This is a genomic window from 'Nostoc azollae' 0708, assembly GCF_000196515.1.
GTDB classification, from domain to species: Bacteria; Cyanobacteriota; Cyanobacteriia; order Cyanobacteriales; family Nostocaceae; genus Trichormus_B; species Trichormus_B azollae.
Genome location: NC_014248.1, coordinates 4,364,113 through 4,479,455, shown reverse-complemented (window position 1 = coordinate 4,479,455; position 115,343 = coordinate 4,364,113). Strand labels below are relative to the sequence as shown.

Below are 115,343 nucleotides of genomic sequence, written 5' to 3'. Positions count from 1 at the left end.
TGAAGCACCTTGGTCCAGTTCCCAAGTGAATGACCGTCAGTTAGAGATTATGAACAAGTGTAGTCAGAGGAGAATCACCAGAGAATTTAGCTTAATAATTGATGATTATGACCATAGAAAAAGTGGGAACTTTAGGGATGGAGTAGGAAGAAAATATATTGGAGAAATTGGGAAAAGGGATACTGGAATAGTAGTAGTAACAACACATACATCTATTATGATGGCAGTAAAAGCTTACCATTAGATATAGAGTTATATCACCATGGTGATTCTTGACCCAAAGGGAAACAAGACCCTCTATTTGAGAATAAACCTGAGTTAGGAATTAAATTAATAGATCTGATGTTAAGCCGTGGTTATCAACCAGGAATAGTAATTATAGATCCTGGATATGGCCACAATACATCTTTCTTATTCAAGATAGAGAATCGGAATTGAAAGTATTGAGGAGGATTAGCTAAAAATCCCAAGGTCCTTGCCAGTGACCAAAAGGATAGTCCACAAATAATTAGGTTAGATGAATTAGCACAAAGTTTACCCCAAGAGGCTTTTACAGAAATTCAACTGGAGTTAGATAAAACCAAAACATTATGGGTAGTAACTAAAGAAGTAGAAATATCAGCCTTAACTAACTGGAACGGGCAATATTACTATCGTCATGAACGCTTCGACTTTCTCTCAAGCCACTGATATTGAGTACTTTATGATCAATATTTATTCATCAATTGTCACACCCCAATGGATAGTTGATACATATTCTCAAAGAAATTGGGTAGAAGTTGTTTACAGAGAACCCAAGGGATGGTTAGGACTCAAAGAATATCAAGTTGGAGATAACAGCAGTTTACTGCGCCATTTTATTTTGGTTTTCTGTGCCTACACTTTTATTCTTTGCCATCAGTGGACTGGAGGATGAAGAGGCTATTGATAAAGTAAATATAAAGGGGAGTAGAAAAGGAATGTTGGAAGGATAGGATACATAAAATGTAGTGTATTTACATAGCTACTAATGGAACGAAAGTCTTACCCCACAGACTTAACTGATATGGAGTGGGAAATCCTGGCCACATTGATTCCACCAGCCAAAGAAGGAGGGCATCCACCCACAACAGATATGGGTGAAATATGTAATGCCATCTATTATCATTTGAAAGCTGGATGTCAATGGAATATGCTTCCAGGTGACTTCCCGCCAAGGTCAACGGTATATAGCTATTACAGTAAATGGCAGGGCCAGGGGGTTTGGGAAAAATTCAACCATACATTGGGTGGTCAAGTTCGCTCGCAATTAGGTAAATCAACACAACCTACCGCGCTCGCCGCAGACAGTCAGTCGGTTAACACTGACCAAAAAAAGGGGATGTGTATAGTTTTGACGGATGTAAAAAGGTAAAAGGAAGAAAGGGGCAGACTTTAGTTGGTTGATAGCCTGGGACTTGTGTTGAAAGTTGTTGTTAGTGAAGCGAATGCCCCAGAATGAATACTTGCTGCCTATGCACTAATGGAACTGCTAGAGGAACCCACAGAATTATTGGAAAAAGTCCAAGTTTTATGGGTTGATTCCGGTTATGACGGTGATAAATTTGCACTTGCAGTTTGGTTCCTGATTCAAGCTCATGTTGAAGTCATAGGACCTACTGAGCAAGAATTTAAAGTTTTACCACAACCCTGGGTAGTAGAAAGAACATTTGGGTGGTTTAACCAATATCATCGTCTAAGCAAGGATTATGAGCGTTTAACACAAATGAGCGAAGGGGCTATATATGCTCTTATGACTAGAATTATGCTACTTCCTCTTGTCTCCTCAACATTTACTTTATAAATCATCTCTAAGACCAAGGTGGGCTAAGAAACCTTTGAATACTTTTACTGAAGCTTTAGAAGCATTGAGAACAGCCATATCTTTTCTATTTATTGATTGGTTCAACTGGAATCCGGACGTGTTTCCTTCTTATCAAGCCAGTTTGGGCTACATTTGGGCTTGATTTTTGTTTACGTCCCGGTAACTGGTAACAGGTTTTACACTGCGGATAAAACCGGAGAATTATAGTTATGTTTAGCTGCTGCCTCATAGGTATTTTGTAGTGGCATATATAAATAATCATCAGTGACTTTAAAGTATGAAGTAATCAATAATTACTCAATAGGTTCTAGTAATTGAATGAGCATTTGGCTAGTATAATGAAACTGCGTACTAACAAAACCAATAAAGCTAGGGTCATTACCTATATATTTTCATCTAATTACGCTTATCTCTGCACCAATTAACGTAGACACGTGCCTATGAGTCACTTGCTTGGTATAGTCTAATAGTATCTGTTGATCACACGAATTCTTCAATAATTTTCGTTACAAATTGAGTTGAGATTGTTTCCATGCAATTGATATTGACTGGGTGTATACATTGAGAACTTTTTCATAGAAATTAAAAGAATCTGCCGCAATCTCCCACGGATTAATCATACTGAAGTGTATACAATGCTGTTTGATTTCAGATGCTACTATCATTAGCATCTCTGTTTTATTCGAGGCTTTGGCGCTAACACTTCGTAAAGATTCCCTGATTTCCTGAACTGTTTTCTCTCGTCCTTCTGGTGAAGTTATCTCAGATGAAGCATACAGATGAGAACTGCCTTGATTTTTGTTAGCAATATGGAGGTTTTGTAAATAGTTTTTAGCCCATTGCTGCGCTAAAGATTCCACTGATATATTACGTTCTCCATCTATAACTGAGTTGAAATCATTACTGGAAATTTCTTTACCCACACTAATTATTTATTACTTAAATACTACCTAAAAAATCTTAAATACCCAAATTATTTTTTTATAGTACGATACTGCCAGTAATATTTCTCGATCTTAAATTCCTACTATTCGCATATTTACGTATTATTATAGCAATATCACTTAGGTAATGACGGTATCACATACAAGTTGTCTTCAAAATCAAATTTAAAAGTAGTAATTCTATAATTAGCTTGTTTAAAACAATTAAAATTTTTAATAACTAGAATTAAGCCTATTGTATCAATATTAAGCGTGCTATAAGTTCCAATTAGTCTGAGAATTCCGATCTACTTGAGTGCTATAGTCGTATACACTTGAATGAGGGAAAAAATAGACATCTTGGAGAATTAATTTTATGTTATAATCGGCCCTTGTCTTTGTTTTAGCCAAAAGTTAGAGTTACACGGTTATGTTTGAATTAGGGAGCCTAAAGAACACCAAAAATACATAAAATCTAAAACTCTCTGTCATACAACAGAAACAATTTTGCAATAGGTCTATACTACCAAAAAATCCTTACACCAAAAGGCTTTAAAGCCTTTTTCCTGCTATAATATAGACACAGTCACGTCTCCTATAGGGTGCGTCAGTCCTATAAATTAGTTACTATCAACAGATTTTGACATTGTTTATTATATCCAAAAAGTTATCCAATCCAAATTAATGGATAAGTTACCCCATGGTGGATTTTATCCAGAAAAATTAATTAGTCGGGCAGAATTAGCATCAATTTTAGTTAAAGCCTTTTATTTAGATAAACGAGAAATAGCCAAACAAGAAAAAGCCATAATTCTCCCAGCCAGATGTGCCTAATTATCATTGGGCATATCAATATAGATATGCAGACAGTGCTAAAAACCGATATTATGAAAGGCTATCGGGGGAATATGTTTTTCCCAAATTAAAAAGTAACGAGGGCTGAATGGTTAGCAATTTTTGCCCAAGCTTACGGAGTCTTTCAATTTCCTGATCAAACCATCAACTAAATTTTGACACCCTACCTAGATGCAGCAATTATACCTAATTGGGCTAGAAAAGCGATCGCCACAGTGATCACTTAACGATTCATTAATAAGGCAATATTCAACCATTACTCCCCATGACCCGTGGTGACATACATGGCTTATCTATTAAGTAAATATTTGCAACGACAAAAACCACAAGCAGAAACACCAGTAGTTCCCACCAACCTGCAATTTTGATGAAGACAAGGATAAACATAGCTACTGACCGCTAACCAAAGTTATACTGCTACAACAACATTAATGACAGTCAGATACTTGTAGCCACCTGAGCGTGTAAAAATTAAATAATGCCAAAAGTAGAGTTAGAGAGGAAAACCCTATAGTATGCATCTGAGTGAAATAACCCATCCTAACCAGTTACATGGTTTGTCTATTCGGCAATTGCAACAAATTGCCCGTCAAATCCGAGATAAGCACCTACAAACCGTAGCAGCGACTGGAGGGCATTTGGGGCCAGGTTTGGGAGTTGTAGAATTAACTCTAGGGCTTTACCAGACATTAGACTTAGATCGGGACAAAGTTATTTGGGATGTGGGACATCAAGCTTATCCCCACAAATTAATCACCGGACGTTACAGTAACTTCCACACTCTCAGACAAAAAGACGGAGTAGCCGGTTATCTCAAACGCTGCGAAAACAAGTTTGACCACTTTGGCGCAGGACACGCTTCAACCAGTATCTCAGCCGCTTTAGGCATGGCTTTAGCCCGTGACTTAAAAGGGGAAAAATTTAAATCCGTTGCAGTCATTGGAGATGGCGCTTTAACTGGTGGTATGGCGCTCGAAGCTATCAACCATGCAGGACACTTACCAAAAACTAACCTGCTCGTGGTTCTCAATGACAACGAAATGTCAATTTCTCCCAACGTTGGAGCGATTCCTCGTTATCTTAATAAAATGCGTCTGAGTCCGCCGGTGCAGTTTCTTTCAGATGGCATTGAGGAACAGCTAAAACATATTCCTTTCGTTGGTGAATCTATTTCCCCAGAACTGGAACGCATTAAAGAAGGAATGAAGCGGTTAGCAGTTCCCAAAGTGGGTGCAGTTTTTGAAGAACTGGGCTTTACCTACATGGGACCAATGGATGGGCATAATTTAGAGGAGTTGATTGCTACATTCCAACAGGCACATAAAATTACTGGTCCTGTTTTAGTTCACGTAGTTACAACTAAAGGTAAAGGGTATGAACTAGCTGAAAAGGATCAAGTAGGCTACCATGCTCAAAACCCATTTAATTTAGCCACTGGTAAAGCTATACCTTCCAGCAAGCCCAAACCACCTGCTTACGCAAAAGTCTTTTCTCACACCTTAGTCAAACTAGCCGAACAGAACCCGAAAATTGTTGGTATTACGGCAGCAATGGCCACAGGTACAGGTTTAGATAAACTACAAGCCAAACTTCCAAATCAATATATTGATGTGGGTATTGCAGAACAACACGCTGTTACTCTCGCTGCGGGATTAGCCGCTGAAGGTATGCGTCCCGTTGCGGCTATTTATTCCACCTTCTTACAACGTGCCTACGACCAAATTATTCATGATGTCTGCATCCAAAACCTACCTGTGTTCTTCTGTTTAGACAGGTCCGGTATAGTTGGTGCTGATGGGCCAACTCACCAAGGTATGTATGATATTGCTTATATGCGATGTATTCCTAACATGGTAGTAATGGCTCCCAAGGATGAAGCTGAACTACAACGCATGGTAGTGACAGGTATTAACCATACCACTAGCCCCATTTCTATGCGCTTCCCCCGTGGTAATGGTCACGGTGTACCTTTAATGGAAGAAGGTTGGGAACCTTTGGAAATTGGTAAAGGAGAAATTCTCCGTCAAGGTGATGATGTGTTAATTCTTGGCTATGGCACAATGGTTTATCCAAGTATGCAAGCAGCAGAAATACTCAGCGAACATGGCATTGAAGCAACAGTGATTAATGCCCGTTTCGTTAAGCCTTTAGACACAGAGTTGATTGTACCTTTGGCTAAACAAATCGGCCGGGTTGTTTCTTTAGAAGAAGGCTGTTTAATGGGTGGCTTTGGTTCTGCGGTGGCTGAAGCTTTAATGGATGCTAATGTTTTAGTTCCAGTGAAGCGAATTGGTGTACCAGATATTTTGGTAGATCATGCTACTCCTGATGAATCTTTTGCAGTGTTAGGTTTGAGTAGTCGTCAAATTGTGGAAACTGTTTTGCAGGCTTTCTTCAAAAAAGAATTAGCTGTTGTGAAATAATTCTTATTTGTGGAGACGTTCTTTGGAATGTCTCTACAACCATCAAATGCTTAACGTTATTGTCAACCGTTGGGCAACTTCCAGAATAGAACTCACGGCATAAATCTGATAAACCAGTGGGTACAGGCACGGGTTTAAGTCTAGCGATCAGTTCTCAGATTATACTCGAAAAGTATGGTGGACAAATTAGCTGTGTTTATGGTCCAGGGAAGAGGTCAGAATTTGTGATTAAGATTCCTGTGAAGGCTCAATATCTGTTGTAGATTCAGCATTTCAACATATTGAAAGCATTTTGATTTTAACAAAGCCGAAACTCTACGTTTTTTATCGAAATTAATCTTAAATCTTCAATTTTAGAGAAAATTCTTGTGTAAACATTCAGCTAATGCCTAACGGCACGCTACGTGAACAGGCATCAGGAGTCAGCTTTTTCAGACTAACACCAAAAATACCTGTTTGATAATTAACAAATTTCTCAACCATTCTGACTCCTGAATCCTTAGATTATTGTTAATTTCTGTTTTGATATTCAACCGGGCTAGTTCTTCAGCAGATTCTAACATTAAAGGTGTAAAGTAGATACATTGACGCTGTAAAAATCTCCCTAACACTTGTGTCCTACCTGTGATATATTGAGCTTCTCAAACCCAAGCATATTCTTGACGAATGGCTTGAGCATATTTTTGATACTCAACCGATTCAGCAGCTAAGATTGCTAAATCTGCATCAAGTAATACTTGACTATCTATATCGTGTGCTTGGTGATTTTTAGTAGCCATAATCAGATTTTTAACTTTAGTAAAAGTGTTAGCTGGAATTGCTAAAGTGTTCAGCATATCAACAGCATAGTCAGCACTTTTTTCTTCGTTATCTCGAAGATGAGTATCATATACGATATCATGAAACCAGGCGGCAAGTTGTACAGAAGCTAAATATTGGATATAGATTTGCAACACATCTATTGTGCTAAGGACATAGTGAATATGTTGTAGAGTATGATAAGATAATAGCGACTAGGGGTAGAATAATAAATTGCCACTAGTTGAGGAAATGCCTTATTTGCCATTATTTGGCTCAACACCAAAGGGTTGCAATGTGTGTTGCCAGTGAGCTAATAATATAGCTGTGAGATTAATGAATAGTCATCGCCTTGGAAATACTATCTCTGATTACCATTCTTTACCTCTTCTATCTGTCCAGGATAAGATAAATGAGACTGCGGTAATTGTCCGGGCTCTGCCTTTAATTGGAGGCTGAACAAGATAAGGATTATTAGGTACAGGATTGACTACAGTTGTTGTTAGATCTTTATTTGGTGCTGCTTGAAGGTTATTAAAATTAGTGTAAGAGTTTTGTGGCTGATTTGTTTCAGTGGGTTGAATGTAACCCATATTAGAACTAGCTGGTAAAGCCTGATTAGGTAAGCTGTTATTAGGTGAAGTTTACCTTATTCCTCTATTGTTATCCAGAGGATTAGTTTGATTTGTATTAAGTGATTGTTTAATGGCTGTTTCCAAAGGATTCACTATAATAGTATTTTGATTAATTAGACCACTTGCTAAATTATCAGCAGTTTTTGGGGCTGTTTTGCCTGGCAATGTAGTTAAATTATTAATACCTAAAAACTCATTATCTACATAACTTATATCAGATGTTAATAAATTTTATGCTTGTAGCACGAATGGACTTTTTGCTATTGGTGAAGAAACATTACTAACTGTTATTAAACTAGAGTTAGATCTGACTTCATTTGCAGCAACAGTTTATTGATTAATTTCATCTTTCACAAATATTGGACTGTTATTTTTCTCAGTCTTGTTTTCAGCATTGATTGTGGTTGTCGATAAAGTTGATTGGGAAAAATCACTGAACAATGTAGGCATATTATCAATATCTGCTGCGATCGCTTTATCTTCCTCAGAAAGATCAGTAGTCTCTTTCTCAACAGCTTCTTTATTAGGTTCTTGATTTGGCTCTACAGTAAAAATGCCTGGATTCAACCAATATCCCCTAAATGCCAGTCTTAGAGCCACTAAAAAAAATCCAGTCCCCCAAAAACTAGGTCGCAGGAAATTGGATAATCTGGCTTTAAGGTAGCGGAAGTAAGCAGGGGGATAGTTGTGTTCTCGCATAATTTTGTCCAATTTAATGGGTAATAAATTGGCAAAACCAATGGTAGGAGGTAGGAGGGGAAAAGGCAATCTGTTGCATCAGTTTCTTAAACTGTTCTTACTGGATAGCTATTTTCACTATGTTGCACTAGTGCTAGTTTGACTGTACGTTTATCCATACCATAAGTATACTAAATATAATTGTAGCCTTTAAACAATCATTAGACATTGAACATACACTTAAATTAGTCAAGAATTTATGTTTATACAGGTTCTATGAGGCTGAAGTAATCAAAAAGCTAAAATATTAAGTATTTTTACTTAAAATGTAAAGCTACTCCCTTCCCAGTATGAAATTAGGGGTGTGGGATTCGACCTTACGCAGAAGCATTATCCCTCTACCCTATTACTATGACCTTATTCTTTTAATGGGAAGGGAGTAGGATGAAATTTTGGTGTTTTTAAGAATAATTTTGATAATTTTTCGACAATTTATGGTTTGGGTTTAACTATTGGTCACTTTGGATATCATCTGGAGTTGAAACCTGGATTAATTTTATTGGTATAGCTGGATAATAAGTAGGTGGGCAAAAAAACTTATAACTATGTCATGGGGAATGCAGCAAAGCCGAATCAAGCAATCCCAATGGTTTCAAGTAATTTATATTTTGTTACATGGTTATGTTTATTTGTGTCTACCTACTTAGTTCAACTTTTTGCTCTTTAGTTACTACTAAACTCTGCACCACCGTACCATTTAGGAGAAGTAATGATGAAAGCGGAAGATATCATGACTAAGGACGTAGTTACTATTCGTGGTTCGGCAACCGTAGCAGAAGCAGTCGGACTAATGAAAGAAAAAGGATTGCGTGCGCTGGTTGTGAATCGTCGTTATGACAATGATGCCTATGGCATTGTCACAGAAACAGATATTGTTTATAAGGTGGCAGCTTACGGCAAAGACCCCAAACAATTACGGGTTTATGAAATTATGAGTAAGCCTTGTATTATTGTTGATCCTGACTTAAGCGTGGAATATGTAGCACGATTATTTGCTAATGCTGGTATTCGCAGAGCGCCTGTGATTCAAGGCAAACTGTTAGGAATTATTTCTATTACTGATATTCTCACTAAGAGTGATTTTGTGGAAACACCAAGAATGCTGGTGTTAGAAGAGAGAATCGAAAAAGCAATTGCAGAAGCTCGTGGTATTTGTACTGAGCAAGGTGCTTATTCTAAAGGCTGTGCTTCTGCTTGGGATGAAGTGGAAGAACTGCAAGCAGAAGCTGCTCATCAAAAATCAGAAACTATGGTATCAGCTCAAATTCCTTTTGAAGAATATTGTCGAGAAAATCCAGCTGCACCAGAATCTAGAAATCCTTAATAAAGAATAATATCTACACTAATACCAATTAATAGCTATCAGCAGTCAGCTTTTTCAGGCTAACGCCAAAAATACCTATTCCTGACTCCTGAATTCTTACACTTTTAATTGGTATTACCTTTGTGCAACTCGCATCAAGAGAAATAGACCTGTTACTAAACCGAATGAATTAGGTAGCCAAGCACCTATTAAGGGAGAGAGAATATCAGCCTGTGCCAAAGCTCCAGAAACTGATAATAATAAGTAGTAACTGAAAATAACTATGACACTAATTCCAAAACTCGTTCCTCTTCCAGTACGTTGAGGTATGGTTCCCATTGCTGAACCAACTAATCCAAAAATAATACAAACAAAGGGAAAGGCGATCTTTTGTTGAATTCGCACTTCTAATTTTCTAATTTTTTGGGGATTTCCAGCTAGACGTTCTACTTCTAGTTGTTGCAAGGCTTGGGAGATATTCATTTCCCCATAATCTCGGCTATTTTCTGCTAAGTTCAAAGGCGTGCGTGGCAGTTGTAATTGTTGATGTTCAAACCGCAAAATATTACGATATGAACGGTCAGGAGCTACTAAATAAATTGTACCGTTGTAAAAATTCCAAACTTTTTGGGAAGCATTCCACTGGGCAGATTCTGAAACTAAAATCTGATTTAGTCCTTCTCTAGAACGGTCGATAATTGTTAAACCTTGCATTTGCTTGCCATCAAATTGGTCAGCATAAAACAAGCGTGAAAGTATTTTAGTTGTGCTACCATCTTTTTCTTTAACTTCTCGGTACTCAGGATAATAAATATTGTGTTGTTTAAATGATGGTTTGTCTGATTTAAGTGCCTGTTCTAGAGTACGAGTTGCTTCATAATTGGCTGCTGGGGCAATTTGTTCATTAAATATATAAGTCATGGCTGTGACTAAACTACTTAATAAGACGGCAGTTAGTACCATGCGATAAACACTTACTCCGCATCCCCGTAAAGCAATTAGTTCACTTTCACTAGACAACCTACTGTAAGTCATCAAAGTAGCTAGTAAAGTGGACATAGGGAAGGAATAAACCATCACATAGGGTAATTTTAAGATAAAAACTTTTAATGCAATATTTATTGGTAGTCCAGATTCTACTACTTTTCGCAATAATTCAAATAAGCTATCAATGGCTAATACTACAGAAGTAAATGCCCCAACTCCGAACAAAAAAAGTGGGAGTAACTGCATAGCCAAATAACGATCCATGATGGAAAAAGGCAGCAGTGAACCGAGTGTGTAGAAGGATTTAATCTGCTTATATGTCATAATACAAATTCAAAATGCCAAATTCAAGATAAGTAGGTAGGTGTTAAAAATTTTCGTTATGACAAGGTAAGAGGTGAAGCAGCGCGGTCTTGGGAAGCCACTGCAGTGGACGGGTTTCCCCCATTTAGGCGCTTCGCCTTCCCCCAGGGTGCGACTGGAGAACCCGAAGGGCACTCATGCAATAGGGAAGAGGTTTTGGTCAATTTTACTTTTCGTTACATACTTCTCTCCGACAAGCCGCTGCGCGTCTACCGTTTTTTTGTGCCTTCCTAACTTACGCCTAATAGACCTCTTGCAAAATTGTTTCTGTAGTATAATAGAGAGTGTTAGATTTTATGTATTTTTAGTGTTCTTTGTGATCGCTAATTCAAACATAACCGTGTAACTCTAACTTTTGGCTAAAACAAAGACAATCCCCTATTATAACATAAAATTAATTCTGCAAGAGGTCTAGTTTTTCTGTCAGGGATACATACACATTCAAAAATATGCTAATTCAAACTGGGTTTCCAGGTTTCAATCTGTAGCATTCTTTTTTCAAACTGGTTTAATAACTTTAAAAGTTAGATATCGTCAAATCTGATGGAATAGATGTTGGAGAATGTATTTATGATTTATTATCCTGAACGAAGTCGCTAATGACGAAAATTTAGAACATATTTTATATATATAGATTATAGATAGTTGAGAAAATAAGATATTAAAGAAGATATTATTGTTAATAACATAGCAGTGCTAAATGATTTATAAAAATTTTTCTGTTGCCTTTTTCTTTTTCTCTGAGTTGATTTAAGCGTTAAAGTTATCCCCTAAATAATATTGTCGTACAAGGGGGTTATTGTAAAGTTCTTCAGCAATGCCAAAAGCGAGGATTTGCCCTTCGCGCATGATGTAGCCACGATCAGTAATCGCTAGTGTTTCGCGGACATTGTGATCTGTGATTAAAATTCCCATACCGCGATCGCTCAACTGTCCCACAATATCTTGAATTTCCGCAACTGCTATGGGATCAACTCCCGCAAACGGTTCATCCAAAAACAGAAATTTTGGACCTTCTCTTCCTGCTGCTAAAGCCCTGGCTAATTCTGTCCGTCGTCTTTCACCTCCAGAAAGTTGAATACCTTTGCTATTGGCAACTTTTTCTAAGCGAAACTCTCCTATTAAATCATGTAACCGTGTCGACCACTCCCTGCGTGGGACATTAGTTTGTTCCAGTACCAAGACAATATTATCTATAACTGAGAGTTGACGAAAAACACTTGCTTCCTGTGCTAGATAGCCAATACCCAATCTAGCTCTTCTGTGCATTGGCATTCCTGTAATATCTAAATTATCCAACCACACCCTACCCTGATTAGGTTTTTCTAAGCCTGTGGCAATATAAAATGTGGTGGTTTTACCAGCCCCATTGGGGCCGAGTAATCCGACAATCTCACCTTGAGCCACAGAAAGGTTAACGCGATTGACAATTACTCGCTTACCATAAGATTTGTGAATATTTTCTAAAACAATTTTCACTATTCGCGTTTTTGTGGTGTGAGATGCTAATTAGATCGCTTGAGGGCTGGTGTTTTGGGGGCAGGTTTAGCCATTTGTCCATTGACATTAGAGTCATCCACCATATATACAGATTCTACCTGACGATTGGACTGGGGTAAGGCAATAAATCGACCTTCATCAATCAAATAAGTGACTTTCTCTGCCCTAATACTATTATTACCTTGTTGCAAAATATAAACATTGCCGCTGAAATCAATCCGTCTTTCTTTGCTAAAGTATTGTGCTTGGGCTGCGGTTGCTTGTAACTGACGAGCAGGATACAACATCTGCACATTACCGCGAGCGGTGATTACTTGAGTTTTAGCATCATATTCCTGCACATCAGAGCGAATACTTAGCGGGCGATTCCCCCCGGCTGATTGGGCTGTAGCGGTTGGTACTTGGCTGGGAAGGGAAACCACACCCAAGAGTGCTACAGGCAGCATTAAAGATAATGCTAGACGGTGCATTTGTAATTTTGGCAAGTGATAAAGAGGTATCATAGAAATTTGGTGATAGAAGATTTCAGGTTATATCAGGTGACAGAGTTAAAAGCCTGTTCGTGTCTAAGTCTTATCATCTGTTAATGTCTGAACCACCTTGGCAGTTGCTTTATATTCTGATTTGGAGGCTTGACGGTTTCTTGCACCTCAAGGTTTCGTTATATCAACTCCGGTTGAATAATAATCATATCTGTTTGGGCTGGTGATTGGTAATTGGTGATTGGTAATTGGTGATTGGTGATTGGTAATTGACTCGCAGGCCCAATGCCTAATGCCCTATCCCTACACATATCGACAATCATTAACCGGACGTAATCTTACTTCAACTTTTGAATCATGGAAATTCTTGGTAAAGGCAAGGCTGCGGTTTCATGCCAATCACCACTGGCAATTTTCTCTGGGTCTGTTTGTTGGAGTGCTTTGAAAAATTTCACACTCTCAAGTAGTAATTCTTCTACGTTTATGCCGTAATCATTACCTGGGTAACGACGCAGACGATTACTACCTTCTCCCAATAAAATCATTGCTCCTCGTAGGTTGCGATTACTCAGGTGATATAAGGCTACAGCAATTTGCAGAATGCCTTGATACAAACTTTTCTCTGGCTCAGTTGCTTCAATCCACAGAGCTTCTAGGGTGTCATGACAAGCGTAGAACTGTCCAGAGTTGAACTGTTCTACTCCTTGCCAAAACTCTTGGGGCAGGTGTTCACTCATCCCATGCTGTCCCGCACTTCTTTTATGGTTTCAAGAGAGATGTCTTGTCTTTCGCCAGCAAATTCGTTGTCATTGGTTAGAAACAGCATACAGTGACATTCTTTGCGTTCTCGCATGGGTACGCAAGGACAGTTCCAATAGGCTGCGCTGACTTCCGCTTCTTTATCTTCATAGTGACGGCAGGGACATAAAGGCGCACCGAGGTCGTCTTTATGTTTGGCTAAACCTTCAATTACAACTGCTGTGACGGAAGGTTCAGAACAGAAGTACGTTCCAGTCCGTTTGGCGTATTGTTCGGAAAAATGCCGCATTGCCTCTAGGCTTTTATCACTGGATTTTGTGTTAACTTCTGAATTTATCATGGGATCGGCGTTGATAATTTAAATATTTTTTTGCATTGTACAACAGGCAGGAGTCAGGAGTCAGGAGGTAGAAGTTTTCGATTTTTGATTTTTGAATTGATTTCTGTTCCCTATAATGAAGTTAATGGTTTTTGCAGTTGAAGTTGCAGTTCTTGTTCACTTTGCAGAATGATACCGGGGTAATCTCCGTTGATTACGACTTGTTCTAAGGATGAATTTCCATTCTCCCATAAAACCCAGCGACTTCCCAGTGGTAAGGCAGATAAGGTGATGGGGTTTTGGGTGAGCCAAATTCAAGGATAACTTTCTGGCGGTGTATTCGCTTCTTCCAGGGGGTTGGTTACTGCTAATGTTTCGAGAATGGTAATGTCACCTTTGACTAAATCTGTGGCTGCTGTCCAAAGTTGAACTTGTAGTTGTTTTCTTCGTGCGTAAAAATACAATGATGGTGCTGCGGTTACTGCTTATTCAAATTGTTCTTCTTGCCAATTGGCAGCACTATCAAGGGCAGTTATTACTTCTTGTCCACCTGTAATAATTTCTAATTCGGGAACTCGTAATTCTCCGTATGGGGCACTTGTACGCCAATGAATGACACGGGTGGGATCACTTATGCGATAAGGACGGAGCGATGGCACTATTCCTGATGTTGCTAATTGTAGCGGTTTACCTCGCGGATCGTTTCTTTGACTGTCATCTTGGCCGATTTCATCTACTAATGGGTAAGCGGTGAGGGGTAAGACTGTGGAATAGGCTATGGCTATAGCTTTACATTCTCGCTGACGACGACACCAAAATAATCCCCAAGGCGCACCTGTAGCTAATTCTACTGTTTGCCATCTGTATAGTCCCCGATGCTGGGTGTGGTGGTAGTATTGCCAGCGGTAACTATTTTTTCCTTCAATGGTATCAATGGGATTATTGATTGGTTTACCTAAAATAAAAGGCAGGATATCGGCAACTTGTAATAAGGTTACAGGTTTTTGGGTGGGATTTATAGATTTCTATTTCAATGCTGAGTTCCTCTCCAACTGTGACTGGTGGGATGGGAGCGCGTTTGACGACTAGATTTTTGAGCGAGCGCCGTGCTAAAAAGACCGATACACCCAAAAGAGCAAGACAGACTCCACTAATTACATATAACCAGCCAGCCATTGTATTGATAGCAGCGCCTAAATAACAAATAGCCACGCCAGCTAATACCCAAGCGCCATAACTAGGAGATGAAGCGTGGGTTTCTAGGCGATTAGTAATATTTTTGGTGATTTTCATAAATTTAAGGAGACAGAAGGCAGAAAGGAAGAAAGCAAGTTTTAAGCTGTTACGCATTTACTTTTTTTGCCCAAAAGGCTTGCTACAATGACTCTAGGCCACTAAATATTAAATTTAGGTGAGTAACAGCTTATTAGATGAGAATTATTTATATTAACAACATCAAAAATCAACCGAGTTCTGATAGTAGAAAATTAAGGTTTATTTACTCATAACACACCCTAAAAGATAGCAACTTTGGTTAACTTATATCATCTAACAATCCCAAGCTAGTTAATTTTTTATGGTTTTCCTCGGAGATAACCAAAACAAGTAATGTTGCTTTGCTGATATCAACTGCTGTATCCTCTTTGGAATTTTGAGATTTTTCTTGACTGATAACTATTGCAGATAATACAAAAGCTGCACCAATAAAACCGTTTAGTCCCAGTTGTTCCAATACTGCTCGGTTAAGGAAGAAGAGGAGGTAAGATCAGGAGAAAAGAGTTCGCGTTTGAGTTACGAGAATTAAGAGCCCCGTTAAAACAGAAAAGCCACACTATGAACAAAGAAGAGTGTCCCCATCAATAAATAATATTTAATTGCTCAAATATAAAGGTAGATATAAAGGTAGAAAAGCGAAAATATGATAAGACTAAATAGCAGTTGTTAAAAACATAAAAGAAGGTTGATTGACAGTGGTACTACCACGATGACATCGTTTTTTACTCAGGAACTTGGAGCGCGTCTTTTTCAGAATCCTAGGATTACTTCTAAATTTAGGAGGTGGTATTTCTAAATATGAAATTTATGGAACTAACCAACTATAAAATAGATGTAAATCTTCAGTAGCAGCTTGTGGAAATTGAGGAACAGCACGTCGAATTAATCGTAAACTACCAGTAAAACTCAAACCTAATGGCGAGATTCCTGCTTCGGAAGCACTTTGGAACATCAAACAACGAATACAAAAATGTCCTAACAACCAACCATAAATTTCTTGGACTACTTCACGAGGACTCTTAGAACGAATCAGAGTTTTACGCCCCAATAGATGCACCTTTAATTCATCCAAAGTATTCTCAGCTTCCCATCTAGTATGATATTCTTGAGCTAAAATCAGTGCTGGGAAAGTCGAAATATCCATCAAATCAGTAGTCAAACGGTATACTTTATCAGAACCATTATCTTCAATCACATATTCAATTACACAAATAGGAATTCTCTTTGCACCTTTCTTTTTAGATTTACCATCAGGTGCAACCCAAGACAAATAAGAACCATTACCCAAAGTTTTGACGAGCTCAAATTTCACATTCGCTGGCACACGACCAAGGATATGACACTTTTGTTTGATTGCGGCATGAACCATTTTAAAAGAATGCAATCCCCTGTCCCACATTAACAACATTCCTTCCCCAACACTGGGAAGGATTTGAATTGCTCTTTTTCTTTCACCAATTCCATAGGGACTTAATAGAGAGAGCATCAACAATTACATGAGTTCCTGCTTCTACTAAAAAAACCAATCTGGCCTTTGGAAAAGCTGGATATGTACCCGGTGGTAAACCAGGATAACCAAATACTTTACCATTGGCTGGAGTATCAGGGATATCAAAAACTGTTCCGTCTACAGCCATCAATCTTAATCCTCCCAAAAAAGTACCTGGTGTTTGTATTGTGGCCAGGGGTTTTACTACCATTTCAAACAAACGAGTCATCACACCAGGACCAATTCTTTAGGACCAATTCCTTGACGTGCTTCACTGATTGATGAAGAAGTTGGTGCAATAAAACGTAGACGATGGGGTATTTGTAAACCACTCAAACCTTGAATCAGATTTTTGAAGACATCAACTATAGAGTCAGTTGAGGAAAAACTCATGGCAATGACTCAAGCTACAACTACGTGAGTGGGTAGTATTCCTTCTCTTCGTTCTTGAGAAGAAGTATTGATAATTGCTCTGTGTATAGTTTGAGCGGGAATGACTTGTTCTAACGCCACAAGCAATTGCGCTTTGGCCACTGATGCTGCAATGACTTCAAAGTTGATTAGTGACATTTGCACCTCTGTTCAGTTTCATTATAGTTTTAAAAAACTATAAAATGAATGGGTATTTGTTCTCGTAAATATTCCGTGAACAAGTTAATTTTTCTCATTCCCCCCGTAAGTCAATGCCTGCAAAAGACTCGGATATTATTTCTAGAGCCGAATTAATACAACAAGCTATTGCGACTTTACAACTATCTATTCAACAAATTCAGGCTTCTAGGTAGCACCTCCTGGATGTTGCGTTTTCTGTTACTAAGCATCGGGTCAGCAGGGTACTTACTGCTATTACAAGTTGTAGGCTAACAAGCCTATTTTCCCTACTCAATCACCTGATAAACTCAGCGAATATAAGCATTTAGGCAAGGCTGGAAGCCCAAATCATATTCATGCTGTCCTCTCGGTTGCCAGACGAACCCAAATTTACCACTTGCAGTCGTGTATTAATTATCTTAGGCAAAATTGGGTAGAATTATACGATAGTCTCAAAGAGAAAAAGTCAATCTGTTAGTTCTCGTAAACAAAACGCGAATACATTTCTCTTGATCTTACCCCCTCTTTTTCCTTAACCGAGCAGTATTGCCAGTTGTTCACCAAGTAACCAATATGAGAATTTTTCTCCAAATATTGGCTCTAGCGTGTAGAGTAAAGCCGCTTCTTCAGATCCTATCCAGCGTTGAGCTATTGTTTGCAGCCAGATAACAAGAGCAGTTGCAACTAGCCGCAGGTAAATAGTCACACCCCAATTTTCATTAATGCTCTTCCACTCTTCAATTAATTCTGTATTACTCCAGATCAAGCCCATAACTGCAATTACAAATAATTATATACTGGTAGGTTATAAAGATAGGTGGTGGGATGCTACTTGTTCTAGAATAAGAGTATAAACTGCTTACAGAAAAGCATCACCTATCATTAACAAATTGCCAATTGCTAATATTCCCTCTCCCCAAAACATCACACCGACACCAATAACTGCCAGTCCGGCTGCAAGGAAAGTTTTCCACGGTAAGTAACGACCCAAAAGCCAACCCATTAGAGGTACTATGATTGCACTCAGACTGATAATAAATGATGCTTGGTTGGCATGGGGATACTCTCAAGAGCAATTGCTTCCGTTGCTAGATAGGCAAAAATAAGATGCCCAAGATTAAACTATCATGTAATAAAAGGGCGTTTAGCCAACGCAAGTTGACGCTAAAAAATAATGCTGCTACGGCAAATCTCGTGGCAATTAATACACTTGGCGAAAGACTAATTACTATTCTTTCAATCAGTGGAAAAGTTGTACCCCAAATGATGTTAATGAGGACGAACAGTATAATTCCCTGAAGGTACAAATTGTTTTGTGTAAGTTGATGAGTGGAATTACCGGGCCTGACACTAGCCGTCACCCAGCGGCTAAACATCTTACTCAGAAACAATATCATAAGGCTTTTCCAACTATCCCTTCAATAATTAGGAATAGAGTGGGTAATATCATTATTACCATTTTTTTGTTAAACACTATCTTACTCCCTTCCCAATATGAAATTAGGGGTGTGAGATTCCACCTTACGCAGAAGCATTATCCCTCTACCCTATTACTATGACCTTATTCTTTTAGTGAGAAGGGAGTATCACCGTTCTCATTTAAGGGTATTTGATTTGTACAAATTACCATAACATCAGCAAGTACTAAACGCTCGCCACAAATACAACGCAATTCTGGAAAAGCTTCATAATGAGTGCCTAAAACACCAATAAATACAACTAACCATTTTTGTAAAAGACTGTGTTTTGCACCACCCATTGGTTTTTGAATTGCTTCTCCATTAATATATTTGCAAGCAGGTGATTCTTCAATATAAGGAAGTCTTAAAAACTGCTCTAATGTGATACTTGCTAAAGCAGTAGCTTTGCTTTCTGTTAACCCAATATTTTTGAGCATCAGGTTTTGATTTTAGGTATATTTTGCAAGTATTGAATTTTTTCTTTCTTTGCGTCTCTGTGTGAAAAAAAGACCTAAAAACTATATATCAATACCTTGGGATTTTAACTAAAAAAACCAAAAAGTCGGAACAATATCAATATCAATGGCTGAAAAAGCCAAACTTCGTTAAATTATTGATAATAGGGGCGATTTATTGCGAAAATTGCCTTGTTTAACTTTTTTGGAAAAACAAAGATAAGTAAATTTAATTAACCGCAGATGAACACAGATGAAAAATAGGGTGGGAAAAATAAACCCACCCTTAATAAATTAACGTTTCGCTAATTTCTTTGCCATCTTGCGGAGACGAATTGACTGGGGTGTAACTTCCACCAATTCATCTGGTCCGATATACTCCAATGCACGTTCCAAGCTCATATCTACAGGTGCTTGTAATTGCACGAGTTCATCACCACCAGATGCACGGTGGTTAGTTAGCTGCTTGGTTTTGCAAACATTTAATTCCAAGTCTTGAGGACGATTGTGTTCACCAACAATCATACCTCTATAAACCTTAGTTCCTGGAGTGATGAAGAATGAACCTCTATCTTCCGCGTTTTTCATGGCGTAGAAAGTTGAAATACCTTCTTCAAAGGAGATTAAAACTCCTTTGTTCCGGGCTTCAATATCACCAGAAAGCTGACGATAGTCGAGGAAACTGTGGTTCATAATGCCTTCACCACGGGTCATCCGCATGAACTCACCACGGAAACCAATTAAACCACGGGCTGGAATAACAAACTCTAGTTGTGTGCGATCACCTGCTACGGGTTGCATATCTTGCATTTCGCCTTTGCGTTGTCCCAGGCGTTCAATACAGCTACCAACAGCATCGGCAGGAACGTCTAAAACCAAGAGTTCATAAGGTTCACAAGGTTGACCGTTAACTGTACGGTAAATTACTTGTGGCTGAGAAACTTGGAACTCGAAGCCTTCCCGACGCATGGTTTCAATTAAGATACCCAGGTGTAATTCACCCCGACCGGAAACTAGGAATTTATCAGGAGAATCAGTTTCTTCAACACGCAAAGCTACGTTGGTTTCTAATTCACGGAACAAGCGATCACGCACTTGGCGAGAAGTCACTAGCTTACCTTCTTGACCAGCAAAAGGTGAATCATTCACCCAGAACGTCATTTGCAAAGTTGGTTCATCCACCTTAATTAGTGGTAAAGCTTGGGGTTCGTTAGGATCTGTAATTGTTTCCCCGATGTAAGCATCAGCAAAACCAGCGACAGCAACGATATAACCAGCAGTGGCTTCTGTCATTTCCACTCGCTTCAAGCCTTCAAATCCCATCAATTTGGTAATTTTACCCTTGACAATGCTGCCATCTTCCACTACTAAAGCAGCTTGTTGTCCAGCGCGAATAGTACCGTTGTGAATTCTACCAATCACAATCCGTCCCAGATATTCAGAATAATCTAGGGTAGTAACTTGCAATTGCAGAGGTTTGTTAGGATCGCCCACTGGTGCGGGTACATGACGGAGAATTGCATCAAATAGAGGCTGCATATCTACCGATTCAGCTTCCAAGTTTTCCTTGGCATAACCACCCATACCCGAAGCAAACAGATAGGGAAAATCACACTGGTCTTCATCTGCGCCTAATTCTAAGAACAGATCCAAAACCTTATCAACCGCAACGTGAGGATCAGCTTGTCCGCGATCAATTTTGTTAACAACAACAATAGGACGCAGACCTTTTTCCAAAGCCTTTTTTAGTACAAAGCGGGTTTGGGGCATTGGGCCTTCATTGGCATCAACAATCAGCAGACAACCGTCCACCATGCCGAGTACTCGTTCTACTTCCCCACCAAAGTCAGCGTGTCCAGGGGTATCAACAATATTGATCAGGGTTTCTTTGTAGCGAACCGCTGTATTTTTAGAAAGAATAGTAATTCCTCGTTCCCTCTCCAATGCATTGGAGTCCATGACACAATCCGGAACGTCTTCGCCTTCGCGGAAAATGCCGGACTGTTTGAGAAGAGCATCAACCAAGGTGGTTTTGCCGTGGTCAACGTGAGCGATAATGGCGACGTTACGAATTGGGAGCGTCATACAGAGTTTAGGTGAACTTTAGTGTTTTTAGATTAAGAAGCTAAATGTTTGGCTGTTGTAACAGATTTGGGTATCTTTTGCCAATTCTGTAACGAACCTTTAATAATTCTAGCTCAATTGTCATAAATATTGTTGTTTTGACAAGAACTAGCAAGAATAAAAAATTCCTGATTTTAAATTGGTGCAACCTTTTGCTTTTGGTTCAACCAGCTAGTACCGCTGTGAATTCAAAATGTTTCTTTCAGAAGAGCTAGCTAGGCTAACAAAATTCAAAATATCTCCTTCGGAGACGCTACGCGAACGAAATTCAAAATGTATACAGCTTCAGCTTTTCGGAGATTTGGAATGGTTGGATTTACGCCGTACTGTGACTAGTCAAATCTTCACGCCCTAACTAACTAGCTAGCTATCTGCTAAGATAAGTATTATCTGTTCCTGCTCATCAACCGCAGCAACGATTACTAGCCCATTCAAAACCAGAAAGGTTTCCATTACTGCATGACCAGTGCGCTTTTTACCATCTACCAAGGCATGGTTCTTGATGAGAGAGAAACCCAATGCAGAAGCCTTGTCAATGACTCCAGGATACAAAATCTTCTCCTCCAAAAGTCATTTATTTTTGGTTTAGCTACAGCTAATTGTAATAAACCTAAATCGCGTATACCCAAAGCTCCTACAGACTGCTTAATTACCTGACGGTGCAGATAAAGGACTTCAACTAATATCAGGTACCGTATCATGCTAGACGACGGTAAAATTCAGAATTTTTCAGGACTTAGGCAACTGGTACAGGCGATGGGTGGAATATAGTACATCGGTATTAAAAAATCGGATACCGAAAGCTTTGTTAACCCATAAGAAGTAGCTGCAACAGGAAACATTATTGAAATATTCATGAGAAAATAGGTAGGAGATTGTATTAGATAAATGTTGCTGAAGGTAATGAGATTTACTAAACTTGATTACTGCCAATACTTATGAACTAGTCAAATTAATTATACAATTACTAATTTAGCAGAGCATTTAGAAAGTATTAGCCATGATGGAATTAACTAGTATTTAAAAACCGAAAAGTTAACATCTCTTTTACTATGGGATAAGGTGAAAGAGGTAGTAGAACCTGATGGTAATGGGTACATCATATTTGATGATAGTGTTTTACACGAAAGATATTCTGAAGAAATAGAGATGGTGAGGAGACAATATAGTAGTAATAAACATGGCATACTTAAAGGAATTGGTGTAGTCAGTTGTGTCTATGTGAATCCTAAAGTTCAAAGATTTGGGGTAATAGATTACAGTATTTTTAATGCTGATGTGGATGGTAAAACCAAGATAGACCATGTGAAAGATATGCTGCAAAACCTGGTGTATCATCAGCTTTTTCCATTTAATACGGTTTTGATGGACACATGGTATGCAGTGAATAGTTCCATGCTGTATATTAATAGTTTAGACAAAATTTATTATTACCTTTTAAACAAGAATCGGTTAGTTGATGATACATTTGCCAAGGAAAAAGATAAACCTATTGAATTATGAGAATGGAGTACTGAAGAGTTAGAATGTGGTAAAATTATAAAAATTAAAGGGTTTCCCGCTCAGAAAAAAGTGAAACTATTCCGGGTGGCTGTTTCTACCAACAGAACGGATTATCTCGCTACTAACGATTTATCTCAAAGTTCTACGAATGTTGTAGAAGAGGCGTGTAAAATTCGTTGGAAAATGGAGGAGTTTCACCGAGAGATTAAACAAATAAGTGGCATTGAATCTTGTCAATGTCGTAAAGCTAGGCTTCAAATAAATCATATTGCTTGTGCAATGTTGGGTTGGATTAGATTAAAGAATTTAACCTATCAAACTGGTCAAACTGTTTATTAAAACAAGCATCGATTGCTTTCTAATTATTTAATTCAGCAACTAAAACGCCCAAGTCTTCCTATGTGCTTGGTTTGAGTTCAATTGTTGCGTGCCAGGGCTACATCCCGCCCCCTATTTGTGCCAGTTGCGTAAGTCCTGTTTTTCTTCAGTACATATTTTGCTGCTTGCTCAAAATCACTTTTTGGATAATTGAGCCAGTCTTCTATAGTAGTACGTAATAGTTCTTCAGTAGAAATACCGTTTGTTTGTGCCATTGCTTGCAGTTGTTGTAATTGTTCGTCTGGAATATTGATAGTGATTACACTCATAGCAATTTCAAGGACTTAAACCATGCTCAAAAGTTTACCCTATCAAGACTTTTGAATCTCACATCTCAAAGATAAAAATCATGCAGCAGGTTATATTGATGCTGTATTTGAAGAACAAGATCCAGAACCAGAATTACTGAAACTAGCATTAAGTAATGTAATGTAGCAGAAGCCTTAGCAGAAAAACATTGTACCCCTGAACAAGCTAAAATACATCGAGAAAAATTAGATGAAATATTATCCCAACAGGAAAATGAAGCAATTTATAATTTAGCAATGTGGCTAAACACTATAGGCTTCAAATTAACCGTTACCATTCTTGAAACACCAGATCATAACATTAATAATACTGCCAATAATGCAGAAATACCTGTTTAACTAAAAATGCTATCAGAACGTTTTACTCAAGCTTTAACCTAGGCACATAAACTCGACGCTAAACAAGTGGGCAAAGGTTCAGGTGTTCCCTACATCAGCCATCATTTATTAGGATTAACCACCATAGCTTTAGAATATGGTACAAACGAAGATGAAGCGCTCGCAGCCTTATTACATGATGCCATAGAAGACCAAGGAGGACCAGCCACCAGAAAAAAAATTCGTCGTCGATTTGGGGATAATGTCACAGCCATGATGGATGTACAGATCCAGATACCACACCTAAACCCCCTTGGAAAGAGCGTGAATAAGCGTATATTACCCATATTCATACTGCGTCCTCCTCAGTGTTGCTAGTTTCTGCATCTGATAAACTTCATAATGCCAGATCAATTCTCAAAGACTAGCGCATGATTGCTGAAGCAGTTTAGGAACCTTTTTAAGGTGGTAAAGAAGGAACTCTTTGGTATTATCTATCATGCATTAGCAGATACTTTCCAAACACAGCAACTTACACCCTTAGTCGCAGAATTGGTAAGAGTAGTGACAGAATTAGAAAGTTTAGCAACAAACAAAAAATGAAGGATGAAGATGAAAAAATCCATCTTTCATACTTCATACATCATCCTTTTAGAGGATGTTTTTAACTTGATCAACGGAATAAACTACTAAGTGAGGTATCTTCGTGTATACGCCAAATCGCTTCTCCCAGTAAATTAGCAACTGAAAGCGTTACTAATTGGGGAAAATGATCGCTTTCAGGAATGGGAATGGTGTTAGTAACTATAACTTCCTCAAACAAACCACTTGATAAGCGTTCAATGGCAGGTGGTGAAAATACTGCATGGGTAGCACAGGCATATACCTGACTTGCACCTTCTTCACGCAGTAATTTAGCTCCTTCGGTAATTGTTCCGCCGGTATCAATCATATCATCTACTAAAACTGCGGTTTTGCCTTTAACATCACCAATGACATTTAAAACTTCGGCGACATTGTGAGCCTGACGACGTTTGTCAATAATTGCCAGTGGTGCATCATTGAGTTTTTTCGCAAATGCTCTGGCTCGTGCGACACCACCCACATCAGGAGAAACAACTACAATGTCATGTAGTGCTTTACTCGTTAAGTAATCCAGTAACACTGGTGAACCGTAAACGTGATCAAAGGGTATATCGAAATACCCCTGAATTTGGGCTGCGTGCAAATCCATTGCTAGAACACGGTTAGCACCTGCTTGAGTGATCAGGTTAGCAACAAGTTTGGCGGTGATAGATTCTCTACCGGCGGTTTTGCGATCGGCACGAGCATAACCATAATATGGAAGAACTGCTGTGATCTGTCGTGCGGAAGCCCGACGACAGGCATCAATCATAATCAGCAATTCCATTAAGTGGTCGTTAACAGGTTGACAACTTGGCTGGATTAAGTAGACATCACAACCCCGAATGGATTCTTGGATTTGAACATAAATTTCTCCATCCGCAAATCTTTTGCGAATCATTGGACCCAAGTCCATGCCCAGGTAACGAGCGACTTCTTGGGATAGTTGTAAATTGGCAGAACCAGAAAACAGCCGCAGGCGGTGATTTTCATTCACTCCTGTGGCTATTGGTTGTACTGTTAAAGTTGCAGAACTTAGCACAGCAGATCCTCGATGTGCATTCATGGCAATATTATCATCAGAGATTTAGCAGATTTAACCAAAATAGACTAATCACAACATCTGTAAGTTTTGTTCAAGCTTTTATACAAATTCGCAATATTTCTCCATAGAATTACATTTGTTAATTTTCTAGTTCTTCTGGGAAAAAAACCATTGAAGATTCTACTGACATCTATAATTTCTCAAATAATTTGAGAGCGCATAGTTGTTTGTTTGGGGTAAATTGCCCAAATATCTGAGAATTTTCTATGGTAGATTACCTATTCTACCTGGTTATTTTCTAACTGAGATCAAATTATTCACACATAAAGTGTTAATTAAATCGTCTCTCAGGTCCTAGTGGTCTTTCAACCTGAAAATTACGGTTGTAAGTTGGTAGATATGCCAGAGAATAGGAATTTTTTTCATCAGAACTAGTAGAACACCTATGATTAATATCAAGTCTGGTTGGTTAGTTGTGATTCCTGCATCTGTGCAAAAACCTGCAAACTTTCTACCCCCTATTTTGCACTCTGCACCCCTGCGGACTTCATAATAAGTCTTGAACCAGACAGGATATCAGCACCCAGGATGTAGCTAGTTATCCTATGATACTAGCGTCAAATTAATCGATTAGTTAATTTTATATTAAATATTTAGGGAGTCAATTATAGCTGCTTAGGATCCGAGCGATAAAAAGTTCGATTTTCTTCATTTTTAGCTACATTACGCTTCAAGATTGATTGTAAAATTTATTAATTAAATTATTTTAGTCAAGTCATTATAGATGATAGCATGATTAATAATGCAGACATTTTTCCGACAGTCATGATGTAAAAATGGAGTGAAGCAGGTCTTTCAAGACTAACGTGGCATATACTTCATGCTTTATAGCAACTGTCTTGGCAGTTAGGACATCAACTGATGATAAAACTGAGATACAACTTTCAATCCTGTCACCTGCTATAACTTCTAACTCAGTTGCTGTTACACTTAATCAATTAATCATGCAACCACCCATTAAAGTTGGTACTATCTTACAAAATCGTTACCATATCATTCACGTTCTTGGGCAGGGGGGATTTGGTAGAACCTATCTCGCAGAAGACCAGAGACGCTTTAACGAACTTTGCGCGATTAAGGAGTTGATACTCGCAACAACGGAAGCATATGGTGGCAAAAAAGCGCAAGAGTTGTTTGAGCGAGAAGCAGCTACTTTATATAAAATCGACCATCCACAAATACCAAAATTTCGGGAAAAGTTTGCACAAGAAGATCGCTTGTTTTTGGTACAAGATTATGTAGCGGGTAAAACCTACCACACTCTGCTGGTTGAATACCAAGCTGCGGGAAAAGCTTTCACAGAGTCCGAAGTATTACAGTTGTTGCGCTCTTTGTTGCCGATTTTAGAGCATATTCATAAATGCGGAATTATTCACCGGGATATTTCGCCAGATAATTTGATTTTACGGGATGTTGACAAAAAGCCTGTATTAATTGATTTTGGTGTCGTGAAAGAACTAGCGACGCGGTTATCTGCCCCAAAACAAAAGCAAGTAACTACTGTTGGTAAATTAGGCTATTCTCCCAGTGAGCAAATGCAATCAGGTCAGGCTTATCCTAATAGTGACTTGTATGCACTAGCAGTAACGGCAATAGTTTTGTTGACAGCGAAAGAACCAGCATATTTATTTGATGAAACCGCGCTGAGTTGGAATTGGCAGAAGTGGGTAACAGTCAGTCCCCGGTTTGCTGAAGTCTTGAATCGGCTCTTAAGTTATGTGCCCGGTGATCGCTATCAAAGTGCCAAGGAAGTGCTATCAGTATTACAATCCCTAGACCAACCCAGTGTTCCTCAGCCAAATCGATCCCATTTACAAACTATAGCTGTTGGTCATCGTCCCGACCCTTTACCACCAAGACCCAACAGACCTAATCCAGTAATTACACCCCAGCCAAGTAGCTCCATGTTAGATAGCCCCTTAGCGATTGGCGCTATTGGCAGTGCGGTGGTTATCTTAGCAGGATTCGGTTCTTGGGCAGTGGTGAATTCCATTCGCCATCAATCCAAAACGTCACCGGAAGACACAAGCACACCTCAAAGTTTTCCTTCTCCAGTTATCCCTGGTGGTTTAACATCCACACCAACACCCGAATTTACATTTACACCCACACCAACACCGACTAATGCAGAACCTATTTTTTATGAAAAACGCCTAGAATTAGGCACATCTAATACACTTAAGGTAGATGGTACTCTCAAGGCTAATGAAATAATTCAATACAGTTTTGCGGGTGAAATTGGACAAAATTTAACTGTAGCGGTTAACCAAGGTAGTGGAGTTTTGGTCACGGTGTTAGCGGCCAATGGACAACCGATTGGTTCTGACTCCATTCAAGTTACTTCCTATCAGGGTTTATTGTTGGATAGTGGTCAATACACAATTCAATTAAGTCTGTCTGAGGGAGTGGCAGAAAGTGACTATAGTTTGAGTGTGGCTTTAGAAAATCCAGTTCTACCTACACCGACAGAGATACCGAGACCAACAGAAACACCTACACCGACAGAGATACTGAGACCAACAGAAACACCTATATCGACAGAAACACCCACACCAACGGAAACACCAATGGAAACACCAATGGAAACACCAATGGAAACACCAATGGAAACACCAATGGAAACACCAATGGAAACACCAACTACTGTCCCACAAGAAAATAATCAACGCCCTGAAACAACACCAACACCAGGATTCACCGGTAGAAATTAAGGTTAAATTATGAATAGCCCCCGACAGAAAACTGCTGGGGTGAATTTCTATATTTTAGAGTAATGTATCGCAAAGCAATTGTCTAACACACTACTAATTACAGGGACTGATACGGAGGCTGGTAAAACTGTTGTTACTACAGCCATAGCAGCCTATCGGCAAAAATATTATCCTCAAAGCAGCTTGGGGATTATGAAACCCATTCAATCTGGGGTAGGTGACAGAGAACTTTATCAACATCTTTTTGCTCTAGATCAGTCACCAGAAGAAACTACACCTTTGTATTTTCAAGCACCTCTAGCCCCACCGATCGCAGCAGCCAAGGAAAATCGTACCATAGATTTAGCTTTGGTTTGGCAGACTTTATTAAAATTGCAAAAACGCCATGATTTTGTGTTGGTGGAATCTCTGGGAGGCTTGGGTTCACCAATTACGTATGAATTGACAGTAGCAGATTTAGCTGGAGAATGGCGATTACCAACGGTTTTAGTTGTACCTGTAAGATTAGGTGCGATCGCTCAAGCCGTGGCTAATGTAGCATTAGCTAGACAAACTAAAATTGATTTGCGTGGGATTATTCTCAACTGTACCCAACCCTGCACTGAAGAAGAAATAACTGATTTAACACCACCGGATTTAATTGAATCATTTACACACATACCGATTTTAGGCTGTTTACCTTATTTAGAAGCATCCACTAACTTGGAACAACTAGCCCAAGTTGGATCTAATTTAGATTGGGAAATATTATTTTGATAAGTGACTGGGGACTGAGGACTGGGGACTGAGGAAGATGGGGAAGTAATTATCCTAATGTCCACTAATAACCAATCACCAATCACCAATCACCAATCACCAATCACCAATCACCAATCACCAATCACCAATCACCAATCACCAATCACCAATCACCAATCACCAATCACCAATCACCAATCATGGTTTCTACTTTTCCTAGTTCCTCTACTGAAAATCTCTCTAATGTGCGTTTGCAAATTCGTTCCTTACAACCACAATTAATAGAATGGAGAAGAGGCATACATCAAAAACCAGAATTAGGTTTTCAAGAAAAATTAACAGCTGAATTTATTTCCCAGAAATTGCAAGCATGGGGAGTTGAACATCAAACAGGGATAGCCGAAACTGGCATTGTTGTAATTATCAAAGGTGAAAAATCTCAGTATGGAAAAGTGTTAGGAATTCGTGCTGATATGGATGCCTTACCAGTACAAGAAGAGAATGAAGTGAGTTATTGTTCCCAGCATGATGGAGTCATGCACGCTTGTGGACATGATGGACATACGGCGATCGCAATGGGAACAGCATACTACCTTCAACAGCATCGCCAAGACTTTGCCGGCACTGTGAAAATTATCTTCCAACCAGCAGAAGAAGGCCCCGGTGGTGCAAAACCAATGATAGAAGCAGGAGTCTTGAAAAACCCGGATGTTGATGCCATGATCGGCTTACATCTGTGGAATGATTTACCCGTGGGAACAGTCGGAGTTCGTCCAGGGCCTTTGTTAGCAGCTGTAGACTTCTTTAACTGTACAATTTTAGGTAAAGGTGGACATGGCGCACTTCCCCATCAAACCATTGATTCAATTGTAGTCGCTGCCCAAATCGTCAACGCCTTGCAAACAATTGTTGCCCGTAACGTCAACCCCTTAGATTCAGCCGTGGTGACAATAGGAGAACTCCACGCCGGCACCAAAATGAATGTCATTGCTCATACCGCTAGAATGACTGGATCACTCAGATATTTTAATACCGATTTAGCAGGTTTCTTTAAACAAAGAATTGAGCAAATTATCGCCGGAGTGTGTCAAAGTCATGGTGCAAATTATGACTTGGAATATATCAATCTTTATCCTGCAGTCATTAATAATCCTGGAATTGCGGAATTAGTACGAAATGTAGCAGAATCCGTAGTAGAAACCCCTGTGAATATCGTCCCAGAATGCCAAATTATGGGTAGTGAAGATATGTCATTTTTCCTACAAGAAGTTCCGGGTTGTTATTTCTTATTAGGTTCTGCAAATGCAGCAAAAAACTTAAATTATCCTCATCATCATCCCCGATTTGACTTTGATGAAACTGCTTTAGTTATGGGAGTGGAGATGTTTGTCAGATGTGTGGAAAAGTATTTTTCTTGAACAGGAAAAATACTGCAATTTAGGAGTGTGACGTAAGCCATACTCCCTCATCCCCCCTGTTCCCTGTTATATGCAATAGACTTGTCCACAAAAGATAAAAAACTTACTGTGAAAGCGTTACACGAACTATAACTGGGATGAAACACTAATTATGGCTGAAGGCAAAAATAAGGGTTTGGGGATGCAAATATCAAAATTATTAAAAGTTTTGAGAAATATAGCTTTCTAAAAAAGATAATCTAAAGGCTGATAATTCAAATATCATGACTTAGTATAAATGAATAATTTAGATCTAACCTAACTAATCCACATACTCCCATTATCACCATGTGCAGCTAAAGGAAATCTATTACTAGCCACTCGAAAAGTTTTGACTCTACATATGAGATGCTCAACACCAATTCTTCTTGAAGATATTTCCTTATTTTCTTGTTTTTGGATCTCTGAAAATTCAGCTTTTCTGGGCTTCTTATAAGGTGTGGTAATAAATTCTTCTCCTATATAAGCCTTGTCTCCCAAAAATCTTTGTTTGGCATCTAGGTTTTGGCACTTATTTCTAAATAGTGTCCTATCGCTTATCTTACTTAATTATCCAATATAAATATCAACTATATCTTCACCTCCTGGCAATACTCTAAATTGATTTTTTAGAGTGTGTATTTTCTCCTTGCCTGAAGAATATTTTTTCTGCTCTTGATAGTCACCTGGTCTTTCTATAGCTTTTTCCGCACTATCTACTGTTAATTTATACTCACTCAGTCCTTCCCATAATTCTTGATACTTTCACTCATCTTTTTTTGCCTCTTCTATTTGGGAGACAGGTAACATCTCTCTCAGAATTTCTACCCAATAATTAAATGTGTTATTTGCTTTTGTCCTGCATAGATCAAACAATAGTCCTAGGGTTTGAAATGTTGGCTTCTGTCTCAGGTCTACTAGAGATAGATATATTCCCTCCTTGGTTAGGTTTAGCACTGACACAACGAAAAGTCTCTGGTGGTTCTCTTTCTCTGGAGCTATTCCAACATCCTGCCAATTGATTGACCGTTATACAAACTTGTCGCCGTCAAGCACTTTCTCTAATTGAGTTTTTTGACCAACCTATGAAAGCCATGGTTCACTCTGCCTTCCATACACCTTCTTTAATCCCTCTAATCCTTAACCTTTCGGAAACGAAAGTAGAGAAGCTGCAATGGCTTCTAGACAAGCTTTAGGAGGATTTTATCCAACCGAGATTGGATGCAAGGGGTGCTGGATCAAGTGTGGGTAAAAGCTGCACCTATACAGGAAACAAAAACGAAAGAACTCGTAACTGTGTAAATCTAAGATCCCCGACTTCTTTTTTCCATCTTGTAAATAAATAATGAATTGATGTCAGAATTCGGGTATATGGTGGCGCTTTTTACCAACCTACTTCAATATTAATTTTGGTTTTTTATATGATTGAATTAGTTAGCGAATCGCGGTCCATTGAATGTAACATTTGTGTCCAAGTTTATCCGACAAATATTTTTGCAAAGTACGAAATGTACCTCCGACAATTGCCAGACAAAGGGATAACCATTACCGCCAGAAAGTCCTTTATGGACATTACCAAATATGCTTATTATAACGCATTTTTCTAGAAATTGCCCAGAGTAAAAGAGCGAGCGATTGCCCTGTTCTTGGATAATTTAATGCGCTATCGTTAAGGACAAGCTTTACACAAAGTAGTGGATAAAACGGCTGGTTATTAAATGAAGATGAATTTAATAAACTTAGGGGGCAACAGCAGATTGAATTATAACTACAGCAGGAGTCAGGACTCAGGTGTAAAACTCTCTTGCTGTCTAGGTTTCAATTTAGGTTCTGTACCTCATTGATCTGCAACCTGCTGTCATTCAGCTACAATTTGATAGGTAAATACGAGTTAATTGCTTCTGATGAACCCCTACTATATTTTTAATCATACTAAACATCAGCGTGTTAGTGATGCCATAATCTAACCCCTGCTAGAAAATCGCGAAACTGCCTCACATATCCTTATTTTAGTTTGGCCACAACTTGGGGACTTTGATAGTCTTGAATATGCGTGCTGGTTAAAGCGCGAAGCGGAAAAGTTAGCAGATGAAAAACTCGCTATTCGTGCAGTGGGAATTGGTAGTCAGTCCTCTGGAAAAAGATTCTGTCAATATACAGGATTTCCCCAGGAAAATTTATTTGTTGATCCTAATGCAGAATTACATCGTCAACTGAATCGTTATTCTGGTTGGAATTTTTCTCTCCCTGGACTTTCTGGATCTCAGAAAGCTTGGCTAAACTTACTGTTGATGTGTGCAGGTATTGGTAGTCCTGGAACACTTGGCGAAGTTTTTCGCGGATATAGAGGTGATCGCCAAGCGCCTCAACTCATTGGTGATGATGAAATGATAGAAAATAAACCTCTACCAGCTTTTAAAGGTTCATTTTTTCAACTAGCAGGAGGAAGTGGTTTTCAACGTCCTTTTGAATTAGCTACTTTAAGGCTACGGAATATGGTGGAAGTGCTGAAAAATTGGCAGACTTATGTACCTAATTCTGCTTATTTAACTCAGCGTGGTGCAACCTTTTTGTTTAATAGTCAAGGTGAGTTAGTTTATGAACATCGAGATCCAGGAATTTTGGCGTTTGCTGCTAATATGAGTCAACCTTTATCTTTTTTATCTTTGTGGAAAATAGATAGCTGTATGTAAACTAAGTAGTTGAATAGAAAAAGCAAGAAAAGTAGCCTCACTAGACCCCCGAATTCTTTAAGAATTCGAGGATATAAATCATGTTGGAGGCTAATTTTAAGTTGTATATTCGGCGTTAATTCTCACGTAGTCGTAACTCAAGTCACAACCCCAAGCTTTACCGGTTCCATTACCATTACCGACGGTAACGGAAATTAATACCGTATCCTCTTTCATGTAAGCACCTGCGGCTGCTTGTTTCAAATATGCACTGACAGATGCTTTGTCAAAAGGTAAAGGTTGACCATTTTCAAACAGTAAGAAATTGCCTAATTTAATTTGCAGGTTTTCTTGTTCAAAAGGTACTCCAGCACGGCCAGCAGCGCCGGCGATTCGTCCCCAGTTGGGGTCACGGCCAAAGATTGCAGATTTAACTAAGGAAGACCCAGCAATGGTTTTGGCAATTTGTCGCGCTGCTGTTTCATCAGGTGCGCCGGTGACTTTTACTTCTACTAAGCAAGTTGCACCTTCACCATCACGTGCGATGGCTCTGGCTAAATGCTGGCATACTGCTGTTAGCATGGCTTCTAATTTCTCGGCTTCTGCACCCATTTCGGTAATGGCTGGGGTGCGAGATTCACCGTTAGCTAAAGCAATTAAGCTATCATTGGTGCTGGTATCACCATCAACGGTAATAGAATTGAAACTTCTATCCGCTGCTCTTGTTAACATTTGTTGCCAAAGTGTTGATGAAACCGCCGCATCACAAGTAACAAATGCCAGCATGGTGGCCATGTTAGGGTGTATCATCCCCGAACCTTTGGCTATTCCACCAATTCGCACTGGTCGGTCATTGATACTTGTTTCTAGAGCAATGGATTTGGTGACTAAATCTGTGGTCATAATTGCTCCTGCAGCTGCATCTGAGCCATCTTCAGCAAGTGCGGCTACTAGCTTGGGTATACCACGCCGCAAAGCATCCATTTTAATTCTTTGACCAATTACACCAGTAGAAGCCAGTAAAATCGCTTCCGGGGAAATACGCAATTCTTTGGCTAATAAGTCTACAGTCTCCAGCGCATCTTTGACACCTTGGCTACCTGTGGCTGCATTGGCTTGTCCAGCGTTGCAAAGTATGACTCTGGCGCTGTGCTTGGCTTGCAAACGTTGACGACAATAATCTACACAAGCGGCTTTGACGTGGCTAGTAGTAAAAACACCAGCTGCGATCGCATCCACATCTGATAATATTAACGCTAAATCCGGCAATCTTGAAGGTTTTAGACCAGCTGTAATTCCCGCTGCTTTATAACCTCTAGCTGCTGTCACTCCACCAGTAATTTCCTGCCAGTCTCCCATAATTTTTCCCCAACAACTATATATATATATATATATATATATATTGTGTAAGTCGGTAGATTGCTTTCCTAAAATTAGGTCAGCTATCCCATATATATCCTTATTGTGAGTTTATCTTTATGACGGCAATCTTGCATCAAGTAATTGACGTTATAAGTATTAATCGTATTAATATTGAGTTGAGCCAATCTGCGATCAAGCAGTATAGTTAGTGATACATAATGATACAATGTAATTGTATCAGCTGTTTACTTAAGGTTTTTGTTGCACTTAGTTAACAATAAAAACTGAAAAAGAGAGCCAATTGAATAGCTCTCCAAATCATCAGGGTGCATCTAACTAGCAAAGTATAACATTTTTAGTACGGGGGGTGAAGCCCCTTTTTGAGAATTTTTATAAAGGAAATTCCAAAGATTTTTGTTATTTTGGCAGCGTTGTAATACTCGTTAACGCAATGGTTTGTCAACCCGATTTTGACTAATTCATACAATCAATAGAATAGACCTCTTGCAGAATTAATTTTATGTTATAAAAGGGGCTTGTCTTTGTTTTAGCCAAAAGTTAGAGTTACACGGTTATGTTTCAATTAGGGAGCGCAAAGAACACCAAAAATCCATACAATCTAAAGCTATTTATCATACCACAGAAACAATTTTGTAAGAGGTATAATTACTACTTTAATTCTTCATTTCCTAATTTTCATTAGTCAATTGAAGAAGCAGTAAATTCTCTGAAAGAAAGAGAGCCAATTGAATAGCTCTCCAAATCATCAGGGTGTATCTAAGTAGCAAAGTATAGCACTGAAGGGATGAGGGGTATCACCCATTTTCTTATAACTGTTAAACCATCTATTCTGTCCTTTGCTGAGTGCTATGCATTCAATTTCTTTTCCACCAACTCATTAGTGAGTTTGGGGTCAGCACGTTTGTTTGTCTTTTTCAATACTTGTCCAACAAAGAAACCTTTGAGATTAGTGTTACCACCACGGTATTTTTCTACTTGTTGAGGATTAGCGGCTATGATTTCATCAACAATGGGTTCTAGTACAGTAGGATCACTAATTAACTCCTGACCTGCAAACGCTTTTTCAGGAGAAACACCACTCAATAAATCTGTGAGTTTTTCCTTAGCTTGAGCATTGCTAATTTTACCAGTTTCAATGCGAGTGATCACATCAGCAAGATTAGCGGCAGTCAGACCAATTTGAGAAATTGCGAGTTTTTGCTTATTTAAGTAAGCAGCAATATCTTGGGTAATCCAGTTAGCCGCAGCTTTGGGATTTGCACCAGCAGTGATCGCACTTTCAAAATAATCAGTTACTGGGCGATCTTCTGTCAGGACTCGCGTATCATAAGCTGAAAGTCCCAACTCACCTTCATAACGAAGGCGTTTTTGCCCGGGTAATTCCGGTAATTCACTTTTCCAAGTTTCCAACTCCACATCAGTAACTTCGATAGCTGCTAAATCGGGTTCTGGAAAATAACGATAATCGCTAGAACCTTCCTTAACGCGCATACTGCTAGTACGTTGTGAACCTTCTTCCCAAAGACGGGTTTCTTGAATTATCCGTTCTCCAGCTTCAATAGCTGCAATTTGGCGCTCAATTTCGTAGTCTATCGCCTTTTGGATAGCACTAAAGGAGTTCATATTTTTGATTTCTACCTTCGTTCCAAATTCCTTTCTTCCCACAGGACGCACAGAAATATTTACATCGCAACGCAGAGAACCTTCTTGCATATTCCCATCACTAACACCAAGATACCGCACAATCCGGCGTAATTCTGATGCATATTCCGCTGCTTCCTGTCCAGAACGCAAGTCAGGTTCAGAAACAATTTCCACCAAAGGTACACCCGCGCGGTTATAGTCTACGAGAGAATAGCTAGAACCAGACAGTCTTTCACTTCCTGCGTGTACGAGTTTTCCTGCATCCTCTTCCATGTGCAGACGGGTAATACCAATGCGTTTGCGGATAGGATTGCCAGCATCGTCTACCAATTCTATTTCTATCCAACCATCTTCAGCTATAGGTAAGTCATATTGAGAAATTTGGTAATTTTTCGGTAAGTCAGGATAAAAATACTGTTTACGGTCAAATTTGCTATATCTAGCGATTTGACAATTTAATGCTAAACCGACTTTGACCGCATATTCTAGCACTTTGGCGTTGAGTACGGGTAAGACTCCAGGTAAACCCATACACACCGGGTCAATATTGGTGTTGGGGTCAGCACCAAACGCCGTGGAACTACTGGAGAATATTTTGGTGTTGGTGCTGAGTTGACAATGGGTTTCTAAACCGATAATTGCTTCGTATTCTGTTTTTACGGGTCTGGCTGTGGTCATATTACCATTTTGATCATTTTTCTTTAGGGTACTATTTTAGCGGTTTTGTTCTTTCTCTAGGGTAGTTTCTTCTGATTTAAGGTTTACGGGTTTCTGGAATTTGCTAATTAATATATTCATTTAGTCGTGTTAACAATGTTAATGAGATATGAAGAAAAACAATTTATGAAATCAGAAATAATAGTCTAATAAGTTAGAACAATTACACAGTAAAGATAATCAGAGTATGATTGATGTACAAACTGGTGTAAGTACTGCTTCTAAATATATAGAATCCCTCAAATATATCATGGGTTCTTCATTACCAGATTTGAGGATTGAAGAAGTTGAGTTAACAGAAGACAGATATTTTCGGTTAATTACCTTGGGTTTTGATACGCCTATAAAACCCCAGGAGAATAGTCTCACTACTACTCTTGGATTAGTTATACCAACTTCTCCAAGAGAATACGGGGTACAGTTCTCAAAGTTAACTCACAAACTGGAGAGGTAGAAGCAATGAAAATTAGAAAATTATGAAAGATTTCATTAATGACCTGATCCGTCGCTATAGCCAAAAGGGAAGTTTAATTGATACAAACATCCTGTTTCTTTTGTTAGTTGGGAGTGTGAATAAAGAACGGATGACTAAATTTCATCGAACGCAGCAATTTATCCCAGAAGATTATGAGCTTTTGCTAAAATTGATGTCAGAGGTTAAGAACCTTGTCACAACTCCAAATATTCTCACAGAGATTAACAGCCTTGCGAATCAATTTGGTAAACCTGAACGTTCTGAGTGCTTTGCAATATTTGCGGTATTTGTTCAAAATGTGCATATTTTAAATGAAAACTATATAAAAACTCAAGAAGCTGTGAGTGCTGATAAATTGATAAAATTCGGACTTACTCACAGTGTAATCCTCACTCTAGCTCAAGGTAATTATCTCGTACTAACTGGTGAGCTGAAGTTAGAGAATTATCTTCACAATGTCGAAGTTGATGTAATTAACTTTAACAATATTCTTGTTTTAAACTGGTAAATTTCTATTTCCATGAAGATTCTTTTGCAGAATAATTGCCGGGGATATTGTCCATTACCGGGACTTAAACAAAAGTTAAGAGTAAAGAGGAGTATAATGGGATTTCGGTGTAGCTTTCACGTTAAAAGAAGCTGATGAAAGAAACCACTGCCCCAGCAATGGCACCATGGCTTGAAAGATGGTGTGATTTGATGATGTATTTACTCATCAAGGGGAAAGAAGAGAGTTTAGACATTATTTAGGGGGATGATTGGGTGGAAGTGAGAGAAAAAACCTATTTAAAATGGCAGAGAATGCCCTAGGGATGACCTACCACCGATTACACCACGTTTTAAGTGAAGCACCTTGGTCCAGTTCCCAAGTCAATGACCGTCGGTTAGAGATGATGAACAAGTGTAGTCAGAGGAGAATCACCAGAGGATTTAGCTTAATAATTGATGATTATGACCATAGAAAAAGTGGGAACTTTAGGGATGGAGTAGGAAGACAATATATTGGAGAAATTGGGAACACGGATAATGGGATAGTAGTAGTAACAACACATCTATATGATATGATGGCAGTAAAAGCTTACCATTACATATAGAGTTATATCACCACAGTGATTCTTTACCCAAAGGGAAACAAGACCCTCTATTTGAGAACAAACCTGAGTTAGGAATTAAATTAATACATCTGACCTTAAGCCTTGGTTATCAATCAGGAATAGTAATTATAGATGCTGGATATGGCCACAATAGGTCTTCCTTATTAAAGATAGAAAATCAGAATTTAAAGTATTGAGGAGGATTAGCTAAAAATCCCAACGTCCTTGCCAGTGACCAAGAGGATAGTCCACCATTAATTAGGTTATACCAAGTCTAAATGAGTGTACATAGAACTGTAGAATAAAGAACATGGAAGATAAAGACTCATGAGGAAGCAATGGCACGCCCTTTCAATCTAGTAGTCTGCCAAGGCAATTTTGCTAGGTTAAATGCTCGGATATAAACGCTGCATTTTTTTACGTGCATCCTTGGTTTTAAAACCCCAATAAACACTGGGTTTTTGTTGATTACGCTGTGACTCCGAAATAGCAATTTCAGAAGATAATATTTCTACATTAGGAATACCTAGTTCTAAGCATTGGCGAGATAAAACTGATAATTCAATTTCTACTTGATTCAACCAAAAAGCGTGTTTAGGAGTATAGAGAAACTCTAATTTTTGAATAATGCGGCGTGCTTCTTGTGGAGAGAAAACTCCATATGAAACACTTGGAGTATGAATGTTTAGGTTATCAACAAGTAAAGGTATCACATCAGCTTGGGGGTAATAAAAATCTACTAAATCTTTTAATTGTTTGGCAAAATCAGCTTTTGTCCGACTTTGTGTAACTTCAATATGCCTCCACCCGGCTATTGGTTCAAAAAAGCCAAATAAATTTACAACACCATTGCGTTTATACTCACAATCATAACCTTCAGGCTGATGTGGTTCTGGTGGCAAAGGAAGTCTTACTTCTTCTAGTAATTGATATGGGCATTCATCTAGGCAGAGTGTAGGTTTTTTCGGATCATATGGCTCATTGTACAAATCCAAAACATCTTCCATTCTGAACACATACTCTGGGTTAACTTTGGGAATACACCACTGTTCTTTTAACCACGGTTTAATTTCATTTTTTTTAGAGTTTGGCGTATTGTTTCGTCTGAAATGGAATCTATGATACCAACCTTCACTAAATGCTCCGCTAATAATTGCATTGTCCAACGCACTCTTCCTTCTGGCGGATTAGAACAAGCAGTCGCAATCAAAAATGCTTCTTGTTTTTCATCTAATTTTTTGGGTTTTGGTGGATTTTCCCCATCCTTTAAAGCAAACTCTAATCCACCAATCACAAACTTTTCTCTTGTCCTTTCCACCTTGGCAACATGAACTCGAACTGCGGCAGCGCCGTGTCCGTTTCTCCCTCAGATGCCATTCAAAGAATGTTTGCACGGGTTATACTTCTTGCTTTGTGCTTTCCTTTTTTGAGGATTGCTTGCAGTTGTAAAACTTCCTCTTCGCTTAAATCTAAAACATACTTTTTTGCCATGGTCAACCCCTTTTTTGACTAGTTTATCAATTAGAGGGGCTTACCCAGCAACATTGCCTTGGTGGACTACTAGAAGTTCAAGAAAGTGCTGAGTATTTGTCAAAAAGCCTGAAAAATACGCGGACAGCATTAGACAAATAACGTTTATAAATGCTGTGGTGGATAAAAATAGAACAAGTAACCCAGCATCAAGAAGTGAGCCGAAGATTGGGCAGAGATGGGTCAACAATCACAGGATGGTTACAAAGGTATGGAAAAGGAGGACTATCTTATCTTTGAGAGGTAAAAACTGCGCCTGGGGTAACTCCTTTAATAAGGTGAAATACTATCACAACTAATATCCAAGTTAGAATCCCCCCAAGGGTTTAGCAGTTATAGGCAAATTGTGGAATGGCTAGAGCAAGAATGGCACGTCCAAGTCAAATACAAGACAGTTTACAGTTTAGTGCCCTACAAACTAGGGGCAAAATTGAAAGTACCTCGACCCATCAGCTCATCACAAGATGAGCAAGCTATAAACCTTAAAAAAAAAACATCCCCCTTGCCTTGGTAGCTTTAGAGAAACTATTGGGTGGGGGAAAACGACTGAGTTACCTGTGCCAGGACGAAACCAGATTAGGTTTGAAGACCGAAACTGGAGGAGTGAGTGATTACGGCTCGTGGTGTTAAACCTGTAGTGAGGGTGCAGTGGCCACGAAAAGCATTTTGGCTTTATGGAGTTGTTGAACCCACCTCTGGATGGCATTTTTGTCAGGAATATCCTCATCTAAACAGTGAAAATTTTCAGAAATTCTTGGATGTCCTATCTCAAGAATTAGGTTCTGATATGGCATTAATGCAGATGGATCAAGCTTCTGCACACCAAGCTTTGGCACTGTCTTGCCCTGAAAATATTATTCCCATTTTTCAACCATCTCACTCTCCTCAACTTAACCCCATGGAGCGATTATGGGAGTTTATTAAACGTCAGTTCAAAGGTGAAAGTTTCTCACATCTCGACCAATTGCGTCAAGGAGTTCAACATGAATTAGCTCAATTATCTTCTGAGGTCATCTCCTCTTTGACCAGTTATAATTTCATCCTTGAAGCTCTGTTTCACCAAGCTTTATTCTGTGCAGCCTCATAGAGAATTGGTATTAGATGAATTAGCATAAAGTTGACCCCAAGAGGCTTTTACAGAAATTCAACTGGAGTTAGATAAACCCAAAATATTATGGGTAGTAACTAAAGAAGTAGAAATATCACCCTTAACTGGAAAGGGCAATATTACTATCGTCATCAATGCTTCAACTTTCTCTCAAGCCACTGATATTGACTACTTTATGACCAATATTTCTTCATCAATTGTCACACCCCAATGGATAGTCGATACATATTCTCAAAGAAATTGGGTAGAAGTTGTTTACAGGGAAGCCAAGGGATGGTTAGGACTCAACGAATCTCAAGTTTGAGATAACAGCAGTTGACTGCGCCATTTTATTTTGGTTTTCTGTGCCTACACTTTTATTATTTGCCATCAGTGGACTGGAGGATTAAGACCAAGGTGGGCTAAGAAACCTTTGAATACTTTTACTGCAGCTTTAGAAGGGTTGAGAACAGCCATATCTTTTCTATTTATTGATTGGTTCAACTGGAATCCGGAGGTGTTTCCTTCTTATCAAGCCAGTTTAGGCTACATTTGGGCTTGATTTTTGTTTACGTCCCGTTACCTATCTTTAGGGTGTAGGGGATTAGTTTTTGGTCGGTTTTCTGTGAAAAGTTTGGGATGCCAACTGCTGTGGGTAAGTATGGACAAAATCCAACTAAAGAGGAGCAGAACAAGCTACTAAATACGCTGCGGGCTTTGGCTCAGGATGCGGGGGTGATTATCCCAGAGGGGATGGATATTTATTGTCTCAAGATTTTTGTACTTGTGAAAGACAGGATCGTAATTCCTCACGGTTTTTCAGTGAGTAACCCTGAATGAGGCGATATTGTCCGGTTATATCTTGAAATTCTATAGAGTCAAACTCTAGGTCGGCTATTTCCATGATTTTTATCAATGCTGATCATGGATTAGCTATTTAAGCATGGATATCCAAGGCTGAAAATTTACGGTTGGACTTCGGTTCTGATTTGTGGTTAAGTTGTGTCACATAATTTGATAAACGCGTCACATAGATTGATTAATCAAAGTCACATAAAATGATTAATCAATCTATGTAACACGCTACATAGTCAGACCTGGATTATTAGGGAATCCTTGGCCTACAGCAAACGATCACATTGATCCAAAAACGTGGCGGGTCTGAATCCTCCATTGATTGATTCTGACCGGAGGCTATCGCCTTCATACTGGGCGGGAACGTGCAATCGCGTCAAAATGTCGCCACTGTTTCAAATACTGGAATATTCTCTACTCTATTTCTACTCTATTGGCGAGGTTTACACTGTCGCAATTTGGCGAGTATCTTTCACAGCTTATCAATTACAACTACGAGTTAAGTTTAGCCGTAACAAAACTTCAAACCCCGACTATACCATAGAATTAATTTTGCAAGAGGTTTAGTAACTTATTTTCAAAATTTTGATTGCTTTTCATTTTATTGATGAATTAGGTTCAAAGTCAATTCTCATCTGCTTGAACGCATCCTGTAATGATAAATGCAGCCCAATAATAAGGATGCTGATAAGGCTGTTTGTGAGGTGATAACTGACGATATTTATCAACTTCCATCATTACATAATTCCTCAATTTAACTTCATCTGAATGCAGATTAGTGAGTAAATCTTCATACCATGTGATTAGTTCACCAACTGTTATATCTCTCAGCCAAGTTGTGACTTCAGCTAAAGCAGTAACTGGAGATTTATGGAAAAGTAATCTGCGATAAAATTCGATAATTACTAAAGCTGTCGCAGATGATTCAACAATCCAAAGTGTACTCAACACTTCTGGAACTCCACGAATTAGTAAACCAGCTGCTAAACCCACATATTCACTGTTGATATTCTGACTGTGATTACTAACCATTTCACAATTTGGGAGAGTAAACAGATTGTAAGTATTAAAAGTCTGTTGACTAATTTCTGCTAGAGTCAGTTTTTCTTCACTTGTTAAAACTAAAGCTGATTTTTGAGCTTCACTCAAATTGTTGATAGCATGACCAGTAAAGTGAAAGATATTGTAATCTGCCGCTAAGGCATTTTCGATATTATCTTGCGTAACTTGTGAACCTTGGATATGTTGGGCATTATCAAACATTTTTCTGATAATTGCCGATGCAAAATCAGCACATTTTATCTGGCTATCATTTGTATGTTCTACATTTTCAACACTGAGGAACTTTTGCTGTTGCCAATTTGATAATGAATATGTTTTTAAGTCCAGGCCTATTTGGATACTGGGTAAATAGTTGATGGTGTAATTGAGTGAATTTTTCTGATTGAGTGGAAAAAGTGCGTGGATAGGTAATTTATGTAAATCACCATGGGGAATTACAATCAGTTTGGAGATACCTTCAAGTTCTTGAATAATTGTAGAAATATTGAGGATGTTTTGCAGTTGTAACAACTTCTGTTCTATATCTACCCACCAAGAATGTTTGTACTGATTTTCTATATCTTGTATTTGACGATATTCTTGATATTGTTTTTCCCAATCTTCTAGCCAGTTTTCAAATTCAACTAGACGTTGCACGGCTTCGGGTATAGCTTCTATATCTTGTATTGGTGTTAATAACAGTATGGGTGAAGGAGCTTCATGTTTAATAATGAAGGTGTGTAAGGCTGCTGGACTAAGATGCCAGTAAATCACGGCTGTTGTAGAATTTAGTAGAGGTTGAATGGCTTCATAGTTGGGAGAGTAAATTTCATCATGGCAATCAGAAAGCAGTAATTTTAAACAGGTATTTTTACAATGTTCGGCAATTTCCCAAGATTCTACTAAATCACCTATATTGACTGCTAAGTCAACTCCCATTTGTCTTAAACCCGCAAATTTTAAAGCTAGTTGTTTCTTACTGTGTTCAGGACGGGTTGTTTGATTAAGTAATTGTTGTAATAAGCCTAGTCCATGTTGGTGTAATTCTTGGGCTGTTACTGTTTGTCCCAAACGGATAAGCACTTTGGTGAGAGATTGTAAACCATCAAGATGTAATTCTGGGAAATCTTCGGCTGTGAGGGTTAAGAGTGCCTGTTGGTATTCAGATACGGCTTTTTGCCAAAAATAGCGGGGTGTGGATTGTTTTTTGCCGTGTTCGTAATGTGTATTACCAGCAGCTAGATGCAATCTTCCCCAACCTTCGGGGTGAGTATCTGGACGAAGATATTTAAAGCCTTCTTGATATGTGGCTAATTTGCCCTCATAGCCAAGCTGATTTAGATTGGGATTGGATGCGGCTATAGTACTGGATAAACTCAGGGAGAATTTGTCATTGACTAAGTTACCAACGGCTCCACCACGACCAAGCCAAGCTTCCCAGTAGTCTAGTTTGATTTCTAAGGCGCTGTCATAGCAAGAAATGGCTTCTGCAAATCTATTTAAATAATAGAAGGCTACGGCTTGGTTGTACCATGCAGGGTGAAAGTCGGGTTTAATGGTGATCGCTTTTTGATAGGAAGTAATGGCTTCTTCTCGTCTGGCTAGGTTTTCCAAGGCGATGCCTCGGTTATACCAGGCTAAGTAAAAGTCTGGTTGAATAGAGAGGGCTTGATCCCAGGATTCAATGGCTTCTGACCAGCGCTTGAGGTTAAATAAGACTACTCCCCGGTCAATCCAAACTTCGTGATAGTCTGGTTGAATTTCTATAGCTTGGTTGTATGAGGCGATCGCATCTTCATATTGCTCTCCTACAGCCAAGGCAACTCCTCGATAATACCAAGTTTCCTGGTCTTGGCGTTGTAACTCCAAGGCTTGGTCATAACTGGAAATTGCTTCCCAAATCAGTCCTAATTTCAGCAGCGCTAAACCCCTACTAGACCAAGCTTCTTGATAGTTGGGTTGCAATTCTATAGCCTTGTCAAAAGAAGTGATCGCTCCGTCAAAGTCGCCAAATTCGACCATAATTCCCCCCCGATTATACCAGGCTTTAAAGAAATCTGGCTTGAGTGCGATCGCCTGGTCATAGGCTGCGATCGCTTCTTCAAAACGTTTTAAATGGAATAAGGTTAAAGCTTGATTAAACCAATACTCAGCCGATTCTGGTTCTAGTTTAGTAGCTTGATTATAAAAAGCCAGCGCCCCTAACAAATCGCCAGATTTAGCTTGCTGTAAACCTTGATAAAACCATGCTTGAGCTTGATTAGTTACAGTTATTTGAAAACTAGGACGCTGAATTAATGCTTGGCGTTCATCGCGAATAGCTAATTCAGAAGCAAGTTGCTGGACTAAATTGGTGCTTTGCTCCAACCTTACCACCAACTCATCCAGAGTATGTGCCACCTTGGGCTCTAAACTTACCAGCCACTGATCCCAATTCTCTGCCAAAGAAGAATCACTAACAGATTCTACTTCCTCAATCGCAGTGGGATTATCTTCCTGGACATACTCAAAAATAACAGCCTCAGATGTATGTTGTTCTAAATTTTGAGCACTCCACTGTTCTGAGTTCCCTGTCCATGATTCCTCCAAGCTTAAGGATACTGGTGTGATGTTGTTCACCGGTTCTTCCTGATCATGCTCCCATAACTCTTCACCAAAGTCCCGCAGTAATTGTTGCCCAGGAGTATCTGCCACTACTGCTACTGCTGTTTCCACCTCCACTGCTTGTGGATTCTCGACATACCTTTGGGCTAAAAACTCACGACTCAATAGCTGGACACCAATTTCTGATGCAAGTTCACCAACTTTACCAACATCGAGTTCACCCAATTTAACCATTCGCGTTGCTATCTGACTATTTGGTGCAGGTGAAGATAACAATCTTTCACCAAATATCAGCAGCCAATCTATCCAACGTTCAACAGTAATTCGTGGTTCCATCCGCTGCAAATACTTCAGCGCCCATTGTTTTCCCCGCGCCTGATGCACACCTTCAAGCAGCTCGTTAAACAATACTTCTAGATCAGCATTGGTTAATTCAGGTAGAGACTCTACCACCTGATGACCCTTTTTATCGTTGGCATCATGAGTCCGACGACTGTTAAAAGGATACTTCATAAACCTGTTAAGCCACTGCAATAGCCACCTGAGCATTTGCCACATTCTTGCATTTTCTCTCTCCTAGATTGTAGCCATCGTTGTGTCAAAAAAAATCATGAATTACCTAACAGACTGGTGAATTATAGCAACAGACAAGGACATTAGGATATCGAGTGATCATGAAACTCTTTATACATCAGGGTTTTACTTCTGCAATTCTGAATTCTGCTGATCATTTCAATTTTTCTGTGGAGAAGACTAACCAAATGTCTGTGATTGATTTATCAGCATCTGAATCATCATCTGTGGATCATCAGTTTCAATTCCCAAATCTTGAGCAATTTGCTGGCGCAGGTTCTCATGCTCCTGCAATATCACCAATAATTCATCCCAAGTTACACTTTGGTATTCTTCCTCTGCAAAATCTTCATCTTCCGATGCCATGTAAGTTATAGGTGCTAAAGTAATTTGGCTAACAACATCAGGACCCGCATATTCCCAAATTGGTTCACCTTGATTACGCGTCAACAATTGCATCCCAATACTATAGGCAAGGTCGCCAATCTCACCTATGCCTAACTCACCTAGGTGTACTAATCGCGCTGCTAATTCGTTATTAGCTTTCTTCGATGCTAATAATCTTTCGCCAAATTGATTTAACCATTCTAACCAACGTTGCGTAGTGACACGATGCTGTATTTTATGTAACCAGTTTTGCGTCCAAGCCTGGCCTCTGGATTGATGAACTCCTGTTAAAAGTTCTGTAAACAAAAATTCTAGATCCGTATCGGTAAGAGGTGGCGCTACTGTTGTGTCCGCATCCTGTCTGGTAGAAATGGGAATTTTTCTGCTCCCAAATAAACCTCGCAATAATCTTTTGAGCCACTGAATTAGCCGCTTGAGCATCTGCTCCACCATTGAATGTTGCTTCTTCAAATTTTAGCGATGTCCGTGACAAGCTGCTATTGGGTTATCAGGGAATAGGGGTGAATTTTGTAGCCCTTCCCAGATCCGCTAGTTTGATATGTGTATATCTATACTATTTGAATAATTGACATTTTATAATATTGACATTTTATAATTCTGTACATAGCGCATATATTCTTTACGTAATTTAAACCTTACCTAATAAATATTTACAGTGAATATTATGTTCTTGAGTACCAGCTTTGCCTAAATGCATGTATTTACTCAATTGTGACGATGTCGCGCATGGTAAACATGGAGTCGGAACTTGTAACTTGTAGTACCAAGATTTCTTTAAATTTTGACGGACTTGGTAAGCCCCCTGCCTTGACTTGATATCATAGCTTGTTGTTTTTCTAAAGCTGTAATCGCCTTTTTAATCCGCCCAATTTTTAATCCGCTCAAATCGACCTATTTTGTCTTGTTCAGTATCGTTGGCTCTTGGTCTTGGCATACACAGCGATTGCGCTGACTTGTCACTTCCCTTTGGGAAATGCAGGCAGCGCGTTAGCGTTAGCGGTAGCTAACCGTAGGTATCGCTTTTTGAGAATATGGGGAGGTGCGTTAGCATTCGCGGAACGTATGCCTTGCACTCAGCTGACCGAAGGTATCGCTATTTGGGGGATGTAGTGAGTGTAGGAAGAGCGATAGCGCAAGGGTTCCGTACGAATCGCAGGAGTCTAGTAAGGGCGATTGGGCTCCCGCGCACTGCCGTAGGCAATCACTGTTTGGGGAAGATGGGGAGTACGATAAAATATATGATAATTAAACAGACATGATATTAGGTGTAATTTTTGATGGTTATAGCAATTACCAGGGTATTGAAACGCGAAAGATATTAAACTGATTCGGAAAGTGTCCTTGTTTTTAGCTAGTAATTACGCTCTCCATGTCTTACGAACCCCTGCACCACAAGTATCGCCCCAAGAGTTTTGCTGAACTGGTGGGACAAGAGGCGATCACTACTACCCTGACTAATGCCATTAGTTCGGCAAAAATTGCCCCTGCCTATTTGTTTACTGGACCCAGAGGCACGGGGAAAACCTCTAGCGCCCGGATTTTAGCTAAATCATTAAATTGTCTTAAAAGTGACAAGCCAACCCCCATACCTTGTGGAGTTTGTGATATTTGTCAAGGTATTACTAAAGGTTATTCCCTGGATGTAATTGAAATCGACGCGGCTAGTAATACTGGTGTCGATAATATCCGCGAATTGATTGAAAAGGCACAGTTTGCTCCTGTACAGTGTCGGTACAAAGTTTATGTGATTGATGAATGTCATATGCTCAGTACCGCAGCATTCAATGCGTTACTAAAAACATTAGAAGAACCACCGAAGTACGTTGTTTTTGTCCTAGCCACAACTGACCCACAGCGAGTATTACCAACAATTATTTCCCGCTGTCAAAGGTTTGACTTTAGACGCATTCACCTAGAAGCGATGGTAAAGCATTTAGGTGCGATCGCCTCAAAAGAAAACATTAATATTTGCCTTGATGCGGTCACGTTAGTAGCACAAATGTCTCAGGGAGGCTTGCGAGATGCGGAAAGTTTACTGGATCAACTAGCTTTGTTCCCTGGAGAAGTCATACCAGATCAAGTTTGGGACCTAGTGGGTTCAGTAAGTGAAAAGGATTTGTTAGCTTTATTAGATGCGATCACTCAAGATAATGCCGAAATCGTATTAGATTCTACCCGACAAATCCTAGATCGAGGCAGAGAACCCCTTACCATTCTACAAAATGTTGCCGCCTTCTACCGAGACTTACTCATTGCTAAAACTGCCCCAAATCGTCAAGACTTAGTTGCTTGTACTCAACAAACCTGGACAACACTAATTAACTTTGCCCACAAGTTAGACATAACTACAATTTTGCGCGGACAGCAACATTTAAGAACAGCAGAAGTCCAACTAAAAAACACCACCCAGCCTCGATTGTGGTTAGAAGTCACATTACTCGGCCTGTTACCTAGTGCAAATATTCAGCCACAAGCACTCAGCGTCTCGCAAGTCTTGAATACACCTGCTGTATCTCCACCTTCTTACCCAGCAGCATTTTCACCACCACCAGCTTATACCCAGACAAATCATAATTCTCAAATATCTTCACCCACACCAGCTTATACCCAAAAAAATCACAATTCAGCACCTCAAACAGTATCTTCACCTGCACCAGAACCTGTATACACTCCACCCCCACCTGCTGTAACAAATCCTACAGCACCCGCACAGGAAGTTGTTACAGAATCACAGTATGATTTAACTCAGATTTGGCAACAGGTACTTGCGAACCTCCAACCACCCTCCAGGCGAGAAATGTTACGTCAAATGAGTAATCTGTTGGACTTTAATGGCGCTTTAGCTCGTATTGCTATTAAACAAGCATGGTATGAAAAGGGTAAATCGGATTTGCCTATCATTACAACTGCTTTTCAGCAGACTTTTCAGCGTCATATCCAAGTCAATCTAGAAAAAGCAACTTCATCAACTTCCACTTCAGCCGCAAGAAATCCTCCTCAACGAGATTCTAATCGTGTTCAACAACCACCAACAATACCCAGCTATAACCAGCCACAAGCAACACCACAACCAACGCCAGCACCTGTACGACAACCAATCCAAGCACCACCAACCAGAAATGAGCCTGTAGTCACGAACTCAGCCCCAGTACAAACCCTTCCACCTCCACTAACCCAAGCACCTATATCACAAGCACCTATGTCAACTTGGGATAATGATGAAGTGGCAAAAGCGGCTAAAAGTTTAGCAAATTTTTTCTCTGGGGAAATCATCCGTCTCACAGATGATGCTATGGATTTCACTGATGCCACAGTTTCACCAGATGTAGAAATATATGAATCAGACTATGATTATGATTAAAGGGTAAAGGTTTTTGTTTCCCCCTTTCCCGTTTAACCGAGCAGTATTGAAATGTATACTTTTATTTTCAGTTACAAAATCGAGCTAATCTCCTTCAAATAAACCCTTGTGAATGGTTCATCAGCACCCAAAGCATAATCTTCAATTAATCCTTGACGGCGAATAGAAATATCCTGTTCTTTATTAATCACCACAATTGAATCATCCAAAATATCCCTGACTAACATCATTTCTATTTCACTGGGATTATCCAAAACAAAAATATTACTTCCTTTGTAAAATAGTCCATCTTCTTCCAGGATATCTTCTGGGTATTCAGCAATGAGTAAATCAAGTTTGGGATTACGCAACAAGATTTGGATATTGCTGTTATAATCCCTTGTCAATAGCTTTTCCGAACGATTAACAAAAATTTCCTCACGACAAACAGCACCAATTGTCGATTCACGATGTTGTGAAAGAATGTGATCAATAGTTGCTTGTAATTCACTGACAGAAATGTGATTAAAAGTAATAATGGGAATTCTGGAATCTCTAGCAGATTCAAAAAAGGTTGACAAAATATGAGCAGGAACATCAACACTTCCACCCACTGCTGGGTTAAGATGCATTAAAATTCCTGGTGCAGAATTAATTTGTAAAATAGCAAAGTTACCAGCTTTCCAAGATTTGGAAATATCTTCAGCAATGACATCAATCACCAAACAAGTGAGGCGAAAATATTGGGATATATCTTGCGCCAAGATGATATTATCATGGTGAATTATTGTTGTGGCATCAATACTGACTCTACCCGCTGACAGATTAGCTACTTTACGCAAATAAACAGTGCGAGCGCTCTCGACAATACTATCCAACATCAAACCCTGTTCATCTATATACCGTTCTAACGCCTCATCAATCTCAATCTTACCCATGGGTGAAGTCGGTGTATCCCAGCGTTCCGGTTTACGATTTTCCCGTCTAATTAGTTCTTTAATAGTTGCATGACCATGACCAGTAACTGATGCAGGACAGCGTTCTGTAGCAGCAATGAATCTACCATTAACACACAATAAACGGAAATCTTTTCCCCGGATACTTTTCTCCACGATAATTCGCGTTGGTTGTTCTTCAGGAATCGCCATCAACGCTCTATTATAAGCCGATGTTAACTCTCTAGCATTATGCACATCAGGTGGTGTAACACCAATTCCTTTATGACCCACCACAGGCTTAACAGTAACCGGGTAGCCAATAACTCTCGCTACCTCCACAGCTTCTTGTTCAGAAAATACAATTTCACCCTCTGGAATAGGGAAACTAAAATTGTGTAAAAATCCTTTACAGTCATCCTTGCGAGTGGTAAATTCGGAATCTATATGACTATAACCATCAAAAGTAGTTGCGACTCCCCGCACCAATTTTCTCCCAAAACCATATTGCATCAATCCCTCTTCCCATAAATAGAAAGCGGGAATAACTTGGTTATAAGCTGTTCGCAATAAAGCGTAAACCGTGGGTCCACCATAAGCAGATAAACGAAATCTATTTTGCAGTTTGATCAACCCTTCTTCAAAGAGGAAATCCTCACCTTTAGGAATAGTTTCCCACCAATCCCAAACAAAATAAACTACTGCTCTACTGGTCAGTTCATGTAGTGCTTGGATGCTGATTTTTACATAATACTGATCAGGCTTGATACTCCAGTGATTGATGTGCAAACCCATGTCTAATTTTCCCACTTCGGAGATAACACGAGCAAACAAATCACCATAGGAATTATATGTTTGCTTGTCTAAGTGAGAATACTGTTTACTAATGTGCTCAAGATATTCCTAAATCTTTAATACTTCTCCATATCCAGTCAAAGCAAAATTAAAAACTAAGGCACCTCTATCTAAATAAGGATTTGGACCAATGTAATATCTTAAGTCAAAAATATCGAAGACATCAGTTTTTCTGGCATTGATGTGGATGAAATCATTGCTTTGTTGCTGAATTATTGATAATAAATCCTTCTCTAAACACGCTAACACTTGGATTCTGACTTATTGCTGTTCTACTTATGGCTTAATATTAGTTGTACACAGTAATAATTTCAACTATCTCAGGACATAATTCCTACTACATCACAGCAGAGTTAAATAGTCAGAAGTGAATAATAAAGAGCCTTTATTTCTCTTTCGTATCCCTCATCCCCCCTGTTCCCTGTTATATGCAATAGACTTGTCTACAAAAGATAAAAAACTTACTGTGAAAGGTTTACACGAACTATAACTGGGATGAAACACTGATTATGGCTGAAGGCAAAAATAAGGGTTTGGGGATGAAAATATCAAAATTATTAAAAGTTTTGAGAAATATAGCTTTCTAAAAAAGATAATCTAAAGGCTGATAATTCAAATATCATGACTGAGTATAAATGAATAATTTAGATCTAAACTAACTAATCCACATACTCCTATTATCACCGGATTATAACCATGTCGAGCTAAAGGAAATCTATTACTAGCCACTCGAAAAGTTATGAGATGTTCAACACCAATTCTTCTTGATGATATTTTTTTATTTTCTTCTTTTTGGACCTGTGAAAATTCAGCTTTTTTGGGCTTCTTATAAGCTGTGGTAATAAATTATTCTCCTATATAAGGTTTGTCTCCCAAAAATCCTTGTTTGGCATCTAGGTTTTGGCGATTATTTCTAAATAGTGTAATATCGCTTATTTTACCTAATTATCCAATAAAAATATCAACTATATCTTCACCTCGTGGCAATACTCTAAATGGATTTTTTAGAGTGTGTATTTTCTTCTTGCCTGAATAGTATTCTTTCTGCTCCTGATAGTCAGTCACCTGGTCTTTCTATAGATCTTTCTGCACGATCTATCATTTATTTATACTCACTCAGTCCTTCCCGTAATTCTTGATATTTTTGCTCATCTTTTTTTGCATCTTATATTTGGGAGACAGATAAAATTTCCCTCAGAATTTCTACGCAATCATTAAATGTGTTATTTGCTTTTGTCCCCCATAGATCAAACAATAGTCCTGAAATTTCAAATTTTGGCTTCTGTCTGAGGTCTACTAGGGATAGACATATTCCCTCCTTTAGGGTCATTTCTACTTTAAGTCCTCCTCCAGACGCTATTAACCTAATTTTTCTTTTTTCAATTTATGCTTGTTTCTCTAGATGCCTTTTTTCTGCTAATGCTACTCATGTGATAAAGTCTTCATACTTAATCTGAATTAATCTTTTTGATTCCTGGGGGTATAATTCTATTCTTTCTAGGGGACTTGTCATTATTGATATACACAGTTATATTTTTTCTGTTTATTTTCCCACAAAATTTCTTTTAAAGATAGGTCTACTGCAAATGCACGTATATCTTTGATATTCTACTATTTGGATTGGCCTGTCCACCAACTCCCCTACTTGTTGTGTTTGGATTTTTATTGGTTCACCAAACAGTTCCCCCTGACCTCACCATCCACATACTTGCCGTCCCACTATCTCAAATCTATTCTATCTACTCCACCAAACACCTTTCTCCTTTTTCCCCTATGCCCTGGTTGTCCTCCTGGTTTCCGTTTTCGTGTCTGGTTCTCTTCTTGTTTCTCTTCTTGTTTATTCTCGCTTTTTTTGAGGATGTCTCCCAAGGGTGGTTTGGATCATGTTATGGTCTCTAAATCTCTACTGACTTTGAGTTTCTCTATTTCTTTTTCCAGTTCTACTACTCTATTTGTTAGGTTCTCTATACTTTTCCCCTGGTCAATAATGATTTCTACCAGTTCCTCTATTGCCAACTGCTTCAATATCTCTCTGTCTAGTGTGGCAGCTTCTTTTCCATAACTGCTATATTCTGCCTCACCTATCACACTTGTCACTACCCCACCACCTGAATCCTTACTCCGACATTAATTTTAAAAGTTGGTGTTGCTAATTAAAAAAAATCTTGTGAGGCGGGCAAGATACCCACCCTATTTGTGTAAGTAGGTAGACAGAAATAAATATAACTATGTAACAAAATGTAAATTACTTGAAACCCTTCCGATCAGGGGAAACGCACCTTATTTCCTAGTAAAAACTAATGAGGATTTTAAAATCATCTATATATATAAGTGCAAAGCTTGATGGATATATAAACAAAATCAATCACTTTTTTATTAAGCGATGAATTAGCTTATCTCCAATTGAATAACTCTTAGCTAAGGATAAATGAGCTAACTATTTATCCATAAATAAGTAAACTTATCTGTAAAAATAAGTAGAAGAAAATATTAAGTAAATTGTTGACAAGTTAGTTGAGGCTAAAGCTAAAACTCTTTCTCAAGAGTTATTATCCATTTCTGCCAAAAACTGTTTATTTTTTATCCCCCGCTTCACGGGGTTCTCTTTACCCAAAAGATTGACTGCTATCTGGCGCATTACTGCAAAGTTTTGTGGAGCATTATCTTTCCTAATCCGGCAGTCATCTTGTTTTAAAGCTACATCTAATACCCAATGCAATGAATTTTCTATTGCCCAATGGCTGCGGACAGAATTAGCCAATTGTTCTCCATTTGAGTCAAGACTACTAATAAAATAACGAGTCTCTACTGTTGTTTTATCATCCACTTATCCGATAGGTTCTACCATCCCAACACTTTTTAGATTTGACCAAACTGAATCAGGGTCAAGCTGAAACCCAATTCCAGGTAACATCACATAATTGCGGATTTCATGAAGACCATGCCCTGTTTCTTCGGGTTTATATGTGCTATGTTGAAGCTCTTGAAAACCTGTACTTATCCCTGACTTAAATAGCTGTTCTACTGACTCATACAGATTACCTTGGTTCTTTTTTAAAGTAATTACATAATCTGCATTTTCTTGCGTAATTAACTTTACTATGTCTTTGTGACACCCGATGGCATCAATCCTGACAATACATCCAGCTAATTCTAAAACCTTTAATAATTCGGGAATTGCTGTAATTTCATTTGATTTCTCATGCACCTTCACCTGTCCCAACACTAATTTATTTGTAGTTGCCCATGCACTTACCATTTGGATTGCACTCTAGTCACTATTTTTACCATGAGAACTACACAAAGTTTTTTCGTCAATTGCCACAACTTCACCATCCCTTATCTTATGTACTGATTTCATCCAGTTCAAAAAACAATTTTGAAATTGTTGCGGATTCAATTGTGCAAATACCCTTCCAAATGTGTCCTGGGACCGAAGCCCATTTCCTAGTTCTAAAAAGGTTTTTAACCACTCATATTTTGTGCAGCCATACAGTTCAATTGCCACCCAACTATCTGCTCCACAAATTACTGCACAAATTCCAATGGTAAGAATGTCAATTAACTTGTGTCGTTTCCTCCCCTCTACTCTTGGATCTTCCATCTGTGCAATGTGGTCAGTAATCGTGATTGTGGGCTTGAGCTTCACACTTTTTGGGACTTTCTTCTTCTACTTTTACAATGACTTTACCATCAGAGCCTCATTGGTCAACCTCCATATCATCAGCTGCGTTCGCCCTGCCCTTCCGATGGCTTGATTCCGCTTTGCTGCATTCGCCATGACATAGTTATAAATTTTTCCACCCACCTACTTAAATTAAATTAGGGTTTACGCAAAGGTAACGGAAAAATGAACCGCGTATTGCTAAAGCGAAAGCTCCGCTAACGCGTAGCATCCCTTCGGGATAGGACACGAAAGAAAAAGGGTTTCAGAGAGTTCTTGCGTAAGTCCTGTAAATGTCCAACAGCTTATTCTCATTAGGCAACTTTGAAAAATTAGCTTTGTCTAGCGGCAAACTTTTCTAACAAGAATTGTTCGAGGTGAGGTTGCTCTCAATCAATACCTAACCTACTACATTTGCTTTCTGGACGATTTCTTCATAAGTCAAACCAGCTTTAATCGCATCAGCAATCAAGGATATTCCTCCGGCTCTTGCACCACCAGCACAGTGAATTAAAATTGGCTTAGGTAAATTATGAATCTCTAGAATTGCCTCTGTTGTTAACTGTTGATTTGCTTCTTTAGGATTTAGATGCTAATTCCTTTAATTCTTCCGAATAAATTTGCTTAGCAACACTCAAATCATCACTGACTTTTTTTATGTGACTCATTTTTTATCTCCTCTTTACATAAAAGCAAATTAATAAACATAAGCCATAGGAATGTTAGTTGAAAGGGATATACAAGCAGATTCCCGCTTACTAAAAACTAGAATTATGCAGAGTGCGCTTATAATTATACTGTTAAGATAAGATAAATTTATCGAGTAGAAGTAGTTTATATGTAAATGTAGGTTATCACATAAATCTACAGGAAATCAAGTCTTTAGGAATACAAAAAATACGGCGATTCCTTCTCCTGTTTTTCGATTCAATAAATAATTAATCGCTCATCTTGTAGCTTTAGTTAGTCTCTCACTTTCGGCAATGGCAAGGTTTGACGCACGGCAATTTGCCGTATATAATTGTATTTAAGACTTGATCTAAAACTAATTAATGGATATAAATATTGGACCTAATCCAAAACTGATAGCGAGACTTGAAGGTCGTATTAGTTCAGAAACTAAAGCTCTGTTCCAGAAAGCAGCCGATCTAGAAAGACGCACCCTAACTGATTTTGTGATTGCCAGTGTTCAATCAGAGGCTTTGCGAGTCATCGAACGACACCAAACTCTCAAGCTAAGTATTAAAGATGCTGAAGCTTTTGTTGATGCTCTAACCAATCCTCCCAAGCTGAATGATGCCCTGAAGGCTGCTACACTACTATAATAAGCAAGTAATGTCGGTGTAATGGTTCTTAAGATCTAGCCTCTAGATACTCGTAGGCATATCCGCACTGAATTTTGCTGTGGGGAAGATAGTTTAGATAATTATCTATGTAAACAAGTATCTCAGCATATCAAAAAAAGAGTTTCAACTGTGTTTGTTTTGATTGATGAGCCTGATTCTCGTGTTTTAGCTTACTACACGCTCTCTCCATATACTTCTCCATATACTATTGATATTACAGTTCTGGATGAGGCTTTTGCAAAACGATTGCCTCGTTATCCTTATCTACCAGCTATGCTATTAGGTTGCCTTCCCGTTGATAATAGACAAAGGTGAGCTAATGTTGTTGGATACGCTGAAAAGGGCGATCAATGCCTCTACACAGGTTGCTTCTTTAGCTGTGATAGCCGAAGCTTTAGATGAGCAGGTTGTAAATTTCTATATAAAGTACGGCTTTATAAAGTACAGCTTTCAGCAATTTAAGCAAAGTCCGATGAAACTCTATATTCCTATGCAATCAGTTGAAGAGCTTGTTCAAAATTTGGGCATCTAGTCTTCCTAGTGTTACCAGTCAATTAGCTGCTAGGTTAGTGATCGCCAATCCTGTACCTTGAGTTAAGGAACACAACTTAATACATTGTCATGATTTCTTTTACTTCACACCAGTAATAAGCTGGCCAATATCTTCAGGAGTTGCACCAGTGGCTAAAATTGCCCGAATTAACAATTCAATTGAAGCTGAATTACTTATTAAATTTCTACTAAGTATCTATGGTGAAAAATTTGATTCCCCAGAGTTTTGAAAAAATGATAGGCAATCATCAGAGGAGTTAGCTGCTTACGTTAGTAAGAAAATAAGCAGGTATTGATTAGCACAGAAAATTCTGTTAAATGGGAGTTCTAGGTATAAAATATTAGACAGTTTAAAGATGGATATAAGAGGTAAAAATGGAATTACAGAAATTATGCCAACTTCCAGCTACCCATTGACAACGAAAATGTAACATAATTTCCGCAATTTACTGTTTCCTTTCATTATAGGCATGTAAAAAATAATTTCTTTATTGAACCATAGTTTTAGAATGCTCTCCTACTGCTGAAGCAATACATTCATCCATATTAATGCAGCTTCTCTAATCTTTTCTTCATGGGCCTTAAAAGTTTGTCCATTACATTCGGGAATGTTATTACTTTCTAATACGAATTCTCTATGAGGCTGCACAGAATAAAGCTTGGTGAAACAGAGCTTCAAGGATGAAATCATAACTGGTCAAAGAGGAGATGACCTCAGAAGATAATTGAGCTAATTCATGTTGAACTCCTTGACGCATTGGTCGAGATGTGATAAACTTTTACCTTTGAACTGACGTTTAATAAACTGCCATAATCGCTCCATGGGGTTAAGTTGAGGAGAGTGAGATGGTTGAAAAATGGGAATAATATTTTTAGGGCAAGACAGTGCCAAAGCTTGGTGTGCAGAAGCTTGATCCATCTGCATTAATGCCATATCAGAACCTAATTCTTGAGATAGGACATCCAAGAATTTCTGAAAATTCTCACTGTTTAGATGAGGATATTCCTGACAAAAATGCCATCCAGAGGTGGGTTCAACAACTCCATAAAGCCAAAATGCTTTTCGTGGCCACTGCACCCTCACTACAGGTTTAACACCACGAGCCGTAATCACTCACTCCTCCAGTTTCGGTCTTCAAACCTAATCTGGTTTCGTCCTGGCACAGGTAACTCAGTCGTTTTCCCCCACCCAATAGTTTCTCTAAAGCTACCAAGGCAAGGGGGATGTTTTTTTTTAAAGGTTTATAGCTTGCTCATCTTGTGATGAGCTGATGGGTCGAGGTACTTTCAACTTTGCCCCTAGTTTGTAGGGCACTAAACTGTAAACTGTCTTGTATTTGACTTGGACGTGCCATTCTTGCTCTAGCCATTCCACAATTTGCCTATAACTGCTAAACCCTTGGGGGGATTCTAACTTTGATATTAGTTGTGATAGCATTTCACCTTGTATTAAAGGAGTTGCCCCAGGCGCAGTTTTTACCTCTCAAAGAGAAGATAGTCCTCCTTTTCCATACCTTTGTAACCATCCTGTTATTGTTGACCCATCTCTGCCCAATCTTCGGCTCACTTCTTGATGCTGGGTTACTTGTTCTATTTTTATCCACCACAGCATTTATAAACGTTATTTGTCTAATGCTGTCCGCGTATTTTTCAGGCTTTTTGACAAATACTCAGCACTTTCTTGAACTTCTAGATTGGAAGGGCGTGCCATTGCTTCCTCATGACTCTTTATCTTCCATGTTCTTTATTCTACAGTTCTATCTACACTCATTTAGACTTGGTATAAAAGCTTCGTAACTTGCTCTTGAAAATTTTTCAAACATTTGCTTAATTCAAGACTTGAATATATATTTTTTGTCATTAATGGTAAGCTTTCCCTGTCTTTTCTTTAGAAATCCTACCTTTTTTTTGACCGCAATAGCAGTGTGTCTCAACTCATCTCATATGAGAAATTTATTTAAGTAATTTCATTTAATCTATCTATAGAGGTGTAATATATTAATTGTACGGTAAATGATTTTTATCGATGCCTGTTTTGGGTTTAGTGATCGCAGACTTTTTGCGCCACCTGACAAAGCTGCGTTGCTCCCAACAGTGATGCTCAAGCAATTGGCTGCCACCATTCAACAGCTTTTAACCAGGAGTCAGGAGGGAGAATTAGAAGGAGGTAAGAATAGTCTCAAATCTGGGAAAGTGATTGGGGATTAATGGCACGCTACGCTATCAGCAGGGCCTAATTAAACTTGAGAGTGTCAATATATTCCATAGCTCTGGTTTTGATTTAATCTTTAACTTAAGTAGGATAAAAACATTTGTCAGGTGGATTTTTTATGTCCTTATACCCTCAGATTAAGAAATTTTTCCTTGGTAAATCCTTACCAACTAGCGCCCATAGTGAAGAGCGATTGAGTAATGCTGCTGCTTTAGCGGTTCTTTCTTCTGATGCTCTTTCCTCAGTTGCATATGCAACTGAGGAGATTTTGCTGGTTTTAGTAGCAGCAGGGACCAGTGCGCTTGGTTTGTCTCTACCGATCGCTATAGCAATTATTTTCCTACTGGGAATAGTTGTGCTGTCTTATCGTCAAACCATTCGCGCTTATCCTCAAGGTGGTGGTTCTTACATTGTCGCTAGAGAAAATCTGGGTTTGTATCCAGGTTTGGTGGCTGGTGGTTCGTTGATGATTGACTATATTTTGACTGTAACTGTCAGTATATCTGCGGGTACAGCAGCTTTGATATCAGCGATTCCTGTATTGCAATCTCATGGAGTTCTTCTGTGTTTGATTTTCATCTTTTTGTTAATGCTGGCAAATCTCAGGGGTGTGAAGGAATCAGGTCAAATCTTCATGATTCCTACTTATGCCTTTATTGGTAGTATTTTCTTGTTGATTGCCATTGGTTTGTTTAAAAATAGCACTGGGCAAGTTATTACAGAATATCCCTCTCTTCCTGTTACTGAAGGATTGAGTTTGTTTCTCATTTTACGAGCCTTTTCTGCTGGATGTACAGCACTGACGGGAGTAGAAGCAATATCTGATGGGGTGTTAGCTTTTAAACCTCCAGAATGGAAAAATGCTCGCCTAACTTTGTTATATTTGGGAGTAATTTTGGGACTGATGTTTGTGGGTATCAGTTACTTAGCAAACACTTATCATATTGTTCCCGAAGAGGGACAAACGGTGGTTTCTCTGTTGGGTAGAGTAATTTTAGGGACTGGGCCATTTTACTATTTTGTGCAAATTGTGACTTTGTTGGTTTTGCTGTTAGCTGCTAATACTAGCTATGGAGATTTCCCTAGGCTTTGTTACTTCTTGGCACGAGATGGATTTTTACCACGCCAGTTGTCTCTATTGGGCGATCGCTTGGTTTACTCTAATGGTATTGTTCTCCTCAGTGTCTGTGCGGGGATTTTAGTAATTATCTTTAAAGGACAAGTTAACGCAGTTATTCCTCTCTATGCAGTTGGTGTATTTACTTCCTTTACACTTTCCCAAGCAGGAATGGTACGCCACTGGTTTAATGAACAAACTGGGAGTTGGCATGCAAGTGCGCTGATGAATGCTTTGGGGGCGATCACCACCTTTGTGGTATTAATAGTAATTATTTATACTAAGCTTTTATTAGGTGCTTGGTTAGTAGTAGTAGCAATTCCTTTGTTAGTAAGTCTTTTTGCCCTTATTCATCGTCACTATCAATATGTAGCACAACGTCTCAGTATTCAGGGGATAGCACCACGAAGTTACATCCCTAGACCGAAACCTGAATTTATCACTCATCCTGCTGTCGTTGTAGTCGGACAACTGAACAGAGGAACAGTAGAAGCTTTAGATTATGCACGGACAATTGCGGACGAAATTGTAGCCGTTCACGTAGATATGGGTACAACAGACCGAGAAAAACTGCAAAAAAAATGGCGACATCTCGAATCAGATATTCCTTTGGAAATTATTGGCTCTCCTTATCGTTCTGTAATTGAACCAATTGTTAATTTTGTTAGCCAATTTGAAGAGCATCATCCAGATGTTTTCACAACTATCATCATTCCAGCTTTTGTAACACGCAATTGGTGGGATGGGATTCTACATAACCAAACGACTTTATTTTTAAAGAATGCTTTAAAAGCTAAGAAAAGTCGAGTTATAACCACTGTCAGATTTTATTTGTAAAGTCAGTTTTAGGGGTTTAGGATTTCTAAATCCTTACTCTCCGTTGGTAAGTATTCAGCTAATGCGTAACGGGACCCTACGCGAACAGCCATCAGCAGTGAGCTTTTTCAGGCTAACGTCAAAAATACCTATTTGATAATTAACAAATTTCTCAAATATTCTGACTCCTGAATCCTAACTCCTGAATTCTTACCTCAGTTGTTAGTTATTAGATAAATCACAAAAATCTAATTTGCCTAATTATTTGAGGAGTGTCTTATGTTCAAGTTAATTTCAGCAACATTAATTACTACTGCTTTATTGTTAACACCAACTAATAATTCTCCTGTCACATTAGCCGAAACCTGTGCTTCTCATTGTGGTGCGCGTCCACTTCAGTTTAAACCTGGGCAATATATTCGTGTGCAGATTGTAAACCGTACACCTAGAGTATTGAAACTGGAGGAATTACCAGAAATGCGCCGTATTTCTGTAGAACCAGGAAAGAAATATATTTTAGATCAACAAAGCGCTACAGAACCAAATTTGTCTCTCCTGTTTTGGGATGATACAGGCAGGTCTTTACAAGCTAATGTTTCTAAACCTAATTTTGGTACACTGCGTTTAGAACTGCGACCTAGTAATAAATTTCCAGGTGATCGCTCTCTTTATATTCTCAATGATGGTCAGATAAATGTGTTTTAAGACGTTGCTGATAGCTTGCGTGGCTACGCCACGCAAGCTATCAGAAATCAAATTGGATTCCTATATAAAAGATAAAATTGAGTTAACACTACCACTAAAGAGAATACAAGCATAGTAGATTAATACAGTATTATTCTACACATATAAGTATTGTATGCGATTTATCATAGCGTTTTTACTCTTTTTTCTGCTTCTTGGCCAGCAAGCAACCTATGCTGACTATCCCATGACAGGGAATTTCACCTCTAATGGCTGCGAAGGTTACACGAGCAGCAGAACTAAAAATGAGCCTGTATCACTTCCATCAGAACAGATTTACTAAGCCTTTGGTTTGAATATTAAAGACGGAGATTATGTATCTATTAAAGTCGAAGGGCGTAATAAATGGGTTAATAAAAACTGTGGTCAATTGAGTTTAGCCAGTGCAGACATCACTTATAATGCAACCAGCAATAACACTAATACTAGGAATCAACCTGTAACTGCTCCAGGTTGTCTAACTAAAGGCTGTGCTGGAAAATATTTATTGCCACTCTCTTGGCAGTCAGCTTTTTGTGAAACCCATCCAACCAAGAAAGAATGTATTGATCAAACTGAAAATAGCTATGATGCCAATAATTTATCTTACAGGGTTTATGGCGTGATAAATTTTCCTAGGTGTCCCATCTGATGATATCAACAAAGACGAAATAGGAAATTGGAAAGCTTTGCCTATAGTAGATATTGATCCAGAGATAAACAGTGAATTAACTAAAATCATGCCCGGTGTAAAATCTAATCTTGAGCGTCATGAATGGACTAAACATGGAACTTGTAACGGCAGAGATGCAGATGCTTATTATGATATAGCCATTGATCTAGTCAAAGACGTTAATGCTTCAGATGTGAGGGATTTATTTGCTCAAAATATTGGTGAAACAATTACTTTATTTGAAGCTAAAAAAGCATTTTAAAGAACCTTTAGTACTGGAACGTCTACCAGTCTTAACCTCAAATTTAGCAACGACATTGCCACAGAAATTCGCATTAAAATCAAGCTTCCTCTTCCTGGGAAAAAATTAGCAGATTTGTTGATTCCCAGTGGTAGAATTTCTTGTGATCAGGTAGTAGTTGATGCTGTTGGTGTAGGTCGTGTGAGTGAATTGTAGAACAATATTGCTAAACTAATTAGGTGGGTAAGACCCACCTTACCGATTACTCAATTAACAATTTTGTGTACTTCGTGTTAATCTCTAAGGCAAATTAAGACTTGTACGCAAATCATTTGTCAATTCAGCTACTGCTTGTCTGGCACTAACGCGACTACCTTTATAAGCTGGATAGCGTTCTGAAACAGATATTGGTGTACCGACAGTAATCTGCACTTTTTGCTTACCCAATTGGGGACGTTTTAAAGGATTATTACCTTTAATTTTATTGACTATATCCCATAAGAGTAAGGTAGTTTCAGCAAATCTTTCTACTGTTGGTTTTTCACGGATGTAAATACCAGAAACAGCCACAAAACTTTCTACTAACCTCATGTGCCACATCCGATAATATGCTTCTTCCGCATTTGGCAATGCGCCCGCCTAAGCTTTTTCCAGTTGGTATTAATGATTTAATATCCTTAAAGTACTCTCTAAATATATAATTCTAATCAGCTTGTTATACTCGTCTACATCTATCATTCCAATTTCCTCTAGATGCTAAATTAAAGTTTTGTTCGGCAATAAATAGGCTACATTTATTACAGCTTATAATCGATAATTTAAGGCTGTATTTATATCTATAATCTCTACGCCAATAGTTTTTGGAGTAGGCAATATTTGATGATAAAACTTGGTGTAATACTGCTCGATTAAGGATAACATATGTTATGATAAACTCAAAATTTTGGGATGAAGAACTTCAAAGGAAGTTGCATTATTATCTGAGTCTACAGAACAATTACTAGCCGTTTATAATTCACTTAACAAATTAGCCAACGGAGCCCAAGGTTCATTAATATAACTATATTTCAGCCCCACGGGGACAATGAAGTCCTCTTCATCCCTACCTGCTTTTTGCAAATCTTCTGCACACCAAAAACCCATTTGTGCAATACCAGGTTCTAATGGACTGACAATTTCTCATAAACTATTAGTGGCACCTGAAGGTGCAGTAGCCATTGGAAATTTTCCATTAATATACAAATCTCGTGCTGAACGTAATCCCATCCAGTCAGCCTTAACCCGCTGGATAGGAGTTCCACTTAAATTAGAAGCAGTCCAACCAATATGTTTACCAGCCCATAGAGGAATACCACGGTCATAAATAAAATGAACATGAATTGGATCATTTAGGTCTATTTTTTGCTCCTGTGCTACCTTCGGTATAAGTTGGGAAAAGAAATAACCTAAACACAGGGGATCTGCGCCTTGAGGATGTCGAAACGCTAACATAAAGCCGAATCTTACCTTCCTGAAATTGACGATATGGATCCGCTAGAACTTCAATATTATCTGCTTAAATTTGACTGATAGGAGTTTTCCATGTCATCCAGTTTGGTAAAAAGAGATGTACAAATCTTAATAGTCAGCGGTTAAATGCTGGAGGGATAAATTCTAGCGGTGGTTGTGCTTACTAGATTAAATCTGACAAGATACTTTTCTCCTTAATTAACTATAAGATGGTTGAGATTTAAGGATGAGAATATTGCGGGATGTAGCCCTGGCACGTAACAATTGAACTCAAACCAAGCACATAGGAAGACTTGGGCATTTTAGTTGCTGAATTAAATAATTAGAAAGCAATCTATGCTTGTTTTAATAAACAGTTTGACCAGTTTTATAGGTTAAATTCTTTAATCTAATCCAACCCAACATTGCACAAGCAATATGATTTATTTGAAGCCTAGCTTTACGACATTGACAAGATTCAATGCCACTTATTTGTTTAATCTCTCGGTGAAAATCCTCGATTTCCCAACGAACTTTACATACCTCTTTTACAACATTCGTAGAACTTTGAGATAAATCCTTAGTAGCGAGATAATCCGTTCTGTTGGTAGAAACAGCCACCCGGAGTAGTTTCACTTTTTTCTGAGCGGGAAACCCTTTAATTTTTATAATTTTACCACATTCTAACTCTTCAGTACTCCATTCTCATAATTCAATAGGTTTATCTTTTTCTTTGGCAAATGTATCATCAACTAACCGATTTTTTTTAAGGGCAATAATAAATTTTGTCTAAACTATCAATATATAGCATGAAACTGTTTACTGCATACCATGTGTCCATCAAAACCGTATCAAAGGGGAAAAGCTGATGATAGACCAGGTTTTGCAGCATATCTTTCACATAGTCTATCTTGGTTTTACCATCCACATCAGCATTAAAAATGCTGTAATCTATTACCCCAAATCTTTGAACTTTAGCATTCACATATACACAACTGACTACACCAATTCCTTTGAGTATGCCATGTTCATTACCACTATATTGTCTCCTCACCATCTCTATTTCTTCAGAATATCTTTCGTGTAAAACACTATCATCAAATATGATGTACCCATTACCATCAGGTTCTACTACCTCTTTCACCTTATCCCATAGTAAACGAGATGTTAACTTTTCGGTTTTTAAATAAAAGTTAATTGCATCATGGCTAATACTTTCTAAATGCTCTGCTAAATTAGTAATTGTATAATTAATTTGACTAGTTCATAAGTATTGGCAGTAATCAAGTTTAGTAAATCTCATTACCTTCAGCAACATTTATCTAATACAATCTCCTACCTATTTTCTCATGAATATTTCAATAATGTTTCCTGTTGCAGCTACTTCTTATGGGTTAACAAAGCTTTTGGTATCCGATTTTTTAATACCGATGTACTATATTCCACCCATCGCCTGTGCCAGTTGCCTAAGTCCTGAAGATAAGTAGGTGGGCGGAAAAATTTATAACTATGTCATGGCGAATGCAGCAAAGGGGAATCAAGCAATCCCAAGGGTTTCAACCCACATTCGGCACCCTAAACTGCCACAGAGAGAAATTACGGAGAGAAAAAATCCAAGGGAGCATAAAAATAAACATATGCAGTGAAGAAAGGCATTGGAGAAACAGTAAAGCACCAAAAATAGCATTAAAAGCTATTCTCAATAAGGAGCAATAAGAAAGAACACCGCCCAGAGGAGTCAACAGATAAATGAAGATATTCAAGAGATAAATCATAACTTAGACTAATAGATTGAAGTAAAAAAAGAAATTATGGACATAGTAAAATAGAGCTATAAATCAACGACATTAGGTTATTTTCTGATAGAAATTAAATTAATAGAGATAAATTAATAGAGAGAAAAATTAGGTAACTAATTGATAGTAGGGAAAACAATGATATGGTAAAAGATTCACAATGAAATCTCTCTCTTGAGTCCAGTAATAGATGTATTTTTCTTGGTTTAGTTTAACTAAATGAATAGACTGAAAGTATGGAAAAATCCAGCGTAAACTGGGGCGGTCAGTTGGTTTGCCCAATTGATTTTTACGGTTGATTTAGACTCTCTCACAGCGGTTGTAATTTGTCGTTTAGCTAAAGTATAAACCAGCAGAGATAAAGCCATAATCATTCCAAGGGACTCTATTCTCTCTGGACTTTTTAGGAAAATACTGTCTGCGAAAAATAATGGGTCTTTGAGAAAAGCAAACCCTCTCTGGCAAGACTGTTGAGCTTTATATTCATTCAAGATGGAGTCATGGGTAAGTTCATTTGAATCCAAAAGGTTTGTAGCAATAATAAAAGGACCTGCCCTCAGAAATTCTGTATTAATTTTACTTTCATTCTGGGAGAACGTAGCTGATATTTCAGAGGATATCTCTCCTGAACTATCTTTTTTCTTAGATTTGATTTGAGTAACTTTACTCTGGTTAATTTGGTGATATTTGAATTGTTTGAATAGGTTAGATAACCCCTTGATAGCATCAGCTTCACAAGCAAATTTTTCTGGTGATAACTTTTTCAAATCTTGCACAGCTTTTGATTGTGCCTTGGTAATTTTTTGTGAGAGCTTACCCAGGTCTAATTCTCTTCTTTCTTGACTTTGCACTACTAACCATCTTTGTTCTACTCCTGGATAATTTACTGTTTTTGAAGCTAGTTTATATCCGGGTAAGTTACTATCAATAAATTCTGGTTCTGGTAATGTTGATATTAATGATAGTGCTGATTCTACGCTTAATGGCACTGGACATAACCAGCTTAAATCTGACATCATTCATCATTTTTAGATTTGATTCTGTATATAAGGACCAGTCTGCTACTATGAGACTGTTAACTTTTAATTGTTTTTGGTACTCTACTGCTATTTTAGCAAAGCATGATGAATCTGCTTGGTTTCCCGATGCTAGTTTTAAAAATATATATTGGTATGTCTCGATCTCCTGAACATATCATTTCTATGATGAACTGTTTTAACTCCGGTCTATGGTCACCAGAATAACCGTAGGTAATGGTTATTTCTTTTGGTGATTTTACTGCTAATTCTTCTAGTTCTTGATTATTTCCTACTTTTTGACTCTCAAATATTACTTCTGGTAAGCTGGTATTATATTGCCCATGTATGTGCATTTATGATGAGTCTAGATGCCCTGCTCATAGGGATACTCCAAATTTTGGGGCTGCTTTTAAGGCGACAAGAAAAAATATTCTATCCAATCCTTTTATAAATAGTTTATCCATGACTCTCCCCAGTTTATCGTCTTTGAGATATTCTGGTGTTACTCCTGTTCCTATTAGATGGTCACAGGGGATTGTTTCAAAATCTTGGGGAAACATATATAAGGGTTTTTATACAAATCCTAACCCGTTTATTATCATGGCTTTTACTACATGACCCGGACTTAATTTCTCTCCAATTTCAACTCCTATTAATTCGTTGATTATTTCTACTACTCCTATGGCGTCTATTATTCCTGGTACTATGCCTAAATGGTATAGGTTTTGAATCTCCATTTTTTGAACCTTTGATTTCACAACAGAATTATCCACAACTCCTGTTGTGATTAAATCATTTCTTCTTCTGTTCTAATTTAATTTTTAAATCATTAAATTTTCTTTTCTTTTATCTTCTTTACAAAACTTTATTCTCTCACTCTATAGCCATTTTAATCATACTATTCTCATTAAGCCTTTTCTTCCTTGCAGGAGCTTTAGTTTTTGTGTACTACTCTGTGTGACAGTTAGGGTGCGGAAGGTGGGTTTCAAGTAATTTACATTTTGTTACATAGTTATGTTTATTTGTGTCTACCTACTTACCCTAGCGCTCGCAAACAAGAGACATCCGGGTAGCAGACTATAAGCGATCGCACAGGACAAAATTGCGGGAAACTTAGAACAGATATGTAAAAGAAGGAGAACTATATGGCCTGGACAAAAATTCTCGCAGAAAATGCACTGGACTCCGGTGCGCGACAAGTAGTGAAAGTAGGTAACAAAAATATTTTGGTGGTAAACCACGAAAATCAGCTTTATGCCGTGGAAAATAACTGCCCTCACCTGAAATTACCCCTAAAACCTGGGAAAATCGAAGATGGAGGAATTGTTTGTTCTTTCCACCGCAGTGCTTTTGACCTAAATACTGGAGAAGTAAAAACCTGGTGTCCTTGGCCACCTGGAGTGGGTAAACTCCTATCAATGGTTTCCCAAGAAAAAACCCTACCAGTATTCCCTGTGCGCGTGGAAGACGGCAATATTTTGATTGACGTACCAGAAGCATAAATACTGTTACTGATATCTTGCACCTTTTCAACAAAGGTACGGTGGGCAATGCCCACCTTCAGTAAATCACAAACTTATCTGTTGAGGCTGGGTGTTAGGATCCAAATAACATTCAGCACTCGACAGTCAGTAGCAAAACCCCCTTGGTTATAGCTTTTTTACTCTTCCTTGGTACATAGAGCAACCTGCAATATGCTCTAAATAAATCTACAAAATGTTACATAAAATTTACTAAACATCTTCTGTAGTTATTTTTAGACCATAATAAAAGAGAAGTAGAAACTCCATTAATTAATTCACTCCAACCCCAAATACTTGATTAGCTATTAGTAAATGGAGGTGAAAGAAAATGACATATAATCTTATCATCCCAAATAGTAACGCCTACCTACTCATTAAAATCGGCGTACTAATTTTAGCAATTTTACTATGGTTTGTAGTCACAGCTGCACCAGTGATTTGAGCACCCACCATCATTCCATTTCCTGAGCAGATAACTTTCCTTGACTGAAGCTTATTCTATTATAGGATGGACGAAGTGTTACAAAGTTTGGGGCTATTATGGCTCGCTATACCTGTTCGTTTATCGTTTCTGTACCCATCGACCATCTGCAAGCATTATTGCTAGAACTACTACAGGACTGTGGTTTAGATGTTCAATACTACACAGCAGACTACATTATGGCTCGTGAAATTCCGGGTAACGTATCTTTCTCTCAATTAGTTACAGTGGAGGTGTTAGTAGATAAATCCAGTGCTACTGAAACGGAAACTCGAATGAGTATTGTGATTAAGAATGAAACACTCCCACTTCAATTAAACAATCACTGCCGACAAGTATTTGATTTCGTTAGGCAAACGATTGAACAGAGCCGACATTGGCATCTAATTGAAAGTATTTCAGGTTAACACTCCTCAGTTTCAAACACACGGGGATTCAGGGAGGGAATTATAGATTTTGGAATTATAAAATAAACAAATCAAGTTGCTTTATACGAAAAAATCAGAACGTCTGGTGCTTATAAACCGCAACTACACAAACAACAAGGGTAGCGGTTTCCCAAAAGTAAATCCACTGACATGGGTTGGGAATCGTTGATTTTTAATAAGTCCACACAGGTGGACTTTGTTTTTGTAGTAGTGAATATAAAATATGGCTTATGCTACCTGCATTATAGATATTACAAAACTTTCAACTCTATCACCCGCTATATCTTTGTAAGAATTCAGGAGTCAGGAGTCAGAATGTTTGAGAAATTCGTTAGTTATCAAACAAGTATTTTTGCGGTTAGCCTGAAAAAGCTGAATGCTGATGGCTGTTCGCGTACCGTGCCGTTAGGGATTAGCTGAATGTTTACATATCTTTTCAGACATCCTCTAAGATTTATCGTTAAACAAACCCAACAAAGGGCCAAGAATTGCCCCAAAAATAAAACCACCTGCATGAGCCCAGTAAGCAATACCACCACCTTCCATACCGATATTAATAGGTGCTTCTAAACTAGCAACTCCGTAAAAAGCTTGTTGGAGAAACCAAAATCCTAAAAAGAAATATGCGGGTACCCGGAAAGTAGGAAATAAAATCCCCAAAGGAAGTACAGTGAGAATTTCAGCTTCGGGAAACCGGAGAATGTATGCGCCCATCACACCGGCTATTGCCCCGCTTGCACCTAAAGAAGGAAGATTGGAATATTGAGCAAAATACCATTGGGTTAATGATGCTAAAATACCGCAAGATAAATAGAAAACTAGATATTTAAAATGACCTAACTTATCTTCTATATTATTACCAAAAACCCAGAGAAACAACATATTACCAGCTAAGTGTAGAAAACCAGCGTGAAGAAATTGGGCTGTAATTAAAGTTGCCCATTCTGGAATGGGCTGATTTATAGGAATACCTGCAAAGCTTAAAGAAAGTTCTCTGGGGACTACAGCAGCTAGATGTAAAAACCCATTTAATGCTTGAGGAGGAAGACTTGCTTCATAGAGAAAAGCGAGGATATTGGTAATCATTAGCCCATAAGTTACATAAGGCGTAATTTCTGTAGGATTGTTGTCTTTCAGGGGAACCACTGGATTTTTCCTAGTTTTTAAGCAACTATCTTTAAAATAACGAATTTTTTAAGTAATTGCTTCTATCAAGTGGATGGCAACACTAAAGAGTGATAAATTAAATAAACTAAAAAGATGTTATAAAAGTCGTTGAGACTCAACTCTTAAAAAAGAATATGCTGAACCTCGATTTTTTAAAAAAGTTGAAAATCTATTTTTTAAGCATTTTATGTTTAGTCATGTACAGGACTTACGCAACTGGCATATTAGTAGGGTGCGTCAACCCTATAAATTGGATAGTATTAACAGATTTTCCACATCTGACGCACCTTACAAGAGACTTGAATGTGACACTTGCCTAAGTCCTAATCTATATCTACTTCTCAAAAATTTTAGTAGATTTTCCTATTTTAACATTCCCACCTTTAAACTCAGACTATAAGCGCAACTCGCCAGAATTGGAGGTATAGCTATGGTACACCAACTCATTCCCCAAACCACACCAGACATCATCTACCGGGACTGAAACAAAAATCAAGCCCAAATGTAGCCCAAACTGGCTCTATCAGAAGGAAACACGTCTGGATTCCAGTTGAACCAATCAATAAATAGAAAAGATATGGCTGTTCTCAACCCTTCTAAAGCTGCAGTAAAATTATTCAAAGGTTTCTTAGCCCACCTTGGTCTTAATCCTCCAGTCCACTGATGGCAAAGAATAAAAGTGTAGGCACAGAAAACCAAAATAAAATGGCGCAGTCAACTGCTGTTATCTCAAACTTGAGATTCGTTGAGTCCTAACCATCCCTTGGCTTCCCTGTAAACAAGTTCTACCCAATTTCTTTGAGAATATGTATCAACTATCCATTGGGGTGTGACAATTGATGAAGAAACATTGGTAATAAAGTAGCCAATATCAGTGGCTTGAGAGAAAGTAGAACCGTTGATGACTATAGTAATATTTCCCTTTCCAGTTAGTTAAGGCTGATATTTCTACTTCTTGAGTTACTACCCATAATGTTTTGGGTTTATCTAAACTCCAGTTGAATTTCTGTAACAGCCTCTTGGGGTAAACTTTGTACTAATTCATCTAACCTAATTATTTGTGGACTATCCTCTTGGTCACTGCCAAGGACTTTGGGATTTTTAGCTAATCCTCCTAACTACTTTAAATTCCGATTCTCTATCTTTAATAAGAAAGATGTATTGTGGCCATATCGAGCATCTATAATTACTATTCCTGATTGATAACCACGGCTTAAGGTCAGATCTATTAATTTAATTCCTAACTATTGTCTTCCTACTCCATCCCTAAAATTCCCCCTTTTCCTATGGCCATAATCATCAATTATTAAGCTAAATCCTCTGGTGATTCTCCTCTGACTACACTTGTTCATAATCTTTAACCGACGGTCATTGACTTGGGAACTGGACCAAGGTGCTTCAGTTAAAAAGTGGTGTTATCGGTGGTAGGTCACCCCTAGGGCATTCTCTGCCATTTAAAATAGGTTTTTTCTCTCACTTTGACCCAATCATCCCCCTAAATCATGTCTAAACTCTGTTTTTTGCGCTTGATGAGTAAATACATCATCAAATGACACCATCTTTCAAACCATGGTGACATTGCTGCGGCAGTGGTTTCTTTCATCAGCTTCTTTTAACGTGAGAGCTACACCGAAATCCCATTATACTCCAGGGGAAACGCACCTTATTTCCTAATAAAAACTAATGAGGACTTTAAAATCATCTATATTAAGTGCAGAGCTTGATGGATATATGAACAAAATCAATCACTTTTTTATTAAGCGATGAATTAGCTTATCTCCAATTGAATAACTCTTAGCTAAGGATAAATGAGCTAACTATTCATCCATAAATAAGTAAACTTATCTGTAAAAATAAGCGGAAGAAAATATTAAGTAAATTCTTGACAAGTTAGTTGAGGCTAAAGCTAAAACTCTTTCTCAAGATTTATTATCCATTGCTGCCAAAAACTGTTTATTTTTTATCCCCCGCTTCACGGGGTTCTCTTTACCCAAAAGATTGACTGCTATCTGCCGCATTACTGCAAAGTTTTGTGGAGCATTATCTTTCCTAATCCGGCAGTCATCTTGTTTTAAAGCTACATCTAATACCCAATGCAATGAATTTTCTATTGTCCAATGGCTGCGGACAGAATTAGCCAATTGTTCTCCATTTGAGTCAAGACTACTAATAAAATAACGAGTCTCTACTGTTGTTTTATCATCCACTTATCCGATAGGTTCTACCATCCCAACACTTTTTAGATTTGACCAAACTGAATCAGGGTCAAGCTGAAACCCAATTCCAGGTAACATCACATAATTGCGGATTTCATGAAGACCATGCCCTGTTTCTTCGGGTTTATATGTGCTATGTTGAAGCTCTTGAAAACCTGTACTTATCCCTGACTTAAATAGCTGTTCTACTGACTCATACAGATTACCTTGGTTCTTTTTTAAAGTAATTACATAATCTGCATTTTCTTGCGTAATTAACTTTACTATGTCTTTGTGACACCCGATGGCATCAATCCTGACAATACATCCAGCTAATTCTAAAACCTTTAATAATTCGGGAATTGCTGTAATTTCATTTGATTTCTCATGCACCTTCACCTGTCCCAACACTAATTTATTTGTAGTTGCCCATGCACTTACCATTTGGATTGCACTCTAGTCACTATTTTTACCATGAGAACTACACAAAGTTTTTTCGTCAATTGCCACAACTTCACCATCCCTTATCTTATGTACTGATTTCATCCAGTTCAAAAAACAATTTTGAAATTGTTGCGGATTCAATTGTGCAAATACCCTTCCAAATGTGTCCTGGGACCGAAGCCCATTTCCTAGTTCTAAAAAGGTTTTTAACCACTCATATTTTGTGCAGCCATACAGTTCAATTGCCACCCAACTATCTGCTCCACAAATTACTGCACAAATTCCAATGGTAAGAATGTCAATTAACTTGTGTCGTTTCCTCCCCTCTACTCTTGGATCTTCCATCTGTGCAATGTGGTCAGTAATCGTGATTTTGGGCTTGAGCTTCACACTTTTTGGGACTTTCTTCTTCTACTTTTACAATGACTTTACCATCAGAGCCTCATTGGTCAACCTCCATATCATCAGCCCTCCCTAACTTTCTGATTTCTTAGTATATATGTACCATATCTACATGCGTTCGCCCTGGAAAAACAGTACCTCGACCACCTAAAGAACCATCAGTTACTGTTGAATACTCAAGATTATTCATTATTTCATTACCTCTCTAATTAACTCAGCCCTGCTGGGTCGTTTTGCATAGCTTACTTAGTCTAAACTCCAGGTACTGATAGACTCATGGAAATGACTAACTACGAATCTACAGGAGCAATAATTTATAGATTACCTTAAGTATCGTAGGCTGGGTTAGCGAAGGCGGAACCCACAATCAACAATTCAGATCTCAAAATTCAAAACAGTGCATCAGTTCTCATTATATTCAATAGAAACGCGAGTAGAAATAATTGACATCCATAGACAAAGACAAATTAGTATCTTCTACAATTATCACAATGTCCACAACGCCAATTTCCAACTTCTTTACCAAAACCAAAAATATTTAAAAAAAACTGCCGATGACACTTTTTAGTATTCAGATATTCACTCATTTGTTTAGCAGCTTGTAACTGCATTTGTGGCAAATCTCCCGACTTTGCAGACATCTGATAATGAAAGGGATCAAGCCAATAGACCTGTCAGGAAAATTAACTTGGTGTCAAAAAAATGGTAGAAGGGAATTTTGAGGGTGTACCAAAAGGAAAAATCCACTAAATTAACTATATTCAAGAATATCCACATCGTACACAACAAAGACATACTGGGAATAACTAACCATCAGTTTCAAGACTTGTTACCCCAAGGTGAAATGCAGCATAAGGAACTTCAAGGTGACATAGAAAGTAAAAACATAGGTATAAATCAGAAAGGAGGAGGGGGAAAGGGAAACTAGAGATAAAAGAACAGGTATGTCTATGCTTGTTATCTTGGAGGAAAATGCCAACATTTGAGGTTTTAGGTTTGCATTTCGGTATATGGAAAACGGAAGCAAAGGACACATTTTATTACTGGCTAGAGATATTAAGAGATGTTTTCCCTCCTAGTGTCCTTGAACAGGTAGAAAAAGATTATAGCGATTATGCCATGGTGACTCAGAACAAAAGGCAGGAAACAAAGAGTTTCCCACCAAGGGTATTTTTGTTGAACAGGTCATTAGACTTGTAAAAATATTCCGGGTACCTCAACAAAGATTTCCCCTGGATTCCCCAATTTACTCACAAGTAATTCTTACTAACTATTTGTGGTTTAGTCACATTAGGAATTGGTTCATTAGTTTTGCCCATTTCATAAATGTTATGGATATGAGGTCAGTTATGAATTTGTCATCAACATCTTCATGGATAGGAACTATCCGTAACTATTCCCAACCCTGATTCTTTCCTTGGCTCTGTCCTCATCTTACACATACTCATTTCTAAATTTCCGGACCTCTATTTTGCCAATTTTCCACTACTATGAGGTAAAGAAAGTGCTATTGCACGATCTGAAAATTGTTTAATTACAGATGTTACTTCTCCTTGTTTTGGTAACTTTTTAGCTAATTGTTGGGCTTTTTATTGTTCCTTCAGCATTTATTCTTCAAACAACTGCTTTCTTTGTTTATCTTCGCCATCTGAAAAACAATTGATTCACTTATTAAAGTGAACGATTCTGCTATTTTCCCATCTCTTCCAGCACGTCAGATTTATTGTACATATTCAGATAATAAATGTGGTGCATGAAAATGAATAATCCAACAACAATCAGATTTATTTATCCCGATTCCAAAGGCGCAGGTACAAACCACAAATGGTATTTTTCCACCTAACCAACTAGCTTATACTACGCGTCTTTCCGTTGCACCTAATCCTGCATTATAGCTAGTATAATATCCCATTGCTACTCACCAATAGGCTAAATTATCGCTATTTTTCCGAGATTTGATATAAATCAAACCAGTGTGATTTGGTCGATTTTGAATAAATTTTAATAATTGTTGTTTTCTTCCCTTTGGAGTCCCAGCAATCTTAACATTAAGATGTAAATTATTCCGGTAAGCATTGAGTTTATAACTATCAGGTTGTTGTAATTGTAAAACATCAGCAATTATCTTTTGTGCTGAAGGATTAGCCGTTGCCGTAAAAGCAGCTATACTAATTTTTGTACCTCGTAGTTTTGATTTTAATAACGCTGGACGAACTACACCTAAACGCCGATAAACTTGACGAAAGGTATCACCCTATTATACTAAACAATGGGCTTCCTCTAATATCAATCCATTAATTTGTATTGGGGATGAGATAATCTTTCCCACACTGGGGAACTCAATAAAGTTTCTGGTGATAAATATAATGATCTTAATTGTTGTTTTTCTAAGGCTTGTAAAGTTGCCCGACGTTGATAAGTAGGTAATTCACTATGTAAAGGTGCAGATTTTTTATTTCGTTGTTTGAGTTCTTCTACTTGGTTTTCCATCAATGCTACCGAGGGAGAAACTACTAAAGTTAATCCTATTTTTAGGAGTGCTGGAAGTTAAAATAAATGGACTTTCCCCTACCTGTGGCCATAATAATTCATGCGTCTTTTTGAGATAATAAACTTTTGACTATTTCTCCCTATGGGGGACAAAAATCATCATAACCCCAGATTTATTTCAATGCGGTGCGGATTTCAGTTAATGAGGTTGTGATGGGAAGATTCATAATCAGTGAAAGATATAATTGCTAAAGTTTTGGATACACCTATGTGATATGATAACATATTTTTTGAAAAATTAATAATCTGAAAAATCACCCATATCTCAAACCTTGAATGTTTACTGTGATGAAAGCTGCCATTTAGAAAATGCTCTCCAAGGGACAATGATACTTGGTGCAGTTTGGTGTCCTTTAGAAAAAAGGCGCGAAATTTCAACTTATATCCGGGAAATTAACAAAAGACATGATCTAAACTCATAATTTGAAATTAAATGGACAAGGTTATCACCAGCTAAAATACATTTTTCTCTCGAATTAATAGATTATTTCTTTGGTAATGAAAATTTGCATTCTCGAGGTTTTATTGTACCAGATAAATTCCAACTACAACATGAGGTTGACAATCGAACTCATCATGATTGGTATTATAAAATGTATTTTACTTTGCTCAAGCTAATTCTCAGTCCACAAGCACATTATAGAATGTATTTGGATGTTAAATATACACAATGAGTAAAAAAAGTTGTAAAATTACATGATGTACTTTCTAACAACCTCCTTCAGTTTTCACCCCAGATAATTGAAAAGCTTCAAACTGTCTGTGCGTTCTCACGAAGTCGAAATCTTGCAACTTGCAGACCTTTGAATTGGAACTATTTCCTATATCAACCGAGGATTTTCTAGCAATGCAGCTAAAAGTGCTTTAGTTGAGGGAATGCGAGAGCGTTCCGGCTATAGCCTAACTAAAACTACACTCTATTTAGAAAATAAGGTAAATCTTTTGTGCTGGCAACCTGCGGAGGGTTTAGCATGAAACGGCCGATTTGGCTGCCACCTCTGCTTTGATTTAATGATTACGGTGGTAATTGGGAAGCTTACCGAGAGGTAGTTTACACCATTTTCAAAGAAGATTTGATTGATAGCAAGCCTACGTTTTAAGGTATACGATTTAGCCTTAAACGTCATCCTTATTTATCCTTTATTTCAAGATAAAGAAGCAACTTTCTGGCACGTGACCTCACAAGGTAGCCAGGAAAAGTAACGCATTCCTGATTTTCGCAGTTCTGAACGCATCTGTTGGCTACGACCTATAATTGAAAATGCTGAATATCCCGCTATAAAACTCTGGGAAAATGACAGAAAAGGGGAAAAACGCATTTATCTGTGGCTAGAAGCTGAAGAATACCTTGTAATCTTAGCTAACCGTGAATGATATGTACTTATGTACTTTTGTGGACAGCTTATTTAGTTACCCAAGCACATCGGCAGCGAAACCTACAAAATAAATATGAAGCCTATAAAAAGGCGAATACCGCTGATTAGGCGGCATTGTTACTCCTTCTAGCCTTGGCAAATGAGCTAAAAATATTGTTTTTTACTACTATTAAAGCCAGACTAGCTGAGATCGTCAAGCTGTTACTTCTTCTTTCACTTGCTGTTGCAATGCAGCATATAATCTATTTAGTGCATTTACATAAGCCTGAGCCGAGGCCACAATAATATCTGTATTGGCTGCATGACCAGAAAATACACAAGACTCATAACTTAAGCGAATCGTGACTTCGCCAAGCGCATCAATACCACCTGTCACTGATTGCACAGAAAACTCAATCAATTCATTAGGTACATTCACGACTCGGTTGATGGCTTTATAAACTGCATCGATTGGACCTGTACCAATAGCCGCATCGGTCAATTCTTCCCCGTTGGGAGTGCGGAGAGTGACTGTAGCTGTGGGTTGGGTATTACTACCGCAGGAAACCTGTACTAATTCAACTCGGAATAAATCAGGTGCTTGTTGGATTTCGTCGTTAACTATCGCCTCTAAATCCCAATCTGAGATTTCTTTTTTTTTATCCGCTACTTCTTTAAAACGAATAAAGGCTTTATTGAGGTCTTTGTCCGACAACTCAAAGCTCAATTCCCTTAACCGAGTACGGAATGCATTTCGACCAGAATGTTTGCCCAATACGATTTGATTGTCTGTTAAACCAATCAATTGGGCATCCATAATCTCATAGGTGAGTTTGTTTTTCAAAACTCCATCTTGATGAATACCTGACTCGTGTGCAAAGGCATTTGCACCAACGATCGCTTTATTTGGTTGCACTAACATTCCCGTCAAGTTGGAAACCAAACGTGAAGTTTTATAAATTTGCTTGGTATCAATATTAGTTAATGATTCTTGGGAGTCAGCAGGTCTACCAAAGAAGGGGTTAAAATATTGCCGCCGCACGTGCAGTGCCATTACTAATTCTTCGAGTGCAGCATTTCCTGCCCGTTCACCAATACCATTGATGGTACATTCTAGTTGCCTTGCGCCAATTTTCACAGCTTCTAAGAAGTTGGCAACAGCTAAACCCAAATCATTATGACCGTGAACGGAAATAATAGCTTTGTCGATGTTGGGGACATTTTCTGTAATGCCTTTGATAATAGCCCCAAATTCACTTGGTGTAGTGTAACCTACCGTATCAGGAATGTTAACTGTTGTTGCACCAGCTGTGATCGCTCTCTCCAAAACCTGATACAAAAATTCTGGATCAGACCGTCCAGCATCTTCAGGAGAAAATTCCACATCATCAGTGAAACTTTTGGCATAAGCTACCATTTCTTCAGTAATAGAGATCACTTCTGGTTTGGTTTTTTTTAGCTTATATTGCAGGTGAATATCAGAAGTAGCAATAAAAGTATGAATTCTGCCCTTAGCAGCCGGTTTGATCGCTTCTGCTGCGGCTTTGATATCATCATGTCTAGCTCTGGCCAAACTACAAATTACCGGTCCATTTTCCGTTCCTACTGTTTGGGCAATTTTGTGGACTGCTTCAAAATCACCTGGACTAGCAACGGCAAATCCTGCTTCAATTATATCTACACCCAAACGCGCTAACTGTTTAGCAATAATTAGCTTTTCATCTATGTTTAAAGTCGCACCTGGACACTGTTCTCCATCTCGCAGTGTCGTATCAAATATGATAATTCTGTCTGCTTGATTGCTCATTCTTCTTGGTTGTTTTAGCTTGAGATTATGGACGAAGAATACCTTGAACTTTATTTTTTAACAGTTATTCAGTTATCAACCTTTTTACTGTTCCCTGTTAAGAGTTCCTTAATTTAACTCTTGGCTTTGTAAATAGTTGTTAATTTTACTAAGCTTCGGTTTTCTCTATTTGGTCTCTAATATCATTCAAGTCTATATATCTATCAGTAGCATTACGTAACTCCCTGGCTATCATTCCTTCTGTTGATACAACTGTAATATGCGTATTCTTTGAACGTAATAGTTCGATCGCTCTCTCAAAATCTCCATCACCGCTGAATAAAACAACTCGGTCGTATTGGTCTACCGTATTAAACATATCGACAACAATTTCAATATCTAAATTTGCTTTTTGCGAGTAACGACCAGAGACATCATCATAGTATTCTTTGAGAATTTTAGTGCGTACTGTATATCCTAAACTAATGAGTGCATCTCTAAAACCGCGCTGATCTTGTGGATCTTTTAAGCCTGTGTACCAAAAAGCATTAATTAATGTTGTCTCTGGCTGCTCATTTTTGAAATATTCTAATACTCGTCGTGGGTCGAAAAACCAGCCATTTTTTTGTTGAGCATAGAACATATTGTTTCCGTCTACAAAAATAGACAGACGATTCATCATAGAACCCATAGAAATTTACACCTAAATAATAGATAAGAATGTAAGATTGAACAATAGATTATAGCAATTCTTAATTGGCAAGGTTGCTAATGTCTATAGGGTTGTTTTCATGTTGTTTTCATGTATAGCTTTTATCTTACCTCTGTCAAAGCATAAAATTGGCTAAAAAATTAAATTTGTGATACTTGTAACTTTGGCTTGGTCTGCTTTTTTGGCTAACGCCGTGCGCTGTTGGTGATTCAATTTAAGTTCGGTTATTACCCAGATGAGCATCATGATAATTTGACTGTGCAATTTTTGGTAAAACTGATACTTGTGATTATCCCACTATCTGACGCTATTTAGCATTAGCTAGATATAGTTAGTAATGGTGATTAAATAATTAGCTAGTTATTAACCTCCAAATCTTTCCCAAATCCGCTGTGATCAAAATCTACCAATAAAATTGACTTAGTAACAGGACTCTGATCTGTATATCAGTCAAGTTTACTCCTAAAGAGGTATGGTATAGGCTGGCGGTAAGATCCATACTGATACCCATTCAAGAGCTAAGTTACTGGTTATAACATTTAGTTGTGGTCATGAGGAGTGTGGGGAGCTTTTTACCAAGGAGTAGGAGAGATGGGAAAAATTAATCTTACTTTTGATAGCAAAGAGTGGTATAAGCGATACTACTGAACTGAGGAAATAAACTCACCTTAATGAAAGGGGTGTAGGGTGTAGGGAACCCCATAATTAAAATCAAAGGTTTCAAATTAGGAATTTGTATTTCTAGTACTGCAGATCTGGAGCTACATTTTTATCTTCTCCATCAATACTATTGATAGGCTTGTACCTTTTAGGGTGTGGGACAAACTATCTTTCCCTACAACCCTACACCCCACACCATGTTTTCCGTCAAATGCTTGGGTGAAGAGCCTCTAGATAATATGTGTGCAAGAATTACAGATAGATATTGCGTGAGATAGAAAGTTCGACTGTATTTGTATAGGAAATCCTGAAAGGCAAATATACTGACATCATTTTGGTAATAATTGAAACATACATCATAAATGTATAAGATTCTCATTTAAGTTTGATTGCTATTTAGAATGTTGCCTAAAAAACAACTTGTAAACAAATAACCGTGTTGTACTGAAATTAACGAGTAACTCAATATGGCAGAAGAACCTACACTACACCCACCTTAGCCGACGAATCACTCTCCGCTGCCAAGAGGCAGTTAAGTAAGTTAACAAAGGGGAGTTTAACAACACCATTACACCAGTCTAAACTGATAGTGCGTTTTGGTCATCTACTTACTGGAATTTCTGCATTTTTGGCAGGAATACTCAGTGCGGCTAATGGAAGTAGGGTGCAATTGCTAGAAAATCAAGCTGTGACTACCTTTTTTTTTCAAATGCGTGGAACGGTAGTAGCTCCACAGGATATTGTGATTTTGGCGATTGATGATCAATCTATCTCCATTCCTGAAGAGTATTATAAGACCTATCCTCAACAGTATGCCTATTTAAAACCAATACAATCTTTTCCTTATTAACGTGCAGCTTATGATCAGGTGATCACTAAGTTGATTAATGCTGGTGCCCGTTCAGTGGACTTAGATATAGTTTTTGATCAACCAAGTATCTATAGTGAAGCTGATGATCGGCAATTACAGGCAGTATTGCGAAAATAAATATGGTAGGAAAGTTACCTTATCGGCAGTATATAAAAATTTTACGACACATCAAGTTTCATTTCAGCCATTGACCCAACCACAGCCTATTTTTCGTTTTGGGGTGGTGTCAATAGGTGCAGTCAATTTTCCCCTGGAGTTAGACGGTAAAATTCATCGCTTATCCAGTGAATTTTCACCCTTGTGAAAGCCAAGCACTGTTTTTAACTCAAAAATGCCCTCTTTTGAGGAAGCTCTTTTAGCAGCAGCACAAGTGAATTATTCCCAACCCAGGGGCGATCACATTTATTTTTGGGGAAATGGGGAGACATTCAGGACAATTCCTTTGTGGTATCTGTTTGAGCCAGAAAACTGGAATAATTATTTGCAACAAGGACAGTTTTTGCAAAATAAGATCGCGCTAATTAGCGCTACAGCGAAATTAAGCTATGATGATCATCGAGTGGCTGTTTCACCACGTAACAGCATGGCTGGTGTAGAAATTTATGCCAATGGGTCCCAACCTTAATGGCCAATAAATCCATTGCCACAGCCATTAGAAGTCCATTATGGAGAGGTTTATTTGTACTGCTGTTGGTAAGTGGTTCATCTATGGTAGTAACGAGAAGAAAACAGGGTATCCGGCGATTCTTATTAAGTATTGCCTTAGCTGGTGTGTGGGGAGGAATTAGCTATACCAGCTTTATTTATGGTAAATTAATGTTTCCCACTACAATACCAATCATAGCCATCGCCTTAACTGGACTCTCTATATTTAGGCACTGAAGTAGCTAGGGAAAAAATCCACAAACATAACTTATTACTAATTTTTCAGAAATATAAATCTTCTCCTGTGGTTCAGGAAATTATTAATTAACAAGATGACCTGCAAGACCTAATACAACAAAGGGATTTAGCATTGAACGGTAAAATTTTAGCCGGACGATACAAAATTATCAAAGTGCTTGGTGCAGGAGGATTTAGTGAAACTTACATTGCAGAAGATATACAATATCCTGGTAATCCTCAATGCGTTGTCAAGCAACTAAAACCAGCCACGACAAGATCAGAAGATTTAGCACTTGCTAGGCGTTTATTTGGTGCAGAAGCGAATACTTTGGAAAAGTTGGGAACACATAACCAAATTCCTCAGCTTTTAGCATATTTTGAGGAAGACGAAGAATTTTATTTAATCCAAGAGTATATAATTGGACATCCTTTAAATCAGGAACTAATCTCAGGTAAGTGTATCATAGAAAATTTAACAATCTCGCTGTTAAAAGAACTATTGCAAATATTAACATTTGTCCATGAGAATGGTGTAATCCACCGAGATATTAAACCTAACAATATTATCCGTCGTCACTCAGATTGGAAACTAGTATTAATTGACTTTGGTGCTGTTAAAGAAGTTAGCACCCAAATCACCGAAAGTTTTGATTCAACTGCTTTCACCATCGGCATTGGGACAAGAGGTTATGCCCCTAATGAGCAATGTTTCGGTCGTCCTAAATATAATAGTGATATTTATGCTGTAGGAATGATTGGCATTAAAGCCTTAACTGGTATATCTCCTCATGAATTAGAAAGAGATACGGATGGAGAAGTAAAATGGCTTGACAAAGCAATAGTAAGCGAGGAATTAGCAGCAATTATTAATAAAATGGTTTTGGATGATCATCAACAGCGATATAATTCTGCATCCCAAGTCTTAGAGGATCTGAATAAGTTAGTGGTTTATGAAGATGTAAATATAGGTTTAGCACAAGACTATTCTACAGATCATTTATCGACAGTTGATGCTGATGCTCCCACCTCACCTTGGCCGGGACATTTTTGAAATGTTAAGTAGAACGACGTGAAAAAACAAAAGTATGTAAAAAAATGTAATTTAGCCCGAAAACCTCTTCCCTATTGCCTTTCTGGTTCTCCAGTCGCACCCTGGGGGAAGGCGAAGCCCCTACATGGGGGAAACCAGGCCACTTGCTTTATGCCGGGAAAACCTTCCACCGCAGTGGCTCCCCAATACCGCGCTGGTTCACCTCTTGCCTTGTCATAACGACAATGTTTAACCCCCACTTACTTAGTAGGTGACAGGTGACAGAGTTAGAAAGTTGATAGATGGTTTATGTGCATATTGCAAGTAAAACATTCTATCAACAATTAATATCGACTCAAAAATAGAAAACCTACTTGTAACAACCCGACAACAAAACCCAAAATTCCACCTAAAGTCACAATTGCTTGTAATTCATTTTTAACAATTCCTTCAATTCCGGCTTCTAAATCAGCAGGAGAAGTTGCTTTTACACGATCAATAATCACTTGATCTATAGACAAAATAGGAATTACTTGTGCGACAATTACTTCTAAATCTTTTTCCAAATACCGTTCTAAAATTAAAGCTAATTCTTTAGACACTACTTCCAAAGAAGTACCAATAACAGATGAATTACCAAGACGCTTTAATAACAAACTAGCAATATTTTTCCAGTCTGCTGATTCCGTTAATTCCTCTAACAAAGTGCTACCACTATTTTGGAGGTAATAATGAACACTTTCCCTGCTGGTTTTTCTAAGTTGACGGACTGTAGCAACTGGTAAGTTTTGTAAAGATAAATCCTGTAGTAATTTTTTGAGGCGATCGCGCATTTGCAAATCTTGAATTAATTCTTGCAATCGCTTATTAGTAGCCTCTTTTTCATCTAAACAAAATGTCCTTAATCGAGTCAGAGTATTACGTAAACCAAACAGATTTGCTACTACCCAGTAAGTACCACTAGTTTTTTCTCGAAAGCTATCATCAATAGTTTGAATTGTGCGGTCTGTTAAAAAGTCAACTATTGCTTGTCTTAACGCATCCGGTGGTAAAACTACTTGTAACAACCAATCAGCCAAGCGTGTAGATTGTTCTTCACTCAGTTGAGATTCCAGTAATATTTGGTCAAAAATCTGGTTAATTTGCGCTTCTAAAAAATTCTCTTGACGAGCCAAAACCTTCAGTAATCGAGGTAAGGATTCTCCCAACAAATCCCGTAAAATTCCTGCCACAATTTTGATACTTTTCTGATTTTTATCACCTTGAATTTGTTCAACTGCTAACTGTAATAACCAAGAAATCGCGCCTTGTACTCTTTCTGTTTGTAGGAGTCGCCGCGCCAGCTTTTGTAATTCCTCTGGCGTTAACAACGATCCCATAATGGTATTAGAAATATTTTTCGCCAAACGCTCCTGATTAGCAGGTATCAATCCAGGAGTAAAAGGCACTCTTCGGCCAAGAATATAGATAGGTCGATAAGGGCGAAATAGCATTTTTATGGCTATATCATTTGTGAAATAGCCAATAACTCCACCCAGAATTGGGGGTGATATATAAAGCCAAAGATGAGACCAATCCACAGTATTTTGGATTAGGAAAAAAGGACTGGGGACAAAGGACTGGGGACAAAGGACTGGGGACAAAGGACTGGGGACAAAGGACTGGGGACAAAGGACTGGGGACAAAGGACTGGGGACAAAGGACTGGGGACAAAGGACTGGGGACAAAGGACTGGGGACAAAGGACTGGGGACAAAGGGCTGGGGACAAAGGACTGGGGACAAAGGAAATACTTTTACTAATTACCAATTACCCATTACCAATTACCCATTACCAATTACCCATTACCAATTACCCATTACCCATTACCAATTACCAACACTCCCATCATACCGTTAGAGATGGGATAGTGTGTGGCGTTAGTAAAACCCGCTTGACGCGCTATTTCTACTTGCTGTCTACCTGTGGGGAAGTGGTCTAAGCTGGAACTAATATAAGCATATTCTTCCTTGACACCCAAATTAGTTGCTAGGGGAACAACCAGGTTATCTAAATACCACTTCTGAAAAGCCCGAAATATGCCATTATCAGGGCGATGAAAGTCTAATATTGCTGCTTTCCCACCAGGTTTGAGGACACGATGTATTTCTTGAAGACTACGAGGTATATCTTTAACATTTCTCAACCCATAGCCCATGGTGATCGCATCAAATTGATTGTTGTCAAAGGGCAGGTTTAGCACATCAGCTTCTATCCAGTCTATAGCTGGTTGGGGGTAATATATTTGGCAACGCTGTTTAGCAGTTTCCAGTAAGTTACAAGAAAAGTCCATACCATATACTTTTCCGTTCACTCCTACATATCGCGCCAGTCTAAAAGTTAAATCACCACTACCACAACACAAATCCAAGCAAGTATCTCCTGGTTTAGCTGCACTCCATTTTACAGTCATTTCTTTCCATATCCGGTGTTGTCCCAAACTTAACCGGTCGTTTAATTGGTCATATACGGGAGCAATACGGTTGAAAATGTCACGAATGAAAATGTCAGGAATTTCGTTAGTCATTAGTCATTAGTCGTTAGATTTTTTCCCCCTACACCTCTAGACCCCTATAACTACTCGATAAGGCGATTGCTATTAATTCTACTGATAGATGTATGAGTTTAAGTTCATCTGCTCTTAAATAACAAGGTTCTTGCCACTGTAGCGATAACACTCCCAACATTTGCTGTCGATAAATAATGGGGATAATTAAATGTGCTTCCACACCAGCTGCTTGGTAGTGAGTAAGACTGTTGAGATTAGGGTCTTTAGGTATATTGAGAGATGATTGGATTTGGCCAGTGGCGATCGCGTTTTTGGCTAGTGGATCTTGGGAGAGCCAATTGTCAACTACTCCTTTATCACTGTAAGCACCTTGGGTTTCCGTCAGAGTATTTCCTTCTATAAGTTGTACAATACAGCTATCGGCAGTAAAAGTTTCACTAAAGGCTTTAGCGATAGGAATTAGAGTTGCTTCTAAACTAGAAGCAACTTGTGTCACTTCCACTAAAACAGTCAAAAGGTGCATTTGGGAATTAGCACGGCGCAATTCTTCTGTGCGTTGCTTCAGTAAATCATAGGTTGCTGCTGCTCTTTGCACCACTTCTTTCAGTTCTCCAGAGTCCCACGGTTTGGTAATGTACTTGAAAACTTGACCAGCATTAATAGCCTCTACCAAATCTTCAATATCAGTGAAACCGGTAAGAATAATTCTAACTGTATCGGGAAATTGTGGTACAGTTCGGCTCAGAAATTCAGTTCCTTTCATTTCTGGCATCCGCTGATCAGAGATAATTACCGCCACTTCACCCTCTGCTTCCAACAGTTGCAGCGCATTTGAACCACTATCAGCCTTGAGGACATTAAAATCACGGCGAAAGGTGCGATACAGCAAATCTAGATTATCTTGTTCATCATCAACTACGAGGATTTTGAGCTTTTGATTCCGTTCGCGGCTACTTAATGGACGGTTAATTGTATCAACTTCGACATTAGGGTTATTCATATTTTGCTTTATATCATCTTCACAATTTTGTTATATTCCATACAAGGCTGAGTTGAAAATATTTGTTGTCAGTGATTCAACAGATTCAACATACAGTTGACTTCAGAAGTCAATAAGCTGGGCATAGGAGATAGGCTGTAGGGTGTATAGAAGCTCATTAGTAGATTTCGGGACTAGATATATAGATTTGTATAGGATTTGGTGATTTTTCCTTTCTGTCTGGGGATTAATTTTGTGTGGGCATTAAGCAGATTAAAATAAGATTTGCTTCTCAGATTAAGCTGTAACATATTTTAATTACACCTTGATAGATGAGATCAGAGTCTGGAGTAAAGACTAAAAGCTGATGCCAGCAGCCAAGTCCATAACTGCAAAAACTACTATCACCATATTAAGTTGACGCTTACAAATCAGAATTATGACTGAATTACAATCCAACTCTCAAGATACTGATCATACTGTTAACGATACAGCACAAGAATTATTAGTCAAGTTAAGACAAAAACAAGGTAACTGGGTAGAATGGGGGAAGGCGATAGGCTTCCTCCAAAAAAATGGTTACAATCCCCAAGATATCTTTGAAGCCACTGGATTTGAGCCAATCCAACAGAATCAAGTGATTGTTGGTTCTCAGGTTTACAGTGCTTTAGAAAAGTGTGGCGCATCTGAAGCAACAAGGGCATACTACGGGACAAGAGCTAGTGATATTCTCTACGAACTACGCTTACTGACTCAAGAAGATCGAGCCGCAGCCGCAGACCTGATTTTTCTCCATAAACTCGACATAGACGAAGCGCGGGAGATAGCCAAAGCAATTAAGGATTTTTCTCGCTTCTCCACACCACCACAAGGTTTTACCGAACATCCAGGGGATGCAGTAGCTTATCAAGCTTGGAAATTAGCCAGACAAAACTCCGATTTACAAGAGCGATCACGCTTAATTGCTAAGGGGTTACGTTTTGTTAATTCGCCCACAGCCAGAAAACAAATCGAACAACTACTAACTGATTTTACCGTAATTGCCCAACGTCCAGCCCCAATTCTCCCCTTTTTCCGTCTAGAATCAGACGAAGACTTACCCAGAATTGTCCCTGTAGTGGGTGAGTTGCCATTAACACCAAAACATGTACGTTCCGTACCCATAATTACAGAAGTTGAACCATTTCGCATTGTCAAATTTGCCGGAGAACAAGCTTGGGTAGCTTTACCAGGTTGGCAAGTGTTACAGTCAGCAGAAGATCCAGTAGTAATTGTTGCCAGTAGTGATATTTTCCCCAACCCCACACAAACCAAAATAGAACCAGTTATAGTCGTCATAGATCGGGCCCAAAGACAATGGGATCCATCTAGTTACTTTGCATTTGAGAACTCTGGAGAAGTTGATTTTCAATGGTTTGAAACAGCACCAGAAAACACTTTATTAGGAAAAATCATCATTATTTTACGTCCTAAGAAAGTTCTCGATGAAGAATTTACCAAAGACTCTTGGCAAATTGACGAATAAATACCAGTTATCAGTGGAAGAAGGCAAAAAGCAAGAGGCAGAAGAAAGATAATATTTATCCTATGTTCCCTATTCCCTCTTTTCACAACGATAAAGCTGATAGGGAAATTGACCACTACGATAATGCTGGGTAGGTTCTATATCACAATTGATTTGCCCAGCAATTCTTAACTTGCCAGCGTAATCTTTTTTTCTCATTCCTGAGCCTACAAACCATAAATGAAACTGAGATTTATGGAAGTGGGAAAATTTACCAACCTTGTGAGTAAGAGAAGATAAATCAGCAGATTTATATACAAAAGCCAAACTATCATTATTGAATGAGTTTGATTGGTTTTGAATTTCATGGTATCTTAATTTCTCCAATGCCAAAGCCCAACTTAAACCTGCTGCTACATCTTGATAACTGTCGTATTTTATCACCAACATCAAGGGTACATCAGGTTCTAAATTCATATTTTTGGCAACTAAGTCAGGTAGAAAAGGTTTTTGAAAAGTTAAATTATTAACAACAAAAATACAACTGACAATACCTACTATTAGAAAAATGAATCTTGTCGTTCTAATTTTTTCTAAACTTGCTGCTAAAAGGGCACAAAACCCAGGATAGTAAACAAAACTATAACGCGGGACAAGCGTAATATCTTTACCTAGTAAATAAGCAATAATTAAAAATTGAAGTAAAACAAAAAAAGTAAAACTCAAAAGAATTAATGTAGATAAATGAGTTTTACTTTCTGACCACAGTAATTTTAAACTTGTAAAAACTTGTATTCCCACCCAAATTGTAAACACTACCATGAAACATCCACAAATAACCGCAATTCCTATGGACTGATTTTCTAGAGGGAGAGAAATGATCATTAATGCCCAATTAATCAAAGTATGATAGATGGGTTCAAGATGATGAGGAGATGGCAACCAGTTAGTATCTAAACTACGAAAACGGCTGAATACTACCAACAACCAGGGAATATAACTAATAATAACGCCGCAGGTAGATATAGTTAGATATAAACAAATTTGACGCAGGTTAATAATTGTTGTTCTGCCGTAATAAATTATTAGTGACAGTGTGGCAATCTCGGCACTAAACGCGATACTAAAAAAGTAGTGAATATAAAGACCAAGACTATTAAGAATTGACCATAATAACCAAACACCAAATCTAACATGCTGCCTGGTAAAGATATCTTGCTGGATTTTAATGAGCAAGAACAATGATAAAATTATCAAGAGCATAGGTAAAGTGTAGTGCCTTGCTTCTTGGGAAAGATACACAGCAAAGGGGGATAAAGCCATGAACAATGCGGCAATGATTCCAGAAGCGGGATAAAAGGCAATACTATTAACACCATAAATGGCCATGATAGCAGCCACACCAAATAAAACTGAGAGCGATCGTAACTTTGTTACCCAATCTGTACCCAAAGGATTTAACCACCCTAACCAACTGTACATACCACAAAAGAACAGCGGTGGATGCGTAGAATAACGGGCAAGATTTTCCGCAATTTGAGAACAGGTAACCCCAGGCTGAAAAGTAAAAATTTCCTGTAGCTGGTGGAGAGGAAAAACTACATATAAAGGTAAATCACGGTAACTTTTACCCAAACTAAAAATAGCAGTAATTATTTCATCTAGCCACAGGGGTTTCAAGTCCAAATGCCAAAAGCGCAAAATAGCCCCCAGTGTAATAACACCAGTTAAACCCAGATAATGTAGATATAGTTTGCGATTGAGCATTCAGGTTTGATTTTGCCCCTTCCCCTCTGAACTGACAAGTATTGAACACTAATTAAAGATAAATAATAAATCAATGTTGTTCATTTCTCTGCTGTCATAATTAAAATAGAAGTCTAAATTCTAATATGTCAAAAGATAATTTTATGGTTATAGTCAATCAAGAAAGCCTGGAAATAGAAGATATTCAGCCATCACCAGCAGCTAAGTTACGAAAAAATATTGACAAAATTCGTCATAGTCTGCGACCTGGACAAAAGCAAATGGCTAATTGGGAATCGGGTCCATTGGCTGTATCTGCTGTGCCTGGTGCTGGTAAATCTACAGGAATGGCAGCAGCAGCAGCCATAGCAATAGCTCGCCAGTATCAGTATTCCCTCACCACAGGTAATAATTATCGGCGTCAGTTAGTAGTTGTCACCTTTACCCGTTCTGCTGCTGCTAACCTAAAATTAAAAATCCGCGATAAACTTAAGAAACTATCCTTACCACAAACAGGCTTTGCTGTTTATACCCTCCACGGTTTAGCCTTAAATATAGCCAATCGTTATCCTGATTTATCCGGGTTGCAGTTAGAAAACGTCACATTAATCACCCCTAATCAAACTCATCGCTTCATCCGCGCAGCCGTAGAACAATGGATTACAAAAAATCCTGAACTTTATCGACGCTTACTAGAAGGTCAAAAATTTGATGGTGAAGAAACAGAAAAACTACGTCGTCAGTCTGTGCTACGCACAGAAGTATTACCAGACTTAGCTTATACGGTCATTCACGAAGCTAAAAGTTCGGGAATATTACCGGAAAAACTCTATAAATGGAGTGAAAGAACCCAAGATACCTATCAAATTTTACAAGTGGCAGCGGGATTGTATGAACAATATCAAAAATTAATGGCTTCCCAAGATTTCATTGACTACGATGATATGATGTTAGCCGCTTTACGCGTCTTAGAAAATTCTAGCGCCAGACGGATTGAACAAAATCAAATTTTCGCAATTTTTGAAGATGAAGCCCAAGATTCTAGCCCACTACAAACGCAGCTTTTAGAAATACTAGCTGGTGAAGAAGACGGCAATAATGCAGATCAGTCAACACTCAATTTAGTCAGAGTTGGTGATCCTAATCAGGCGATTAATTCAACTTTTACACCTGCTGATCCGATTTATTTTCGGGAGTTTTGTAAGAATTGTGATATTAATCAACGACTAGCAACAATGAATCAAGCTGGTCGTAGTAGCAAAATTATTATTGATGCAGCCAACTTTGCATTGGAGTGGGTAAATAGTCAATGGTCAACCATAACTAAGAACGGACAAACACCATTTCTCTCCCAGAAAATTGCGGCTGTTAATATGGGTGAACCCCAACTAAATGCTAATCCTGCACCATTTGGTAAAGGTCTGGAATTGTATAGCCCTCGTGATATTCATCATACAGTTGAGTTGCTTTCCCAGAAAGTAATTGAATTATTTACTCAAAACTCTGATTCCCGTGCGGCGGTATTAGTCAGGGAAAATCGTCAAGGGAGATGGTTAACATCGGCTTTAGAAGCTATTTGTCAAGAACATCAAATTAAACTTTATGATGTGGGAGAAATGGAAAGACGTTCTCATGTTCCACAAGAAATTTTATCATTATTGCAATTTTGCGATCGCCCGCATTCCTCTGATTATTTAAAAGCCACTCTCCAGGTTTTAGTACAACGTCAATTAATTCCCATCCAAGACATTAACTCCCTAGCCAGTATCCCAGAACAATTTTTATATCCTGGACCCCTAGCCACTCCTCAAACAGAAATAGTTCGAAAAGCTGCTCATTTGTGTCGCAGTTTACTTCATGCCCGTTTAGAACTACCCATATATCAAATTATTCCGTTTTTAGCCTTAACCTTAAATTACGACCAAGCGGAGTTAGCCACCGCTGACAAACTTGCAGAACGGGTAAACCTGCAAAATTGGGGTAATAATTCTATGGGTTCAATGCTGTCGGCTTTAAGTGAAATCGTCAATTCTGAACGCTTTGAACCAGTAGATACAGAAAATTCAGAAGAACAATATACCAAAAAGGGACAATTAACAATTACCACTATGCACAAAGCGAAAGGGTTGGACTGGGATTATGTTTTCCTACCGTTTTTGCATGAAAACTTAATTCCTGGTAAATTTTGGGTTCCTCCCCAAAGCCAATTTCTAGGCGATTTTACCTTATCAGAAGTAGCACGCGCCCAAATTCGCGCCGGACTTCATCAACAAACAGAAACTATACCCAATGTAAGCCAAGCTTGGGAACAAGCCAAATACCTTAAAATGGCCGAAGAATACCGTTTATTGTATGTTGCTATGACCAGGGCAAAAAGACTTTTATGGATGTCTGCGGCGCATCAAGCACCATTTACTTGGAGTAAACCTGATAGTTTACAAGCTTCAGCCCCTTGTCCGGTATTTGCCGCTCTAGAGCGGCAATTCTCCAGCTATACGAATTGATACGAATATTATATCGGTTTTTCCTCTTCGCTATGAATATATCCCCGACCTCTCCGAAAAGTTGGGGATATTGTAGTTTTTTCTACAAAAATCGCAGTAATCCAAAACCATAGAAACTTCAGAAAACAAATTGGGAATATTAAAAATTAGACTTGTAAATTTACCGAAAGAGATCACAACCTTTCCTATTTTCCTATAAAAAAATATAAATTTTAACACAAAATTCATCAAAAGTTATGCGACACAATCAAAAACTCTATCTATATTCATTCATCCTTAAATTGTTTTAGATTCGTTAAAAAAGTTATACAGCCAAGATTATGTTAGTGGCTGTTTTAGGCACGCACATCCCACTTTTGCCATTACTTTTTAGTTTCATCATATCCAACTCCTATTCTTTAGAGATGTTAGTGCGAGTTATATTAATTGCGCTGTTAGCTACCTTAGTAGGTACAGTAATTACCCTGTATGCCCTAAACCCGGATTTCTCACAAGCAGTAAAAAATAAATTTACATGACCTGATGTGAGACTAAATTTTGATACATCATCAATCAAAACTGAATCGCAGAGATAAATTAAATATAAAATCGCATTTATAAAGCTAAAATAGTCACTATCTTTTTATTGGTAGTAAAATCAAAATGCTCTGTTCATAAAATGAAGCATGACAAAACAAGACTTGAATCAACCCAAGGGCGAACTATGATTACTTAGAAATAAGTAAAAGGCAATTTAACTTCAAATTAAGCAGTATTAGTGAGCATTCTTAAGCGTCTATGAGCAGTAGCAAAGATATGTCTGTATGGGTAAGAACTAGTAATCGCAATTAAAATGGGACGTGTACTTACAGTAATTAAAGCTCCTAACTGCAATAATTTGGTACGAATAGTCCCAACAGTAGCATTTTGTAATTCGGTTTTAGCTAAACATTTTTGACCCAAGGCATTGAGCAAAACCTAAGCTATAGAAGAGAACGATAAACCTAATTGATTTACCGTAAATGTATGGTTGCTTGTTCTATCACTAAAAAGTTCTAATTGTTGTTCTTTAAAACGATTTTCCATCTCCCCTCGCTGACAATATTTTTGTCTATATAGTTGACTAGGAGGTACTTTATTAGTAGAAAGTGAAGTTACAACAAAATGAACATGAGTCCCTTTTACTCCATATTCAACTTTAAAAACAACACGACGACTATGGCTCCAAGATTCACGAGCTTTATAGTCTAACGATTTATACCAAATTGAGTTATTAATCAAGTCACCAGCAAATTCTGCAAGTTCTTCATCTGGTTTAAACATAGTTTCTAAGAATGAAACTACTGTTGATAGTTTTTACTCAAACTCAAGGGATGCTCTACTTTGAGTCTTTCTAGTCATCCCAATTAAACGACTATTTTGCGCCAATCCAAAAACATAATCCACACCCATTTGGGATTCATACCATGTCATGATATCGTCTCTAGAATAAGCACTATCTCCACCTACTAAAATCTCAACATTCTTCCATTGTTGACCTATTTGTTTAATCACTCCTTGTAGTTCTGATAATGCCCCAAATGCTGGGTCTACGTTTGAAGGGCGAAGTTTGGCTGCTAATAGATGTTTTCCACAGAAAACATAAAGTGGAGCATAGCATTATCCCCCATCATAAGTATTGGAGAAAACTTGCTCCTGATAGCCGTGTACTAAGTCATCAGTTACATCTAAATCCAAAACAATTTCTCTTGGTTCTTTGGCGTAACATTATAGAAATATTTTGACAAATAAGCTTTCAATTGCTGATGGAGAATGTCCGATTTTATGGTACCCGCTGTCTGCTCCTTGTTCCACATCTTCAGGACAATGTTCCAGGGGATTTAATGTACTCTTTCCTGCCAATATTACAGGTTCATTCTCTACTCCAATACTTTTTCCTAATGCTATAGCAAACATCTGGTCATGACGTAATTCTTCGTGGTCATTCAAGTCTTCATACCCCATGACCAGCCCGTATATTCTTTGTTTAATTAAGCTCTCTATTGAATGGTCAATCCGATTTGGCTTTCGCTAATCTTGGAAACATTGTGCAAACTGTGATGTGATTTGCAATTTTCTGTCTATTTCAGCAATTAAGCTGAATCCTGCATCTGCTCTTACTGGTCTACCCTGGAAATTGACTATGACTGGCAGCCATTTTTGTTGCTCAAATTTCAACTGTTTTGGTATACAATCTGTTGAAGATGGGGTCATGGTTTCCAACTGCTGAAATGCCTGCTGTATATACATTTTCGCAGTCTTCGATCCCTTTTTTTTATCTTTCTGTGAGAAATCCGGGTAAATTCCCTACTTTCTCCAGTCATTTTGACATCTACAGCTTTAAAGGAATACAGAAATATATTCCTCGTATCAAAGAATATGGTCGGTCGGAACGAAGACATAGTAGTTTTCATGTCGGTTTATATTGCCAATTATCAATTACCAATTTCGGGAACAAAATTATGATGAAAATAGTAAATAAATGTGTATCTATCTAAAGATTTGGAAAAAACATCTATGTTATCGCATCTGAAAAATAACTCTAAATTATCTCAATCTGTTGTTTTAACTCTTGTCTTAAGCAGTATGCTGGCTTGTGGAGTGGATGTTGCTAATAATAATACATCTGTAGCTATTCCTGGATCTGAACAGATACAAATCGCCCAAAATACTTTACCCGGAGATATTTCTACGGCTGTGCTAAGGGATGCTTCCCTGCGTTCAGGGGTGAAAATCGCTGATTTGAAAGTTTCTCAAGTCACACCGAAAACCTTTGGAAATCGCTGTATGTTTGAGTTTAAGGAAGTTTGTACTAAGGAATACAGACCTATTCAGGGTTGGGTGGTCATTGTCAGAGTTAAACAACAATCTTGGACTTATCATGTTAGTCAATCTTCCCAAATTGTGATTGACCCTAAAATTAATATATCTAATGTTTCCGAACTACCAAAAAGCATTACGGATAAAGTGATTACAGATGCAGCTAGCCGTTCTGGTTTACCAAAAAGTGCCATAAAAATTACTCGCTCTACAACAAAAACTTTCAGTAATTCCTGTGTGTTTAATTTTGGTGAAGTCTGTACTCAATTGTTTGACGCCGTAGAAGGTTGGCAACTAATTGTGAAGGTAAAAGGAGAATCTTGGACTTATCATGTAGATAAATCCGGTTCACAAATCGTTCTTGACCCAAAAATTACTACCTCTAAGGGTTCTCAACTACCAGAACAAATCGCTGAAAAAGCTTTGATTGATGCTTATCAACGTTCTAACTTACAAACTCGTGCTATAAGAATCATTCGTTCTACACAGAAAACTTTCAGTAATGGATGTGTGTTCAACTTTGGTGAAGTCTGTACTCAACAGTTTGACCCTATTAACGGTTGGGAAGTCGTTGTGAGAGTCAATCAAGCGTCTTGGATTTATCATATAGATCGAACCGGCTCACGCATCGTGTTAGATCCGAAAGTCAGCACAGCTTTAAAAAACTAACTCTCAATTGTTTAAATTAGGTTCTCTTAGTATACAATGAGAGATTGTGTCGAATCAAAGCCATCCCCATGCCTAAACTCAAAACTCGTAAAGCAGCGGCAAAGCGATTTCGTGCCACAGGTACAGGTAAAATCGTCCGTCGCAAGGCTTTCAAAAACCACCTTCTTGAACACAAGTCTGCTGACAAAAAGCGCAATATGTCTAAGATGGTAATTGTTGATGAACGCGATGCAGACAATGTACGCTTGATGCTTCCTTATTTGTAAAACATTCTTCAGGTAGTAATATATGACCCGGGTAAAACGCGGTAATGTAGCTCGTAAACGCCGCAATAAGATTCTCAAATTAGCTAAAGGTTTTCGTGGTTCTCACTCAACTCTGTTTAGAACCGCTCACCAACAGGTGATGAAGGCGCTTCGCAGTGCTTACCGCGATCGCAAAAAGAAAAAGCGTGATTTTCGCCGTCTGTGGATCACTCGTATTAACGCGGCTTCTAGACAAAATGGTCTGAGCTACAGCCAGTTAATTGGTAATCTCAAAAAAGCTAACGTTGAACTTAACCGCAAAATGTTGGCACAATTGGCAGTTCTTGATCCTGCAAGCTTTGCTAAAGTCGCAGAACTGGCAAATTCTGTTAAAGCTTAATTAAGGGATAAAGGTAACAACGGATGAATAGCGGATTTGAGACTCCCCAACCTAAAGGAGTGGGCATTCTTCATTACAAGACCCAACTTGCTGTGACAGGATTTCTCCAATCATAGTGGTGGTCTAATGTCTTGAAGCGTTCCGTTCCGATCTAAGATCCAAGTTCTCGTATGCCCTACGGTACTCAAGGCTAATTTCAGAATTTTGATAGCAGCATTCCAGTCTCGGTCTAAAACAAACCAACATTTGCAACCGTGGGTTCTCATTGACAAAGACTTTTTGACTATCGCACCACAGTTAGAGCATTCCTGGTAAGTGTAGGCAGGATTAACTGCAACAGTTATTCTGCCAAGCTTTACCCCAAAATACTCCAACCATTTTCTGAACTGATACCAACCAGCATCATTAATTGACTTGGCAAGACAGTGATTTTTAACTAAGTTCTTAATCCTCATTCTCAAATCTTGGTAGGCGACCAAATCGTGAGATTAGATTATGCAACGAGCCACTCTCTTGGCGTGTTCTTCACTTTGCCTACTTATTTTGAGGTGTATTCGCCCTAGTCGATTAATGGCTTTTTTACGATTGGCAGAGCCTTGTTTCGCTAGTACGATAAACCTGGGGTTAGGTTCGATGTTACTATTGCTATCAGTATACAACTCTTTGAGTCCTAGATCTAACCCAACGGTCTTACCTGTGGGCTGTGCTTCTACTTTGTTTTCTGATACTAATTAAAAACTGAACATAGTAGCGATCCGCCGTACGTATCAACCTAACTGATTTTATCTCGTCTAATGGGTAGAAGTTGAAATCCCAAGTTCCTTTGAGTTTCAGTTTGCCAATATCCTTTTTGTCGGTGAAAGTTATTTGCTTCCTAGCATCAGATAATTTCCACCCAGATGTCTTGTATTCAACTGAGCGACAGACAATTTTTCTGAAACCTTGGATATCCCTTTTTGCCGGGAATAGATTTCTTGCAGTTGTCGTAGAACCGAGCTATGGAACTATAGGCTCTTTCGATAGAGGCTTGGCAAGCACTTGAGTTCAAAGCTTTAACAAAGGGGAACTCTTCTCAGAGTGTTTTACTAAGGCGGTATAACTCTACTCTTTCTGCCCTACACCTCGATTATGCATCCAAAAAAAGATACGATACTCTCATTGCGGACAAATTGAGCCGTTCTAATTGCCTCATCAACAGCATTGTATTCAGTTGCCAGCCCCTTAGCTTTGAACTCCAAGAAGAACATTGTACGTGGAAAACTTCTACGCAAAATATTCTAGCATTAAAAAGCCGTCCTAGACGCACGGGGCTTTAAACCCATTTTTTCAGTAACAGATGTCCCCTGGGGGGAATTAAAAATGATCAACCCATTGGGATTTTTGATTGAATTTTTAATTGAAGCAAAGCAAAGGTCTACTATGAGTCGGTTACATCTGGTATTAGGCGCTACCTTAATTTTAATTTTGTGCTTGTTTTCTCTGGGGACAGATTTGGTTGCATCTGGCGCAACTCTCCCAGAAATTCAAAAGCGTGGTTATTTGACTGTGGCCGTAAAAGATAACCTACGTCCTTTGGGATTTAGAGATGATAAGGGCAATTTACAAGGCTTAGAAATTGATTTAGCCAAGCGTTTAGCAAATGATTTGCTGGGTAAACCAGATGCTGTCAAATTTCAACCTGTGGCTAATAGTGATCGCTTACCTGTCATTGTCGAAAATAAAATTGACCTTGCTATTGCCAACGTTACAGCCACTGAATCACGCTCACGCATTGTTAGTTTCAGTGTTCCTTACTATTATGATGGCGCTGCAATAGTTACTAAAGATACTTCTATAAATCAGTTAGAAGATTTATATCGACGTAAAATAGCTGTCCTCAATAATTCGAGCACTATCTTTTATGTAAAATATTTTATACCTAAGTCTGAGTTAATAGGCGTTAGCTCTTATGCCCAAGCACAAGAAAAAATAGAAAGTAATGCTGTTGATGCTTTTGCGGCTGATAACAGTCTTCTTAGCGGTTGGGTACAAGAATATCCTAAATATCACATCTTACCCAGCCAACTATCAACTGAACCCTTATCTGTGGTCATGGCCAAGGGTTTGCAGTACGATGAGTTTAGAAGGTCGGTCAATGAAGCTATCGCACGTTATATAGCTACAGGTTGGCTCAAAGAAAGTACACAGCATTGGGGATTGGGTAATAGTCAGGAGAAAACATTAACAACTGACAGATGACAACCAACAACTGACAAAATAGATCAAGAAGAAACATTTAATAGTCTATATTTCAGCCAATGGATAATAACCTAGTCCTTGTTTATCTCTCAATTTTCGTCATTTTACTCGCATTTACAGCAGTGAGTGTTTTTCGCGAGATTTTCAAAACTCGTAAACTGGAAAACTCTCTTTCTAAGTTAAAAACCAAATTAACAAAAGAAAAAGGTACAGCCCAAGAATATTACGAATTAGCCAGTATTTATTCCGAGAAAAAAGTTTTTACCCAGGCGATACCCCTATTTCAAAAAGCCATCAAAGCTGCTGAGGAAGAAGGAGAAGAAAATATTGCCCCAGTTTACAACGGATTGGGTTATGTTTACTTCGCCCAAGAACAATATGATTTAGCTATTCGTCAGTATAAAGAAGCACTGAAATTGAAACCCGATTATGTAGTAGCCTTGAATAATCTTGGTCATGCTTACGAGAAGAAAAAATTATCTGCTCAGGCGTTGCAAATGTATGAAGAAGTATTAAAATTTGCTCCCAATAACGCTACGGCAAAACGCCGTGCTGAATCTTTACGGCGCTTAGTTTCTGCATAAAGATACCATTTGGTTTCATCCAGAGCTACAGAAACGCAAAAAGTAAGAACAATGCCATATACAGGGTATTGCAGGTAACGGAAGTACAAAAGTAAAAGGGTTTTACCGCTGATCACTGACCGCTGGTTATTATTGTAATTTTACTGTTTTTGAGCAAAAGCATTGAAATCAATAGATGTATTTTGTTCTTAAACAGTATGATTAAGAGTTTACATCCTTTTTTTAGGTTAGCGATCGCTATCTTCGTGAGTTTTCATTTCTGGCTAAGTTCTCCTCAGATTACATTTGCTGAGGAAATCATCACACCTCATCCTCTCAACCCCTTAACAGAAAGAGAAGTTAATACCGCCGTAGAAATATTACAACGGGAAAAAAATTAAGCGAAGCCACATTTTTTTCCATGATAACTTTGCAAGAACCTGATAAAAAAACAGTTTTAAATTTCCAACCTGGTCAACAATTTCCACGCCAGGTATTTTTAGAAATTTATGAACGTGAACTTAATAAAACCTTTGTAGGAATAGTAGATTTAAATAAAAATACCCTCACTAAGTGGCAAGCAATACCCCAGGTTCAAGCAGCCATGTTACCACTAGATTATCAACTTGCAGAAGAAGTAGTTAAAGCTGATTCACGTTGGCAAAGTGCCATGAGAAAACGAGGGATCAAAGATTTTGCTCAAGTCCAAATCAGTTGTTGGGCACCAGGAATACTCACATCAGAAGAACAAAAAAAAGGTAATCGTATTTGTCGACCATTATCCTATTATCGATGTCAATATGGGAATTACTTTGCTCATCCCATTGAAGGAGTTTGAATTACAGTTGATTTAAATAAAGGTAGAGTTGATAGTTTTGTTGATCGTGGTGTAGTCGCTATTTCCCAAGAAAACTGGGACTATGCTCTTTCCTCTTTTGAGAAATTAATTCCCGCACCAAAGCCATTAAAAATTGTTCAACCTGAAGGAACAACTTTCAAAATTCAAGGTAATGAAATTTCTTGGCAAGGTTGGCATTTTCGTTATTTAATGCACCCCCGTGAAGGTTTAGTTTTATATCTTGTTAATTATCACGATGGTGAGAAATCCAGACCTATTCTTTATCGTGGTAGCCTTTCGGAAATGGTAGTTCCTTATGGTGAGCCAGATCAGAACTGGTCATTATTGGTCATTTCGTAACGCTTTTGATGTGGGAGAATACAACATTGGATTATTAGCCAATAAATTAGAATTAGGCAAAGAGATTCGTGAAAATGGCATTTTATTAGATCCTGTATTTGCTAACGGTGAGGGAGAATCTTATCTAGTAGCAGGGGTAATTGGTATTTATGAAAAAGACAATGGCGTACTTTGGAAAGATTTTAATTATCATAATCAGAAAAATTGTGTACGCCGTAATTGGGAATTAGTAATATCAATGATTAAGTTGATAATTATGATTACATCCTCAATTGCATATTTCACCAATATGGAACTTTAGGAATTAAAAATGAATTAACAGGAATTTATTTACCACAGGAAACAAATGTAAACACACAAACTAAAAATCCATCCTTGGGGCGGTTATTAGCTAAAAATATCTTCGGTGTAAATCATCAACACTTTTTTAAGTATCGTCTAGATTTAGATGTAGACGGACAGAAGAATTCTGTCATGGAAATGAATGTTAATTCACTACCCATAAGTCATACAAATCCTTTAGGTAATGCTATTACTTTGGCAGATACTCAATGAACCACAGAAAAAATGCTGTGCGAGATGCAGACATCAAACATAGTCGAGAATAGATAATAGCTAATACGGATAAAAAGAATAAATTAGATGTTCCTACTACATATATTTTAACACCTGGTGGAAATACAATTATGTATCCTTTGGAAGGTGCAAATTTTAGAGAAAAAGCTAATTTTGTATCTCATCATTTTTGGTTGACAAAATATAAAGATGGTGAAATGTATGCAGGTGGTAATTATCCTAATCAAAGCAAATTAGGGGAAGGTTTCCCAAAATATATTGCTGATAATGAATCTTTAGCAAATGAAGATATTGTGGTGTGGTATACAATGGGTATCACTCACTTTCCTCGTCCTGAAGATTGGCCAGTCATGCCTAGACATGAAGTGAGTTTTAAACTGATACCCAGGGGATTTTTTAGTAAGAATCCCGCGATTAATTTGGGTGAGTAATAGAAATTCAAAATCCGAAATTCGAAGTTCAAAATTAAGGTTCTATCAAAATATCAGGGTTTCAGGGTTTGAATCTATTTGCGAATTTTGGATTAACCAGATAAATTAATTGTGTAGAGACTTATAATACAGTGTCTATACATTTTTTATATTTTTTCCTTTGCTGCTAAGTGCGAGGACGTTCAGGCTTTTTTAAGTTATATAAAAATAAATGTAGAATTTCCAGTGGTGACATTGGGGAGGCATGAATCATTAAGTCATCATTACCTGGATGTATATGAAATCGTTTTCTTTTATCTTCATGATTATGTTCAAGTCTATTCAAGTCAAGGCGTAAAAATTTCTTTGGGTTCTCTTCTAAAAATCTGATTTCAAAATCATATGTAATAATTTCAGCAGGTTTAATATTTTCATTCACTAAGATTGCAAAATTAAACCAGCATCTATCAAATCTTTGAAAATAGTCAATGTCTTTGATGTCTTTGAGGCGCTTAAAGTTTTGCTTTCCTCCAGTTAGTTATTTCAAACCCACATTCCGCACCCTAAAGTGCTACAGAGAGAAATTACGGAGAGAAAAAATCCAAGGGAGCATAAAAATAAACATATACAGTGAAGAAAGGCATTGGAGAAACAGTAAAGCACCAAAAATAGCATTAAAAGCTATTCTCAATAAGGAGCAATAAGAAAGAACACCGCCCAGAGGAGTCAACAGATAAATGAAGATATTCAAGAGATAAATCATAACTTAGACTAATAGATTGAAGTAAAAAAAGAAATTATGGACATAGTAAAATAGAGCTATAAATCAAAGACATTAGGTTATTTTTTGATAGAAATTAAATTAATAGAGATAAATTAATAGAGAGAAAAATTAGGTAACTAATTGATAGTAGGGAAAACAATGCTCTGGTAAAAGATTCACAATGAAATCTCTCTCTTGAGTCCAGTAACAGCTGTGTTTTTCTTGGTTAAGTGTAACTAAATAAATAGACTGAAAGCATGGAAAAATCCAGCGTAAAGTGGGGCGGTCAGTTGGTTTACCCAATTGATTTTTACGGTTGATTTAGACTCTCTCACAGCGGTTGTAATTTGTCGTTGCGCTCAAGTATAAACCAGCAGACATAAACCCATAATCATTCCCAGGGACTCTATTCTCTCTGGACTTTTTAGGAAAATACTGTCTGCAAAAAATAATGGGTCTTTGAGAAAAGCAAACCCTCTCTGGCAAGACTGTTGAGCTTTATATTCACTCAAGATGGAGTCATGGGTAAGTTCATTGGAATCCAAAAAGTTTGTAGCAAAAATAAAAGGCCCTGCCCTCAGAAATTCTGTATTAATTTTACTTTCATTCTGGGAGACTGTAGCTGATATTTCAGAGGATATCTCTCCTGAACTATCTTTTTTCTTAGATTTGATTTGAGTAACGTTACTCTGGTTAATTTGGTGATATTTGAATTGTTTGAATAGTTTAGATAACCCCTTGATAGCATCACCTTCACAAGCAAATTTTTCTGGTGATAACTTTTTGAAATCTTGCACAGCTTTTGATTGTGCCTTGGTAATTTTTTGTGAGAGTTTACCTAGGTCTGATTCTCTTCTTTCTTCACTTTGCACTACTAACCATCTTTGTTCTATTCCTGGATAATTTACTGTTTTTGAAGCTAGTTTATATCCGGGTAAGTTACTATCAACAAGTTCTGGTTCTGGTAATGTTGATATTAATGATTGTGCTGATTTTACGCTTAATGGCACTGGACATAACCAGCTTAAATATGACATCATTCATCATTTTTAGATTTGATTCTGTATATAAGGCCCAGTCTACTACTATGAGACTGTTAACTTTTAATTGTTTTTGGTACTCTACTGCTATTTTACCAAAGCATGATAAATCTCCTTGGTTTCCCGATGCTAGTATTAAAAATATATATTGGTATGTCTCCATCTCCTGAACATATTATTTCTATGATGAACTGTTTTAACTCCGCTCTATGGTCACCAGAATAACCGTAGGTGATGGTTATTTCTTTTGGTGATTTTACTGCTAATTCTTCTAGTTCTTGATTGTTTCCTACTTTTTGACTCTCAAATATTACTTCTGGTAAGCTGGTATTATATTGCCCATGTATGTACATTTATGATGAGTCTAGATGGCCTGCTCATAGGGATACTCCAAATTTTTGGGCTGCTTTTAAGGCGACAATAAAAAATATTCTATCCAATCCTTTTATAAATAGTTTATCCATGACTCTCCCCAGTTTATCGTCCTTGAGATATTCTGGTGTTACTCCTGCTCTTATTAGATGGTCACAGGGGATTGTTTCAAAATCTTAGGGAAATATCATATATAAGGGTTTTTATACAAATCCTAACCCGTTTATTATCATGGGTTTTACTAAATGACCCGGACTCAGTTTCTCTCCAATTTCAAGGATTATTTCTACTACTCCTATGATGTCTATTATTCCTGCTACTATACCTAAATGGTCTAGGTTTTGAATTTCCATTTTTTGAAGCTTTGATTCCACAACAGAATTATCCACAACTCCTGTTGTGATTCAATCATTTCTTCTTCTGTTCTAATTTAATTTTTAAATCATTAAATTTTCTTTTCTTTTATCTTCTTTACAAAACTTTATTCTCTCACTCTATAGCCATTTTAATCATACTATTCTCATTAAGCCTTTTCTTCCTTGCAGGAGTTTTAGTTCGTATGTACTACTATCTGTGACAGTTAGGGTACAGTTAGGGTGCGGAAGGTGGGTTCAATAACTCCTTTTTCTCAATGTCATTTTCAGGAAACTATAAATTTCATGATATTGCATTTTCAACAACTTCTTATCACAGTCTGCTGTTAAAGATTTCAAACGAATTAATGCTTTAATTGCTACTTCCTCTAGAAAATTTTCATATGAGCAAGCTTGAATGATCTTCTCAAATAAATTATAAGACTCTGGGTTATTTTATACATCAAAAAAGGCTGGTAATAGAAGTAGTCTAAACTCTTAGCAACTGTATCATGATAGTTACTATAAATCCCTGTTAATAGACCTACTAACACTAGACCAATACCGGCAAATCATATTGATTTCGCATCTGAAAATACAAGCCGCATAAATTTTTGAGCATCGTTAATTCTATCTAATTAATCAAATAGAATAACCAGATATGCATATTTTTCAGATGTTAACTTAGTTAAGTCATTGACTGTTTTTACTAACTCTAACTTGATTCCATAGCCCTCTATTTTCTTAGGAAGAATGCCTTGGACACTAATCACTGGTTCGTAATAATCAGATTCGTCATAATACTCGCTATCATTTTGCCAGCTTACGAATTAAATCAATGGATAGTATAACATTGTTATCTTCACTATCTTTCATAAGTTCAGCAAGTTCTAGCCCTGCAATTGCAGTTAGAACGCCAGTGGTTATTTTGGAAATATATGTATACAAACTAACGTCTACATATATTACATGGGTATCTTCTATCTCATTAATTTGCTGACAAGCAACTAAGAATTAGATCTGTCTGGAAAATCTACTTGGTGTCAGAAAAATGGTAGAAGGGAATTCTGAGGGTGTACCAAAAGGAAAAATCCAGTAAATTAACTATATTCAAGAATATCCACATCCTACAAAACAAATACTGGGAATAACTAAGCATCAGTTTCAATACTTGTTAGCCCGAGCTGAAATGTAGCATAAAAAACTTCAAGGTGACATAGGAAGTAAAAACATAGGTATAAATCAGAAAGGAGGAGGGGGGAAAGGGAAACTAGAGATAAAGGAACAGGTATGTCTATGCTTATTCTCTTGGAGGAAAATGCCAACATTTGAGGTTTTAGGTTTGCATTTCGGTATATCCAAAACGGAAGCAAAGGACACATTTGATTACTGACTAGAGATATTACGAAATGTTTTGCCTGCTAGTCTCCTTGAATAGGTAGAAAAACATGATAGCGATTATGCCATGGCGATAGAACTATTGACGGAGTTTCACTTAATAGTGGACAGCATGGAACAGCCATGAGGAAGGCCTTCAGATAATCAGGAGCAAAAAAGGTACTTTTCAGGTAAGAAGAAGCAGCACAGATTTAAAAATCAGTTTGTCATCTTACCAGAAGGAAAAGATATTGTCGATGTAGAAGTAGGAGAAAAAGGCCCAACCAGTGATATTAGCTTATTTCAAGAGCAACAAGGAAAGTTTCATAAAAACCAAATATTTGAAGAAGATAAAGCATATCAAGGAGTAAAGAATATACCAGACATTATAAGATAAGAAACCACGTAAAGGAGAATTGACCTCAGAACAAAAGGCAGGAAACAAAGAGTTTTCCACCAAAGGTATTTTTGTTAAACAGGTCATTAGACTTGTAATATTCCGGATACCTCAACAAAGATTTCCCCTGGATTCCTGAATTTACTCATAAGTAATTCTTACTATTTGTGGTTTAGTCACATTAGGAATCGGTTTATTAGTTTTGCCCATTTCATAAATGTTATGGATATGAGGTCAGTTATAAATTAGTTATCAACATCTTCATGGATAGGAACTATCCGTAACTATTCCCAACCCTGATTCTTTCCTTGGCTCTTTCCTCATCTTAACACTATGGAAAGCCAGACACATACTCCTTTCTAAATTTTCGTCCCTCTCTTTTGAGTTGTTTTACCAGAACCAATACCTCCTAAAAGAAGATGTGAAGACAATGGACGCAAAGCTATGCGATTTGAGATATTATCTACAAGTAATTTTCCTGGTGCGTGGATATAATAACCACTTTCAATTGCTACTGATGGATTTGCTGCACCCTCAAAGGCTGCCATCCTTTCCCTAACAAGCTTTAGTCGATTAGACATATAAATTCAACTTCTCTGTTTACGAACTTGAGCGTACTGTGAGAAATAGCTGAATATCTTTAATGACTATTTTAAATGAATAAATGAATAACAGTTTTACTTATCACTCCTCACTCCTAAAACCGTCCATTTCCCTGAACGATATGCTTCACCGTAGTCAAGGTTTCCAAACTCATAAACCCCCTGCGATGTCCTTTTTGATTAGACATTCCCAAAAATACTGCATCTCCCCGTGAGGAGTTGCGGGAAAAACGCGGGGATGCATTGATATAGGTGGAGGCGCTATTTACTCCTAAAGCAAATTGCCGACTTTCTTGGTAGGATTCTGTGACAATACAATCCGCATGACCGCTACTATATTGATTAATCCACGCGATCGCACTTTCTAAACTATCCACCAATTTAAACGCCACTGTCTTCGTTAAATAGGGAGTTCCCCATTCTCCTTCTTTGGCTAACTGCAACTGGGGAAAGGCTTCTACTAATTCTGCATCTCCTTTGAGTTCAAAGCCTTTTTCTTTTAAGCTATTCCATAACACAGATAAAGAAGAGGGTAAAGCTTGACGATGAATCAGCACTTTTTCAATCGCGTTTACCGGATCTGGTTCACTCTCATGGCTGTCGAGAATCATCCAGCGCACCATTTCTAAACTACTATTCAACGACCAGTACAGGTAAGAATTACCCATGGCTGACTTTAAAACTGGACAAGTTGCTTGTCTAACCACCTGTTGAATTAAGCTAGAACGTCCGTAGGGAATGACTAAACTTAAATACTGGTCTTGGGTGACTAAATCTCGCACAGAAGCACCATGTTCGGCTGTAACTAGTTCTATACAGCCTGGTGGTAAACCAACTTCATTAATAGCATTTTGTAGGACTTGAGCGATCGCAGCATTGGAATGACTAGCTTCTGTACTGCCTTTGAGAATCACACTATTGCCTGTTTTTAAGCAAAAACCAGCTGCGATCGCCCCTAAATCAGGAAAAGCCTCATAAATAAATCCAATCACGCCCAAAGGCATCAACTGGGTATAACTCTGAGAATCTTCCTGTTGATAATCAGCCGTCCTTACCCGTCGCAGCGGATCTGATAATTCTCCCAGACGTTGGAGAATGGCCACAGCATTCTCTAACCTGGAAGGAGTTAACTTCAGCCAATCCAAAATTAATTCCGACACCGCCATTTCTCGACTTGCTTCTAAGTCCAACGTATTCGCTTCGAGAATATCGTCGAATGAATATTCAAGCCCCTGTGCCATCGCCAGCACAGCACGACTCCGATCCGCCCCTTTGGTAATCCCTAACTTAAGGGAAGCTTGGTAAGCGCGTTTGGCGCTGTTCATGGGTTCGGGACAATCATCAAAAACTTCAACAGTCATTGAATTAACGTCTGTAAGTAAGCCAGACCATAATTGCTGGCAGAATAGCCAATAGCACCGCTACTATAGCCCAAGCAATAATACTTGAACTATTCGCCAAGCGTAATGCTAATGGTAGCCATATAATCACTAGCACGAAAATAATGCCCAACGCTATCGGCAAATAACTTTCTCCTAACCGGGGTTGGATCACATACCAACTTTTCCCCGTCCAGCGCCAAGCACGCTTATAGGGATAGGTAGTAGAAAGTTGCTCCAGCACATAACCATTATCTTCGACAACGAAAATTTGTTGACAGCGATTGCAACCAAAAGCTTCTGTCAGAGTGATCGGAATTAACCGCCCCCGACGACGACAAGGACAAGTATAATCCGTATTTAAATCTATTTTTTCAGGTTTTTGAGATGGCACAAGCAGTCTAAATAACTTGAGCGTGTTTTTCTTAACAGTTATGAGTGGGGATACTTCCACTCTTAGCACTAGTTCTAGTATATTTCTGCCAGTATTCCAGCCGCTATTTTCAATGCAACAAAATACCGAGCAAGATAGCTCTTAGTAGTTATCCGTTAGGTTTGAGTCCAGCCATTAATAAATATCAAGCCTGGAAATTTAGTAGCGATTATACTGCAAACGGGTGAAACATAGACTTATGTCATACTGATAGCGCAGGGTGGGGTAAGCCATGGGTAACTTAGTGCAGCGGAGTATCTCGGAAATTCTTCACTATCTCTTTCAGAGACGCTGCGCGAACCTTCAGAATGACACTTTTCAACCGTTTTTAGTATACACAAACCTAATAATAATTAATGTTAATATCAATATATTAACATTAATTATTATTATAAGCGGGTAACGCGATTCGAACGCGCGACATCAACCTTGGCAAGGTTGCGCTCTACCACTGAGCTATACCCGCAAATGTTATAATAATCTCAGTCTGTCAGATTTATTCTGGTTTGTCAACCCCTAAATTTATTTTTTTTTTGAAGAGGAGTTGAGGAGTCAGGAGTCAGGAGAGAATAAATTTTATTCTCCCAATCTTCCCAATCTTCCCACACTCCTCTTCTAAACCACCTCTGACTCCATAGGATTTTGTAGTGATGCTGCTAAAGACTGACCATGACGAGCATAGGGTTCTGCTAGATTAGAGCGTAATTGACGCATCAAACTGGCCATTTCTATAGCGTTCATGGCATAATCCCAGCCGTGATTACTTTTAATCCCTGCGCGTTCCAATGCTTGCTGCATAGTATCTGTTGTCAAAATGCCAAAAATCACAGGTACTCCTGTTTGAAAACTTGCAGCAGCAATACCTTTGGCTACTTCAGCAGATACATAATCGAAATGGGGCGTTTGTCCCTTAATCACCGCACCCAAGCAAATTATGGCATCATAACGATGGGAGAGTGCCAACTGGCGAGCTACGGTAGGAACTTCGAAACTGCCTGGAACCCAAATATAATCTACCTGATTGCCTTGAGGATCGGGATTTATACCATGACGCTTCAGACAATCTTGACATCCTTCTAAAAGCTTGACAGTAACCAAGTCATTGAATCGACCAATCACCAGCGCAAACTTTAAAGGCTCTGTTTGAGTAAATGTTCCCTCAAAAACTGCCATGACTGCCTCTTATAACTATAACTTCTTAGCCAATACTCTTTTCTGGATGGAATATAGAGGAGCAGGAAAGCAATGTCAACATCGAAAAAGAACAAAGATATTTTTGCGTCCCTTTCCTGTAAACCCAGCTTTTCTGCTCCTCTGAATTTTTATGTTATGTGTCAACGTCTGTTTGCAGCCGTTATCTACACCACAAAAAAGTTTAATAAACCAACTAAAAGCACTAAGGCAATCCAAACACCAGAACCCACCCACAGGAGCTTTTTAGATTCAACCCAGTTTTGAGGAGTTGCATAAGCAACAGGAACACCAACAACCAGGACGAAGGACATCAGAACCAGAGATACTAAAGCAAATTGGAATACTATGCTCATTTTTACTTTTCCCAACACAGTGAAATCGTAACTTTTCCCTAGGCTGTCACTATAAAATGGACAGACTGGGTTGCTCAGTGACCCTTGTGAACTCACTTGGTATCCTCTGATCAATTAATATTTTACTTCTGGTTTGTAACAGTTGCTCAATTCAGTTATCAGTTATCAAGGAATAGGGAACAGATAATTATTTATTCTCCCTCATCTCCCTCATCCCCAGTCCCCATTACCTCTTATGGATATCATTCTTTGTCACACAACTGCTGATTTTGACGCTTTAGGGGCGGCTGTGGGGTTAACTTGCCTCAAGCCAGGAAGTAAGATTGTCTTGACTGGGGGAGCGCATCCACCAGTACGGGATTTTTTGGCGTTGCATCGGGATGAATATTCGCTGATTGAAAGGCGTTCTGTCAATCCTGAAAAAATCCGTTCTTTAACGATAGTGGATACTCAACAGCGCGCTCGCTTGGGTAAAGCTGCTGAATGGTTAGATTTACCCAATGTCCAGGAAATTGTAGTTTACGACCATCATCTTGGACAAGATAGTGATATTCCCAGGACGCAATTATATGTTGATAGTGTGGGTGCAACGACGACTTTAATGGTAGAAGAACTACAAAAGCATCAGATTAACCTCACATCTCCTCAAGCAACTGTCATGGCCTTGGGTATTCACGTTGATACAGGTTCGTTAACATATAACCAATCTACACCCAGAGATGCTTTAGCGTTGGCTTGGTTGATGCAACAGGGGGCAAGTTTATCTGTAATTTCAACCTACCGTGATCCAGGTTTATCACCGCAGTTGCAACAATTATTAACTGAGGCGCTGGAAAATTTAGAATATCTTTGTCTACGTGGATATACTATGGCTTGGGTGACATTAAAAACTGGTGCTTTCGTACCAGGGTTATCAGGTTTAGCATCAAAACTGGTGGAGTTGACAGAAATTGATGCCCTAATTTTGGCAAATGAATATCCTTTGGGTGAAGATGAATGGCGATTAACTGTAATTGGGCGGTCGCAAATTCCCCATACAAATCTTCGTCTCTTATTGCACCCTTTTGGTGGTAGTGGACATTCCCAAGCCGCATCTTTAAATATTCGCACCAACGACTCACAAGAAATTTTACAACAACTATTAGATAGATTAAAAGCACAAATTCCCCATCCTCCCACAGCCAGAGATTTAATGTCTTCTCCTGTACGTACTATTCGACCAGAAACCACCATTAGTGAAGCCCAAAAAACTTTACTCCGTTACGGACATTCTGGTTTATCTGTTGTTAATGATCAAGATAAAATAGTGGGTATTATTTCCCGACGTGATTTAGATATCGCTTTACATCACGGCTTTAGCCATGCACCCGTTAAAGGTTATATGACAACTAATCTAAAGACAATTACACCAGATACTATCCTACCGCAAATTGGGTCTTTAATGGTGACCTATGATATTGGAAGATTACCAGTTTTAGAAAATGGAAATTTAGTGGGTATTGTCACTCGTACCGATGTTTTAAGAGAAATACATCAAGCAGAAAATCAAAATACTTCTTTCAGAAGGGCTATGCTAACAAAATTAAAAACTCAAACTTATTCTCAGGAATTAGGACTAACAATAGAATTAGAGAAACGTCTCCTGCCTCAACTTTGGCAATTATTAAATATAGCTTCACAGGAAGCAGAAAAACGCGGTTGGCATCTTTACTTAGTTGGTGGTTCAGTACGAGATTTGCTGTTAGTAGAAGCTCAACCGGGTACATTAATGATTAATGATATTGATTTAGTAGTTGATGGTTTTCATCAAGCAGCAGATGTGGGTGCAGGTATAGAATTAGCAAAAGCACTCCAGCAAATTTATCAAAATGCCCGTTTAGAAATTCATGGTGCATTTCAAACTGCTGCTTTACTATGGCACAAAGACCCGGAATTAGATTCATTATGGGTAGATATTGCCACTTCTAGAACCGAATTTTATCCCTATCCTGCAGCAAATCCAGAAGTTGAAGCTAGTTCTATTCGTCAAGACTTATATAGAAGAGATTTTACTATTAATGCAATGGCTTTAAGGTTAACATCTCCTCGTAGTGGTGAATTATTAGATTTTTTTGGTGGTTTATTAGATTTACAAGCCAAGCAAGTTCGCATTTTACACCCTAATAGTTTTATTGAAGATCCTACTCGGATTTACCGCGGTGTCCGTTTTGCTGTGCGGTTTGGATTTCAAATTGAACAGCGAACTGAAGAATATATTCGCTATGCTATAAATAGCGGAGTTTATGATCGAACTTCCCAAGAAAATACCAAAACACCTGCTTTACAAACTCGTTTAAAAGCAGAATTTAAAAATATCCTCGCAGCAACCTATTGGCAATCAGCTTTACATTTATTAGATAATTTAGGTGCATTGCGGTGTCTTCACCATAGCTTAAAATTAGATGGGGAAGTTTTACGACAATTAAGTTTATTAGACATTTATTTACGAAGATTTGGCCAACAACAAAATCTACATGATTGGCAAATGCGTTTAGAAGTATTAGTTGCTCACTTAGAACCAAAGTATCAGGCAAAGGTAGCTAAGAATCTGCAATTAGCTGATGATAGTATTTCTAGATTTAACAAACTGTTTGCAGCACAAACAGAAATTATTACATCTTTACCCAATTGTGAACTTCCTAGTCAAATTGTCCATTTATTGAGAAAATATGATTTGGCAACTTTAATTTTAATCGCTTTGCAAAGTCCGCGAAAAATCAGACGAAAAATCAGGCATTTTTTAACTAATTTAGCAAAGATACAACCTTTGTTAAATGGTAATGATTTAAAAGAATTAGGTTATAAACCTAATCCATTATATAAGCAAATACTAGATGATTTATTGACAGCTACTCTTGATGGTACAATTAAGGATAAATCTGAAGCACGAGAATTTTTAGCCCAGCATTATCCTCGGTAATCTTAATTATTGGAATTCTTCAAAGAATGAGGTTGATATGCAAGTTAAAATATTTCAATAATTCTACACTGCAGAAGAATATTTACAACTAGAGGAAACATCAGAATTGAAAAATGAATATTATAGATGGGCAAATTATACCTATGACGGGTGGAACTACAAATCATAATGAAATCGCAGGTAATTTTTATGCCCATTTCAGATTGCAAATGCGGGGTAGAAACTACAAAATTTATATGGGAGATGTCAAATTATGGATACCGCGTTATCGTGTCTACACCTATCCAGATATTATGCTAATTTCAGGAGAACCAATATATGAAGGAACTGGAACTACTCAAGTAATTAATCCTGCAATAATTATTGAGGTGTTATCTAAATCAACTCTCAACTATGAGAAAATAGACAACTTTAGATCTTATCGGTGTATTCCTGAATTAAAAGAATATATTATAATTAATCAATATGAATATTTTGTATCCCCTGAATACTTCCGGGGAAGAAGTTATTCAGGCATCCATGAGCAACCAAAAGGATTGAGAGCAGATTTTCCGTAAGAAATACTCCCCAAACAGGGAATATTTCCAACCTTAGAAATGCGGTCACGAATATATTCAAAAAGCTAATTCCCAACTTACGAGTAGTAGGAACAAGAGACATAAAAGTATCCCAAGCCTGAGTCCCTTCGAGAGTCTGAGTGGCATAACTAAGTATTGCCTCGCTGCACCATAGTTCTAGCACCTAACTCAGCCGGGTTATTGTGCAAAGGTAATTCAGGATGCTCTAAAACATAAAGCAACTCAGAAATTTTGACCAGAGTTAATGGTTTTCGCTCATCCAATTGTTGATAACCACTGTCAGTGTGGAACAACTTCCAAAACTTATACCGGAGTTTATCTTCCGTTTGGTGACTGGGAGAATCTTGATCAGGGAGTAAGTCTCGGTAGTAATTCTAGAAATCATCCAGGAATTCATCTACAACCTTTTGGTGACAAGCAATAAACGCACTTAACTTCTTATAATTTCTTCCTTCATCTACCCAACACAAAGCGATATTATCATTCAGTAACTTCAATTGAGGAGCATCATCACAGACCACAGTTTACACCACTGGCCAATCAGTTTGTTGATGATAAAAAGCAATAGCTACTGCTTCCATAATCCGAGTCCGTTGTTGTGAACCCAGTTTAGGCAGATGTGTATCCAGTAGGGTATGAAACTCTGCCTCACTCAACACAGTTTCTTAAGGTAATACTTGGAGAGCATTTTTCCATTTAGTTGGTAGTTGAAAATGCTCGAGCAAGTCAATATTCTCTAGGAACTCTAACAAATTGCCTTGGGTCATGTTACCCCCATAGTACAAGCTGATAATCAGGGTTTTTATTCCTAGACCGAATTCTCCCTCATAACCCCAAGGAGGTTCTGCCAAATAGGTTTTTCCTTCTCATGGTGAGTAGTATTTCTCTTTCCGGAAGAGTACGTTATCGGCTGCCAGGATGATGTCTTGGATGATTACTTCTTCATACCCTTTGAACTGTGCCTGTCCTGGCAGTAATTCTTGGGGATATTCTAGTATTTCTTCTCTGTCTATTTTCATCCAACCCTTCTTACTGCCTTTGTTGTCCTTTTTTGGGGTTTGTCGCTCTTTCTCCGATGAGTGATTGCTTGTGAAGCCTTTTTGATTCTTGGCTTTTATCTCTGGCTGACCCTTTTCTCCCTTCAATCGGTTGTTTTCATCTCTTAACCCTTGATTTTCTGCCCGTAATTCTTTGACTTCTAATTGTAACTGCTCTATTAGATTCAGTCATATCTCTACTTTCTGACCCATGGATTCCTCTGCAATTCCTTTTCACTCAATGCTTTGCAGCAACTCTGTTTATGATAAGTCTTTTGCTAAAATTTCTTGCGTCAT

Annotated in this window: 90 protein-coding genes, 1 tRNA gene and 28 pseudogenes (1 of these 119 running past the window's edge); 52 read left to right on the top strand and 67 right to left on the bottom strand. The window is 38.2% G+C overall.

What is annotated here, in order from left to right:
* The 3 pseudogenes from AAZO_RS31715 to AAZO_RS39645 all read left to right on the top strand — a co-directional run.
* Positions 1-913: pseudogene (locus AAZO_RS31715) on the top strand (IS701 family transposase); its annotated part reaches 202 nt to the left of the window's first position; the annotation flags it as partial.
* A gap of 96 nt (positions 914-1,009) precedes the next feature.
* Positions 1,010-1,822 (top strand): annotated as a pseudogene (locus AAZO_RS31710) (IS5 family transposase).
* Positions 1,823-1,829: 7 nt separating this feature from the next.
* Positions 1,830-1,985: pseudogene (locus AAZO_RS39645) on the top strand (IS701 family transposase); the annotation flags it as partial.
* A gap of 364 nt (positions 1,986-2,349) precedes the next feature.
* Here AAZO_RS39645 and AAZO_RS27540 read toward each other — a convergent pair.
* Positions 2,350-2,766, bottom strand: a complete 417-nt coding sequence (locus AAZO_RS27540) for a hypothetical protein (RefSeq protein WP_049790876.1) — start codon at positions 2,764-2,766, stop codon at positions 2,350-2,352.
* A gap of 657 nt (positions 2,767-3,423) precedes the next feature.
* Between AAZO_RS27540 and AAZO_RS31700 the strand changes: the two are divergent.
* From AAZO_RS31700 to AAZO_RS34370, 3 genes and pseudogenes are all read left to right on the top strand, one after another.
* Positions 3,424-3,989, top strand: a pseudogene (locus AAZO_RS31700) (S-layer homology domain-containing protein); the annotation flags it as partial.
* Between the two features lie 147 nt (positions 3,990-4,136).
* Entirely contained in the window at positions 4,137-6,044 is a 1,908-nt protein-coding gene (gene dxs, locus AAZO_RS20895; RefSeq protein ID WP_013192725.1) for a 1-deoxy-D-xylulose-5-phosphate synthase, read from the top strand.
* Positions 6,045-6,157: 113 nt separating this feature from the next.
* Positions 6,158-6,307: pseudogene (locus AAZO_RS34370) on the top strand (ATPase); the annotation flags it as partial.
* 378 nt (positions 6,308-6,685) lie between these two features.
* Here the strand turns inward: AAZO_RS34370 and AAZO_RS42880 are convergent.
* From AAZO_RS42880 to AAZO_RS20880, 3 genes are all read right to left on the bottom strand, one after another.
* The gene (locus AAZO_RS42880) at positions 6,686-7,000 is read right to left on the bottom strand and encodes an HD domain-containing protein (protein ID WP_338026957.1); all 315 of its coding nucleotides are present in this window, start codon (positions 6,998-7,000) and stop codon (positions 6,686-6,688) included.
* A 213-nt stretch (positions 7,001-7,213) separates the two neighbouring features.
* Positions 7,214-7,435 (bottom strand): hypothetical protein, encoded by a 222-nt coding sequence (locus AAZO_RS35770; RefSeq protein WP_041641683.1) that lies wholly within the window; start codon positions 7,433-7,435, stop codon positions 7,214-7,216.
* 372 nt (positions 7,436-7,807) lie between these two features.
* A complete protein-coding gene (locus AAZO_RS20880; protein ID WP_144031351.1) occupies positions 7,808-8,176 on the bottom strand; it encodes a hypothetical protein in 369 nt (122 codons plus the stop codon).
* A gap of 748 nt (positions 8,177-8,924) precedes the next feature.
* Here AAZO_RS20880 and AAZO_RS20875 point away from each other — a divergent pair.
* Positions 8,925-9,539 carry a CBS domain-containing protein gene (locus AAZO_RS20875; RefSeq protein ID WP_013192724.1) on the top strand — a complete coding sequence of 205 codons (615 nt, stop codon included), beginning with the start codon at positions 8,925-8,927 and terminating at the stop codon, positions 9,537-9,539.
* 114 nt (positions 9,540-9,653) lie between these two features.
* On the opposite strand, the gene AAZO_RS20870 is transcribed toward AAZO_RS20875, so the two are convergent.
* The 15 genes and pseudogenes from AAZO_RS20870 to AAZO_RS39640 form a co-directional block, all read right to left on the bottom strand.
* Complete coding sequence (locus AAZO_RS20870; RefSeq protein WP_041641673.1) at positions 9,654-10,769, bottom strand: LptF/LptG family permease; 1,116 nt, start codon at positions 10,767-10,769, stop codon at positions 9,654-9,656.
* Positions 10,770-11,618: 849 nt separating this feature from the next.
* Positions 11,619-12,347, bottom strand: coding sequence for an LPS export ABC transporter ATP-binding protein (lptB, locus tag AAZO_RS20865; protein WP_013192722.1), 729 nt, complete (start codon positions 12,345-12,347; stop codon positions 11,619-11,621).
* A 26-nt stretch (positions 12,348-12,373) separates the two neighbouring features.
* Positions 12,374-12,871: an LptA/OstA family protein gene (locus AAZO_RS20860; RefSeq protein ID WP_013192721.1), complete on the bottom strand. Its 498-nt coding sequence runs from the start codon at positions 12,869-12,871 to the stop codon at positions 12,374-12,376.
* A gap of 158 nt (positions 12,872-13,029) precedes the next feature.
* Positions 13,030-13,173: a hypothetical protein gene (locus AAZO_RS35765; RefSeq protein WP_013192720.1), complete on the bottom strand. Its 144-nt coding sequence runs from the start codon at positions 13,171-13,173 to the stop codon at positions 13,030-13,032.
* A 15-nt stretch (positions 13,174-13,188) separates the two neighbouring features.
* Positions 13,189-13,587 carry a DUF309 domain-containing protein gene (locus tag AAZO_RS20855; protein WP_013192719.1) on the bottom strand — a complete coding sequence of 133 codons (399 nt, stop codon included), beginning with the start codon at positions 13,585-13,587 and terminating at the stop codon, positions 13,189-13,191.
* Positions 13,584-13,949, bottom strand: coding sequence for a ferredoxin thioredoxin reductase catalytic beta subunit (locus tag AAZO_RS20850; RefSeq protein ID WP_013192718.1), 366 nt, complete (start codon positions 13,947-13,949; stop codon positions 13,584-13,586). Before AAZO_RS20850 ends, AAZO_RS20855 begins: the two co-directional genes overlap by 4 nt.
* Positions 13,950-14,059: 110 nt before the next feature.
* Positions 14,060-15,221, bottom strand: a pseudogene (locus AAZO_RS20845) (DUF58 domain-containing protein).
* 241 nt (positions 15,222-15,462) lie between these two features.
* On the bottom strand, positions 15,463-15,660 hold the full coding sequence (locus AAZO_RS20840) for a hypothetical protein (RefSeq protein ID WP_013192717.1): 198 nt from the start codon (positions 15,658-15,660) through the stop codon (positions 15,463-15,465).
* A 348-nt stretch (positions 15,661-16,008) separates the two neighbouring features.
* Positions 16,009-17,262 (bottom strand): annotated as a pseudogene (locus AAZO_RS20835) (IS4 family transposase).
* Between the two features lie 553 nt (positions 17,263-17,815).
* Positions 17,816-18,055 carry an EamA family transporter gene (locus AAZO_RS27535; RefSeq protein ID WP_049790875.1) on the bottom strand — a complete coding sequence of 80 codons (240 nt, stop codon included), beginning with the start codon at positions 18,053-18,055 and terminating at the stop codon, positions 17,816-17,818.
* Between the two features lie 87 nt (positions 18,056-18,142).
* Positions 18,143-18,286: a hypothetical protein gene (locus AAZO_RS35760; RefSeq protein ID WP_187289542.1), complete on the bottom strand. Its 144-nt coding sequence runs from the start codon at positions 18,284-18,286 to the stop codon at positions 18,143-18,145.
* A gap of 85 nt (positions 18,287-18,371) precedes the next feature.
* On the bottom strand, positions 18,372-18,659 hold the full coding sequence (locus AAZO_RS34365; protein ID WP_228371334.1) for a hypothetical protein: 288 nt from the start codon (positions 18,657-18,659) through the stop codon (positions 18,372-18,374).
* Between the two features lie 185 nt (positions 18,660-18,844).
* Complete coding sequence (locus AAZO_RS20820; RefSeq protein WP_013192716.1) at positions 18,845-19,180, bottom strand: Uma2 family endonuclease; 336 nt, start codon at positions 19,178-19,180, stop codon at positions 18,845-18,847.
* Between the two features lie 312 nt (positions 19,181-19,492).
* Positions 19,493-21,283, bottom strand: coding sequence for a translational GTPase TypA (gene typA / locus AAZO_RS20815; RefSeq protein WP_013192715.1), 1,791 nt, complete (start codon positions 21,281-21,283; stop codon positions 19,493-19,495).
* A gap of 402 nt (positions 21,284-21,685) precedes the next feature.
* Positions 21,686-21,889 (bottom strand): type II toxin-antitoxin system death-on-curing family toxin, encoded by a 204-nt coding sequence (locus AAZO_RS39640; RefSeq protein WP_228371333.1) that lies wholly within the window; start codon positions 21,887-21,889, stop codon positions 21,686-21,688.
* Positions 21,890-22,273: 384 nt separating this feature from the next.
* Between AAZO_RS39640 and AAZO_RS31695 the strand changes: the two are divergent.
* Positions 22,274-23,239: pseudogene (locus AAZO_RS31695) on the top strand (IS701 family transposase).
* A 2-nt stretch (positions 23,240-23,241) separates the two neighbouring features.
* Here the strand turns inward: AAZO_RS31695 and AAZO_RS20795 are convergent.
* The gene (locus AAZO_RS20795) at positions 23,242-23,472 is read right to left on the bottom strand and encodes a ribbon-helix-helix protein, CopG family (RefSeq protein ID WP_013192714.1); all 231 of its coding nucleotides are present in this window, start codon (positions 23,470-23,472) and stop codon (positions 23,242-23,244) included.
* A gap of 444 nt (positions 23,473-23,916) precedes the next feature.
* Between AAZO_RS20795 and AAZO_RS20790 the strand changes: the two are divergent.
* Positions 23,917-24,432, top strand: a pseudogene (locus AAZO_RS20790) (HD domain-containing protein).
* Positions 24,433-24,502: 70 nt separating this feature from the next.
* Here AAZO_RS20790 and AAZO_RS20785 read toward each other — a convergent pair.
* On the bottom strand, positions 24,503-25,519 hold the full coding sequence (locus tag AAZO_RS20785) for a ribose-phosphate pyrophosphokinase (RefSeq protein WP_013192713.1): 1,017 nt from the start codon (positions 25,517-25,519) through the stop codon (positions 24,503-24,505).
* Positions 25,520-26,502: 983 nt separating this feature from the next.
* On the opposite strand from AAZO_RS20785, the gene AAZO_RS20780 reads away from it, so the two are divergent.
* The 3 genes from AAZO_RS20780 to AAZO_RS20770 all read left to right on the top strand — a co-directional run bounded on the left by AAZO_RS20780 (position 26,503) and on the right by AAZO_RS20770 (position 30,425).
* Positions 26,503-28,269 carry a serine/threonine-protein kinase gene (locus tag AAZO_RS20780; protein ID WP_041643556.1) on the top strand — a complete coding sequence of 589 codons (1,767 nt, stop codon included), beginning with the start codon at positions 26,503-26,505 and terminating at the stop codon, positions 28,267-28,269.
* Between the two features lie 78 nt (positions 28,270-28,347).
* A complete protein-coding gene (gene bioD / locus AAZO_RS20775) occupies positions 28,348-29,025 on the top strand; it encodes a dethiobiotin synthase (protein ID WP_013192711.1) in 678 nt (225 codons plus the stop codon).
* A gap of 182 nt (positions 29,026-29,207) precedes the next feature.
* The gene (locus AAZO_RS20770; protein WP_013192710.1) at positions 29,208-30,425 is read left to right on the top strand and encodes a M20 family metallopeptidase; all 1,218 of its coding nucleotides are present in this window, start codon (positions 29,208-29,210) and stop codon (positions 30,423-30,425) included.
* A gap of 297 nt (positions 30,426-30,722) precedes the next feature.
* Here AAZO_RS20770 and AAZO_RS20765 read toward each other — a convergent pair whose 3' ends face one another.
* Positions 30,723-31,004 carry a transposase family protein gene (locus AAZO_RS20765; RefSeq protein WP_144031349.1) on the bottom strand — a complete coding sequence of 94 codons (282 nt, stop codon included), beginning with the start codon at positions 31,002-31,004 and terminating at the stop codon, positions 30,723-30,725.
* A gap of 204 nt (positions 31,005-31,208) precedes the next feature.
* Complete coding sequence (locus AAZO_RS44150; protein WP_049790872.1) at positions 31,209-31,400, bottom strand: transposase family protein; 192 nt, start codon at positions 31,398-31,400, stop codon at positions 31,209-31,211.
* Here AAZO_RS44150 and AAZO_RS35755 point away from each other — a divergent pair.
* Both AAZO_RS35755 and AAZO_RS20755 read left to right on the top strand, forming a co-directional pair.
* Positions 31,388-31,639, top strand: a pseudogene (locus AAZO_RS35755) (hypothetical protein); the annotation flags it as partial. The gene AAZO_RS44150 and the pseudogene AAZO_RS35755 overlap by 13 nt on opposite strands.
* A gap of 708 nt (positions 31,640-32,347) precedes the next feature.
* Positions 32,348-33,136 (top strand): annotated as a pseudogene (locus AAZO_RS20755) (peroxiredoxin-like family protein).
* A gap of 96 nt (positions 33,137-33,232) precedes the next feature.
* Here AAZO_RS20755 and argJ read toward each other — a convergent pair.
* Both argJ and gatB read right to left on the bottom strand, forming a co-directional pair.
* Complete coding sequence (gene argJ, locus AAZO_RS20750; protein ID WP_013192709.1) at positions 33,233-34,474, bottom strand: bifunctional ornithine acetyltransferase/N-acetylglutamate synthase; 1,242 nt, start codon at positions 34,472-34,474, stop codon at positions 33,233-33,235.
* An 870-nt stretch (positions 34,475-35,344) separates the two neighbouring features.
* Entirely contained in the window at positions 35,345-36,820 is a 1,476-nt protein-coding gene (gene gatB, locus AAZO_RS20745) for an Asp-tRNA(Asn)/Glu-tRNA(Gln) amidotransferase subunit GatB (RefSeq protein WP_013192708.1), read from the bottom strand.
* A 226-nt stretch (positions 36,821-37,046) separates the two neighbouring features.
* Between gatB and AAZO_RS20740 the strand changes: the two genes are divergently transcribed.
* From AAZO_RS20740 to AAZO_RS31685, 3 genes and pseudogenes are all read left to right on the top strand, one after another.
* Positions 37,047-37,313 carry a hypothetical protein gene (locus AAZO_RS20740; protein ID WP_013192707.1) on the top strand — a complete coding sequence of 89 codons (267 nt, stop codon included), beginning with the start codon at positions 37,047-37,049 and terminating at the stop codon, positions 37,311-37,313.
* A gap of 22 nt (positions 37,314-37,335) precedes the next feature.
* Positions 37,336-37,842, top strand: coding sequence for a PIN domain-containing protein (locus AAZO_RS20735; protein WP_013192706.1), 507 nt, complete (start codon positions 37,336-37,338; stop codon positions 37,840-37,842).
* Positions 37,843-37,976: 134 nt separating this feature from the next.
* Positions 37,977-38,694, top strand: a pseudogene (locus tag AAZO_RS31685) (IS701 family transposase); the annotation flags it as partial.
* A 120-nt stretch (positions 38,695-38,814) separates the two neighbouring features.
* Here AAZO_RS31685 and AAZO_RS31680 read toward each other — a convergent pair.
* Positions 38,815-39,919, bottom strand: a pseudogene (locus tag AAZO_RS31680) (IS630 family transposase).
* Between the two features lie 150 nt (positions 39,920-40,069).
* Between AAZO_RS31680 and AAZO_RS41730 the strand changes: the two are divergent.
* The 6 genes and pseudogenes from AAZO_RS41730 to AAZO_RS34350 all read left to right on the top strand — a co-directional run bounded on the left by AAZO_RS41730 (position 40,070) and on the right by AAZO_RS34350 (position 42,467).
* Positions 40,070-40,198 (top strand): hypothetical protein, encoded by a 129-nt coding sequence (locus tag AAZO_RS41730; RefSeq protein WP_266886501.1) that lies wholly within the window; start codon positions 40,070-40,072, stop codon positions 40,196-40,198.
* Positions 40,199-40,304: 106 nt separating this feature from the next.
* A complete protein-coding gene (locus tag AAZO_RS44145) occupies positions 40,305-40,472 on the top strand; it encodes a winged helix-turn-helix domain-containing protein (protein ID WP_187289539.1) in 168 nt (55 codons plus the stop codon).
* 93 nt (positions 40,473-40,565) lie between these two features.
* Positions 40,566-41,045 (top strand): transposase, encoded by a 480-nt coding sequence (locus tag AAZO_RS20710; protein WP_041641662.1) that lies wholly within the window; start codon positions 40,566-40,568, stop codon positions 41,043-41,045.
* 34 nt (positions 41,046-41,079) lie between these two features.
* Positions 41,080-41,607, top strand: a pseudogene (locus AAZO_RS31670) (transposase); the annotation flags it as partial.
* A gap of 41 nt (positions 41,608-41,648) precedes the next feature.
* Positions 41,649-41,885, top strand: coding sequence for a phage portal protein family protein (locus AAZO_RS20700; protein WP_228371752.1), 237 nt, complete (start codon positions 41,649-41,651; stop codon positions 41,883-41,885).
* Positions 41,886-42,197: 312 nt separating this feature from the next.
* A complete protein-coding gene (locus tag AAZO_RS34350; RefSeq protein ID WP_144031348.1) occupies positions 42,198-42,467 on the top strand; it encodes a hypothetical protein in 270 nt (89 codons plus the stop codon).
* 57 nt (positions 42,468-42,524) lie between these two features.
* Here the strand turns inward: AAZO_RS34350 and AAZO_RS20695 are convergent, their stop codons facing one another.
* Together AAZO_RS20695 and AAZO_RS20690 are read right to left on the bottom strand one after the other, a co-directional pair.
* Positions 42,525-46,103 (bottom strand): CHAT domain-containing protein, encoded by a 3,579-nt coding sequence (locus tag AAZO_RS20695; protein ID WP_013192704.1) that lies wholly within the window; start codon positions 46,101-46,103, stop codon positions 42,525-42,527.
* A 195-nt stretch (positions 46,104-46,298) separates the two neighbouring features.
* The gene (locus AAZO_RS20690) at positions 46,299-46,946 is read right to left on the bottom strand and encodes a hypothetical protein (protein WP_013192703.1); all 648 of its coding nucleotides are present in this window, start codon (positions 46,944-46,946) and stop codon (positions 46,299-46,301) included.
* Between the two features lie 949 nt (positions 46,947-47,895).
* Here AAZO_RS20690 and AAZO_RS20685 point away from each other — a divergent pair.
* The gene (locus tag AAZO_RS20685; protein WP_013192702.1) at positions 47,896-49,887 is read left to right on the top strand and encodes a DNA polymerase III subunit gamma/tau; all 1,992 of its coding nucleotides are present in this window, start codon (positions 47,896-47,898) and stop codon (positions 49,885-49,887) included.
* Between the two features lie 71 nt (positions 49,888-49,958).
* On the opposite strand, the pseudogene AAZO_RS20680 reads toward AAZO_RS20685, so the two are convergent.
* From AAZO_RS20680 to AAZO_RS20665, 5 genes and pseudogenes are all read right to left on the bottom strand, one after another.
* Positions 49,959-51,872 (bottom strand): annotated as a pseudogene (locus AAZO_RS20680) (ATP-binding protein).
* 396 nt (positions 51,873-52,268) lie between these two features.
* Positions 52,269-52,499, bottom strand: coding sequence for a transposase family protein (locus AAZO_RS35750; RefSeq protein WP_187289671.1), 231 nt, complete (start codon positions 52,497-52,499; stop codon positions 52,269-52,271).
* Between the two features lie 876 nt (positions 52,500-53,375).
* Positions 53,376-53,525 (bottom strand): hypothetical protein, encoded by a 150-nt coding sequence (locus tag AAZO_RS35745; protein WP_187289537.1) that lies wholly within the window; start codon positions 53,523-53,525, stop codon positions 53,376-53,378.
* A gap of 12 nt (positions 53,526-53,537) precedes the next feature.
* The gene (locus AAZO_RS20670; RefSeq protein WP_144031347.1) at positions 53,538-53,753 is read right to left on the bottom strand and encodes a hypothetical protein; all 216 of its coding nucleotides are present in this window, start codon (positions 53,751-53,753) and stop codon (positions 53,538-53,540) included.
* Between the two features lie 442 nt (positions 53,754-54,195).
* Positions 54,196-55,305: pseudogene (locus AAZO_RS20665) on the bottom strand (ISAs1 family transposase).
* Positions 55,306-56,372: 1,067 nt separating this feature from the next.
* Here AAZO_RS20665 and AAZO_RS20660 point away from each other — a divergent pair.
* On the top strand, positions 56,373-56,645 hold the full coding sequence (locus AAZO_RS20660; protein WP_013192701.1) for a type II toxin-antitoxin system TacA family antitoxin: 273 nt from the start codon (positions 56,373-56,375) through the stop codon (positions 56,643-56,645).
* Positions 56,646-56,985: 340 nt separating this feature from the next.
* Positions 56,986-57,198 (top strand): hypothetical protein, encoded by a 213-nt coding sequence (locus AAZO_RS39625; RefSeq protein ID WP_228371330.1) that lies wholly within the window; start codon positions 56,986-56,988, stop codon positions 57,196-57,198.
* A gap of 750 nt (positions 57,199-57,948) precedes the next feature.
* Here AAZO_RS39625 and AAZO_RS20650 read toward each other — a convergent pair.
* From AAZO_RS20650 to AAZO_RS41725, 3 genes are all read right to left on the bottom strand, one after another.
* Entirely contained in the window at positions 57,949-58,332 is a 384-nt protein-coding gene (locus AAZO_RS20650; protein ID WP_144031346.1) for a transposase, read from the bottom strand.
* A 120-nt stretch (positions 58,333-58,452) separates the two neighbouring features.
* Positions 58,453-58,656 carry a winged helix-turn-helix domain-containing protein gene (locus AAZO_RS44140; protein ID WP_144031345.1) on the bottom strand — a complete coding sequence of 68 codons (204 nt, stop codon included), beginning with the start codon at positions 58,654-58,656 and terminating at the stop codon, positions 58,453-58,455.
* Between the two features lie 45 nt (positions 58,657-58,701).
* Positions 58,702-58,830, bottom strand: a complete 129-nt coding sequence (locus tag AAZO_RS41725) for a hypothetical protein (RefSeq protein WP_266886486.1) — start codon at positions 58,828-58,830, stop codon at positions 58,702-58,704.
* A gap of 401 nt (positions 58,831-59,231) precedes the next feature.
* Here AAZO_RS41725 and AAZO_RS20640 point away from each other — a divergent pair, with 401 nt between their 5' ends.
* The 5 genes from AAZO_RS20640 (at position 59,232) to AAZO_RS27510 (ending at position 63,021) form a co-directional block, all read left to right on the top strand.
* Positions 59,232-59,426, top strand: coding sequence for a hypothetical protein (locus tag AAZO_RS20640; protein WP_013192698.1), 195 nt, complete (start codon positions 59,232-59,234; stop codon positions 59,424-59,426).
* Positions 59,427-59,548: 122 nt separating this feature from the next.
* On the top strand, positions 59,549-61,384 hold the full coding sequence (locus tag AAZO_RS20635) for an APC family permease (RefSeq protein ID WP_013192697.1): 1,836 nt from the start codon (positions 59,549-59,551) through the stop codon (positions 61,382-61,384).
* A 258-nt stretch (positions 61,385-61,642) separates the two neighbouring features.
* Positions 61,643-62,068, top strand: a complete 426-nt coding sequence (locus AAZO_RS20630) for a hypothetical protein (RefSeq protein ID WP_013192696.1) — start codon at positions 61,643-61,645, stop codon at positions 62,066-62,068.
* A 331-nt stretch (positions 62,069-62,399) separates the two neighbouring features.
* On the top strand, positions 62,400-62,738 hold the full coding sequence (locus AAZO_RS27515) for a hypothetical protein (protein WP_049790869.1): 339 nt from the start codon (positions 62,400-62,402) through the stop codon (positions 62,736-62,738).
* 37 nt (positions 62,739-62,775) lie between these two features.
* Positions 62,776-63,021: a ribonuclease T2 family protein gene (locus tag AAZO_RS27510; protein ID WP_049790868.1), complete on the top strand. Its 246-nt coding sequence runs from the start codon at positions 62,776-62,778 to the stop codon at positions 63,019-63,021.
* Between the two features lie 279 nt (positions 63,022-63,300).
* Here AAZO_RS27510 and AAZO_RS20620 read toward each other — a convergent pair.
* The 4 genes and pseudogenes from AAZO_RS20620 to AAZO_RS44135 all read right to left on the bottom strand — a co-directional run bounded on the left by AAZO_RS20620 (position 63,301) and on the right by AAZO_RS44135 (position 68,040).
* Positions 63,301-64,648: pseudogene (locus AAZO_RS20620) on the bottom strand (1-acyl-sn-glycerol-3-phosphate acyltransferase).
* 131 nt (positions 64,649-64,779) lie between these two features.
* Positions 64,780-65,743: pseudogene (locus AAZO_RS31660) on the bottom strand (IS701 family transposase).
* 301 nt (positions 65,744-66,044) lie between these two features.
* The gene (locus AAZO_RS39620) at positions 66,045-66,263 is read right to left on the bottom strand and encodes a hypothetical protein (protein WP_013192695.1); all 219 of its coding nucleotides are present in this window, start codon (positions 66,261-66,263) and stop codon (positions 66,045-66,047) included.
* A gap of 129 nt (positions 66,264-66,392) precedes the next feature.
* Positions 66,393-68,040 (bottom strand): annotated as a pseudogene (locus tag AAZO_RS44135) (IS1634 family transposase).
* A 408-nt stretch (positions 68,041-68,448) separates the two neighbouring features.
* On the opposite strand from AAZO_RS44135, the gene AAZO_RS20580 reads away from it, so the two are divergent.
* Together AAZO_RS20580 and AAZO_RS20575 are read left to right on the top strand one after the other, a co-directional pair.
* Positions 68,449-68,805, top strand: a complete 357-nt coding sequence (locus AAZO_RS20580) for a Rieske (2Fe-2S) protein (RefSeq protein ID WP_013192694.1) — start codon at positions 68,449-68,451, stop codon at positions 68,803-68,805.
* A 561-nt stretch (positions 68,806-69,366) separates the two neighbouring features.
* Complete coding sequence (locus AAZO_RS20575) at positions 69,367-69,714, top strand: hypothetical protein (RefSeq protein ID WP_013192692.1); 348 nt, start codon at positions 69,367-69,369, stop codon at positions 69,712-69,714.
* 468 nt (positions 69,715-70,182) lie between these two features.
* Here the strand turns inward: AAZO_RS20575 and AAZO_RS20570 are convergent, their stop codons facing one another.
* The 4 genes and pseudogenes from AAZO_RS20570 to AAZO_RS31635 form a co-directional block, all read right to left on the bottom strand.
* Positions 70,183-70,881: a rhomboid family intramembrane serine protease gene (locus AAZO_RS20570; protein WP_013192690.1), complete on the bottom strand. Its 699-nt coding sequence runs from the start codon at positions 70,879-70,881 to the stop codon at positions 70,183-70,185.
* Positions 70,882-71,394: 513 nt separating this feature from the next.
* Positions 71,395-72,505, bottom strand: a pseudogene (locus AAZO_RS31640) (transposase).
* A gap of 316 nt (positions 72,506-72,821) precedes the next feature.
* Positions 72,822-73,931: pseudogene (locus AAZO_RS20565) on the bottom strand (ISAs1 family transposase).
* 479 nt (positions 73,932-74,410) lie between these two features.
* A complete protein-coding gene (locus AAZO_RS31635; protein ID WP_081462848.1) occupies positions 74,411-74,584 on the bottom strand; it encodes a RecQ family zinc-binding domain-containing protein in 174 nt (57 codons plus the stop codon).
* A 331-nt stretch (positions 74,585-74,915) separates the two neighbouring features.
* On the opposite strand from AAZO_RS31635, the gene AAZO_RS27500 reads away from it, so the two are divergent.
* A complete protein-coding gene (locus AAZO_RS27500) occupies positions 74,916-75,143 on the top strand; it encodes a transposase family protein (protein WP_049790865.1) in 228 nt (75 codons plus the stop codon).
* Positions 75,144-75,418: 275 nt separating this feature from the next.
* Here the strand turns inward: AAZO_RS27500 and AAZO_RS39600 are convergent.
* The 3 genes and pseudogenes from AAZO_RS39600 to AAZO_RS20540 all read right to left on the bottom strand — a co-directional run.
* Positions 75,419-76,606 (bottom strand): annotated as a pseudogene (locus AAZO_RS39600) (RecQ family ATP-dependent DNA helicase); the annotation flags it as partial.
* Between the two features lie 1,456 nt (positions 76,607-78,062).
* Complete coding sequence (locus AAZO_RS20545) at positions 78,063-79,655, bottom strand: 2-isopropylmalate synthase (protein WP_013192687.1); 1,593 nt, start codon at positions 79,653-79,655, stop codon at positions 78,063-78,065.
* Between the two features lie 148 nt (positions 79,656-79,803).
* Entirely contained in the window at positions 79,804-80,325 is a 522-nt protein-coding gene (locus AAZO_RS20540; protein WP_013192686.1) for a LabA-like NYN domain-containing protein, read from the bottom strand.
* A gap of 1,174 nt (positions 80,326-81,499) precedes the next feature.
* On the opposite strand from AAZO_RS20540, the pseudogene AAZO_RS20535 reads away from it, so the two are divergent.
* Positions 81,500-83,813 (top strand): annotated as a pseudogene (locus AAZO_RS20535) (protein kinase domain-containing protein); the annotation flags it as partial.
* Positions 83,814-84,136: 323 nt separating this feature from the next.
* Here AAZO_RS20535 and AAZO_RS20530 read toward each other — a convergent pair.
* The 3 genes from AAZO_RS20530 to AAZO_RS20520 form a co-directional block, all read right to left on the bottom strand.
* Positions 84,137-85,372, bottom strand: coding sequence for a DUF445 domain-containing protein (locus AAZO_RS20530; protein ID WP_013192684.1), 1,236 nt, complete (start codon positions 85,370-85,372; stop codon positions 84,137-84,139).
* Positions 85,373-85,649: 277 nt separating this feature from the next.
* Complete coding sequence (gene ubiE / locus AAZO_RS20525; RefSeq protein WP_013192683.1) at positions 85,650-86,357, bottom strand: bifunctional demethylmenaquinone methyltransferase/2-methoxy-6-polyprenyl-1,4-benzoquinol methylase UbiE; 708 nt, start codon at positions 86,355-86,357, stop codon at positions 85,650-85,652.
* Positions 86,358-86,385: 28 nt separating this feature from the next.
* Positions 86,386-87,339 carry a response regulator gene (locus AAZO_RS20520; protein ID WP_013192682.1) on the bottom strand — a complete coding sequence of 318 codons (954 nt, stop codon included), beginning with the start codon at positions 87,337-87,339 and terminating at the stop codon, positions 86,386-86,388.
* A gap of 418 nt (positions 87,340-87,757) precedes the next feature.
* Between AAZO_RS20520 and AAZO_RS20515 the strand changes: the two genes are divergently transcribed.
* A complete protein-coding gene (locus AAZO_RS20515; protein WP_013192681.1) occupies positions 87,758-88,843 on the top strand; it encodes a RuBisCO accumulation factor 1 in 1,086 nt (361 codons plus the stop codon).
* A gap of 69 nt (positions 88,844-88,912) precedes the next feature.
* Here the strand turns inward: AAZO_RS20515 and AAZO_RS20510 are convergent, their stop codons facing one another.
* Positions 88,913-90,589: a glycosyltransferase family 39 protein gene (locus AAZO_RS20510; RefSeq protein WP_013192680.1), complete on the bottom strand. Its 1,677-nt coding sequence runs from the start codon at positions 90,587-90,589 to the stop codon at positions 88,913-88,915.
* 125 nt (positions 90,590-90,714) lie between these two features.
* Between AAZO_RS20510 and AAZO_RS20505 the strand changes: the two genes are divergently transcribed.
* On the top strand, positions 90,715-93,072 hold the full coding sequence (locus AAZO_RS20505; protein ID WP_013192679.1) for an ATP-dependent helicase: 2,358 nt from the start codon (positions 90,715-90,717) through the stop codon (positions 93,070-93,072).
* Positions 93,073-93,816: 744 nt separating this feature from the next.
* Here the strand turns inward: AAZO_RS20505 and AAZO_RS44130 are convergent.
* A pseudogene (locus tag AAZO_RS44130) lies at positions 93,817-95,304 on the bottom strand (IS1380 family transposase).
* A gap of 303 nt (positions 95,305-95,607) precedes the next feature.
* Here AAZO_RS44130 and AAZO_RS20490 point away from each other — a divergent pair.
* The 3 genes from AAZO_RS20490 (at position 95,608) to rplT (ending at position 97,224) form a co-directional block, all read left to right on the top strand.
* The gene (locus tag AAZO_RS20490) at positions 95,608-96,579 is read left to right on the top strand and encodes a hypothetical protein (protein WP_013192678.1); all 972 of its coding nucleotides are present in this window, start codon (positions 95,608-95,610) and stop codon (positions 96,577-96,579) included.
* Between the two features lie 68 nt (positions 96,580-96,647).
* Positions 96,648-96,845 carry a 50S ribosomal protein L35 gene (rpmI, locus tag AAZO_RS20485; RefSeq protein ID WP_013192677.1) on the top strand — a complete coding sequence of 66 codons (198 nt, stop codon included), beginning with the start codon at positions 96,648-96,650 and terminating at the stop codon, positions 96,843-96,845.
* 22 nt (positions 96,846-96,867) lie between these two features.
* Entirely contained in the window at positions 96,868-97,224 is a 357-nt protein-coding gene (rplT, locus tag AAZO_RS20480; protein WP_013192676.1) for a 50S ribosomal protein L20, read from the top strand.
* Between the two features lie 51 nt (positions 97,225-97,275).
* Here the strand turns inward: rplT and AAZO_RS44125 are convergent.
* A pseudogene (locus AAZO_RS44125) lies at positions 97,276-98,471 on the bottom strand (RNA-guided endonuclease InsQ/TnpB family protein).
* Between the two features lie 112 nt (positions 98,472-98,583).
* Between AAZO_RS44125 and AAZO_RS20470 the strand changes: the two are divergent.
* The 8 genes from AAZO_RS20470 (at position 98,584) to AAZO_RS42845 (ending at position 102,230) form a co-directional block, all read left to right on the top strand.
* Complete coding sequence (locus AAZO_RS20470) at positions 98,584-99,462, top strand: transporter substrate-binding domain-containing protein (RefSeq protein WP_013192675.1); 879 nt, start codon at positions 98,584-98,586, stop codon at positions 99,460-99,462.
* A 59-nt stretch (positions 99,463-99,521) separates the two neighbouring features.
* Positions 99,522-100,046 carry a tetratricopeptide repeat protein gene (locus AAZO_RS20465; RefSeq protein WP_013192674.1) on the top strand — a complete coding sequence of 175 codons (525 nt, stop codon included), beginning with the start codon at positions 99,522-99,524 and terminating at the stop codon, positions 100,044-100,046.
* A 197-nt stretch (positions 100,047-100,243) separates the two neighbouring features.
* The gene (locus AAZO_RS42870; protein ID WP_338026953.1) at positions 100,244-100,426 is read left to right on the top strand and encodes a hypothetical protein; all 183 of its coding nucleotides are present in this window, start codon (positions 100,244-100,246) and stop codon (positions 100,424-100,426) included.
* A 20-nt stretch (positions 100,427-100,446) separates the two neighbouring features.
* Positions 100,447-100,863, top strand: a complete 417-nt coding sequence (locus tag AAZO_RS42865) for a hypothetical protein (RefSeq protein WP_338026952.1) — start codon at positions 100,447-100,449, stop codon at positions 100,861-100,863.
* Positions 100,864-101,223 carry a copper amine oxidase gene (locus AAZO_RS42860; RefSeq protein WP_338027224.1) on the top strand — a complete coding sequence of 120 codons (360 nt, stop codon included), beginning with the start codon at positions 100,864-100,866 and terminating at the stop codon, positions 101,221-101,223.
* Positions 101,180-101,524 (top strand): copper amine oxidase, encoded by a 345-nt coding sequence (locus AAZO_RS42855; RefSeq protein WP_338026951.1) that lies wholly within the window; start codon positions 101,180-101,182, stop codon positions 101,522-101,524. Before AAZO_RS42860 ends, AAZO_RS42855 begins: the two co-directional genes overlap by 44 nt.
* Positions 101,488-101,778 (top strand): copper amine oxidase, encoded by a 291-nt coding sequence (locus AAZO_RS42850; RefSeq protein WP_338027223.1) that lies wholly within the window; start codon positions 101,488-101,490, stop codon positions 101,776-101,778. The genes AAZO_RS42855 and AAZO_RS42850 overlap by 37 nt, the downstream gene beginning before the upstream one ends.
* A 53-nt stretch (positions 101,779-101,831) precedes the next feature.
* Entirely contained in the window at positions 101,832-102,230 is a 399-nt protein-coding gene (locus tag AAZO_RS42845; RefSeq protein WP_338027221.1) for a copper amine oxidase, read from the top strand.
* Between the two features lie 166 nt (positions 102,231-102,396).
* On the opposite strand, the gene AAZO_RS20455 is transcribed toward AAZO_RS42845, so the two are convergent.
* The 3 genes and pseudogenes from AAZO_RS20455 to AAZO_RS44120 all read right to left on the bottom strand — a co-directional run bounded on the left by AAZO_RS20455 (position 102,397) and on the right by AAZO_RS44120 (position 104,737).
* Positions 102,397-102,648, bottom strand: coding sequence for a hypothetical protein (locus AAZO_RS20455; RefSeq protein ID WP_013192673.1), 252 nt, complete (start codon positions 102,646-102,648; stop codon positions 102,397-102,399).
* Between the two features lie 132 nt (positions 102,649-102,780).
* Positions 102,781-102,972, bottom strand: a complete 192-nt coding sequence (locus tag AAZO_RS39575) for a C4-dicarboxylate ABC transporter (protein WP_081462844.1) — start codon at positions 102,970-102,972, stop codon at positions 102,781-102,783.
* A 129-nt stretch (positions 102,973-103,101) separates the two neighbouring features.
* Positions 103,102-104,737 (bottom strand): annotated as a pseudogene (locus tag AAZO_RS44120) (IS1634 family transposase).
* Between the two features lie 1,318 nt (positions 104,738-106,055).
* Here AAZO_RS44120 and AAZO_RS41710 point away from each other — a divergent pair.
* Positions 106,056-106,130: a helix-turn-helix domain-containing protein gene (locus AAZO_RS41710; protein ID WP_266889682.1), complete on the top strand. Its 75-nt coding sequence runs from the start codon at positions 106,056-106,058 to the stop codon at positions 106,128-106,130.
* A 195-nt stretch (positions 106,131-106,325) separates the two neighbouring features.
* Positions 106,326-106,511 (top strand): annotated as a pseudogene (locus tag AAZO_RS39545) (IS5/IS1182 family transposase); the annotation flags it as partial.
* A gap of 359 nt (positions 106,512-106,870) precedes the next feature.
* Here the strand turns inward: AAZO_RS39545 and AAZO_RS20430 are convergent.
* The 6 genes from AAZO_RS20430 to psbZ all read right to left on the bottom strand — a co-directional run bounded on the left by AAZO_RS20430 (position 106,871) and on the right by psbZ (position 110,472).
* The gene (locus AAZO_RS20430) at positions 106,871-107,092 is read right to left on the bottom strand and encodes a hypothetical protein (RefSeq protein ID WP_144031343.1); all 222 of its coding nucleotides are present in this window, start codon (positions 107,090-107,092) and stop codon (positions 106,871-106,873) included.
* Between the two features lie 116 nt (positions 107,093-107,208).
* Complete coding sequence (locus AAZO_RS20425) at positions 107,209-108,474, bottom strand: glutamate-5-semialdehyde dehydrogenase (RefSeq protein WP_013192671.1); 1,266 nt, start codon at positions 108,472-108,474, stop codon at positions 107,209-107,211.
* A gap of 4 nt (positions 108,475-108,478) precedes the next feature.
* Entirely contained in the window at positions 108,479-108,886 is a 408-nt protein-coding gene (locus AAZO_RS20420; protein ID WP_041643543.1) for a hypothetical protein, read from the bottom strand.
* 433 nt (positions 108,887-109,319) lie between these two features.
* Positions 109,320-109,391 (bottom strand) — tRNA-Gly (locus tag AAZO_RS20415).
* 149 nt (positions 109,392-109,540) lie between these two features.
* The gene (gene ribH / locus AAZO_RS20410; RefSeq protein ID WP_013192669.1) at positions 109,541-110,098 is read right to left on the bottom strand and encodes a 6,7-dimethyl-8-ribityllumazine synthase; all 558 of its coding nucleotides are present in this window, start codon (positions 110,096-110,098) and stop codon (positions 109,541-109,543) included.
* A gap of 185 nt (positions 110,099-110,283) precedes the next feature.
* A complete protein-coding gene (gene psbZ, locus AAZO_RS20405; protein WP_041643540.1) occupies positions 110,284-110,472 on the bottom strand; it encodes a photosystem II reaction center protein PsbZ in 189 nt (62 codons plus the stop codon).
* Positions 110,473-110,707: 235 nt separating this feature from the next.
* Here psbZ and AAZO_RS20400 point away from each other — a divergent pair, with 235 nt between their 5' ends.
* Positions 110,708-113,431, top strand: coding sequence for a CBS domain-containing protein (locus tag AAZO_RS20400; protein WP_013192666.1), 2,724 nt, complete (start codon positions 110,708-110,710; stop codon positions 113,429-113,431).
* A 61-nt stretch (positions 113,432-113,492) separates the two neighbouring features.
* Positions 113,493-113,910, top strand: a pseudogene (locus tag AAZO_RS20395) (Uma2 family endonuclease); the annotation flags it as partial.
* A 227-nt stretch (positions 113,911-114,137) separates the two neighbouring features.
* Here AAZO_RS20395 and AAZO_RS39540 read toward each other — a convergent pair.
* The 5 genes from AAZO_RS39540 to AAZO_RS39535 all read right to left on the bottom strand — a co-directional run bounded on the left by AAZO_RS39540 (position 114,138) and on the right by AAZO_RS39535 (position 115,154).
* Positions 114,138-114,302 (bottom strand): hypothetical protein, encoded by a 165-nt coding sequence (locus tag AAZO_RS39540; protein WP_228371325.1) that lies wholly within the window; start codon positions 114,300-114,302, stop codon positions 114,138-114,140.
* Positions 114,303-114,383: 81 nt separating this feature from the next.
* Positions 114,384-114,506, bottom strand: coding sequence for a hypothetical protein (locus AAZO_RS41705; protein ID WP_266886437.1), 123 nt, complete (start codon positions 114,504-114,506; stop codon positions 114,384-114,386).
* Between the two features lie 27 nt (positions 114,507-114,533).
* Complete coding sequence (locus AAZO_RS41700) at positions 114,534-114,668, bottom strand: hypothetical protein (RefSeq protein ID WP_266886434.1); 135 nt, start codon at positions 114,666-114,668, stop codon at positions 114,534-114,536.
* A 6-nt stretch (positions 114,669-114,674) separates the two neighbouring features.
* On the bottom strand, positions 114,675-114,860 hold the full coding sequence (locus tag AAZO_RS20385; RefSeq protein WP_041641608.1) for a hypothetical protein: 186 nt from the start codon (positions 114,858-114,860) through the stop codon (positions 114,675-114,677).
* A gap of 15 nt (positions 114,861-114,875) precedes the next feature.
* Positions 114,876-115,154: a hypothetical protein gene (locus AAZO_RS39535; RefSeq protein ID WP_228371324.1), complete on the bottom strand. Its 279-nt coding sequence runs from the start codon at positions 115,152-115,154 to the stop codon at positions 114,876-114,878.
* Between the last annotated feature and the right edge of the window lie 189 nt (positions 115,155-115,343).

Coding starts and splice junctions, on each gene's coding strand:
- AAZO_RS39625 (WP_228371330.1), top strand. CDS start 56,986: ATGTTGTTGGATACGCTGAAAAGGGCGATCAATGCCTCTACACAGGTT.
- AAZO_RS20400 (WP_013192666.1), top strand. CDS start 110,708: ATGGATATCATTCTTTGTCACACAACTGCTGATTTTGACGCTTTAGGG.
- AAZO_RS20490 (WP_013192678.1), top strand. CDS start 95,608: ATGTTATCGCATCTGAAAAATAACTCTAAATTATCTCAATCTGTTGTT.
- AAZO_RS27535 (WP_049790875.1), bottom strand. CDS start 18,055: ATGGGCTTGATCTGGAGTAATACAGAATTAATTGAAGAGTGGAAGAGC.
- AAZO_RS20465 (WP_013192674.1), top strand. CDS start 99,522: ATGGATAATAACCTAGTCCTTGTTTATCTCTCAATTTTCGTCATTTTA.
- AAZO_RS42855 (WP_338026951.1), top strand. CDS start 101,180: ATGGTGAGCCAGATCAGAACTGGTCATTATTGGTCATTTCGTAACGCT.
- AAZO_RS20785 (WP_013192713.1), bottom strand. CDS start 25,519: ATGAATGCACATCGAGGATCTGCTGTGCTAAGTTCTGCAACTTTAACA.
- AAZO_RS42865 (WP_338026952.1), top strand. CDS start 100,447: ATGATAACTTTGCAAGAACCTGATAAAAAAACAGTTTTAAATTTCCAA.
- AAZO_RS41730 (WP_266886501.1), top strand. CDS start 40,070: ATGCTGTGGTGGATAAAAATAGAACAAGTAACCCAGCATCAAGAAGTG.
- AAZO_RS20520 (WP_013192682.1), bottom strand. CDS start 87,339: ATGAATAACCCTAATGTCGAAGTTGATACAATTAACCGTCCATTAAGT.
- AAZO_RS20795 (WP_013192714.1), bottom strand. CDS start 23,472: ATGAGTGTAATCACTATCAATATTCCAGACGAACAATTACAACAACTG.
- AAZO_RS20470 (WP_013192675.1), top strand. CDS start 98,584: ATGATCAACCCATTGGGATTTTTGATTGAATTTTTAATTGAAGCAAAG.
- AAZO_RS20860 (WP_013192721.1), bottom strand. CDS start 12,871: ATGATACCTCTTTATCACTTGCCAAAATTACAAATGCACCGTCTAGCA.
- AAZO_RS35760 (WP_187289542.1), bottom strand. CDS start 18,286: ATGGGTTGGCTTTTGGGTCGTTACTTACCGTGGAAAACTTTCCTTGCA.
- AAZO_RS20425 (WP_013192671.1), bottom strand. CDS start 108,474: ATGACTGTTGAAGTTTTTGATGATTGTCCCGAACCCATGAACAGCGCC.
- AAZO_RS20545 (WP_013192687.1), bottom strand. CDS start 79,655: ATGAGCAATCAAGCAGACAGAATTATCATATTTGATACGACACTGCGA.
- AAZO_RS39620 (WP_013192695.1), bottom strand. CDS start 66,263: ATGATTTATCTCTTGAATATCTTCATTTATCTGTTGACTCCTCTGGGC.
- AAZO_RS20430 (WP_144031343.1), bottom strand. CDS start 107,092: ATGTCTAATCGACTAAAGCTTGTTAGGGAAAGGATGGCAGCCTTTGAG.
- rplT (WP_013192676.1), top strand. CDS start 96,868: ATGACCCGGGTAAAACGCGGTAATGTAGCTCGTAAACGCCGCAATAAG.
- AAZO_RS35770 (WP_041641683.1), bottom strand. CDS start 7,435: ATGGGTTACATTCAACCCACTGAAACAAATCAGCCACAAAACTCTTAC.
- typA (WP_013192715.1), bottom strand. CDS start 21,283: ATGACGCTCCCAATTCGTAACGTCGCCATTATCGCTCACGTTGACCAC.
- AAZO_RS20575 (WP_013192692.1), top strand. CDS start 69,367: ATGGCTCGCTATACCTGTTCGTTTATCGTTTCTGTACCCATCGACCAT.
- AAZO_RS20635 (WP_013192697.1), top strand. CDS start 59,549: ATGTCCTTATACCCTCAGATTAAGAAATTTTTCCTTGGTAAATCCTTA.
- AAZO_RS34365 (WP_228371334.1), bottom strand. CDS start 18,659: ATGTTTAGCCGCTGGGTGACGGCTAGTGTCAGGCCCGGTAATTCCACT.
- psbZ (WP_041643540.1), bottom strand. CDS start 110,472: ATGAGCATAGTATTCCAATTTGCTTTAGTATCTCTGGTTCTGATGTCC.
- AAZO_RS20630 (WP_013192696.1), top strand. CDS start 61,643: ATGTTCAAGTTAATTTCAGCAACATTAATTACTACTGCTTTATTGTTA.
- ubiE (WP_013192683.1), bottom strand. CDS start 86,357: ATGACTAACGAAATTCCTGACATTTTCATTCGTGACATTTTCAACCGT.
- AAZO_RS20690 (WP_013192703.1), bottom strand. CDS start 46,946: ATGCTCAAGCGGCTAATTCAGTGGCTCAAAAGATTATTGCGAGGTTTA.
- AAZO_RS42870 (WP_338026953.1), top strand. CDS start 100,244: ATGATTAAGAGTTTACATCCTTTTTTTAGGTTAGCGATCGCTATCTTC.
- AAZO_RS44140 (WP_144031345.1), bottom strand. CDS start 58,656: ATGCTATCACAACTAATATCAAAGTTAGAATCCCCCCAAGGGTTTAGC.
- rpmI (WP_013192677.1), top strand. CDS start 96,648: ATGCCTAAACTCAAAACTCGTAAAGCAGCGGCAAAGCGATTTCGTGCC.
- argJ (WP_013192709.1), bottom strand. CDS start 34,474: ATGGGAGACTGGCAGGAAATTACTGGTGGAGTGACAGCAGCTAGAGGT.
- AAZO_RS20540 (WP_013192686.1), bottom strand. CDS start 80,325: ATGGGTTCTATGATGAATCGTCTGTCTATTTTTGTAGACGGAAACAAT.
- AAZO_RS27500 (WP_049790865.1), top strand. CDS start 74,916: ATGCCAACATTTGAGGTTTTAGGTTTGCATTTCGGTATATGGAAAACG.
- AAZO_RS20780 (WP_041643556.1), top strand. CDS start 26,503: ATGCAACCACCCATTAAAGTTGGTACTATCTTACAAAATCGTTACCAT.
- AAZO_RS20735 (WP_013192706.1), top strand. CDS start 37,336: ATGAAAGATTTCATTAATGACCTGATCCGTCGCTATAGCCAAAAGGGA.
- AAZO_RS20770 (WP_013192710.1), top strand. CDS start 29,208: ATGGTTTCTACTTTTCCTAGTTCCTCTACTGAAAATCTCTCTAATGTG.
- AAZO_RS20880 (WP_144031351.1), bottom strand. CDS start 8,176: ATGCGAGAACACAACTATCCCCCTGCTTACTTCCGCTACCTTAAAGCC.
- AAZO_RS31635 (WP_081462848.1), bottom strand. CDS start 74,584: ATGTCTGCAAAGTCGGGAGATTTGCCACAAATGCAGTTACAAGCTGCT.
- AAZO_RS20515 (WP_013192681.1), top strand. CDS start 87,758: ATGACTGAATTACAATCCAACTCTCAAGATACTGATCATACTGTTAAC.
- AAZO_RS20580 (WP_013192694.1), top strand. CDS start 68,449: ATGGCCTGGACAAAAATTCTCGCAGAAAATGCACTGGACTCCGGTGCG.
- ribH (WP_013192669.1), bottom strand. CDS start 110,098: ATGGCAGTTTTTGAGGGAACATTTACTCAAACAGAGCCTTTAAAGTTT.
- AAZO_RS41725 (WP_266886486.1), bottom strand. CDS start 58,830: ATGCTGTGGTGGATAAAAATAGAACAAGTAACCCAGCATCAAGAAGTG.
- AAZO_RS20660 (WP_013192701.1), top strand. CDS start 56,373: ATGGATATAAATATTGGACCTAATCCAAAACTGATAGCGAGACTTGAA.
- AAZO_RS35765 (WP_013192720.1), bottom strand. CDS start 13,173: ATGATTGTCGATATGTGTAGGGATAGGGCATTAGGCATTGGGCCTGCG.
- AAZO_RS20510 (WP_013192680.1), bottom strand. CDS start 90,589: ATGCTCAATCGCAAACTATATCTACATTATCTGGGTTTAACTGGTGTT.
- AAZO_RS39575 (WP_081462844.1), bottom strand. CDS start 102,972: ATGATTTATCTCTTGAATATCTTCATTTATCTGTTGACTCCTCTGGGC.
- AAZO_RS20740 (WP_013192707.1), top strand. CDS start 37,047: ATGATTGATGTACAAACTGGTGTAAGTACTGCTTCTAAATATATAGAA.
- gatB (WP_013192708.1), bottom strand. CDS start 36,820: ATGACCACAGCCAGACCCGTAAAAACAGAATACGAAGCAATTATCGGT.
- dxs (WP_013192725.1), top strand. CDS start 4,137: ATGCATCTGAGTGAAATAACCCATCCTAACCAGTTACATGGTTTGTCT.
- AAZO_RS20685 (WP_013192702.1), top strand. CDS start 47,896: ATGTCTTACGAACCCCTGCACCACAAGTATCGCCCCAAGAGTTTTGCT.
- AAZO_RS20870 (WP_041641673.1), bottom strand. CDS start 10,769: ATGGATCGTTATTTGGCTATGCAGTTACTCCCACTTTTTTTGTTCGGA.
- AAZO_RS20640 (WP_013192698.1), top strand. CDS start 59,232: ATGATTTTTATCGATGCCTGTTTTGGGTTTAGTGATCGCAGACTTTTT.
- AAZO_RS20875 (WP_013192724.1), top strand. CDS start 8,925: ATGATGAAAGCGGAAGATATCATGACTAAGGACGTAGTTACTATTCGT.
- AAZO_RS20855 (WP_013192719.1), bottom strand. CDS start 13,587: ATGAGTGAACACCTGCCCCAAGAGTTTTGGCAAGGAGTAGAACAGTTC.
- AAZO_RS20850 (WP_013192718.1), bottom strand. CDS start 13,949: ATGATAAATTCAGAAGTTAACACAAAATCCAGTGATAAAAGCCTAGAG.
- AAZO_RS20505 (WP_013192679.1), top strand. CDS start 90,715: ATGTCAAAAGATAATTTTATGGTTATAGTCAATCAAGAAAGCCTGGAA.
- AAZO_RS20820 (WP_013192716.1), bottom strand. CDS start 19,180: ATGCTCAAAAATATTGGGTTAACAGAAAGCAAAGCTACTGCTTTAGCA.
- AAZO_RS20695 (WP_013192704.1), bottom strand. CDS start 46,103: ATGTGGCAAATGCTCAGGTGGCTATTGCAGTGGCTTAACAGGTTTATG.